Origin of the sequence: Selenomonas sputigena, assembly GCF_026015965.1 — a bacterium.
Lineage (GTDB): Bacteria > Bacillota > Negativicutes > Selenomonadales > Selenomonadaceae > Selenomonas.
Window position 1 is genome coordinate 228,534 of sequence record NZ_CP110383.1, and the last position, 115,033, is coordinate 343,566.

The window sequence follows — 115,033 nt, forward strand, 5'->3', positions numbered from 1 at the left end:
TGGCTGCACGAGAAGACGCATGGCTGGCTCGATTTCCCGTCGGTATTCGCTCTCGGCTTCATCGTGCGCGGCTTGCGCAAGATCCTGCTCTATGAACAGCGGCCGTCGGGTCCTCAGATGCTTTGGTGGGCATTCTCGATCTTGAAAGGATGGAAGATGATATGACGTATGGGACATGCTCGCTCCGCCTATCGGCGGATCTTGCTCAGGATAAGCGCGCCCTCTTGGGTGCACAGCTTCGAAGCATAAAGGGCGTCGTCGCCGCTTCGGTCGGCGACAAGGCGCTGACGGTCTGGTACAAGGAAGAATTGCCCCTCGCACTCGTGCGTCGGCTCGTCAAGCGCATGGAAGAAGAGTGCGCACCGAGCGATCCCGAGCTTGACATGGCGGGCTATCGGCGCGAAGCAATCTTCTCGCTCGCGAGCTTCGCGGGCATGAAGGCGCTTGAAAAGCTCGCGCCTGAAGCTTTTGCGGGAATGAAGGTGTTTCGCAGTCTCCTCGTCTTGGCCATCGCGCGCAACTTCCTCAAGAACGGCGTCGTGGGCATGGTGAAAGAGCGCCGCCCGAACGCCGACACGCTGACGAGTACGGCGGTTATCGCCTCCGTGCTCGCAGGCAAGCCCGAATCGAGCCTCACGCTGCTGACGCTGTCGAACGGCGCTGAGATGCTGACGGCTTACGCAGCGGAGCGCGCGAAGAAGCAGATTTCCGGCCTTCTGAACATGAACCAGCGCTTTGTTTGGCTCATTGACGGCGGCGTCGAGCGCAAGGTCGCGGTCGAGTCCGTGCAGGTCGGCGACCGCATCGCGGCACATTCGGGTGAGATGATCTGCGTCGACGGCCGCGTCGTCAGCGGCAAGGCGTCCGTGAACCAGGCGTCGATCACGGGCGAGTCGAATCCCGCGATGAAGCGCGAGAAGTCGCCTGTCTACGCAGGCTCTGTCATCGAGGTCGGCGAGATCGTCATCGAGGTCGAGAAGACGGGCAAGGACACGTCGCTCGCGCACATCGTCCACCTCGTCGAAGAGGCGCAGTCGAGACGTGCGCCCGTGCAGAACTTCGCCGACAACATGGCGAACATGCTCGTGCCGATCTCGTTCCTCGGCGCGGCGATCGTCTACGGCGCGACGCGCGATTGGCAGAGGGTGCTGAACCTCCTGTTCATCGACTTCTCGTGCGGCTTGAAGCTCTCGACAGCGACGGCGATTTCCGCTTCGATTGCGGCGGCGGCGAAGAAGGGCATTCTCGTCAAGGGCGGCAACTATATGGAAGCGCTCGCTAATACCGATACTGTCGTCCTCGACAAGACAGGCACGATCACGGTCGGCATCCCGCAGATCTCCTCCATCAAGACGGCGGAGGGCGTGACGGAGAAGGAGATGATCCTTCTGGCAGCGTCGGCGGAGATGCACTCCGTGCATCCTCTGGCTGTTGCCATTCAGAAGTACGTCAAGGACAACAACTGGGAAGTGCCGCAGCACCGCTCGTCGAAGACGATCGTCGCACGCGGCATGCAGGCGGTCGTGCCTGATTTCGACGGCTTCAAGGGCGGCGACGTGATCGTCGGCAGCTACAAGTTCATGAAGGAGCGCGGCGTGCAGGGCGCGGGCGAGCTCGTCGTCGAGGACACGACGGAAAACTTCCTCTACATCGCGCGGAACGGCTCGCTCATGGGCATCATCGGCATCACCGATCCCGTGCGCCCGAAGATGAAGAAGACGCTGAACCAGATGCGCCGTTACGGCGTCGACGAGATCGTGATGCTCACGGGCGACTCGGAGAAGGTCGCCGATCATGTGGCGCGTCAGATGGACATCGACTCCTACCATGCCGAGGTCTTGCCCGAAGACAAGGCGAACTACGTCATGAAGCTCAAGGAGCGCGGCGGCAGAGTCATGATGGTCGGCGACGGCATCAACGACGCGCCGGCGCTTGCCTTTGCCGACGTCGGCGTGACGCTCGGCGGCCGCCAGACGGACATTGCCGCCGAGTCTTCGGCAGTGACGATCCGCTCGGAAGATCCTGAAGGCCTCGTCGACGCTCTGCGTCTCGGCAAGCGCACGATGGGATTGATCCATCAGAATTTCCGCGCGACGATCCTCGTCAACTCGGGCGCCATGCTCATGGGCGCCTTGGGCATGATCAGCCCGCTGTGGGCGGCTGTCATCCACAACACGGCGACGCTCGCCGTCGTCTTAAACAGCGCGCGCATCCTCTCGACAGGCAAAAAGCCTGTAAGGCGCGTCGGCTGAAAGTAAAAAGAAAGGGATACCGCAGGGATTTGTGCGGTATCCTTTTTTGATGCTGCGGTGCATGTGCGCGTCGCTCGCTTCTCTTTGCAAGACCAAGACAAAAGTTATACGAATCCCCCTTTATTATGGACTTGACAATCATTCTCATCTCATTTATAATTATGTCATAAAGATGAGTGATATTCATATTCAAGGATAAAAGAAAGGGAGAGTGGTTATGAGCAGTGTGGTGATTCTTGGGGGGAACGAGTGTATGGAGTGCCGTTATCGTGAGGCATGCAAGAGCTGCGGGTTCAAGGCGAAGGTTTTTCCGAAGATGTGTCGAGACCTCAGGAGGAAGATCGGCTCGCCTGATCTCATCATTCTTTTCACGAGCACGGCATCACACCAGCTTGCCATGCACGCGCAGGAAGAGGCGAAGAAGTGCAATGCGAAGATCGCTTTCTGCCACTCGGCAAGCATGGCGGCGTTGCAGAACGTCCTCGCTGAGCACTCAGCATGAGGGCGGAACGCGTCATGGTGATGCGATGTCTTCCGTGATGTTTTAACGAAAGCGCAGGAGCGAAGGGGACGCTCCTGCGCTTTTTGTGTGCAGGAGCGTCGTCGGTCTCAAGGCGGAGCTTTTGGGGAGGCTGCGCATTTGCATCCCTGCAGTATTTTTTACGGGAAGGGTGCAATTTCTTCGGCGGAACGTCCGCCCGCTGTTTGATTAAATGAGAATATTTATAAATTGATAGAAAAAGTTCAAATCGCGCCTTATTTCCTTGACAGCATGAGCTGGATAGAGTATTATTATCTCTGCCGATGAACTGGATTCAGTTTCATTGTCGTTCTCATTTTTTATGAAACCCCAAGCGATTGAGCCGTAGGCGTAGGCCGATTGGCTGGGTTTCACTAAAGGAGACGTGCAATGTCCGCAATATGGACGTTTGTGCGTGCAGTTTGTTGTCTTATTTAATGGAGGTAAGAAAGATGACGTTGAAAGACGGAAAGACAGGAATGTCTCTTCGTGTCGACAAGGTGGGCGATTCGGAGCTCAAGCAGCGCCTGATGACGATGGGGCTGATTCCGGGCACGCGCATCAAGGTGCTGCCGTCGGCGCCGATGGGCGATCCGATGGCGATCGGGCTTCGCTCGTACAATCTCGCGCTTCGCCGCGCTGATGCGGAGAAGATTGAAGTGACGGAAATCAAGGAAGGAGCGGGAGCCTGATGAGCACCATGAGCGTCGCCCTGACGGGCAACCCGAACACGGGAAAATCGACCATATTCAACGAATTGACGGGCATGCGCCAGAAGATCGGCAACTGGCCGGGCGTCACCGTCGACAAGAAGATGGGCGTCGTCAACTACAAGGATCGCGTGATCACAGTCGTCGACCTGCCCGGTACCTACAGTATCAATGCGCGCTCGGCGGAAGAGCAGGTCGTCATCGACTACTTCAAGACGACGATGCCCGACCTCGCCGTCGATGTCATTGACTCCTCGAATATCGAGCGCAATCTCTTCCTCACAGTGCAGCTCCTCGAAGAGGGAATTCCTCTGCTCATCGACCTCAACATGCAGGACGAGGCGGAAAGAAAGGGCATTCGCATCAACATCCAGAAGCTCGAAGAGGCTCTGGGCATGCCTGTCGTGCAGACAGTTGGCCGCAGCAAGAAGAGCATCCAGAAGCTCATCGAAATCTTCACGACGACTGTCATGTCGAACTACCGTCCGAGTGCGATGGTTGAAGAGCACAAGGCGAAGGCGACGGAACTCAAGAAGAGCGGCCTTTCCGCCGAAGAGCTGGACGAAAAGCTCATCGAGATGCGCTATGATCTCATCGACAAGATCATGAAGAAGGCGGTTGTCGTCGGAAACGTCGGGCTGTCGACTTCGGAGAAGATCGACCGCGTGCTCGCGAACGGCGTCTTGGCGCTGCCTATTCTCCTCGGCATTCTCTACTTGGTGTTCTGTATCGCCTTCACGTGGATTGGTCAGCCGCTCGCAGATGCCGTCGGCGACTGGATCGGCGGACCGTTCACCGACTGGATCAATGACGCGATGGAATCTGCGGGCGTCGCCGAGTGGCTGAAATCCTTGATTGCAGACGGTATCGTCGCGGGTGTCGGCAACGTCATCAACTTCGTGCCGCTCATTTTCACACTGTTCTTCATGCTGTCCTTCCTCGACGGTACGGGATATATGGCGCGCGTCGCTTTCATCATGGATCCGATCATGCGCCGCGTCGGCCTCACGGGCAAGGGCATCATGCCGCTGATGGTCGGCTTCGGCTGCGGCGTGCCGGCCATCATGGGTGCGCGTGCGCTCGACTCGGAAAAGGACAGGCTCACGTCGATTCTCATCACGCCTTTTTTGACATGCTCGGCGAAGCTGCCGATCATGGCGCTCTTCGCTGCGATGTTCTTCCCTGAACATGCCGCGAATCTCGTATTCTCGATGTACATCATCGGCATCGTCGTCGCCATCATCATGGCGAAGGTTCTGGGCATCACGGCGTTCAGGAGCCAGGGATCGACGTTCCTCCTCGAACTGCCGCCGTACCGCATGCCGGACATGAAGACGGTGCTCCTGGAGACTTGGGACAAGGGCAAGGGATACCTGATCAAAGCCGGTACGATCATCTTCGCAATGAGCGTAGCCATCTGGTTCTTGTCGAACTACAATGCGGACGGCGCTACGGATGAGATGAGCGAGTCCTTCCTCGCATCGATCGGCGGCGGTATGAGCCATCTCTTCGCGCTGCACGGCTTCGAGACTTGGGAGTCGGGCGCGGCCGTCGTCACGGGCATCATGGCGAAGGAGTCCGTCGTCTCGACGCTCGGTATCCTCTATGGCGTCGGCGATGTCTCGACCGAGGCGGAGGACGCCGCAGAGACGGCGACACAGCTCGCCGGCTCGATGGGCACGGCGTTCACGGCAGCCTCGGCGCTCGCCTTCATGGTATTCTCGCAGCTCTACACGCCGTGCATGACTTCGCTCGGCACGATCAAGAAGGAGACGGGCAAGTGGAGCTGGATGCTCTTCGCCGCCCTCTACACCTTCGGCGTCGCCTGGGTCGTCTCACTTCTTGTCTACTGGGGAGCCTGCGCCTTCGGCATGAACGGCTAGGGAAGCCGTCCGTGCTTCTCTGACTCTTGAAAGGAGATCTTTGCCATGGCAAGCATCATTGTCGGCGCAATTGTCGCCGTCCTGCTCTTCTTCGCGCTGCGCCACGTCTATCACAATGTGAAGGCGGGCAAGGAAGACTGCTGCGGCGGAAGCTGCAGCGGCGGCTGCGGAGGCTGCGGCGGCAGCTGCAGCACGGGGCAGGAAAAGTAAACCGATGGATATAAGAAAAGCGTCGAGAGATTCTCGGCGCTTTTCTTGTTCGAGCGAATTGTTTATCGTATGTGTTTGGAGGAGTCGTAAAAATATACGAAACGTTACCGCAGACTTTTTCAAGACATCCCGCGGCGATTCAGCGGGCTGCGAAATGAAGGCAGGCAATCTTGTCGTTGCAGTTCTTGTTCCACCAAGGAATCACGGAGAGGAGTCCGAACAAGCCCCAGCGGCTGCGGAATCCCTCGTAGAGGGTTCGCTCCTTGAGGAAGGTGATGGCAGGATGGAGTCGTTCTATCTCCTTGCCGCTTTTTACGCCCCATTGAAAGGGCGCTTTCTGCGTATCTACGGAATCGTGGCGCTTTTGCTGACCGATGAGAAAAGGCGGCATGATTTCGATGAGCATGGAAGCATCGGCAAAGGCCTCGGCGAGCATGGCGAAGAGACTGCGCATCTCTTGTTCGCTGAAGTACATGGCCGCGCCTTCCAGAAGAATGAGGACGGGGCGACCTTCATGCTCGACTTTTTCTAGCCAGGCGGAATCGAAGACGGAGGCGGCGAGATTGTGAATGCGCGCGCCTGCTTCTGCGAGTAAGTTTTGGCGCAGTTCCATGACATCGGGCAGGTCGAGGTTGTACCAATCAATCTGTCCGTTGTCGATGCGGTAGAAGCGGGTGTCGAGACCGCAGGCGAGATTGATGCATACCGCATCGGGCTGCTTTTCGATGAATGCCTTTGTTTCATGGTCGAGGATGTAGCTGCGCACGGCGACTCCCGTTTGCGAGTGCTTGGCGCGGGCGAACTTGGCGAAGTCGTAGTCGATCTGCTCGACGAGCCGCACGGCGAAATCGTCTCGGATCAAGGCGTCTGAGCGCTTCGTTTCTTCTGCTCGCGCCCACAGGGGAATGAGCAAGGTTTCCGCTACACCGCTGAGCTTTGTTTTCATGAAAGGCCTCCTTATGAATAATTGATATAGAATCTCAATATCTACAAACATATTATGATGCTTGTTCATCTATGTCAAGGGTGAATACTCATGCTTGTACGGAAGCATAAACTCGGATTGGAGAACCGTGCGGAAGTAGCGATGCAGAAGTATGATATTCATTCCTCATAAAACATTATTGAAAAATATTTTCATATATGTTACACTAAAAGCGTCGGAAAAATTCCGGCGCTTTTCTTTCCACTTGCGGACGGGAGTTTTTACTATGAAAGTCCAAGAAGTCAAGCCCGAAGGGCGCAGACTGATTGGGTAACTTTCATTAAGGGCGGCGCACAATGTCCACAAAGTGGACGTTTGTGCGTGTAGCTTGCAGATGAAGGAGGAGACGTTTATGGAGTACAAGATCGAGCATGATTCTCTCGGAGAGGTTCGCGTACCGAAGGATCGCTATTGGGGGGCACAGACGCAGAGGAGCTTCGAGAATTTCCCCATCGGCACGGAAAAGATGCCGAAGGAGATCATCCGCGCCTTTGCCATCTTGAAGAAGTCGGCGGCGTTTGCCAACGCGACGCTCGGGCGGCTCGACGAGAAGCGCCGTGACGCCATCGCGAAGGCGGCGGACGAAATCCTCGCGGGTGATCTGGACGGGCACTTCCCGCTCGCCGTGTGGCAGACGGGCAGCGGCACGCAGTCGAACATGAACGTCAACGAGGTGCTGGCGAATCGCGGCAATGAGATTGCGGGCGAGAAGCTTCTGCATCCGAACGACCATTGCAATATGTCGCAAAGCTCGAACGACACGTTCCCGACGGCAATGCACATCGCCGCCGTCGTCGCCATCGAGGACAAGCTCCTGCCGTCGATCGACAAGCTCGCCTCGACCTTCGAGCGTTTGATGAAGGAGAATGAAGGAATCGTCAAGACGGGCAGGACGCATTTGCAGGATGCCGTGCCCATTTCCTTCACGCAGGAGATCAGCGGCTGGCGCGCCATGCTCAAGGAGTCGCGTGCACAGATCGAGGCGACGCTGCCGTTCTTGAAGGAGCTGGCCTTGGGCGGCACGGCGGTCGGCACGGGACTCAATGCGCCCGAGGGCTTTGCCGAGGAAGTCGCACGCGTCGTCAGCGACATCACGGGACTCGATTTCCGTACAGCGCCGAACAAGTTCCACGCGCTCTCGGCGAAGGATGAGATGGTCTTCGCGCACGGCGCCTTGAAGGGGCTGGCGACGAACCTCATGAAGATCGCCAACGATGTGCGCTGGCTCGCGAGCGGCCCGCGCTGCGGCCTTGGCGAGATCACGATCCCGTCGAACGAGCCGGGAAGCTCCATCATGCCGGGCAAGGTCAATCCGACGCAGTGCGAGTCGGCGACGATGGTGGCGGTGCAGGTCATGGCGAACGATGCGGCTGTCGCTATCGCGGCTTCGCAGGGCAATTTCGAGCTGAACGTCTACATGCCCGTGACGATCTACAACTTCCTGCAGTCGGTGCGCCTCCTGGCGGATTCCCTGCGTTCCTTCGATGAGCGCTGCGTATCGGGCATCAAGGCGAACAAGGAGAAGATGCACGAGAATCTGCACCGCTCGCTGATGCTCGTGACGGCGCTGAATCCTGTCATCGGCTACGAGAAGGCGGCGAAGACGGCGCACAAGGCGTACGAGGAGAACATCTCGCTCAAGGAGGCGTGCGTCGCGCTCGGCTTCCTCGCGCCTGAGAAGTTCGACGAGGTCTTCCATCCCGAGGAGATGGTCTAAGTGACGGATGTCGGCAAGAGTCCGGCCGTACCGGAAGCGGGCGCGGAGAAATCGCCCGAGGACGGCACGGGCAGAAAGCCGAACTACAAGAACTGGCTGCCGCGCCGCATGATTGCGGCGGCGCTCCTGGCAGCTGTCCTCTTCTGGGCATTTTTCGCGCTCGCGCTCGCTTTTTTGCCGCGTGCGGGCGCGTGGCTTGCCCTCGACGGCTTCCTCGCGCTCGCGGCTCTCGCTTCGACGCTCCTCACATTTTGGTTCTGCGCCCTCTACCGCATGTTTTCTTACGACGGCAAGCGGCAGTTGGCGCGGCAGATCGTTGAGGGAACGGCGGCATTTGTCAAGCTTCCCGTAGGCGGGCGCATCCTCGACGTCGGCTGCGGCAGCGGCGCTCTGACGATCGCCTGCGCGAAGGGGAATCCCGCGTGCCAGGCGATCGGCGTCGACCTCTGGCGCGGCGTCTACGCCTCGTTCAGTCAGCGGATCTGCGAGGAGAATGCGGCGGCTGAGGGCGTGACGAATGTGGAGTTCCGCCCGGGCGACGCCCTCAAGCTCGATTTCCCCGACGAGAGTTTCGATGCGGTGACGAGCAACTATGTCTATCACAATATCCCAAAGATCTCGGGGCAGACGATGCTCGAAGAGACATTTCGCGTCCTGAAGAAGGGCGGCGTCTTCGCGATTCATGACATTATGGAGCGCGGCAAGTACGGCGATATGGAAGCGTTCGCCGCCAAGCTGAAGGATGAGGGCTACGAGGAGGTCGAACTTCTCGACACGGCCAAGGGCATGTTCATGAGTCAAGGAGAGGCGCGCTTCATGTGCTGCAGCGCCTCCAAGCTGCTTGTCGGCAGGAAGTGAAGTCGTCGTAACAGAAAAGTGGAAGGCTGTGCATGAGTCGGTTCGACTCGTGCGCAGCCTTTTTTGCAGGAGGGGCGGCGCACGATGCCCGATAGGCGGGTGCTGCGTGCATATTTTGCACGCAAGCGACATGGGGCAAACGTCCTTTAAATATTGTTAGAAATTACTCATGAAATTCGTCTGCGGAGTTTTGATTGCTCGTATTTCTTTCTTTTACAGCAGAAAGTCGTTTCCTTCTATGCAGATTCATCGCAATTCATGTATATTGGAATCAACTGTCAGGGAGTTTTCTTGTTTTGCCTGAATTATCAGAAAAAACTTTCTTCTCGCAAAGAGAGATTTTTGTTCTATAATAAAAGAAAGGTTGGGAGAGAAAGAGGAGGTATCTTATGAAACTGAAACCGAAGATGCTCTTGGGTATCGGAATCCCGCTCGTTGCGGTCTTCCTCATCGTGGGATTCGCGATCAGCACGATGGCAAGCTCGGCGCTGTCGGAGTCGAAGCAGAGAAGCATGTATGAGATGGGCGAGCATTATGCTAATGCCATCGACAAGATCGTGGAGATGAACCGCGTCGCTGTCGAAACGGCGACGGTGAATTGGGATGAGGCGATGCCCGAGGGCGAGGCGCTGCACGAGGCGCTGCTGCACATGGCGGAACGCCCGGGCGTCGTCTCCGCCTATATCGGCAGGGCGGACGGCAGCGCGGCGACGAGCGCGTCCTTCCGCGCGGGCTACGACCCGAGGGAGCGCCCGTGGTACAAGGAGGCGGCCGCTGCTCCTGACAAGACGATCATATCCAAGCCGTACAAGGCGGCGTCCACGGGCAAGCCCGTCTTGACGATCAGCCGTGCCATCGAGAAGAACGGGGAGATCAAGGGCGTCGCCGCCATTGATATTTCGCTCGAAGCTGTCGGGGACATCGTACGGGACGTCAAGGTCGGTGAGACGGGGTCGCTCGTCATCTTAGGGCCGGAGACGGAGTACATCTACCACACGAAGTATACGGTGGACGACCGACTCAACGAGATCGACGGCGGCGCTTACAAGGATCTGGCGGCGAAGCTTACGACAGGCAAGCCCGAGCAGATCGAAGCCGAATATCAGGGCAGCAAGAAGTTTTATGCAGGCGTTCCCGTCGGGGAGACGGGCTGGACGGTGCTCATCGCCCTGCCGCGCGACGAGGCGAATGCCGCCGTCACGCACATGAGCATGCTCGTCGTCGCGATCTGCCTCGCGGCTCTCGCGCTGCTTCTCGGCATCACCTATGTATTGCTCCATGCGGTGACGACGCCGATCGGCGTCCTGTGCTCGCTGATGGAGAAGATCGCGGGCGGCGACCTCACGACGCATCTTCCCGCGAGCAGCCGCTCCGATGAGATCGGCACCCTGCAGAACAGCTGCCGCGACATGATGACGAGCCTGCAGACGATGGTCAAGACGACGAAGGAAGCCGCCGACCATGTGTCGGAGTCGAGCGAGGAATTGACGGCAAGCTCCTCGCAGTCGGCGGACGCGGCGCAGTCGGCGGCGGAAGCCGTCGTCGTCATCGCCGAGGAAAGTGCGCGTCAGAGTACGATCGTTGAGGATGCAACAGGAAAGGTCATGGGCGTCAACGATGAGATGAAGACGATTCGCTCGGCGGTCGACAAGGCGCAGCAGGCGGTTGCCTCGACAGGCGAGGCTACCGAGGAAGGCGCGGAAAAGCTCAGGGGTGCGATCAAGGGCGTCGAAGGGCTGGCCGATGGCTCGGCAAAGACGAGCGCGGCGGTCGAAAAGCTCTACGAGGGCTCGAAGAACATCGCTGAGATCAACGAGCTGATCACGAGCATCGCAGGACAGACGAAACTCCTCGCGCTCAACGCGGCGATCGAGGCGGCGCGCGCGGGCGAGCAGGGCAAGGGATTCGCCGTCGTCGCCGACGAGGTGCGAAAGCTCGCCGAGCAGAGCGAGCAGGCGGCGCAGGAGATCGGCACAGTCATCGGCAAGAACTCGGAAGAGATCGAGCATGTATTCTCGCTGACGAAGAGCCAGCAGGACGATGTGCGCGAGAATGTGCGAGAGGTCAAAGAAGCAGGCGAGAAGTTCCGCCGCATTATGGGGCTTGTCGAGGAGCTTGAGGGCGAGATCGAATCCGTCGTCAAGATCAGCGAGAAGGTGCAGAAGAGCTGCGCCGAGACGGCGGCCGCCGTGCAGGAGATCAATGAGGTCTCGCATACGGTGCAGCAGAAGGCGACCGACGTCTCCGCCGTATCGGAGGAGCAGGCGGCCTCGACCGAGGAGATCGCCGCCGCCAGCCAGACGCTCGCGCATCTGGCGGAGCAGCTGCAGCAAGGCGTGCAGAAGTTCCGACTGTGAGATGGAGCCTGCGGCATGCGGGCGCAAGACAAAAGGGAATAAGGCAAGGGACGAGAGCGGTGAAGCGCATCTTGCCCCTTGTTCTTTTTTAGAAGGAAAAGGAAGGAGCTGGAAGATGGAAAGAATGAGCACGCTTTGCTATATCGAGCGCGAGGGCAAGTATCTGATGCTGCACCGCACAATCAAGGAGAACGATGTCAATCACGGCAAGTGGATCGGCGTCGGCGGTCACTTCGAGGCGGACGAGTCGCCCGAGGAATGCCTGCTGCGCGAGGTGGAGGAGGAGACGGGATATCGGCTCGTTCGCTGGCAGTTCCGCGCACTCGTCACGTTCGTTTCAGGCGACGGAGTGACGGAGTACATGCATCTTTTCACGGCGGATCGCTTCACGGGAGAGCCGATCTCTTGCGACGAGGGAGAACTCGCCTGGGTGGAAAAGGAGCGCATAGAGAGTTTGGAACTTTGGGAGGGCGACCGCATCTTTCTGCGCCTTCTGGCGCAAGATGTGCCGTTTTTCACATTGAAGCTCGTCTACGATGGTGCGGGCGGGCTGCTTGAGCATTGTCTGCATCGCTATGCGTGATGAAAGCGACGGACGTCTCCGCCGTATCGGAGGAGCAGGCGGCATCGAACGAGGAAATCGCCGCCGCCAGCCAGACGCTCGCCGATCTCGCCGAACGTCTGCAGGCGGGCGTGGAAAAGTTTCGCCTGTGATGAGGATGAAAATCGCTCAAAGCCTTGAAAATAAAGGCTTTGCGGCACTTGACAGGGACGGATTCTGCGCTTATAATAAGCGGAAATGCGAGGATATGGACGCGGTCTGCTCACGGGGCGGATCGCCTCCTGCGAGGAGGCGTTTGCCGCTTCGTTCCTCAAGGAAATCAAAGGATATATGGAGGTAACATCATGGGTGATCTTGGATTTGGCAAGCCGATTTTCTGGGTGGGTCTCGCTGCGGGCATCGTGGCGGGTGCGCTCGGCTATCGCTGCGTGCAGAAGCGCTGCGCGGCGAAGAAGGCGGCTGCTGCCGCACTGCCGCAGGCATCGCTCGAAGAGCTTCTGCAGCAGAAGGCGGAGATCGAGGCTCTGATCGAGGCGCAGCAGGCGTAAGATGGGCATTCTCTCGGCGTTGGGCATACCAACGAACAAGTTCGAGCTCTTCCTGCGTTCCGTCGAGGTTTCGTCCTACATCCCCGGGCGCATACGGCTGCACAGCAAGATGCTCGTCGGCAGCCCCAAGGTGGAGAAGGAACTTCTGGCGTACCTTCGCTCGTATTCGGAGCTGAGCGAGGTGGAGACGAGCACGGCGACAGGCTCGATCCTCATCAAGTACACGCCGCAGCTTCTCCATACGAACGAGGAGCTGACGCGTGCGGAAGCGTACATCAAGGAGCACGCGAAGAATCGCAAATGAGCGGAAAAATCCGCCTGCCCCGCTGTATCGGACAGCGAGACGGGCGGATTTTTTTAGGAAGCGCTGATAAAATGAGGTTGCTCGAATTTGACAGGCGGGCGGCGGCCTTTATTCACGGTTTTTCAATAGAGCTGCGCCTTCCAGTAGGCGAGGTCAGGCTCGTTCAAGGGCAGGTCGACGCTGTAGCCGTTGTCGTAGCGGATCTTGACGCGAACCTCGTCGGCCTTTCTGAGGAGCGGCAGCAGCTGGGGGGAGACGTTGAGGAAGAATTTGTTCGTGTTCTTCAGCGAGGTCTCGGGGCTGTATTCCTTGAGGTCGTAGCTTGGCGGCTCCTGCTTGACGATAGCGTCGATGTCCCAGGCGTCGCCATCGGCGCTTATGGTCACGAGCGGCTTTGGCTTCGCGCTGCTGTAGCGGTAGTCCCACATCGTGAGCGTCGCGCCTTCGACGCGGCCGCTTTCGTCGTAGGAGCCTTGGAAGTCGATCTTGCAGTAGGCGGAGAGGCTCTTTGCCGTGCGGTGGTCGGCGGTGTAGGTGTAGCCGAAGCCGAAGGCGCCGCAGAGGATGAGGAGGAGGCCGAAGTAGAGGAAGATTTTCATAGGGGTTCTCCGTTCCGCCCGCGCCGCTTCTGCACGTCTTTCGGAGAGAGCTGTTCGCGATGCGGGCATGTTTTCTTCCTCTTATTATACTTTATGCGCCGCGCCTTGTCACTACCATTGCGCCCGTGCGCCTCCTGTGCTATAGTGGTAGGAACGATGTTCAATATTTTCGAGGATGGGAGTCCATGGAAGAAAATTTCATTTGCTTGGATATTGGCGGCACTTCGATCAAGTATGCGCTTGCCGCGGGAGGCAGGCTGCGCGAGAAAGGTTCTGTGCCGACGGAAGGGCGGACGGCGGGGGCGCAGGGCGTAGCCGAGAAGGTGCTCGCCATCGTCGATGCTTTTCGGGGAAGAGGCGTCTCGGGCGTCGCGATCTCGACGCTCGGCATCGTCGATCCGGTCGCGGGCAAGGTCATCTATGCAGGTTCTAGCATCAAGGACTACACGGGATTTGCCCTCAAGGCTCTTGTCGAGGAGTCGACGGGGATTCCCTGCACGGTTGAGAACGATGTGAACTGCGCGGGGCTTGGCGAGTATTGGCTCGGTGCAGGCCGCGGCGTGCGTTCGCTTGTCTGTTTGACGGTCGGCACGGACGTCGGGGCTTCCATCCTTTTCAACGGCAGGCTCTGGCGCGGCGCGAACTACAGCGCGGGCGAGGCCGGCAGCATGAGGCTCGCGGGCGGCAGGTTCGGCGATCTCGCTTCCGTACGCCGCATGGTGCAGCGCGCGGCGAAGGCGCACGGCATCGCCGAGGAGCTTGATGGTGAGACGGTGTTCGCGTGGGCGCGCGCGGGTGACGCCGATGCGGTGAATGCTATCGCAGGGCTCATCGCTCCGCTCGCCGAGGGGATTGCGAATATCTGCTACATACTCAATCCCGAGCGCATCGTTCTCGGCGGAGCGGTGATGGCGGAGAGGCAGTATCTGGCGCCGCGCATTCTTGCGGACTTGGAAGAGGCAGTGCCGCGTCCTTTCCGCTCCGCGACGCAGCTCGCTTTCGCTGAGCTGGGCAACGATGCAGGACTCATGGGCGCACTCTATCACTTCCTTCAGCGCCGCCAGGACACGCAGGAGAGGATGCAGAATTCAGGAACGGGAGAGGCGGGAAAGGTCAGATGAAGGCGATCATCAATGGACGGCTCTTGCTGCCGAACATGGAGGGCGATTTCCGTGTCATGGAAGATATGGCGCTTCTCTACGACGAGCGCATCGAGCGGATCATTGACATGGATGAGGTGGAGGCGGAAGCGGGCATCGACGAGGTGCACGACGCGCATGGGCTGTTCGTCTCGCCGGGCTTCATCAACGTGCATGTGCACGGTGCATGCGGCTGGGATGTGATGGACGCGGCGGCGGAAGAGGCGCTGCCGGCCATCAGCCGTTACCTCGCACGCACGGGCGTCGCCTCGTGGCTCGCGACGACGATGACGGCGGGAGAGGACGCGGTGCACGCTGCCTTCGAGCGCGTGCGCAGTGCCATGCGCATGACGCCCGAGGGCGCGCGCATCCTCGGCGTGCACATGGAAGGCCCTTTCATCAGCAAGGCATATAAGGGAGCACAGGCGGAGGAGGCGATTGTACGCGCCGACTACGATTGGATCGACTCCTTCGAGGATGTCGTGCGCATCGTGACCTTGGCGCCCGAGGAGCTGGACGGCAAGTATACGTTCATCGACCGCTGCCGCGATGCGGGCATCCTCGTTTCGATCGGCCATTCGAGCGCGGACTACGGGACGGCGCTCGAAGTCATAGAGAAGCACGGCGTCACGCACATCACGCACTGCTTCAACGCCATGAGCGGACTGCACCAGCGTCATCCGGGCATCGTCGGCGCGGCGCTCGATACCAAGGTCAACTGCGAACTCATCGCTGACAATATCCACGTCGATCCTGCGGCGCAGCGCATCCTCTACCATGCGAAGGAGGGCAGGAACATCATCCTCGTGACAGATTCGATGCGTGCGGCCGGCATGGGCAGCGGCGTCTTCGAGCTGGGCGGGCAGGAGGTCACGGTCAAGGGAACGCGCGCAGAGTTGGCGGACGGCACGCTCGCGGGCAGTGTGCTCGCGATGAATGAGGCGGTTCGGAACTTCGCGCGGACGACGCGCGCGCCCATCGAGCGCGTCGTCGAGATGGTCACGCGCACGCCTGCTGAGGAACTTGGCATCTATGAGGAGACGGGTTCTTTGGAGGAGGAGAAGCGAGCCGATCTCACGCTCTTTGATGATGATCTCAACATCGCCGCGACGATCGTTGGCGGGCGTCTCTCCTACATCGCCGCGCCTGACGCCTTGGACGGCGAGTGGAGGAACAGAGAGTAGAGGGAAGGCTTCAAGAAGGCAAGGGAAGGGGTCTGGCGGATGGCAATACGCATGATTGTGACGGATATGGACGGCACGTTGCTCGATGCGAAGAATGGCATCTCCGATGCGAATCGGACGGCGCTCAAGGAGGCGGCGGCAAAGGGCGTCCATGTGGCGATCGCCACGGGACGCATGCACCTCTCAGCTCTGCCCTACGCGAAGGAGATCAGCGTCACGGCGCCGATCGTTTCGTGCAACGGTGCTCTCGTCAAGACGACGGCGGGCAAGGAGCTTTTCGCTTCGCCCATCGCACCTGACGTGGTGCGAGAAATTCTCGACTGCATGAAAGCGCGCGGTTGGTACGTGCAGCTCTATACGGACGAGGGGCTTTTCTTTTGCGAGCGTGACCGTCGCGCCTGCGCCTACGAGAAGAGCGCGGGCATCGAAGGAAAGGTCGTCGGCTGGGATGGCCTCTATGCACTGGGGACGCGCGTCTTCAAGCTGCTGTCGATCAGTGATCGCGCCGAGGAGACGGCGGCGCGTGCGGCGGAAATCTCGCGCATGTTCGAAGGCAAGGTTCGAGCCGTGCGCTCGAAGGAGAAGTACGTCGACATCATGGCTGTGGGCGTGTCGAAGGCGGCGAGCATCGAGCGCCTTGCTGCAAGTCTCGGCATCTCCCTGCAGGAGGTGCTGGCGCTCGGCGACTCGGACAACGACTGCGAGATGCTCGCTGCCGCGGGCATCGGCGTCGCCATGGCGACGGGCACGCCTGCAGCGCAGGAGGCGGCGGACTTTCTCGCAGAAAACGGAGCGGCGGACGGCGTGGCACGGGCTGTGCACGCCTATGTGCTGGAAGGAAAGTGAAAGAAAGCATGAGGGATAGAGGATGGCAATTCGGCTGATCGTGATGGATCTCGACGGCACGCTCTTGACTTCGGAAAAGATGGTGTCGGACTACAGCAAGGATGTCTTGCGGCGGGCGATGGAAAAGGGCGTCGCTGTGACGCTGGCGACGGGGCGCATGCTGCTCTCGGCGAGCTACTTCGGCAGGATCATTGGGGCGAACGCGCCGATCATCTCGTGCAACGGTGCTCTGGTGCAGGCGCTCGATGCGACAGAGCCGCTCTTTTTGCGCGCTTTTTCGCCCGAGACGGTGGCGGAGCTTCTGACGTTTGCGCGGGAGAACGGCTGGTACGCGCAGTGGTACATCGGCGACGACATCTACGCTGAGGATTTCCGACCTGAGTATTTCACGGCCTACCGCACGGTGCAGGGCTTCGCCGTGCACGAGGTCGGCGAGGATTTCTCGCCGTACGTCGAGGGCGTTGCGCAGGTCGTCGTGCGCGACCTCGCGGGCGGCGTCGGCGCTATCGCCGCGTCGATCCGCGAGCGTTTCGCGGGACGCGTCGATCCGCAGCAGTCGAAGGGCTACACACTCGACCTTGTGCCGACGGGCGTATCGAAAGCGACGGGCATCGAGGCGATCCTGCGTGCGACGGGCATCGGGGCCGATGAGGTCATGGCATGTGGCGACTCGGACAATGACCTTTCCATGCTGCGTCTCGCAGGTACGAGTGTCGTCACGGCGAACGGACAGGAGGAAGCGAAGGCGCTCGCGACATACCTTGCGCCGAGCTGCGACGAGGACGGCGTGGCAAGGGCGATCGAGGAGCTTGTTCTTTAGGGCTGGGTTTTTCAAGGGATTCTTATCAGTTTGCAGGGGTGGACAGCATGACGAAAGAGAAGGAATTCAATTTTATCATCGTGACGGGGCTTTCGGGCAGCGGAAAGACGCAGGCGTGCCGCTTTCTGGAAGACCTCGGCTATTTCGTGGTGGACAATCTGCCGCCGGTGTTCATCCCGAAATTTGCCGAGCTTTGCCGCCATTCGGCCGAGCATGTGAATCGTGTCGTGCTCGTCGTGGATACGCGTGGGCGCGAGTTCTTCGACACCTTCGTACATGTGCTTGAAGAGATGGATCAGGCGGGGACGCCCTACGAGATGCTCTTTATGGATGCCTCCGACGAGGCGATCATCCGTCGCTACAAGGAGACGCGCCGCCGCCATCCGATGGCGGCGAATGCACGCATCTCCGACGGAATTCAGAGGGAACGCCGCCGCTTGGAACCCGTGCGCAACAAGGCGACATACATCATTGACACATCTGTGTTGAGGAAGGTCGATCTCAAGGAAAAGATCTGGCGTCTCTTTGGCAGTGAGGACGGGCACAAGATGAGCATCAATGTCCTGTCCTTCGGCTTCAAGTTTGGCATGCCTTTGGACGCCGACATGGTACTCGATGTGCGCTTCCTGCCGAACCCCTTTTATATCGAGGACCTGCGCAGGAAGAGCGGCGCCGTCCCGGAGGTCGCCGAATACATCGGCAAGTGGCCCGTGACGCAGGAATTCGAGGAGAAGCTCGATGCTATGCTCGATTTTCTCATGCCGCAGTACATCAAGGAAGGCAAGCCGCAGTTCGTCATCGCCATCGGCTGCACGGGCGGCATGCATCGGAGCGTCTACATTGCCTGTCATATCTATCGTTTCTTGACAGCGCGCGGCTTCCAGGTGGAGCTTGAGCATCGCGATCTCATGAAGAACGAGGTCGCCGAACACCCGGAGGAACTGCCCGAATAGATGGGCGTCGTTTCGCACCGTTTTTTTAGGAAAGGGTCGATCGGAAGAATGCACTTATTGAAATGGCTTTATCCGGGCATGCATTTCAAGCGTTGGATGTTCGTGTTCGGTGCGGGCGTCATGATGGTCAGCCTGGGTCTCGCCCTCGTCTTCAACTACAAATATCTCGACATCATCGAGGAAGCCATCTTTCGCGCCGTCTATCTATGGCGCGGAAGTTTCGACTATGTGATCACGACGATCGTCGGCGTCGTCATCGTCGTCCTGGGACTCGCGCTGATGCTCTTTGCAACGCGTTTCGTCATACGTTCCGTCATCAGCGTGCTCCTGCCCGACAAATCGGAAAAGCTCGTCGACATCATCTATGAGAAGCGCCGCCTCGACAAGGGACCGCAGGTCACGGTCATCGGCGGTGGGCATGGACTTTCCGTGCTTCTGCGCGGCATCAAGCAGGCGACGAGCAATGTGACGGCGGTTGTGACGGTCGCCGACGACGGCGGCTCTTCGGGAAGGCTGCGCGAGGAACTCGGTATCATACCGCCGGGCGATCTCAGGAACTGCCTCGTCGCGCTCGCCGATACGGAACCTCTGATGGAAAAGCTCTTCCAGTACCGCTTCCAAAACGGCACGGAACTCAAGGGGCACAGCTTCGGCAACCTCTTCATCGCCGCCATGGCGGAGGTCACGGGCGACATGGAAGAGGCGCTGAAGAAGTCGTCGAAGGTTCTCGCTGTCAAGGGGCGAGTGCTTCCGGCATCGACAGCACACGTGCGGCTCGACGCGGTCATGGAGGACGGCACCCTCGTCGAGGGTGAGTCGCATATCCCCGAGGTGCACAAGCACATCCGGCGCGTGAAGCTTTTCCCCGAGCATGTCGAGCCGGTGGAGTCAGCGCTCGCGGCGATCCGCGAGGCGGACGTCGTGATCTTGGGGCCGGGCAGTCTCTATACGAGCATCATGCCGAATCTCCTCGTCGACGGTGTGGCGGAGGCCTTGAAAAAGAGCCGTGCTCTGAAGATCTACATCTGCAATGTGCTGACGCAGCCGGGCGAGACGGACGGCTACACGGCTTCCATGCACGCGAAGGCGATTCTCGATCATGCGGGCAGGGGCGCGATCGACTACATGCTCGTCAATGCGACGCCGTTGCCACATGGGACGGCGCAGCTTTTGAAGAAGGAGGGCGTCGAACCCGTGGCGATCGATGAGGATGCCGTCAACGCGCTCGGCATCGGTGTCGTCAAGGCCGACCTCGTGAATGACGACGATGTTGCGCATCACGATCCAGAAAAGCTCATGAAGAGCGTGATGAAGATGGCGTACAAACTGCATCCTGGCATCAGCAAGTGAGGAGGGACTCCTATGGCGCAGCCATCGTTTTCAGCTGAGGTGAAGAACGATCTCGCGCGTCCCCTCGGGCGCAAGGCGTGCTGCCGTACGGCTGAACTGGCGGCGCTCCTGCGCATGGGCGCCGTCCTGACGCTCGGGGCGAAGCGTGCCGTCGGACTCGCGTTCACGACGGAGAACGCTGCGGTCGCGCGCAAGGCCTTGATGCTCCTCAAAGGTTCGGCGGGCGTCCATACGGAATTGACGGTCAGCCGCTCGCGCCGTCTGAAGAAGAACAACAGCTACCGCGTGCACGTCCTGCCGTCGCGCGAGGTCGCCGCTCTCATGGAGCGCATGGGTCTCATGCACGGATCGGCGCTCAACATGGGCACGGACAGCGCGCTCCTCAAGAGGGCGTGCTGCCGTCAGGCGTACTTGCGCGGCGCCTTCTTGGGCGGCGGCAGCGTCAGCCGCCCGGAGTCTGGCTATCATCTGGAATTGGTGACGGGGAGCTATTCCTTTGCGGAGCTTCTGCTCTCGCTCCTTCGCACGATGGGGTATCCGGCAGGGCTGACCGACCGCAAGGAAAGCTACGTCGTCTACTTGAAGGAAAGCGACGCCATCATTGATTTTTTCTCTCTGCTCGGTGCGGAGAAGGCGGCTGAGGCATTCGAGGTCACGCGCAACTTGAAGGAAGTCAAGAATCAGGTCAACCGCCTCGTGAACTGCGAGACGGCGAACGTGCAGAAGTCGGTCGATGCCGCCGGCAGACAGATCGCGGCGATTCGCGCACTGGAGGCGGCGGATGCCGTCGCGGGGCTTTCTGCGGGACTCCGAAAGACGGCAGAGGTGCGCATGGAGCATCCGACGGCGACGCTCGCAGAGCTTGCGGGGCTTTTGGGCATAGGAAAATCGGGCGTCAATCATCGGTTGCGAAAGCTCGTCGCCTTGGCGGACGGGCAGGAAGGAGGAATCTGAGATGGCAAGGCGCATGATCTTGTATGCGGCAGGAATCGTTCTGCTCGTCGTCTTTTCGCTCGCCGTTTACGCGCATTTTCATCCGGCGCAGGGCGTGCTCGTTCTGGAGTATCACCATATCGCCGACCACGTGGACGATCCCGAGGGGGCATTGGTGGAGCGCTACTATGTGCCGACGGAGGATTTTGCCGCGCAGCTCGACTATTTGAAGGCCGAGGGCTACGAGACGATCACCATGCTGGATTTTTCCAAGGCGGCGAAGGGGAAGGGAAATCTTCCCGAAAAGCCTGTGATCGTCACCTTCGATGACGGCTACGAGGACAATTACACGCAGGCGCTGCCGCTCCTCGAAGAGCGAGGGATGAAGGGCGAGGTCTACGTGGTCACGAACTTTATCGGCAAGAAGGGCTATCTGACGTGGGACGAACTGCGCGACATGCAGCAGCGCGGCATCGAGATCGGCTGCCACACGGCCGACCATCTGCCGCTCGTCGGCCTGTCCCGCGCCGAACAGGAGGATCAGGTGCGCTTATCGAAGCTGCTCCTGGAGTGGAACGGCATCAAGACGGTGTTCAGCTTCTCCTACCCGAACGGCAGCTGCAATGAAGAGATCGCCACTCTTCTGCGCGACAGCAATTATCTGACGGCAGTCACGGGCGATGCGGGGTTCAACACGTTCCAGACTGATCCGATGTTCCTGCAGCGTGTCAACATCCCGCGACCGCGCTTCGGCCTTGTGGAGTTTCGCCTGCGCATCCTGAAGGCGGAGCTTTTCAGCATCTTCGGCATCAACCAGCATTTGCAGCACTAGGCGTGCGGCGAATGTTTCGTGCTGCTTCGCCAAGCGGAAGTTTTGAGGAATTATCTTATGTGGGTAGAGGAAAAAGGGGTTTTCGACAAGATGAAACGATGGAAGGCAAGGATTGCGGCGTGCTTTTTTGCGACGCTCGCGAGCATGGGCGTGACGAATCCTCCGGCTGGAGCGGAACGTCACGGAATAGACGAGGCTTCCACGACGCGCGTCACGACGGACGAGGCGCGCGCCGTGCATGAGCCGCAGGGAACGCGCCTCCTGGGACGAGGAGGGCAGCAGGAAGCGGAGCCGTACAGCGTGCGGCTGAACTTCGGCACAGGTCTGCCGGGTGCGCTGCGCTTCAACGAGGCGCAGCGTGCCATGCGCGAGTGGAACGTCGAGACCGAAGATACGGGCGGCACCTTGCTTTTTTCCGACAGCCCCGAATACGTGACGGAGGACGGCATCCTCTACGAGGACACCGTCACGGGCGATGCGCGCATCCTCTACTATCATCTGAATAATACGAGCGTGCGCAAGAAGGTCGCCGTCGTGCTGCAGAACGAAGGGGATTCCTCCGTCGTCGTTCGCGTCACGCGCGGCGGTGCGAGCCGCCCGAGCAGCGACTACCTGGAGGTGGGTAAGGGCACGCAGCTCGCCTACTTCCAGACGAAGCGCGATGATATGCTCTATGTGCAGCGCGGCGCGAGGCGGCTTTTGGAGTCAGAGATGAATCATACGGTGCTTGAGCCGGGGCAGCTCGTCTATGGCGTCTACGATTTTCATGCGGACGGTCCTGTCAAAGTTTCCGTCCTCATGTATCCGGCGACCGCCGATCCGTTGAAATTCATTTCCAGCGCACGCGTTCTGCCGAAGGATGAGCAGCGCCTGCGCGGCACGTTCCAGGGCATGAATCGTGTGATCAGCAGCAAGCCGTACAATCCCGACAAGGACGGCGTCGTCTACATCCCGATCGGCGACAATCGGCAGGACGTCTTCCGCACGGGCGTCGATGCGACGGACGGCAGCACGGTGACGAACGTCGGCAACTACGGCGTGCTCTACCGCATTCAGATCCCGACGACGGGACGCGAGGCGACGCAGTACTATCTGACGCCGTTGGGCGGCGTCTATGCGGGCGCGATGAGCGTCGACTTCGGTCACGGCTCAAGCCTCTTGGAAACGCCGGGCGGCAGGCTTTTCTTCGGCGACGCCATACCGCCCGACAGCGATGCTGACCGCGCCGCACGCCTCACAGGCAACGATCGCCTGAAGGTCGCCGCAGAGCTGTCCGACCTCGGCAGCTACCACAGCTCCGTGCAGCCGAGCTTCGAGCTGTCGCCGCCGGGCGCGTCGAATCTGCCCGTGCAGATCATCCTGATGCCGGCGGGGAAGTGAACTGGAATGGGAAAAGCCGTCGGAAACTCTCGGTGAGAGCACTCGACGGCTTTCTCGTTTGACTTGCACGGATTATGCCATATCAAGCTGTTGGCGCGGGCAATAGCCGCGCTTGCGCAGTTCGGAGTTCAGGTATTCGAGTTTTCGCGCGGTGACGACGATGAGGATGAGTCCCATCTTTTTTAGGCTTGCGCCGTTCATGCCCGCGGCATTCGCGCGTGTGATGAAATCCTCGTCATCTGCTCCGATGACGAGGGCTTCGCCCGTCACCTGCACACTCTTGGCGCTGCCCGGCCCGTGATATTCAGCATGGACTTCCAAGGCGACGTTCTTGTTCTTGGCGAGCGCGCGAAACTTCAAGCCGCCTTCGGAGAAAATGTAGAATCCGCCCTCGCGGTAAGTGTACGTCAGCGGCGTGCAGCGGACGAAATCGCCGTCAGCGACGGCAAGCGTGCAGACCTTCTCGCCCTTGAGGAAGGCATCAAGTTCCTTTCGCAGCTCATCCGGCGGCATCTTGACGGCATCCTTGTCCTTTTCAAGCCAAAATTCGGCAGCGGCTTCGTAGTTCATCGAATCTCTCCTTTGCTTGATGATGATGATTTTCACCATTTGTTATTGTAATCGTACTATGACGATGGGGTTTCGTCAAGAAGGCTGCTGAAGGGCGGAGACGATTTGACAGCGGGCGAGAAGGGTGCTATACTGAAGGCAGTCAAGAGACTATCTGCTCTATGCAGACACAAAGACTCGCAGAAGCGCACTGCGGGTCTTTGTTTTTGCTTTGACAGCGAGCGGAGCATGGTGCTATATTAAAAGCAGTTAGGAATGTGTCTGCTATATACAGACACAAGCGCCCACGGATGCACACTGTGGGCGCTTGTTTTCAGGCTAAAGCGTGTTGCCGCGTTCTATCGCTCTAACCATTTCTGGATGCCGTACCATATAGCGCAGGATACGACGCCAGCAAAGACGGATAGCAAGAGACTATCTACTGTCATATACAGACCCCCTCTCTGTCGCCAGTTTGGGAGCGGCAACGAGGAAAGTATAGCATGTTTGGAGTGTTTAAGCCATAGTGGTGCTGCTGAAAAAATATCAAAAAGGGTATTGACAACTTATGCACGAAGCCGTATAATGAATTTCGTCAGTCACGCAGATGTTGTGTCTCGACATGCTGATGTAGCTCAGTTGGTAGAGCAGCTCATTCGTAATGAGCAGGTCGTAGGTTCAAGCCCTATCATCAGCTCCATTTGAACTTGTGCCTCCCTTCGGGGAGGCTTTTTTGTTTGACGCATGTGGGAAATCCACATATAATAACAGAGGGAAACGGAATCTCTTTATTAGAGATTCCTACATTGAATGGAGGAAATGATTATGGCAAAGAGCATCACGGAAGTGTTAGGAATCAAGTACCCGATCATTCAGGGCGCGATGGCCTGGATTGCGGACGCAGAACTTGTCGCGGCGGTATCGAATGCGGGCGGCGCCGGCGTCATTGCGGCGGGCGGACGCTCGACCGAGTGGGTGGAGCAGGAGATCAAGAAAGCGCGTGAGCTGACCGACAAGCCCTTTGGAGTCAATGTCATGCTCATGGCGCCGAACAAGGATGAGATTGTCGAGGTCATCTGCCGCGAGAAGCCGGCTTTTGTGACGCTCGGTGCGGGCAATCCTGTGCCCTTCCTAGAAAAGTTCAAGAGTGCAGGGGTCAAGACCGTCCCCGTCGTGCCGAACGTGAAACTCGCGAAGCGCATCGAAGCGGCGGGCGCCGATGCTATCGTTGTCGAGGGCATGGAGGCGGGCGGCCACATCGGCGTCTTGACGACGATGGCGCTGATGACGCAGGTCATCCCCGAGGTCGGGATTCCCGTCGTCATGGCGGGCGGCATCGCCGACGGGCGCGGCATGGCGGCAGCCCTTCTGATGGGGGCGGCGGGCGTGCAGATGGGCACGCGCTTCCTCGTTGCCGAGGAGTGCAATGTGCATCCGAAGATGAAGGAGAAGCTCCTCGAAGCAGTCGATACGGATACGATCGTCACGGGACTTTCGATCGGTGGTGCGGTGCGCGGCATCAAGAACAAGTTCTCGCAGGATTTCGTCGCGCTGGAGTTCTCGGGCAAGGCGACGAAGGAAGAGCTCATCGAGCGCGCGACGGGCACGAACAAGCTTGCCGCCGTCGACGGCGACGTTGAGAACGGCATGATGCAGGCAGGACAGAGCCTCCTGCCTCTGAAGAAGATCGAGCCGGTCAAGGCGATCATCGAAGGAATCGTCAAGGAGGCGCGCGAAACGCTCGCGAACGCAGGCAAGATCGAGATCTAACGAAAGAGCGGCATTTGGCGCTCGCAATTCGTTCGCATAAGACATGAAGAAGGGGCAGCCCGGCGAAGTCGTTTCGGCTTCGTTGAGCTGCCCTTGTTTTACTGATAGGGAGGGAAGGCTGTTGTTCATGCTTTTACGCCGAGTTTCTGACGGAGTGCGCCCTGGAGAATTTGTGAAAAGTTGAGATGACGTTCTTTGGCGAGGGCGTCCATCCATGCGGGAATGGTGAGCGTTTTTTTCACAGCGCGACTGTCGATGCGGCGCAGATACTCGGCTTCGTCCCATGTGATGAGCGTTGTGAAGTCTCTGTCTTCCGTCTTGATGTCAGATGGATGGCTGGCAGGAGGAAACGGCATCTTGTCTTCTTTCAAGGTGTAGAGATACAGCCCGAGAGCGTCGGTCGCCATGCGAAGAGCTTCGTCAATGTCGTTTCCTTGCGTGTAGCAGCCGGGCAGATCGGGAAACGAGATTGAGTAGCCGCCGGCTTTCGATTCCGGGTGGAAGACTGCGGTGTATGTTTTTTTTGACATAGGGAATCTCCTTCTGATAAATGAAAGTATGGAAATCTACTTCAATCCCGCATCGTGCAGGATGTTGTTCAATATTCCCGGTTTCATATCTGTGTTGTGCAATGGCAGCACAATCAATTTTTTGATATCCTTGTGCTTGAGGATGTGATGAGAACCATGGATGCGCTCAATATACCAACCGTTTTCCTTCAAGAGTTTGAGCAGTTCTTTTGCTGTCGTTTTCATCACCTCCACGGAATTATTATAATACATATTGATACGTAGGGCAACTGGACAATTCTGCTTTGCTGATTTCTCATTGACAAAGGTCAAAAAGACAAATATAATGAAGAAAAATCAAATTGTCAAGGGATCGCTGATGAAATGAGATCGCCCAGATATGCGAAGATGGGTGGCTGAATTTATCAGTGCTTCCTCAAATACCGTCTGTCGCCGTGCATATCCGGCAGTTTCTCTCGGCAGTGCGGGCGGGGCGGCAGTTCTTTCTATCCGTATTGAGGCAGGGTGATACTATGAGCAGCAATATCGCTGATTTGATTGAGGAATATATCCTGCGGCAGTTGGCGGCGCAGCAGGATGGCAAGGTGGAGCTTCGGCGAACGGAGATCGCCGATAAGATCTCGTGTGCGCCGTCGCAGATTTCGTATGTGCTCAACACGCGCTTCACGCAGGAGAAGGGCTTCACGGTCGAGTCGCGGCGCGGCCTAGGCGGCTTCATTCGCATCGTGCAGGTGCCGCTGCAGAATCTTGTCTATCAGGACATGCTCAAAAAATTGACGGAGGAGTCGGAGCCGGAACTCGTGCAGTCGATGGTGCGCTATCTCGTGCAGCACGGTATGATTTCGACGCGCGAGGCGGCGCTCGTCATGCAGTCGGTGACGACGGCGTATGAGAAGCTCGAGCCGAAGGATCGCTTGAAGTTCATCCGATCCTTGCTTCTGACTTTGGAAAAATTCTCGTGAGGGGGGAAACGGATGCTTTGTGATGACTGCAAGAAGAATGAGGCGCGCGTGCATTTCGTCGTGCTGAAGAACGACGGCACGACGGAGATGCACCTCTGCCGCGATTGCGCGGCGCGTTACAGCAAGACGATGGCGGGCATGAGCGGCGAGGACTACTCGATCAACGATTTTATACGGGGCGTGATCCAGCGCATGCCGGATCCGTCGGCGAACGCAGAAGAGCAAGAGAGCGAGCAGGAGGAGAAGCCGACAGAGGAGGAAGCGTCTTTCACATGCCCGAACTGCGGTATGAGCTATCGCGACTTCGCTCAGCAAGGAAAGATCGGCTGCAGCGTCTGCTACGATACGTTCCGCGAGGAACTGACGCCGCTCCTGCTGCGCATCCACGGCGCGGGGAATCATCGCGGCAAGATACCGAAGCGGGCGGGCGGCACGCTTGCGCTCAAACAGCGCATCGATCTCCTTCGCGCACGGCAGGAACGTGCCGTGGCGAAGGAGGAGTACGAGAAGGCGGCCGAGTATCGCGACGAGATCCGCGCACTCGCCGTGCAGCTTGCCGCGCAGGAAAGGGAAAAGGCGCAGGAAGACGCTTCAGCGCCTTCCTCGGCAGAGGACAGGAAAGAAGACGAAGGAGGCGAGGCGTGATGGCGAACCCGGAACTCTTCACAGGCTCTCATCTCGCATGGCTCGCAGCGGACGGTACAGACAGCGACGTCGTCTTGGCGAGCCGCGTCTGCCTCTCGCGAAATCTGCACGAAGTTCCCTTCCCCAACCGCGCGGATCTCGTCCGGCTCGCTGAGACGGAAGGACGCATTGCCGCCGTGCTCGGTGACGTGGAGGAGGCGCTCGAAGAGCCGTTCGACCGCGTCGAACTCGCGAAGAGCACGGCGCTTGAGCAGAACGTGCTTTGGGAGAAGCATCTCGTCAGCCGTCAGCTGCTCAAGAATCCTGCCCATCGCAGCGCCTATATCAGCAACGACCGCTCTATGAGCATCCTAGTCAACGGGGAGAATCATCTGCGCATCCAGGCGATGGCGGCGGGATTCGACCTCAAGTCGCCGTACGACAGGGCGTCGCGCGTTGACGACGTCTTTGAGGCGAAGCTCGACTTCGCCTTCGACGAGAAGCTCGGCTATCTGACGAGCTGTCCGACGGATCTCGGCACGGGGCTTCGCGCGTCGGTCATGCTCCATCTGCCGGGGCTCGTCTACACGGAGAACATCGGCAACATCCTCAACATATCGCCGCAGATCGGGCTTTCCATGAGCGCCATGTACGGTGAGGGAGCGGAGTCTGCAGGCAATTTGTTCGCCGTCGCGAACAAATTGTCATTGGGACTGACGGAGCGCGAGCTTTGCGACAATCTGCGCATCTCGGTCGGCGAAATTGTAGAGCAGGAGCGTCGCGCGAGAAAGGCTCTGCTGCTCTACGAAAAAGATCGCATCGAGGACGAGGTCTGGCGCGCCTACGGCGTGCTGCACTACGCGCGCGCCCTGGGCGACGCCGAGACGCTCGCCATCTTGAGCCGCGTGCGCCTCGGCGTCGACCTCGGCTTCATCGAGGGACTGGCGTCGAGCGTCTTCGGTGATATTTTGATTGCAAGCCGGGCAAATTATCTTTGCTCTCTGGCAGGAAACGAGAATATGTCGAAGAATGAAATAGACAGGAAGAGGGCGGAAGTCGTCCGCCGAATTTTGGAAACTGCGGCATGAGCTGTAGAAAATTTCCGCTGCACTTTGCGGCGGATGCATGGGGGCACGGCGAGGGATTCTTTCTGAATCGCTCTATCGATCGGTGCTTCCTTTGACATAAAGGTGGAATTTTTATGACGAACCGCTTTACGGGTCGTGCGCTCAAGGTGCTGGAATTCGCTCAGTACGAAGCGCAGGAGCTGGAGCAGAACTTCATCGGTACGGAGCACATCCTCCTCGGGCTTCTGCACGAGGGGGAGGGCATTGCAGCGCGCGCGCTGCGCTCTTTGGGACTCGATTTCGGTCATGTGCGCACGCGCGTCGAAGATATGCTCGGCGGACGCGAGATGGAGGAGCGGCGCGCATCGTACTACACGGATCGCGCCAAGCGCGTGATGGAGCTTGCCGTCGAAGAGGCGCGCTCCTTCGGGCACAATTACATCGGCACGGAGCACATTCTCCTCGGGCTTATCCGCGAGAATGAAGGCGTGGCGGCGCACGTCCTGATCTCGCTCGGCGCCGATCTCGACATCGTGCGTGCGACGGTCATCGACATGCTCGGCGGCACGCACGAGAGCGCCGAGCTTCCCGCGCCCGATCGCCGCCGCCGCGCCGCGCCCGCGCAGGGAGAGGCCGCTGCGGGCACGCCGCTCCTCGACAAGTACGGCAGGGACATCAATCGGATGGCGCGGGAGGGCAAGCTCGACCCCGTCATCGGTAGGGAGAAGGAGATCGAGCGCGTCGTGCAGATTTTGTCGCGGCGCACGAAGAATAATCCGATCCTCATCGGCGAGCCGGGCGTCGGCAAGACGGCAGTCGCGGAAGGCCTTGCCGCACGCATCGCCACAGGCGCCGTGCCGCGCCTCCTGCAGCAAAAGCGCATCGTGTCCCTGCCGATGGCAGGACTCGTGGCGGGCGCGAAGTACCGCGGCGAGTTTGAGGAACGCTTGAAGGGCATCATCGACGAGGTCATGAAGAGCGGCAATGTGATCCTCTTCATCGACGAGATGCACACGCTCATCGGGGCGGGCGCAGCGGAAGGATCGCTCGATGCCGCGAATATCTTGAAGCCGCCCCTTTCGCGCGGCGAGGTGCAGATCATCGGCGCGACGACGTTGAAGGAGTACAAGAAGTATTTCGAGAAGGATTCGGCGCTGGAGCGGCGTTTCCAAAGCATCCTCGTCGAGGAGCCGACGACGGAGGAGGCGGAGAAGATCCTCCACGGACTGCGCCCGAAGTACGAGGCGTTTCACCACGCGAAGATTCGGGACGAGGCCTTGAAGGCGGCGGTGCGCTTGTCGCATCGCTACATTCCCGACCGCTGTCTGCCCGACAAGGCGATCGACCTCATGGACGAGGCGGCGTCGAAGTCGCGCATGAAGACCGTCGTCCTGCCGACGTCCATCAAGCGTCTGGAAGAGCGTCTGAAGAAGCTCGGCGTCGAGAAGGACACAGCGATCAAGCTGCAGGATTACGAGCGTGCGGCGGCCCTGCGCGATGAGGAGAGTGCGCTCAAAGAGGAGCTTGCCGCTGCCAAGGAACGCTGGCAGGAGCGCGAGATGAAGGAGGTCACGGTCACGGCGGACGACATCGCCGATGCCGTCGGGCTTTGGACGGGCATCCCTGTGAAGGACATCGCCGCGAAGGAGTCGGAGCGCCTGCTTCATCTTGAGCAGATTCTGACGGCGCACGTCGTGGGACAGGAGGAGGCCGTGACGGCGGTCGCCAAGGCGGTGCGCCGCGCACGCGCGGGACTTAAAGACCCGAAGCGCCCCATCGGCTCTTTCCTCTTCCTCGGCTCGACGGGCGTCGGCAAGACGGAACTCGCGCGCGCCTTGGCGGAATCGCTCTTCGGCACGGAGGAAGCCATCGTGCGCTTCGACATGTCCGAATACATGGAAAAGCATACGGTGTCGAAGCTTGTCGGCGCCCCTCCGGGCTATGTGGGCTATGAGGAGGGCGGCCAGCTGACCGAGGCCGTGCGCCGCCACCCGTATTCGATCATCCTGCTCGACGAGGTGGAGAAGGCGCACCCCGACCTCTTCAACGTGCTGCTGCAGGTCTTGGACGACGGGCGGCTGACGGATGCGCAGGGGCGCACGGTCGACTGCAAGAACACAGTCATCATCATGACTTCGAACGCGGGCGCCGACTATCTCAAGCAGTCGACGTCGCTCGGCTTCACCGCGGGGGTGCAGACGCTCGGCGACGCTTACGAAAAGGGAAAATCGCGCGTCTTTGAGGAGGTCAAGCGCGTCTTTCGTCCCGAGTTTTTGAACCGCGTCGACGAGATGCTCGTCTTCCGTCCGCTCGGCAAGGAAGAACTGACGAAGATCGTCGACATCATGCTGCGCGAAGTCGAGGCTCGTCTGTCGGAAAAAGGCATGGCGCTTGAGGTCAGCCCCGCGGCGAAGTCGAAGCTCGTCGAAAGCGGCACGGATTTCAAGTACGGGGCACGTCCGCTGAAGCGTGCGATCCGGAAGCTCGTCGAGGACGAGATCGCCGAAAGGCTCTTGAAGGGCGATTTTGGACGTGGCGATACGATCTACGTCAAGAAGGTCGGCGACCGGCTTGATTTCGTCCGGAAGCAGCCGAAGGACGCGGCGAAGGTGAAGAAGGAGAAGGCGCTTCGTGCGGGCGCAGCGCAATAAGCTTGCGCCGGGCGGAGCAGCCTCTGTCTGGAACATGCTCGTCAATGCGGCGTGGGCGCCGCTCTGGCTTGTCCGTTCGCTGCTGCGCTTTCTGCGGCGCTCGCTGATGAAGCGCGGAAAGGCGGAATGAATTTGGCGAAGAAGAAAAAGACGGCGTTCGTCTGTCAGGCGTGCGGCTACGATACGTCCAAGTGGGTGGGAAAGTGCCCGGGCTGCGGCGCGTGGAACACGCTCGTCGAGGAGACGGTCGCGCCTGAGTCTGCCGAGGGCGGTCTGCGCCTCGGGCTTTCCGACGGCGCGCGTCCCGTCGCTGTCGGCGATGTCGCAGTCGAGGACATGCCGCGTTTCTTGACGGGATCGGGAGAGCTTGACCGCGTCTTGGGCGGCGGCGTGATTCCCGGCTCGATGGTCTTGATCGTCGGCGATCCGGGCGTCGGCAAGTCGAGCCTCACACTTCGCGTGGCGGCCGAGGTCGCACGCGGAGGAAAGCGCGTGCTCTATGTGACGGGCGAGGAGAGCACGCGCCAGGTGCGCATGCGGGCTGACCGCCTCGGGGCGATTGCCGACGATCTCTTCGTTGTCAGCGAGACGAACCTTGAGCGCATCACGGTACATATCGAAACGGTCAAGCCGGAACTTCTCGTCATCGACTCTATCCAGACGATCTTTCGCCCCGATGTGACGAGTGCGCCGGGCAGCGTCAGCCAAGTGCGCGAGTGCAGCGTCGAGCTTCTGCGCCTTGCGAAGACGTACGGCATCGCCGCCTTTGTCGTCGGTCATGTCACGAAAGACGGCACGCTCGCGGGGCCGCGCGTCCTTGAGCACATCGTCGACACCGTGCTCTACTTCGAAGGCGAGCGCAATGCGCAGTTTCGCATCCTGCGCGCCGTCAAGAACCGCTTCGGCAGCACGAACGAGCTTGGCCTCTTTGAGATGCGCGACACGGGGCTTGCCGACGTGCCCGACGCTTCGAAGCTCTTTTTGTCCGACCGCGAGCCGGACAGCGGCACGGTCGTCGTGCCGACGGTCGAAGGAACGCGGCCCCTTCTCGTCGAGATCCAGTCGCTTGTCGCTGAGACGCCTTACATGCCGCCGAGGCGCACGGCGGACTCGGTCGACGTCAAGCGCATCCAGCTTCTCTTGGCCGTCCTTGAAAAGCGCGTCAAGCTTCCCATCGGCGCATGCGACGTCTACGTCAAGGTCGCGGGCGGCATCAAGATTGACGAGCCTGCCGCAGACCTCGGCCTGTGCGTCGCCATGGCGTCGTCGTTCGCTAACCGCCTCGTGCGTCCGAAGGCGATCGTCTTCGGCGAAGTCGGCCTGTCGGGTGAGATCCGTGCCGTCAGCCAGGCCGACGTGCGCTTGAAGGAAGCCGCCAAGCTCGGCTTTCGCGCCGCCATCCTGCCGCAGAAGAACGCCGAGCGCCTCAAGAACATAAAGGGTATCGACCTCTTCGGCGCGGCGACGCTCGCGGAAGCACTGCGCCTCGCCATGCCGAGGGAGGGAATATGAAAAGCTATTCTTCCAGAGATGTTCTAAAAATGTTGCTGAAGGACGGATGGGTGGAAATTAACTGCGAAGGCGACCATCATCAGTTCAAGCATCCGACAAAACCGGGAAAGGTGACGCTCAGGCATCCGGTAAAAGATTTGGGAGTGCGTGACCTGAAAAGTATCGAAAGACAATCGGGACTCAAGTTCTGAGTTTCGCCCCGCGTTGGGGAAGGAGGTAGCATGTTTCCTGATTTTTATCGTTATACGGCAATCTTCAGCTATGAGAAGGACGGCGTTCACGTCGTGTTTCCGGATTTGCCCGGTTGCATTACGTTTGGGTCAGATGAGGAGGAGGCTGTGCGCATGGCGCGGGAAGCGCTTTCCCTTCATCTCTATGGCATGGAGCAAGACGGAGATGAGATTCCGCAGCCGTCGTCCTTGCGCGTGCTTGGTGAACAGGAGGAGCTTCAGAAAAATGAGATGTTTTTCCTTGTCGAGGCATTCATGCCGTCCTTTCGCGAGAAGCAGAGCAAGAGATTCGTCGAGAAAACTCTCTCTATTCCGTATTGGATGAACGCCGAGGCGGAACGCATCGGCTTGAATTTCTCGCAGACTTTGCAAAATGCGATTGCGCAGAAGTTGTCATTGGCAAAGTGAGCAGCTGCTTTCCGGCGCTGGTAGATGCGGCACGCACAAAATGTTTTGATAAAGGCAGTCGGAAATCCTGCACAAATCCACTATGGATATGCGTTTCTTTCTGTGCTATAATGTTACACGATGCGAGAGGGCTCGGGTCATCCCGAGCTTCTTTATGTTGCTTTCATAGAGTGTTTATTTTTAGGAGGGAGATTCTTTCATGAAGATGAAGAAAATGCTGCTCGGCGCTGTCGGACTTCTGGCTGCGGCTTCTTTCGCCGTTGCGGGCTGCGGCGGCTCGGGGGATTCGGGTTCGGCGTCGAAGACGCTGCGCGTTGGCACGAATGCGGACTTCGCGCCTTTCGAATTCCAAGGTGAGAACGGCAAGGAGTACGAGGGTTTCGACATGGATCTCGCGCGTGCCGTGGCGGAAGAGATGGGCATGACGGCGGAGATCCAGAACATCAATTTTGACGGCTTGATTCCGGCACTCGTGTCGAAGAACATCGACATCGCGATCTCGGGCATGACGATCAACGACGAGCGCAAGAAGAACGTGCTCTTCTCGGAGCCTTACTATCAGTCGGGTCTGACGATCGTCGTCAAGAAGGACAACACAGACATCAACGGCTTCAAGGATCTCGCGGGCAAGACGGTCGCCGTGCAGATCGGCACGACGAGTGCGAAGGAGGTCAAGAAGAATCCGGACATCCAGGTCAAGGAGCTGAACAGCTCGGCAGACACCTTCCTTGAGCTGAAGGCGGGCGGCGTGCAGGCTGTCGTCAACGATCGCCCGGTCAACGACTATTACATCGCCAAGAGCGGCGAGAAGGACGTGCGCGTCGTCAACGAGCTTCTGACCTCCGAGGACTACGGCATCGCCATGGCGAAGGACAATCAGGAACTGCAGAAGAAGGTCGACGAAGCCTTGAAGAAGCTCAAGGAAAATGGCAAGTACGACGAGATTTACAAGAAGTGGTTCGGGCAGAAGGCCGAGTGAGGACAGTCGTGAGGTGCAGGCATGAATTTTGATTTCGATCTGGCGGTGAGCTCTTTCCCCGTCCTGCTCATCGGCGCACTTGTGACGATAAAGATCACGGCGATTTCCGTCGCGCTCGGCGTTGTCATTGGCCTCGTCGTCGGCGTGGCGCGCATCTCGCAGGTCAAGCCGCTGCGCCTTCTGGCAATGGCGTACATTGACTTTCTGCGCGGTACGCCGCTCTTGGTGCAGATCTTCTTGATCTACTTCGCGCTTCCCGTCATCTCGGGGCAGCGCGTCGACCCGTTCTTCGCGGCGATCACGGCGTGCAGCATCAACAGCGGCGCCTATGTCGCCGAGATCTTCCGCTCGGGCATCCAGTCGATCGACAAGGGGCAGATGGAAGCGGGGCGCTCCCTAGGCATGACGTGGCTGCAGACGATGTGGCACATCATCCTGCCGCAGGCGGTCAAGCGCGTCATACCGCAGATCGGCAACGAGTTCATCGCACTTTTGAAGGATTCGTCGCTCGTCTCGGTCATCGGCTTTGAAGAACTGACGCGAAGCGGCCAGCTCATCATTGCCCGCACCTACGGCTCACTGGAAATCTGGCCTTGCGTCGCCATCATCTATCTCGTGATGACGCTTTCCATCTCGCAGCTCGTGGCCTATCTCGAACGGAGGTTCAGAACCGATGATAAGCATTAAAGGGCTTTACAAGGCATTCGGCGACAACCTCGTCCTGAAAGGCATCGACCTCGAAGTCGCGGACAAGGAGGTCGTCGTCATCATAGGGCCGTCCGGCTCGGGCAAGTCGACGCTCCTGCGCTCGATCAACTACCTCGATGTGCCGTCCAAGGGAAAGATCTCCATCGACGGCAAGGAGCTTTCCGCAGCCGACATCAATCGCGTGCGCGCCGAGGTCGGCATGGTGTTCCAGAGATTTAACCTCTTTCCGCACATGACGGTTCTGGACAACATCACGCTTGCGCCGCGCAAGGTCAGAAAGACCGCACGCGAAGAGGCGGAGAAGGACGCGCGTATGCTCCTGGAGAAAGTCGGCCTGGCAGACAAGGCGGAGGCCTATCCCGAGCAGCTTTCGGGCGGTCAGCAACAGCGTGTCGCCATCGCGCGTGCGCTCGCGATGAAGCCGCGCCTCATGCTCTTCGATGAGCCGACGAGCGCTCTCGATCCCGAGATGGTCAAGGAGGTCTTGGACGTCATGCGCTCCCTGGCCGCCGAGGGCATGACGATGGTCATCGTCACGCACGAGATGGGCTTTGCGCGTGAAGTCGGCGACCGCCTGCTCTTCGTTGACGACGGGCGGATCATCGAGCAGGGCGTACCGAAAGAAGTGTTCGAGCATCCGAAAGAAGAGCGGACGAAGAACTTCCTGTCGAAGGTGCTCTGAGGCGTCGTGCGTCGTGAAGAAGTGCGAGAAGCGATGCAGCGACAGTATCCTGCGAAAAAAACTTCTTGCAGAAGTGGTTGAAATTGCCCGCTTTTTGTGATAAAATAGGCGAGCATACGGGCGGTCCTCTGGGGGAGAAAAGGCTCTCTTACGAACGTCTGAGATTAAGGAGGAAAACAAATGAACATCATTCAGGCTTTGGAGCAGGAACAGTTGCGCTCCGACATCCCCGAGTTCGCTCCCGGCGATACGGTGCGCGTGCACGTCAAGGTCGTCGAGGGAACGCGTGAGCGCATCCAGGCGTTCGAGGGCGTCGTCATCGCGCGCTCGGGTACGGGCGTGCGCGAGACGTTCACCGTGCGCCGCATTTCCTACGGCGTCGGTGTCGAGCGTACTTTCCCGGTACATTCGCCGCGTCTTGACAAGATCCAGCTCATGCGCCGCGGCATTGTGCGCCGTGCGAAGCTCTATTACCTGCGCAACCTTACGGGTAAGGCAGCTCGCATTCGCGAGAAGCGCTGAAGCACATCATGGGGACTGCCTTGGGGAATGCCGGCTGGGCATTTTCCTTTCGCAGTCCCTATTTCCTTTTCAGGAGGTATTTTATGAGTTCGTTGGGAGAAGAAGTCAAGGATTGGCTCGTGGCGATCGTCGTCGCCGTCGTGCTCGCCTTCATCATCCGCCAGTTCATCGTGGAGCTTTATGTCGTGGACGGCCCGTCCATGCGGCCGACCCTGCAGTCGCGCGAGCGCCTCGTCGTCAACAAGTTCATTTACCGCATGAGGGAGCCGGAGCGCAATGAAATCATCGTCTTCCGCTATCCGCGCGACCCGAGCCGCGACTTCATCAAGCGTGTGATCGCCGTGCCCGGTGACACGATCGAGATCAAGGATGGCAAGGTGTTTTTGAATCAGCAACTGTTGAACGAGGACTACATCCTCGAAAAGACACTGACGAACTACCCGCTGTCGACGGTGCCCGCTGGGCACATCTTCGTCATGGGAGACAACCGCAACAATTCCGAGGACAGCCGCTTCGCCGACGTCGGCTTCGTCCCCTATGATCTCATCAAGGGCAAGGCTATGGTCGTGTTCTGGCCGGTCGCCGAGGCGAAGTCCCTGCCTTGAGGCTTGGTCTTGCATAAGGAGGCGGACATGGATTTTCAGACGGAAGGGAACAGCATCGTATACAAGAGTGCGGATGGCGTCGTGCTCGCCCGCGCGGATTTTTCGGAAGCAGCGCCGGGAGTCTACGATATTTTCCATACGGAAGTTGATGCCTCGCTGCAGGGGCAGGGCGTCGCGGGCAACCTTGTCGCGAGAGCCGTTGCGGAGATCGAGCGGCGCGGCGGAAAGCTGGTGAAGGATGCTTCGTGCTCGTATGCGGCAGCCTGGCTGAAGCGACATGCGGAGAAAGGTGTATCGCAATAATCGGGCGGATGCTCCTGCACTATGATTGCCGAGGGGAAAATCAATAAGAGTCGTTCTTAATACGACTTCTATTGATTTTACCATGAAGCCCCAAGAGGTCAAGCCGAAGGTGCAGACCGATTGGCTAGGCTTCTGTAAGGGCGGCGCACAATGTCCACGAAGTGGACGTTTGTGCGTGTAGTTTCCTCTTTTTTTATCATACACTTTCCCAAAAGGAACGAACATCTTGCAGGGGGAGGGGTTGAGATGGAACGAAAGAATTTTGCAGAGCGGCGGTTCCTGCCCTTGGTTTCGGCGCTGCTTTTCTTTTGCCTTGCATTCTTGCCGCTGTCGGCCTCAGCGCAGGAAGAGCCGGAGATCGACCTGCTTGCCGCGCTCGTTTCATCCGCCTCCTATTCCGATGACGGCGCTCTCCTTGTGCGCAGCTGGCTCAAGGAGACAGCCTGGGATTTCCAGAGCCGCAGCACGTCGACGCGAGCTGCAGAGGGGCGTGTCCATCTGGCACGAAAGACGCTTGCAGACGGCAGGCGCATCGCCGTGCTTTCCTTCCCCGGCACGGAGAACAAGAAGGACATCGAGGTTGACCTGCGCCTTTCCGCAGTCCCTTTCGGCGGTACGAGCCCCGAGGAATTTGCCGCCGTTGCAGCTGGAAGCGATGCCCGAGATCTGCCGCACGTCCACAAGGGATTCAACGATTTCGTCATGGCGGCGCTCTTTACGGAGGAGATGCCGGAGTTCGGCAATCGGACGGCGGGAGAAGCGCTGGCAGATGAACTCAAGGAGCATCCGGAAGAAGTGCTCTATCTGACGGGGCACAGCCTCGGCGGTGCGGCGTCTCTCGTGACGGCGGCGCGTCTCGCTGATCTTGGCGTGCCGCCCGAGCAGCTCAGGGTCATCACGTTCGGTGCGCCTGCCGTCGGCGACGAGAAGTTTGCACGGCTCTACGAAACGAGGCTTCATTTCACGCGCATCGTCATGCAGGCCGATCCCGTTGCCGCCATCCTGCAGTCTTTGGGAAAGGGCTTCGTGCAATTCGGCGAGAAGATCGTCTGGAAGCCGCGGACGCGCGAGGATCGCTTCCATCATGAGATGGCGCTCTATTTCGACGAGGCGCTGCGCTGCTACTATGATGCGGTGCAGACGGATTCGCCGCACGAGCTGTTTTGCGGCACGCCGCAGGAGCTTGCGGGCGGCCTTTACGTCGCGGCGCCGTCCTTTGACCTGCCCGAGGCGCTCGCACAGGATGCGCCGTACATCGAGCGTGCCGTGCACGATGCGCTCGACGTCCGCTATGCGCCGACGGTATTTTCCTCGCAAGGCGGGACACAGGAATCGCTTTTCGCCGCCGCACGCGCCGCCGGCTGCAAGTACGTCCTCGTCGAGCATTTTTCGGGCAATCTGTTGCGAGAAAGGCATGGCAGTTTCCGCCTGACACTTGAAGAGGAGCTTTACACGAGCGACGGACGGCTGCTGTCTCTGGAATCGCGCAGCACGAACACGGGCGATCTGCCCGCGATCGAGGCATTCCTCTATCTCATGTACAAGGGGAGCGAGACGCGCGATGCGGCTCTGGGGTTGTAAGGAATCACGGATAAATTCAGCCGCCCATCTGCGCTTTCCTCTCGTCGTCGACAAATTCTCGATGCAGCACTGCATGTCCCTCGCCTTCGGGCGGGGGCTTTTTCTTGCGCAAGGGGCTTTCTTATTGTATGATGGTACCGAATGAGAAAGGAGCGATGCTTTTTGCAGTGGGCGGAAGTGGGCGTGGATACGTCGCACGAGGCGACGGATCTTGTGTCGGAAATCTTGCAGGAATTGGGCGCTGCGGGCGTGGTCATCGAAGATCCGGCGCTCTTGAACGAATATATTCGTTCGGGACTCTGGGACTATACGGATCTCAAGGAGAGTGAGGAGACGGAGATCGTGCGCGTCAAAGCGTACTGGGCGCTCGACGAGGAGCTTGAGGGAAAGCTGCAGTGTCTTGCCGCGCGGCTGGACGGCCTGAAGGCTCATGGAATCGACAAGGGCGCGGGCGTGGTGTCGTGGAAGGCGGTCGCCGACGAGGATTGGGCCGAGACGTGGAAGGCGTTCTTTCACACGGAAAAGATCGGTGCGCGCACCGTCATCAAGCCGACGTGGGAAGAATACGAAGCCAAGGCGGGAGAAATCGTCGTGGAGCTTGACCCGGGCGCGGCATTCGGCACGGGGCAGCACGCGACGACATCCCTGTGCATCCGTGCGCTCGAAGACCTCGTTCGGCCGGGCATGACGGTGTTCGACGTCGGCACGGGTTCGGGCGTGCTCGCCATCGTCGCGGCGAAGCTCGGAGCAAAGAGGGTCGAAGCCGTGGACTTCGACCCTGTCGCCGTGCGCATCGCCCGTGAGAACGTGCGCCAGAACGGCGCAGAGGACTTCGTGCACACGGAGCGAAGCGATCTTCTAAAGAGCGTTGCGGGCGAGGCGGATCTCATCATTGCGAACATCATCGCCGACATCATCGTGCGCCTTTTCGGCGAGGTGAAGGGATCTCTGGCGGCGGGCGGCACGATGCTCTTGTCGGGCATCATCGAGGATCGTCTGGCGGATGTCGTGGAAGCCGCAGGCCGGCATGGTTTTTCCGTTGAGAAGATCGAGCAGGAAAAAGGTTGGGCGGCCATCGTCGTCAAAGGGGGCGGAGCGCGATGAGGCGCGTCTTTCTCGAAGGCGAGATCGCGGACACGATGGAAGTGCGGGGCGCGGACGCGCATCATCTGCAGCGCGTCATGCGAGCCAAGCTCGGCGAGAAGCTCCTCGTCGCCGATGGTGCGGGCGGCTCGGCTGAGGCCGAGGTCGCGGGATTCGCAGATGGCAGAGTGCAGCTTCGACTCGTTCGGCGACTGTCGGAAGCGGCGGAATCGCAGGCGGAAATCGAGCTTTTCCAGTGCCTGCCCAAGGGCGACCGCATGGACTTCATCGTGCAGAAGGCGACGGAACTGGGCGTCGCGTGCATCCGTCCCGTGCTCAGTCAGAACGTCGTCGTGCGCTACGACGAAAAGAAGGCGCGTGCACGCGTGGAGCGCTGGCAGAAGATCGCAGCGGAGGCGGCGAAGCAGTGCGGGCGCACGCGCATCCCCGAGGTGATGCCGATCGTGCCCCTTCGCGCGGCGATGGAAGGGCAGGGGGCAGCGGAATATGCCCTGCGCCTTTTTTTCTACGAGATGGAAGAGCGGCGGGAACTGCGCACGGTTCTTTCGGATTCAGAAGCGCAGCGCATCTTCATGCTTGTTGGGCCGGAGGGCGGCTTCGATGAGGCGGAGGCGCAGCTTGCAGTCGCGCACGGCTTTTCTGCCGTGACGCTTGGTCGGCGCATCCTGCGCGTCGATACGGCGGCGATCGTCGCGCTCGCGCTCGTGCAGTATGAAAAAGGAGATTTAGGTTTTGCCAAAAGCAGCATTGACGACCTTGGGCTGCAAGGTCAATCAGTTTGAAACGGAGACGATGGAGGGGCTTTTCCGGCAGCGCGGCTACGCCATCGTCCCCTTCGACGAGGCGGCGGACGTCTACGTCATCAACACGTGCTCGGTCACGAGTCTCGGCGAGAAGAAGTCGCGCCAGCTCATCCGCCGTGCGCGCCGCCTGAACGAGCGAGCCGTCATCGCCGTGACGGGCTGCTACGCGCAGGTCGCACCCGAGGAGATCCGCGCGATCGAGGGCGTGCGTGTCGTGCTCGGCACGAAGGAGCGAGCGGGGATTGTCGATCACGTGGAGCGAGCGGCGCGTGAGGCGGGCGTCTTCGACGGCACGGGCGACATCATGCACGCCTCCGAGTTCGAGGACATCCCGCTTTTCGGTGCGCCCGCGAGAACGCGTGCTTTTCTGAAAATTGAGGAGGGCTGCGAAAATTTCTGCTCGTTTTGCATCATTCCCTACGCGCGCGGCCCCGTGCGCTCGCGCCTCTTGAAGAGCGTGCGGCGCGAGGCGGCGAAGCTCCTCGCCATGGGCTTCAAGGAGATCGTCCTGACGGGCATCCACCTCGGCTGCTACGGGCGCGACCTCGGCGATGTGACGCTTGCCGACGCCGTGCGCGCTGTTCTTTCCCTGCCGGGACTCAAGCGTCTGCGCCTCGGCTCTTTGGAGTCGATCGAGCTGTCGGACGATCTGCTCGCACTCCTCGCGCAGGAGGAGCGCTTCGCCGGGCATCTTCATCTGCCGCTGCAGGCGGGATCGGATGAAGTGCTTCGCGCGATGAACCGTCACTACGATACGGCGAAGTTCGCCGCGCTCATCGAACGCGTCGAACGTGCCGTGCCCGGCATCGCCATCTCGACGGACATCATCGTGGGCTTTCCGGGCGAAACGCAGGAGCTATTCGAGGAAAGCCTTGCTTTCGTCGAGCGCATGAACTTCGCACGCATGCATGTATTCCCCTACTCGCCGCGCCGAGGCACGCCGGCGGCTGCGTTTGCCGCGCAGGTTCCCGAGGCGGAGAAGAAGGAGCGTGTGCATCGCATGCAGGCGCTCGCCGCAAAGAAGAGCGAGGCGTTTCACGCCGCCTTTCTCGGCACAGAGATGCCCGTTCTCTTCGAGACGGAGCGCGAGGGCGTCACGGACGGACTTACGGCGAACTACATCCGCGTCTATACGGATGCGCCCGTTCGGACGGGAGACATCCATGCGATGCGCCTCGTGCGCCTTTATCGCGACGGCGTTTGGGGCGAGATCTGAAAGTTTACCATGAAGCCCCAAGAGGTCAAGCCGAAGGTGCAGACCGATTGGCTAGGCTTCTGTAAGGGCGGCGCACAATGTCCACAAGGTGGACGTTTGTGCGTGTAGCTTACTTGCCTTCCTCTGATTTTTGCTCTGCGAACTGCTCGGCGAGATCGTCGAGATACGCGGCAAGGCGCTCGCGGCTCTCCTCATGCGCGAGCTGCGCGATCATCGTCATGTGGTGTCTGAGATCGTGGCGCATGCGGCGCGAGCTGCGCCAGAGGTCGAGCATCGTCTGATAGTGCGCCTCTTCGGACATGCGAATCATCTGCTCATGAAGCTGCTGCTGATGCAGTGCATTTCCCTCCTCTGCATAGCGCGTGAGGAGGGTGGACACGCGCAGATATTGGACGAGAGCGAGCGGGAGCAAGAGCCGCGCAGCGAGGATCGTCGGCTGCACCGACGTATTCGCCGGATCGGCGGCGACGGCGAGCGCGACGAGAATCACCTCGTAGCCGCTGAGATAGAGCCAGAGCCGCCGATCATCAACGGACAGCATCGGCATGAGCAAGTGGCGGATCGTATGCAGCGCGGCGGGCAGGACGAGGAGAAACATCATGGGGATGAGCAGGCATTTCCATAGCCCCGGCGGCAGTCCCGCGCCAAAGAAATGCTCCGTCATCGTTCCGAGCGTTCCCGCAAGCATCAGCAGCGGATAGACGAGCAGGGCGATGGATATTACCCGCAGCGGCTGGTCGCGGATCGAGAGAAGCATATAGAAGAGAGCGAGCGGGCGGCAGAGAAGTGCGACGAGAGACATATCGAGCGGCAAAGACATCTGTGCGGCCTGTGTCAGCGCGAGCACGAGCATATAGCCGCAGACGACATAGATCCGCGCAAAGCGCAGCTGATCGTGAAAGACATAGAAAACGAGCAGGTCAAAGGGCGGCGCACACACGAGCGTGTAGAGCAGCCGAATCTCTGCGTCAGTCATGATGTTTCGCCTCCCCGCAGCCGTCCGTACGCATCGGCATGATATTTGCCGCTCTGTCCTGTGTCGCCCGCAGCACGATGGACACCGCGAAGAGATCGTCCTCCGGTGAAATCTCCATCGTACCGTCATAGCGTGCAAGACTCGTGCGGATGCTCTCCATGCCGATGCCGCGCTCTGCGTTGCCGCGCTTCGACGAGAGCAGGTTGCCCGCCGCATCGTAGCGCAGCTCTCCGTCATAGCTGTTGTCCGCGGTCAGAAAGAGCGTGTCCCCTTGATGGACGAGTGCGAGCCGCAGGAGGCGCGGGGCATCGGGCGCGAGGCGTTCCAACGCCTCGGCGGCGTTGGCGAGCAGATTGCCGAGGATCGCCGTCAGATCGAGCGGGTCAAGGGGATTTTCCGCGCCGATGTCGATGCGGTACTCCGGCTGCACGCCGAGCCGTGCAAAGATTGGCTGCCAATAGCCGATGAGAATATTTACCGTCTCATTCGCACAGACGGGTGCATAGCGCGTTTGAATTGCAGACGCAGCCGCGCCCATCAGCCGCTCGATGCCCGCAGCGTCCCCCCGTGCGAGCAGTTCCTGCGCCGCAGCGATCATCTCGGTGAACTGCGTGCGAAACGCGCGTGTCGTGCGAGCGTTTTCCTCCATCTGCGCCGTATTCTGCCGCGTGATCGCCGCCATCTCCGCCTCGCGTGCCACCTGTTCGCAGAGCGCACGCTGACGCAGCCGCGCATTCATGGCATAGAGTGCCAGGCCGATGCAGCAGAAGCCGCCGACCGCCCCGCTCAGACGAACGAAGAGCGCCGTATGTGTGCGCAGGTCATTGAACGGCGAGAGCAGAATCGTGAGCACGAGAATCAGCGTACCGAGCCACGCGAGCGGCGTCCATACCGCATCAAAGGAATCGTCCGCCAGGAGCGGCGCGGCAATCGTGCGTCCATAGTAGAGAAAAAGCGGCACAGCGATGGGGAGGCAGACAATCGTGCAAAGCCCCGAGAGCAGGAACGGCACATCAAAGAGCGGGTAGGCATCCTCTACGGCATAGATCACCGTCTGCATGGCGAACCAAATGAGCCCCGGAGGGATGAGGATGCAGATCTGCTTGCCGATCGGCACACGCGTCATCGCGAGCAGATAGAAGAAGATAAAAAAGAGAAAAGGAAAGGCGATGCGCCGCGAAAACACCGTGACCGCCTCGATCTGGATGACCGCCTCGATCCCCGTGAGCAGGAGCAGCCCCGCAATGATCGGCAGCGGAGCAAAACGCAGATATCGGCGAAAGATATAAAGACGGGTCAGATTGACGGGCAGGATGTGAACCGCCGTATAGAGCAGCGTTACCAGCGGTACGGCAAACGGATACTGCATGAGTTCGATCATCGGTGATGGGTGCATGAATCTTCTCCTATGACAGAAATCCCGTACGCATCTCCTTCAGCATATAGGCGCGGTAGATGCGCTCGACCTCGCTTTTGCGGCGCGTGGCAATCGGCAGCAGCGTGCCATCCGTCAGATGAAACGAGCAGCGACGCCCGTCGGCATCGACATAGCGAATCATAGGGCGCGGCGTATGCTCGGCGCATACGCTTTCGAGAAGCCTGCAGAGCCGGTTCAGATCTTCCGGCATATCGTCCAGTACAGCAATATTCATCGTACGACCTCCTCATCATATTCTAGGGAAATCCATGCGGATTTGCAAGCATGGATTTCCCTCTTTTGCGTTCATACCATACTTTCGGCGCTTGTGCCAACTTTTATTGCTATTTCGTATAAATGTGAGAAAATAATAGAGAAAAGGTCTTTGATCTTAACGAAGAATACTATATGGGACAAAGGAGCGTCGCACCTCTCTTGATCTCTGTCTGTGCCGCCGGCGACGGCGGCAAAAAACGCACCTTCCGAGGTGTGCGAAGCCGATGAGTATAGAAGCAAAAATCCGTAAACACCTTGTGCAAATCGAAACATTGTTAAACGCAAGAAAGATTTCTTGAGAGAAAGGATGAGTCAAATGAAATATCATCATGCAAAGCAGCTGTATCGCGCCGTCGCCTGTGCCCTTTTCGCAGGCATCGTTGCCGCGCCCTTTGCCGCGCAGACGGCGTATGCTCTCCCCATCGAGGGCACGAACGCAGCGACGAACAAGACCGAGGCAGATATCTCCACGAGCGGCGCGGTCATGGACATCGTGGGCAAGACCGATCACAATATCCTCAAATGGGAGGACTTCTCCATCGAGCAGAACGAGAAGGTGCGCTTCGACGGCGGCAATCAGGAGCGCGACTATCTGAACCTCGTCACGGGCGAGGGCGCGTCGAACATCTACGGCACGATCGAGGGCGGCAGGAACATCTACCTCGTGAACCCGCACGGCATCCTCTTCGCAAAAGGCTCTGAGGTCAATACGGGCGCACTCTACCTCTCGACGGCGAAGCCCGATGATATTGCCACAGCGACGAACACATTCAAGACAAACGGCACGAGTCCACTCTCCGCGACCGTGCAGACGGGCGATGTGCTGAACCTCGGCACGGTAAAGGCGGCGAAACTCTACATCGAGGGCAAGAATGTCAAAGTCCTCAACACGGATGCTGTGACGGACGCAAACGGCACGGCACTCACGGGGGCGAACGTCACGATTCGCAGCGCACAGACGCCGCATATCGGCTACGATGTCGGGCATAAAACGACGGAGAATATCGACGTGAACGGCGCAGCGACGCCGTATCAGGTTTTCGACTACGCGAGCACGAATGCCGACCATCACAAGGCATCTGCAAAATCACGCGGATGGGATGTAGCGAACCTCGGCGGCACGCCGCATACGGACTATGACCTTATGCGCGTGCACGACGTCTACGACCTGCAGAATATCAATGCGAAACGGGACGGCAGATACATCCTCGCCGGCAACATCGACGCAGGTGTCACAAATACATGGAATCGTACTGTGTATGGCATAGAGGGCTTCCTTCCGATTGGAGAAAATTATGCCACGCAATTTACGGGACGATTCGACGGCGCGGGCTACACGCTGCGGGGGCTGTATATCAATCGTCCGAATGAGAATACTCAAGGGCTGTTTGGCTACACCGTCGGGGCACGCATTGAGAATCTCTCCCTTGTGGACGGCAATGTGGAGGGGCACGACTCGGTCGGCGGCATTGTGGGATATGCACAGGACACTGTGATTCGGAACGTTTCATACGCCGGCAGGGTCAATGGAAATCAGATCGTCGGCGGCATTGTGGGATGTGCGTGGGGCGGCAGCATTCAGAATGCATGGAATGCGGGCGCAGTCAGCGGGACAGGTCATAGCGCCGGCGGTATTGTGGGATATGCACGTGAGGCTGCTAAGATTCAGAATGTCTGCAATACGGGCGCGATCACAGGGAATGAGAGAGTCGGCGGCATTGTGGGGGCGATAGCGGACAGTACCCTTCAGAATGCATGGAGTACGGGGCCGGTCACAGGGAATCAGCAGGTCGGCGGCATTGTGGGGGCGATGGAGAACATCACCCTTCGGTATGTATGGAATACGGGGACGGTCGCAGGGAGTCAGAAGGTCGGCGGCATTGTGGGAGAGGCGGACGGCGGTACCGTTCGCCATGCCGTATCGAAGACGGGCAGTGCAGGGCAGGCAGTCGGCTCATCCATCAGTGGGGCTGACGTGACGACGGATGTCAAGGTCGCTGCCGAGGCGGATATGAAGCTGGCGGCGACATACACGGACTGGCAGGACGAGCACGGCAACGCCGTCGTTGCCACCGAGGGCGGCAAGGGCACGCCGTGGCGCATCTACAACGGACATACGATGCCCCTCCTCACGGCACTGATGAAGGGCACGAAGCGCCTTGAGAAAGTCTACGACGGCAATGTCTTTACGACAACGGACCCGCACATCACCCTCGTCCATACGGGGAAGGATGTCGGCACATACGATGCCTACAGTGACCAGTTTGGCTATAACCTCATCGGCGGCGCGATCATTAAGCCGCGCGCATTGACGATTAGCGCAGTTGCGGCACAGAGTAAGACCTACGACGGCACGCGCGACGCAGACGCCGCGCAGTTCCACGCGACGCTCGGCAATATCGTCGCAGGCGAGGAAGGCAGCGTAACGGCGACCGCCACGGGCGCGGCGTACAACGACAAGAACGTCGCTGGGGCAAATAAAGTGAGCTACACGGGAGTCGCGCTCGGAGGTACAGGCGCGGGGAACTACAGTCTCGCCGCGACGACAGCGCAGGGGGCGGGCAGTATCACGGCGAAGCAGCTGAATCTCGCACTGACGGGCGGCGCACGCTTTGACAAGACGTATGACGGGAATGCAAACGTCACGCAGACGCTCACGAAGGGCGGGAACTATACGCTCTCGAATTTCGTCAACGGCGAGGGCGCAGGGCTTGCACTTGCATCCGTGACGGGCACGTATGCGGACAAGAACGCGGGTACGGGCAAAACCGTGACCTTTAGCGGGCTGACGCTCACGGGTGCGGGCGCGGGGAACTATTCCCTCTCTACGACCACCCTCACGGCAACGGGCAACATCGCAAGGAAGACGCTGACGCTCGAAGGGACGGCGGGCACGCAGTTCACCAAGACATACGACGGCAACGTGAACGTCACGCAGAACCTCGCGCGCGGTACGAACTATCGGCTTGCGGGCGTGGTCGAGGGCGAGGGCACGGACATTGTCGCGCTGAACGAATCCGCCGCACAGGGCGCATACGCGACGAAGGATGCACAGGCGGCGGGCACGCAGCAGAACGTCACCTTTACAAATTTCGCGCTTACGGGTTCGGGCGCGGCGAACTATACGCTTGCGGCGAGCAAGACCTTTGAGAATGCGGGCAGGATTACGCCGAGGGAGCTGAATCTCGCGCTCACGGGTGGCGCACGCTTTGACAAGACGTACGATGGGAATGCGAACGTCACGCAGTCGCTCACAAAGGGGACGAACTATAGTCTCACAGGCTTTGTGACGGGCGAGGGCGCGGACATCGAACTCTCTGCCGTCACAGGAAAATACGCCGACAAGAACGCCGCCAGAGATAAAGCCGTGACCTTTGACGGGCTGACGCTCACGGGCACGGGCGCGGGGAACTATGTGCTGAATAGCCCCACGCTCACGGGCATAGGCACGATCATGCGGCGTGCGCTGACGCTCGGCGCAGTCGCGGCGCAGAGCAAGACCTACGACGGCACGACCGCCGCAGACGCTTCGAAGTTCGGCGCGGTGCTGAACAATGCCGTCGCGGGTGACAATGTAACGGCAGCCGCCACGGGTGCGGCATACAACGACAAGAATGTCGCTGCGGCAGCCACCATTGACTACACGGGTGTCGGTCTCGCGGGGGCGGATGCGGGGAATTACACGCTCGCCGCGACCGCCGCGCAGGGAGCGGGCAGTATCACGCCGCGCGATCTCACGCTCACCGCCGACGCGCAGAGCATTGTGCAGGGCGAGGCGCTGCCCTCCTTTACGGGACATGCGGAGGGCTTCGCGGACGGCGAGGACGAGCGCGTATTCGGTACGGACGGCATCACATTTGGCACGACGCTGACGAATACCGACACGCCGGGCAGCTATGGCGTTACGGGACGCATCGGCAGCACGAGCGACGGCGTGCTCGGCAACTATCGGATTCGACAGGCGGCGGGCAACGCGAACGCCTTCACCATCTACGTCGCAGACCTGCCGGGCGGTATACTCGCCTCGCTCGTACAGGATGCCGCGCCGCGCTTTGATATGGGCTTCGGGCAGGAGGTCTATGTATTCGGCTTGCCGCGTCCCATCCCCACGGCAACGCTCGGCATCTATCGCTTCGATGCGGAACGTGCCTTCGAAATTCAGGGCTTGCGTCTTTGATGGCGCATATCAGTGCTTCCTTACATCTTTGTGAAAAGGAGTCCTTCCGTTGAAGATAAAAGAAAAACACGCGCGCTTTGGACTTGCCGTACCTCTTGCGTCGGTGTTTCTGCTGCCGAGCACAGCCTTTGCAGCGACGAATTTGCCGCAGTCCGATGCGCATCAGCCGAAAAGGTACAAGAATCACCCGCAGCGGTGATCGGCAAAGTGTGGTAGAGCACTTTTCTCATACCGTGCCTTACACAAAAACGAGGAATCCCTGCACATGCAAGGACTCCTCGTTTTTCATAAAACATTTTATGGAAATAAGAAAAGGATTGTTGACTGTTTTCGCGTTCATGACATACTTTCGGCGTTTATGACATACTTTGTTGATATTTCTCTCAAATGTGAGAAAATATTGATAGGATCTATAGTCCTTTCGTAACAGTAAAGCGGAGGAAAATGATGGCCTATGAAATTGCGTTTGGCGTCGACACGGGCTATGTAAAATACGCGGGCATCGTCATGACCTCCATTGCCGCAGAGAATGCGGGGGAGGAGATAGCTATCCCCCGCATTTCTACTGGACACCACAGGTCGAGCTGAACTATGGACGCATCGGCGCGGCAGACTACACGATGCGTGCAGGTTCTTTGCCGGGGGCTCACATCGCAAACGATGCCGTCACCACACTCGTCGGGCGCATTGGCACACAGATTGGCTGCGAGGACGAGCACGGCACGGTCTATCTGAAACTCGGCTATCTGCGCGAGTTCAAGGGCGATCTCCACATGCGGGCGCAGTATGGATCGACCTCCATTGACCGCAGCTACACGGCACGGGACAGCTATTTTGAGTATGGACTGGGCTTTACACGGCGCGTCGGCAGAGCGGACATCTACGGTGAGCTCAGCCGTACGGCGGGCGCGGATGCCATCAGCGAGAAGTGGAAGGCGAATCTCGGCGTGCGCGTCGAGTTCTAATCGTATACTATTTGAAACAAGAAAGGTCGAAGCAAAATGAAATCAATATCGAAGAAGCAGCTGCGCTGCAAACTCCTCTGTGCCCTCGTTGCGGGCGCACTCGCCGCCCCCTTTGCCGCACCGCACGCGTATGCGCTGCCCATCGAGGGCGCGAACGCCGCGGCGAACGCGGACGCGGCGACGATTAGAACGAACGGCACAGCCATGAACATCGTGGGCAAGACCGACCACAATGTGCTCCGCTGGGAGGACTTCTCCGTCGATAAGGACGAGATAGTACGCTTCGACGGCGGCGCACAGACACGCGACTATCTGAACCTCGTCACGGGCGAGGGCGCGTCGAACATCTACGGCACGATCGAGGGCGGCAGGAACGTCTACCTCGTCAATCCGCACGGCATTCTCTTCGCCGAGGGCTCGCAGGTCAATACGGGCGCACTCTACCTCTCGACGGCGAACCACGCTGACATTGCCGCAGCGACGAATACATTCAAGGCAGACGGCACGAGTCCGCTCTCCGCGACCGCACAGACGGGCGATGTGCTGAACCTTGGCGCGGTAAAGGCGGCGAAACTTTACATCGAGGGCAATAACGTCACCGTCCTGAATACCGATGCTGTGACGGATGTGCACGGCACGGCGCTCACGGGCAACGCGGTCACCATCCGCAGCGCGGAAGCGCCGCATATCGGCTACGATGTCGGGAATAAGATAACGAAGAACATCAAGGTGGGCAGCACCCCGACGCCGTATCAGGTCTCCGACTATGCGAGCACGGCTGCCGACCATCGCAAGGCATCTGCAGAATCGCGCGGATGGGTTGTTCAGTACCTCAACGGCGAGCCTCATGCAGACTATGACTATATGCGCGTGCACGATGTCTACGAACTGCAGCATATCGAGGCGAATCTGCGCGGCAGATATATGCTCGCGAACGACATCAACGCGAGCGAAACAAGTGGATGGAATCACATAGGATACCACGACCCGGAGGGATTCATGCCGATTGGCGGCAATGGCAGCAGCGGTCCTCAGTTTAAAGGACGATTCGACGGCGTCGGACACAGGATAGAGCATCTTCACATCAATCGACAGGAGGCTGACGAAGACAGCTATATCGGGCTGTTTGGCAATATCAACGGGGCGATGATCGAGAATCTCTTCATCAAGGACGGCTATGTGAGGGGGTATACTCATGTCGGCGGCATTGTGGGTGCTGCAGAGGGGACTCTCATTCGGAATGTCTCCTTTAGCGGCACGCTCAGTGGATCGGATTATTTCGGCGGCATTGTGGGGACGGCGAAGTACGGCATGATCTGCAATGCCTACAATGCAGGGAAAGTCGATGCGGGCACGTATGTCGGCGGTATTGTGGGCGCGGGGGAGCGCGTTACCCTTCAGAATGTCTGGAATGCAGGCGAGATCCGAGGCCGTGGAGATGGGCGCGATGCGTTCATCGGCGGCATTGCGGGAGCCATGAAGAACAGCACCGTGCAGAACGCCCTGCATACGGGAACTGTGGCGCGAGATGGTCAGCCGAGTCAGGATGAAGCCCAGACCGTTGCCGGCATTGTGGGACAGGCGGACGGCACCTCGGTCAGCCATGCCGTATGGAAGGCGGGCAGTGTAACGCAGGGTTGTTCGCCGACTTTTATCGCCCACGCGGTCGGCGAATCGAAAAATGGCACAGAAGAGGTTGACGTCGCAAAGCACAGTCTGGAGGATATGAAGAAGGCGGCGACATACACGGACTGGAAGGACGAGAACGGCAATGCTCTCGTTGCGACCGAGGGCGGCAAGGGCACGCCGTGGCGCATCTACGACGGCAAGACCACGCCCATGCTCACGGCTCTGATGAAGGGCACGAAGCGACTTGAGAAGACCTACGACGGCAAAACATTCGGGGACGGGGACGCGCACATCCTTTCGGATACTGCCCTTGAGAAGAATGTCGGTACACGCGATGCGAGCGGCATCTACAGTGATGCGTTCGGCTATGACCTCATCGGCAGCACATACAGGATTGCGCCGCGCGTGCTGACCATGAGCGGCGTCGCGTCGCAGACGAAGACCTACGACGGCAATACGAACGCTGACGCCACGCAGTTCAGCGCGACGCTGAATAACGTCGTCACGGGCGAGGAGAGCCTTGTCACGGCGACCGCCACAGGCGCGGCATACAACAGCAAGGATGTTGCGACGGCAAATAAAGTCAACTACGCGCTTGCACTCAGTGGTACGGGCGCGGGGAACTACACGCTCGCCGCGACCACCGTGCAGGGGGCGGGCACAATCTCTCGCCGTGCGCTGACCCTCGGCACAGTCGCGGCGCAGACGAAGACCTACGACGGCACGACAGCTGCAGACGCAGGGAAGTTCCGCGCGGCACTCACCAATGCCATCGCGGGCGACAGCGTGGCGGCGACCGCCACGGGCGCGGCGTACAACAGCAAGGATGTCGCGGGGGCAAATACGGTCAATTACACGGGCGTCGCGCTCGGAGGAGCGGATGCGGGGAACTACAGTCTCGACGCAGTAGCACAGGGCACGGGTACGATTACGCGCCGTGCGCTGACATTTGACGCAGTCGCGGCACAGACGAAGACCTACGACGGCAATATGAACGCAGACGCCGCACAGTTCAGCGCGACGCTCGGCAATATCGTCGCGGGCGAGGAGAACAGCGTGTCGGCGACCGCTGCGGGCGCGACGTACAACGACAAGAACGTCGCCGGGGCAAATAAGGTGAGCTACACGGGAGTCGCGCTCGGAGGTACAGGCGCGGGGAACTACAGTATCGCCGACACCGCGCAGGGCAAAGGCACAATCACGAAGCGTGCATTGACCCTTGGTACAGTCACAGCACAGACAAAGATCTACGACGGCACGACTGCGGCAGACGCAGGGAAGTTCAGCGCGGCACTCACCAATGCCATCGCGGGCGACAGCGTGGCGGCGACCGCCACGGGTGCGGCGTACAACAGCAAGAATGTCGCGGCGGCAAGCACCATTGGCTACACAGGTGTCGCCCTCTCAGGTGCGGATGCGGGGAATTACAGTCTTGCTGCGACGACGGCGCAGGGAGCGGGCACGATCACGGCGCGTGAGCTGACCCTTGGCACAGTCGCGTCGCAGAGTAAGACCTACGACGGTACGAGAGCCGCAGACGCATCGAAGTTCAGTGCGGCACTCGGCAATGCCATCGCGGGAGACAGTGTAACGGCGACCGCCACGGGCGCGGCGTACAATGACCATAACGTCGCTGCGGCAAGAACCATTGACTACACGGGTGTCTCACTCGGAGGTTCGGATGCAGGGAATTACAGTCTCGCCGCCACAGCAGCGCAGGGTGAGGGCAGGATAACGCCGAAGGAGCTGAATCTCGCGCTCACGGGCGGCGCACGCTTTGACAAGACGTATGACGGCACGGCAAACGTCGCGCAGACGCTCGCAAAGGGGACGAACTATAGTCTCACAGGCTTTGTCACGGGCGAGGGCGCGGACATCGAACTCTCTGCCGTCACAGGAAAATACGCCGACAAGAACGCCGCCAGAGATAAAGCCGTGACCTTTGACGGGCTGACGCTCACGGGCACGGGCGCGGGGAACTATGTGCTGAATAGCCCCACGCTCACGGGCATAGGCACGATCATGCGGCGTGCGCTGACGCTCGGCGCAGTCGCGGCGCAGAGCAAGACCTACGACGGCATGACCNCACAGGAAAATACGCCGACAAGAACGCCGCCAGAGATAAAGCCGTGACCTTTGACGGGCTGACGCTCACGGGCACGGGCGCGGGGAACTATGTGCTGAATAGCCCCACGCTCACGGGCATAGGCACGATCATGCGGCGTGCGCTGACGCTCGGCGCAGTCGCGGCGCAGAGCAAGACCTACGACGGCATGACCTTGGCAGACGCATCGAAGTTCCACGCGGCACTGAACAATGCCGTCGCGGGCGACAGCGTAACAGCCGCCGCCACAGGTGCAGCCTACAACGATAAGAACGTCGCCGGAGCAAGCAGGATCAACTATACGGGTGTCGACCTCGCGGGTGCGGATGCGGGGAATTACACGCTCGCCGCGACCGCTGCGCAGGGGACGGGCACAATCACGCACCGTGAGCTGACCCTCACCGCCGCACCGCACAGCATCGTGCAGGGAGAGCCGCTGCCATCCTTCACGGGACGTGCGGAAGGCTTCGTCGACGGTGAAGACGCATCCGTATTCGGTGCAGACGGCTTGACGTTTGAGAGCACAGTGACGAATACCGAAACGCCCGGCAGCTACGGCGTCACAGGGCGCATCGGTGGCGTCACAGACGGCGTTCTCGGCAACTACCGCATCCGACAGGCGGCGGGCAACGCGACTGCCTTCACCATCCATGCCGCAGCACTGCCGGGCGGACTCCTCGCCGCGCTCGTGCAGGACGCTGCGCCGCGCTTTGACTTCGGTTTCGGCGACACCGTCTACCTCTATGGCACCGCGCGTCCCATCCGCGCCGCAACGCTCGGACTCTACCGCTTCGATGCGGAAGATGACCTCGAAATTCAGGGCTTGCGTCTTTGATGGCGCATACCCGTGCTTCTTAAGGAAACACTGATAAAATGAAGTCGCCCAGATTTGCATAGATGCGCTGTATCTATAGCGGTCAACGTCAACCAATCATGCGGCGTGCTTCGCACTTGCATTCTTGGGACGTTTTCGCATACGAGCCGTTGCCCAATCGCCTGCGTCCTTCGGACTTGACTCTTGGACGGCTCAGCAAGGAGACAAACCACAGGCGTAGCGGTGCTACGTCGAGGATTTGTCGACGACGAGAGGACAGCACAGATATGTGAAGATGGGTGGCTGAATTTATCAGTGCTTCCTTGAATCTTTGTGAAAAGGAGTCTTTCCGTTGAAGATGAAAGCAAAACACTCGCACCTCAAACTTGCGCTGCCCCTTGCGGCGGCGCTTCTCCTGCCGGGCACAGCCTTCGCCGCGACGAACCTGCAGCCATCCGATGCGCGCCTGCCTGAAAAGGCGCAGGAAAACGCGCTCGAAAGCCGCCTGCCGAACCATGCAGGCGGCGGCAAGGCGATGATGCCTTTTCGCCTCTCGCGCATCGACGTCGAGCAGGACGGCACGCAGCTCTCCACCAAGGCTCTCGACGAAAGAATCGCGTCCTACCTTCGCCGCCCGATTTCTGAAGCCGATGTCAACGACCTGCTCGCCGAACTCACGCAATATGCACGCAGCCACGGCTACCCTGCGGCATCCGCCTACCTGCCGGCACAGTCGAATGCGGACGGCACGCTCACCATCCGCATCCTCGCCGGACGCTATGGCAAAATCACCGTTGAAAACAGCGCCGCCATCAGCGACGCGAAAATCGAGCGGCTCGCCCATGCACTCAAAGAAGGCGCACCCATCGAAGGCAAGTCCTTGGAAACCGCCCTATACAACATCTCCGCCCTCGGCGGCATCGAAGCGGCAGGGCTTCTCTCGGCGGGCACAACCTTCGGCACGGGCGACCTCACGATCCGCGTCAAGGACGGCAAACGCCAGAGCTATGTCCTCTACAGCGAGAACTACGGCAGCGAACCCTCGGGCCGCTACCGCTTCGGTCTGCAGGGGAGCTTGGAAAACCTCACGAAGAGCGGCGACCGCCTGAACCTGGGGCTGACCCTCTCCAACAAAGACCTGCACAACTACAGTATCAGCTACAGCCACCCCGTCGGCGCCGACGGCACCACGCTCGGCATTGGCGTCAGCCGCATGGACTACGAGCTGTCGGGAGCTTTCCGCCGTCTCGGTGCAGAAGGCACGGCGGACACCTTGAGCCTCTTCGGCACGACGCCCCTTTGGCGCACGGCGCAAAGCTCGCTCGCCGTCACCTACGGCTGGGACTGGCGCAGGCTCAAGGACGAGTACAAGAAGATCGGCATGGAGCTTGAAAAGCACAGCAGCACCTTCCATCTCGGCATCAAAGGGGCAGAGCGTCAATATCGCACCTCGTGGAGCTACGACCTCACGGGCTACTGCGGACATCTCGGCGCGGACTCTGACTGGGCGCGTCGGCAGATGAAGCGTGCGGGTACGGAAGGCAGCTTCACGAAAGCCGTGCTGAACCTCAACCTGCGCCACGAGATCAGCGACCGCTGGAACATCAGCCTCAAGGCGCAGGCGCAGAAAGCCGGAACGAACCTCGACAGCTCGGAAGAAATCTACCTCGGCGGAGCGAACGGCGTACGCGCCTATCCGCAGGGCGAAGCCTCGGGCGACAACGGCTATTTGGGCAGCATTGAGCTTTCGTACCGTACGGACGTGCCGAATCTCGCCCTCAGCACCTACTTCGACATGGGTCGCGTGCAGTACGCCAACGATGGAAAAGACGGCAGCGAAACCCTCAAAGGCTGGGGCATCGGCGTCACCTACAGCCGCCCCGGCGACTACTTCCTGCGCCTCGACTGGGCACGCCGCATCGGTCTCGCCAATAACGCGAGCGACGATGCCAAGGCAAAGAACCGCCTGTGGTTCATGGTCGGCAAGGTCTGGTAAGAGAAAAGAGGGGCTGTTGCATAAGTCGAATTTGACTCATGCAACAGCCCCTTTTCAGTCTTGACAATATTCACTGCAATGCATACTATGATAGTAGAAGCGTATGGGGAGGGGAGCGAACCTGTGAGAATAATCAAGAAAGATATTCCTGCAGAATATTGTGCATTGATACAGAAATTCCGCTTGATCGATGATGCGTTTTTCAACGTATGTTTTGACAACTATATCGAAGGAATGCAGCTCTTATTGCATATCTTTTTCGGTCGGGATGATCTCATCGTCAAGCATGTTGTCACGCAGCAGAGTGCGGACAATCTCTATGGTCGCGGCGTGCGCTTTGATGTGTTGGCAGAAGACAGTGAGGGGAAACTCTACGACTGTGAAATTCAGCGTGCCAATGAAGGTGCGATTCCGCGCAGGGCACGCTACAACAGCAGCATGATGGATTCGCGGGAACTGGCAAAAGGAGAGGATTTCTCGTCACTTCCGGAAACATGGGTGATCTTCATCACGGAGAACGACATCTATGGAGCAGGTTTCCCGCTGTATCATGTGGAGCGGATCATAGAGGAGCTTCAGCGCCCGTTTGATGATGGGGCGCATATCCTCTACGTCAACGGCGCAAACCGTGACGACACGCCGCTTGGGAAGCTCATGCAGGATTTCTTTTGTGAGAATCCGAAGAAGATGAATTACAAAGAACTTGCTGAACGTGTCGATTATTTTAAGGCAGAAGCAGAAGGAGTGAATACTATGTGTGAACTGATGGAAAAATTTGGTGAGAGGAAACTGGAAGAGGGACGTATGGAAGGACGCCTTGAGGGACGTGCTGAGGGACGTGCTGAGGGACAGCGCAGGATGCTTGATATGGTGCGTTCTTTGTTCGCGCTGAATGTTCCCCTTGAGGTGATCGAGAAGGCGAGCGGCTTGACGCGTGCGGAGATTCTGGCGCTGCAAGATGCGCCTGCCGAATAGTATGGCTGTGCGAAGAGAGTCTTCTTCGCGATAAGATTTTTTGACACTAAGACCGCCGCATCGTTCGATATGCGGCGGTCTTATTTTATCAGCGTTTCCTTTATCACTTTTCAGCAAGTATCGGTCACTTTCTGCAATTTGCTTGCTTATCATGCAGCGACGTATTAAAAGGACGGCAAGCGCCAGAGCTTCGCCCTCTACAGCGAGAACTACGGCAGCGAAACCCTCAAGGGCTGGGGCGTCGGCGTCACCTACAGCCGCCCCGGCGACTACTTCCTGCGCCTCGACTGGGCGCGGCGCATCGGCCTCGCCAATAACGCGAGCGACGACGCCAAGGCAAAGAACCGCCTGTGGTTCATGGTCGGCAAGGTCTGGTAAGAGAAAAGCAAAAGAGCGCGATACACAAAAAGCAGCTGAGAGCACGCAATTCGGCTGCAAAAGATGGCTGCATGAATCTTCTCCTATGACAGAAATCCCGCACGCATCTTCTTCAGCATATAGGCGCGGTAGATGCGCTCGACCTCGCTTTTGCGGCGCGTTGCAATCGGCAGCAGCGTGCCGTCGGAGAGCAAAATGCCCTCAGGCGTCAGTTGATGGATCTCGTCCATATTGACCAGCAGACTGCGGTGACAGGAAAGGAACATCGGCATGGCATCGAGCAGCTCCCGTGCGCGGGCGAGCGTCATATAGGGGGAGAGCGTCGTGCCGTCCGTCAGATGAAACGAGCAGCGACGCCCGTCGGCATCGACATAGCGGATGTGCTCGATCGGTATGCGCTGCTCCGTGTATTCGATCGTGAGCGGGATCGTCGGGCGCTCCTTCTTGAAAAAAGGCGTACGCGCCAATGCCTCGCGCACCCCCTCCTCCGTCACGGGCTTGATGAGGTAGTGCGCCGCCGTCACGCCGAACGCTTCCACTGCATGATCGCGGCTCGTCGTCACGAAGATGATCGCGCAGTTCATATTGAACGAGCGCAGAATCTGTGCCGTTTGGATGCCCGTGCGCTCCCCCAGATAGATATCGAGAAAGACAATGTCGGCGCGTGCGGCGGACATGTGCGCGAGGAACTTCTTGTCGTCCGTGAACGCGCGAATCACGGGGCGCGGCGTATGCTCGGCGCATACGCTTTCGAGAAGATCGCAAAGCCGGTTCAGATCTTCCGGCATATCGTCCAGTACAGCAATATTCATCGTATGACCTCCTCATCATATTCTAGGGAAATCCATGCGGATTTGCAAGCATGGATTTCCCGCTTTTGCGTTCATGCCATACTTTCGGCGTTTGTGCCAACTTTTCTTGACCTTTCGTATAAATGTGAGAAAATAGAAAAAATAAGGTCTTTGGTCTTAATGAAAGAGATTATATAAGACAAAGGAGTGTCGCGCCTTTGTTTCATTTCTGTCTGTGCCGCCGGCGACAGCGGCAGAATGGGAGGATTATGAACGTACTGGAAGAAGCGCTTCATTGGAAGCATACGCAAAAGATCATCACTTTTGTCATCATCCTCAATGCCGCCGTATTGGGCATATTGACGAATCGAACACTGTCCGCCGAAGAAGTCTTGTTTCTCGAAGCAGTCGACAAAGCCTGTCTGGTGATTTTCACCGTCGAGTTGATTGCAAAACTGCTCGTTTATCGGCGAAGTTTTTGGTCAGAGGGCTGGAACATCTTTGATTTCGTCATCGTCCTCAGTTCCATCGTCTTCATCTCCTCCAGTATTTCGGTCATACGAGCCTTCCGTATCTTCCGACTGCTCAAGGCGCTCGCCGAGTTCCCTGAGCTGCAGATTCTCGTATCGTCCATGCTCAAGGCGATTCCCAGCATGACGTGGGCGCTTCTGCTGCTCTTCATCGTCTTCTATATCTTTGCCGTTTTCGGCAGTACGATGTACGGCGATGCGTTTCCCGAGCTGTTCGGCGACATCGGCGGCTCCATGTTCACGCTGTTCCAGGTCATGACCTTTGAGTCATGGGCGACCGCCGTGGCGCGGCCAATCATGGCAACGTATTCTTATGCATGGGTATACTTTTTGGTGTTCATTCTTCTTACCGCCATCACGCTCTTGAACGTCATGGTCGGCATCGTGGTCGAGGCGGTCGGCACCATCTCCGCAGCGGTCAAGGAAAAGCAGGCGGAAGAAGCGGCGGAGAACGCACCGCCCGAGGTGCGAAGAGCCGATGAAATCGAAGCCGAAATCCGTCAGCACCTTGCACAAATCGAAGCATTGTTACAGAAAAGAAAGGATGAAGCAATATGAAAACAGCATCGAACAAACAGCTGCGCCGCACCATCCTCTGTGCGCTCTTTGCAGGCATCGTCGCCGCCCCCTTTGCCGCGCAGACGGCGTATGCGCTGCCCATCGAGGGCACGAACGCAGCGACGAACAAGACCGAGGCAGACATCTCCACGAGCGGCACGGTCATGGACATCACGGGCAAGACCGCGCACAATATCCTCAAATGGGAGAACTTCTCCATCGACTCGGGCGAGAAGGTGCGCTTTGATGGCGGACATCAGACGCGCGACTATCTGAACCTCGTCACGGGCGAGGGCGCGTCGAACATCTACGGAACGATCGAGGGCGGCAGGAACGTCTACCTCGTCAACCCGCACGGCATCCTCTTTGCCGCAGGGTCACAGGTGAATACGGGCGCACTCTACCTCTCGACGGCGAATCCCACAGACATTGCCACAGCGACGAACGCATTCAAGACAAACGGCACAAGCCCCCTCACAGCGAGCGCACAGATGGGCGACGTGCTGAACCTCGGCACGGTAAAGACGAGCAAACTCTACATCGAGGGCAAGAACGTCAAAGTCCTCAACACGGATGATGTGAAGAACACGGCGGGCACTGCGGCGCTTACGGGGACGGACGTCACCATCCGCAGCGAAGAAACGCCGCATATCGGCTACGATGTCGGCAATAAAATCACGAGGAACTTCACCATAAACGGCGGAACTTCCTCGAAGACGGTCTCCGACTATGCGAGTACGACTGCCGCGCATCATGCCGCATCTGCAAAATCGCGCGGCTGGGATGTCAAAAAGTTGAACGGCACCGAGGCGCATACGGACTATGATTATATGCGCGTGCATGACGTCTACGAGCTGCAGAATATGGACGCGATTCAGGAGAATCACGGGGGTGCAGGTCAGGATAAGACGATCGGCAGATATATGCTCGCGAATGACATCGCGGCAAGCGAGACAAAGGACTGGACAGGGGGTTTCCAGTCGATTGGCACCAGTAACAAGGTCTTTTGGGGACGATTTGACGGCGCAGGGCACACGATCACGGGGCTTAACGTTCAGCCGGGGAATGCAGGGGCTACGGAGGATGAAGATCGCGGGATGTTCGGATACACCAAGCAGGCGGTCATCGAGAATGTCTCCCTGAAGGATGCCTCCGTGTCGGGAACGAAGCAAGTCGGCGGCATTGTGGGAACTGCAGACGACCACTCTGTCATACGGAACGTCTCCTTCAGCGGTAAGGTCCAGGGACCCGGTACTGGAAATACCGCTGGTACCTCGATCGGCGGCATTGTGGGAAAGCTAAATTTCGGAAGCAGCATTGAGAACGCCTACAACGAGGGCACGGTCGAAGGGAACTCTCTTGTCGGCGGCATTGTGGGCTTTGCGTATCAACAGAACACCATTCAGAACGTCCGGAATGCGGGCAAGGTCGTAGGAAATAAGAACCTCGGCGGCATTGCGGGAGAGGCAGGGTATGACACCAACATTTGGAACGCCCTGCAGACGGGAACCGTGGAGCAAAGATCGGGACAGAGTGATCCAAACGTCGGCGGCGTTGTGGGATTTTTGGATGACAACAGCACGGTCGCCCATGCCGTATGGAAGAAGGGCAGTGTAACGAATGGGAGCGGCACTCTGATCCGGAACGGCATCGGCGCTACACTGCAAAATAGTACAGCGACCGATGTTGAGGAGCGCGACGAGGCGCAGATGAAGCTGGCAGAGACGTATAAGGACTGGAAGGACGGGAGCGGCAAGGCTCTCGTTGCCACCGAGGGCGGCAAGAGGGCGCCGTGGCGCATCTACGACGGCAAGACCATGCCGCTCCTCACGGCATTCCTCCGGACAAAGCATCTTGCAAACCGCGAGAAGGTCTACGACGGCACGGCTCCGACGATTGCGGGCGGCGACCATATTTCCCTCGATGCAGAGAAAAACGTCGGCACATATCATGCCTACAGCGAGCAGTATGACATCATCGGCGGCGCGTACACCGTCAAGCCGAAGGAGCTGACGCTCGGCTTTACGAGCGGCACGCGCTTTGACAAGACCTATGACGGGGGGCTAGATACCGTCACGCGGACGCTCACGAAGGGGCAGCACTATAATCTCGGTGGCTTTGTCGGCAGCGATGGCGCGGATGTCGAACTGGCGGGTGCTGTCACGGGCAAGTATGCGGACAAGAACGCAGGCAGGGATAAGGAAGTGACGTTCCAAAATCTCGCGCTCACAGGCACAGGCGCGAAGAACTATACCATCAAAAAGGCGCAGGGCGTGGGGACAATCACGCCGAAGGCTCTGACGCTCGACCTCGTGGGCGGCACGCGCTTTGATAAGACCTACGACGGCAATGCAAACGTCACGCAGGCACTCGCGAAGGGGACGAACTACACCCTCACCGGCTTTATCGGCACGGAGGGCGACCACCTCGCACTCGCCGCCGCCACGGGCACGTATACGGACAAGAATGCCGCCACAGACAAAACCGTCACCTTTGGCGGGCTGACGCTCACGGGTACGGGCGCGGGCAACTACACGCTGAACAAGACCACGCTCACGGGCATCGGCACGATCGCGCGGCGTGCGCTGACGCTCGGCGCAGTCGCGGGGCAGACAAAGACCTACGACGGTACGACCGACGCAGACACGTCGAAGTTCGGCGCGGTACTGAACAATGCCATCGCGGGTGACAAGGTGACGGCGACCGCCACGGGTGCGGCGTACAACGACAAGAACGTCGTCGGGGCAAGCAGGATCGACTACACGGGTGTCGGTCTCGCGGGTTCGGATGCCGGGAACTACACGCTTGCCGCCACCACGGCGCAGGGCGCGGGCACGATCGCAAAGCGTGCGCTGACCGTTGGCGAAGTAACGGCGCAGAGCAAGACCTACGACGGCACGACCTCCGCAGACACGTCGAAGTTCCGTGCGGCACTCGGTAATCTCGTCGCGGGCGAGGAAGGCAGCGTAGCGGCAACCGCCACGGGCGCGACCTACAACGACAAAAACGTCGCTGCGGCAAACAAGGTGAGCTATACGGGCGTTGCGCTCCAAGGCACAGGCGCGGGGAACTACAGTCTCGCCGCGATGACGGCACAGGGGGCGGGCAGCATCACGCCGAAGGAGCTGAATCTCGCGCTCGTGGGCGGCGCACGCTTTGACAAGACGTATGACGGCAATGCAAACGTGACGCAGACGCTCGCGAAGGGTGGGAACTATACCCTCACGGGCTTTGTCGGCACGGAGGGCGACCACCTCGCACTCGCCGCCACCACGGGTACGTATACGGCGGGCAAAGACGCGAGGACAGACAAGGAAGTGACGTTTAAGAATCTCACGCTCACGGGGATGGGCGCGGGCAACTACACGCTCGATAAGACTGCGCTCACAGGCATCGGCACGATTGCGCGGCGTGCGCTGACGCTCGGTGCAGTCGCGGCGCAGACAAAGACCTACGACGGCACGAGAGCCGCTGACGCATCGAAGTTCCGCGCGGCGCTCACGGGTACCATCGCGGGGGATAATGTCACCGCCGCCGCCGCAGGTGCAGCCTACAACAACAAGAACGTCGCGGCGGCAAATCGCATTGACTACACGGGTGTCGGTCTCGCGGGTGCGGATGCGGGCAACTATAGCCTCGCTGCGACGACTGCGCAGGGGGCGGGTACGATCACGCACCGTACGCTGACCCTCACCGCCGCACCGCACAGCATCGTGCAGGGAGAGCCGCTGCCATCCTTCACGGGACGTGCGGAAGGCTTCGCCGACGGTGAAGATGCAGCCGTACTTGGTGCGGGCGACTTGATGTTTGAGAGTGCGGTGACGAATACCGAAACGCCCGGCAGCTACGGCGTCACAGGGCGCATCGGCGGCATCACGGACGGCATCCTCGGCAACTACCGCATCCGACAGGCGGCGGGCAACGCGACTGCCTTCACCATCCATGCCGCAGCACTGCCGGGCGGACTTCTCGCCTCGCTCGTGCAGGACGCTGCCCCGCGCTTCGACTTCGGTTTCGGCGACACCGTCCACATCTATGGCACTGCGCGTCCCATTCGCGCCGCAACGCTCGGACTCTACCGCTTCGCTGCGGAAGAGGGCCTCGAAATTCAGGGGTTGAGCCTTTGATGGCGCATACCAGTGTTTCCTTAAATCTTTGTGAAAAGGAGTCTTTCCGTTGAAGATGAAAGCAAAACGCCCGCACCTCGTACTTGCACTGCCCCTTGCGGCGGCGCTCTTTGTGCCGGGCACAACCTTCGCTGCGACGAACCTGCAGCCATCCGATGCGCACCTGCCGGAAAAACCACAAGAAAACGCGCTCGAAAGCCGCCTGCCGAACCATGCAGGCGGCAGCAAGGCGATGATGCCTTTTCGCCTCTCGCGCATCGACGTCGAGCAGGACGGCACGCAGCTCCCCCCCAAGGCTCTCGACGAAAGAATCGCGCCGTACCTTCGCCGCCCGATTTCTGAAGCCGATGTCAACGACCTGCTCGCCGAACTCACGCAATATGCGCGCAGCCACGGCTACCCTGCGGCAGCCTCCTACCTGCCGGCGCAGTCGAATGCGGACGGCACGCTCACCATCCGCATCCTCGCCGGACGCTACGGCAAGATCAAGATCGAAAACAGCGCTGCCATCAGCGACGCAAAAATCGAGCGGCTTGCCCATGCCCTCAAAGAAGGCGCACCCATCGAAGGCAAGCCCTTGGAAACCGCCCTATACAATATCGCCGCCCTCGGCGGCATCGAAGCGGCAGGGCTTCTCTCGCCGGGCACAACCTTCGGCACGGGCGACCTCACGATCCGCGTCAAGGACGGCAAGCGTCAGAGCTATGTCCTCTACAGCGAGAACTACGGCAGCGAACCTTCGGGCCGCTACCGCTTCGGTCTGCAGGGGAGCTTTGAAAACCTCACGAAGAGCGGCGACCGTCTGAACCTGGGGCTGACCCTCTCCAACAAAGACCTGCACAATTACGGTATCAGCTACAGCCACCCCGTCGGCGCTGACGGCACCACGCTCGGCATTGGCGTCAGCCGCATGGACTACGAGCTATCGGGAGCTTTCCGCACGCTCGGCGCAGAAGGCACGGCGGACACCTTGAGCCTCTTCGGCACGACGCCCTTGTGGCGCACGGCGCAAAGCTCGCTCGCCGTCACCTACGGATGGGACTGGCGCAGGCTCAAGGACGAGTACAAGAAGATCGGCATGGAGCTTGAAAAGCACAGCAGCACCTTCCATCTCGGCATCAAAGGGGCAGAGCGTCAATATCGCACCTCGTGGAGCTACGACCTCACGGGCTACTGCGGACATCTCGGTGCGGACTCTGACTGGGCGCGTCGGCAGATGAAGCGTGCGGGTACGGAAGGCAGCTTCACGAAAGCCGTGCTGAACCTCAACCTGCGCCACGAGATCAGCGACCGCTGGAACATCAGCCTCAAGGCGCAGGCGCAGAAAGCCGGAACGAACCTCGACAGCTCGGAAGAAATCTACCTCGGCGGAGCGAACGGCGTACGCGCCTACCCGCAGGGCGAAGCCTCGGGCGACAACGGCTATTTGGGCAGCATTGAGCTTTCGTACCGTACGGACGTGCCGAACCTCGTCCTCAGCACCTACTTCGACATGGGTCGCGTGCAGTACGCCAACGACGGAAAAGACGGCAGCGAAACCCTCAAAGGCTGGGGCATCGGCGTCACCTACAGCCGCCCCGGCGACTACTTCCTGCGCCTCGACTGGGCGCGCCGCATCGGCCTCGCCAATAACGCGAGCGACGACGCCAAGGCAAAGAACCGCCTGTGGTTCATGGTCGGCAAGGTCTGGTAAGAGAAAAGCAAAAGAGCGTGATACACAAAAAGCAACAGACCGCACGCAATCTGGCTGTAAAAACAAGCGAAATGGCAGCCGGCAGACAACAGCCCCCTTCTTTTTGAAAGAGAAGGGGGCTGTTTCCTTAAGGTTTTCTGCGAGGAAACGATAAATATAATGAGGAAGATCAACGTGCAGGGAGGCGAATGAAGATGAAAATTCATGCGAACGATAATCGTGCGATCGTGGGGAAGAATATAGCGGCACAAAATACACAGGCTATGAGTCGGGCAGGGGACAGGAAATCCGTGGCGGCATCCTTACAGGGGGAAGGTTCGATAAAAAGAGAATCGTCGTCCTTCCAGTCGCTCGCGCATGAGGTTTCCATCAGCGACGAGGGGAGAAAGCTTGCAGCGGCAAATCAAGCGCCTGCTCAACGGGTGGAAACGTGGGAGATGGCTTCGGTTGAGCCGCTTGAAGATAGTATGTATCATGATTTTTATTCGGATTATGAGCGCGCTTCTTTATCCAGAACGATGCGCGATTTAGAAAATGGCATCCGAGGTATTTTGCAGCTTGGCAGTAAAAATCCTGGTTTGGCAGTCGGCAGCATTCGTGTGGAGGTGATCCGACAGCTCAATGCCTATGGGCATCATCAAAAGGCTTTGGGGCATACCTTGCTGGGCGATCCGTATTTGAACAGTATTCTTGATCGCTTGGGAGCGCTTGATCCCAAATGCGAAAATCCACTGGTGAACAAGCTTCGATCCCTTGTGGGAAATACAATGATTGGCAAGGATAATGATTTTCTTACACACGAAGAAAGCGCTGGGCTTATAAAAGAATACCGTGACTATCTCGGCATGAAACCAGACACGCTGAGTAACATGCCAAAAAAGGCGGGCAGATATTTCAATGAAAAGACAGCGGCATACGGATTCTTCCAAGAGATGAGCCGCAAGGCGAAAAATATGGAAGAGCTTCTCTCTGCCATGCTTGGAGAAGATCATACGGGAGGCAAAAAGGATAAGAAAGCGGAGAATCCTACAGACCTTTCACAGCTCATTGCCGAGAAGAAGACTGACCTTGATGATGGCATGAAAGCATATAAGAAGAGCTTACGAACCCTTCACCGTATCGCAGACGACAAGGGCGAGGGAGAAGACGGCAGACTCTCAGAACGGGAGCAAGCGGAAGAGAAAAAACGACTGATCCCGAGCGTCACAGCCTTCGATTGGGACCGCATCTCGGAGCAATATCTAAAGGAAAATCCCGAGCTTGCCGCCATTTTTTCCGACAATGGTATGCGGTAGGGCTCCGTTTGGCAATCGTCCGGTGCATCTGTCTGCCAACGAATCTTGCGACCGTCTTTGGTGATCTGAGATGTGACGGACGCCGTCTTTGCCAAGTGGAGGGTGCATCGTTAGATTGTATCAAAGTTAGGGGTAAGACGGATGTCTAATGCGTGAAAATGATACAAAGGCTATCGCCGTCATACGCTGTGAAACCACAGTCTGCAAGGGCTTTCAGAGATCTCCTTGTCTGGAAGCCCGTTGATTTTTGACGATGGTCAGCGATTTTTCGCTCGATGGAAGCTCGACCAACAGGCAGGGGTGTCAAAGCGTTTGACACCCCTATGGCGCACCCGAAAGGAAAAATATCAGAGTTCATGAAGCTGCACTTGTCAACAAAAACTGGACACAAAAATTCCAAAATAGTCATAAAAAAGCTAAATGCTAGACAACCCTATCGAAGAGTTAGACAACCGTTGAAAACGGAGCGTTTCTTCCCAATCTTTTCTCTGGCGGCAGGTTTTTCGCCATAAAAGTCGAATAATGGTGATAAGGATGAAGGATTACAGTGATTTTTGAAGGGAGGTGGAAAAGATGGCAGACTGCATTTTTTGCCGTATCGCGGCGAAGGAGATTCCCGCGACAGCGGTCTACGAAGATGATTCCGTCATCGCCTTCAAGGATCTTGAGCCGCAGGCGCCCGTGCATGTACTCATCATTCCGAAGAAGCATATCAAGAGTTTGCTCGGCTTGACGCAGGAGGACAGAGCACTCGTCGCGCACATCCATGTCGATGTCGTGCCGCAGCTTGCAAAGGAACTGGGACTTGCGGAAAAAGGCTTCCGCGTCGTTGTCAATACGGGCGAGGAAGGCGGGCAGACCGTCGGGCATCTGCACTTTCATCTCTTGGGCGGACGTTCCATGCAATGGCCGCCTGGTTGATGGTTGACATCAAAAAGGGAAATCATGTATAATGTTAGCGTGCACGATGCAGTGTTGGCAATTTTCATGCCTGCCTTCCCGTGCGCCCCAAATCTAGTGGAGGGGGGGAAGAACAATGGCAAATGAGGTCAAAGTAGGAAAGAACGAAACGATCGACAGTGCTCTCCGCAGATTCAAGCGTACCTGCCAGAAGGCTGGTACTTTGGCAGAAGTTAGGAAACGTGAACATTACGAGAAACCGAGCGTCAAGCGCAAGAAGAAGTCCGAGGCGGCTCGTAAGCGCAAGTTCCGCGCATGATGATTCGTGATGGAAGCGTGTGAGAGAAGCTGAAACAAAAATCCGCAAAGCGTATGCTCTGCGGATTTTTTTCTTGCGCCATCTGGCGGAATCCTGATGGAAACGGCAGAGAAAACATCTGCTCCGAGAAGAAATAAGAAAAAATAATATAAATATACAAGGACTCTTTCCAAACTTACGATAATCTGCTATAATAGGCGCAGGGCAATTTAATAAGTGAAATTTAGGCGGAGTCTGTTCAATCAAGGGCTCCGTCTATTTTTCGGTCGGCTGTCCGTCGTTCTTCTGCCTCTCCAGCTTGACGGGGGAGGGCGGACAGAAAGGTGCAGGAGACTGTCTGGCAGGCAGTCAAATTCAAGGAGGTTTTTATGGAACAGGAAACAATAGCTGGTATCATCTTCGTTGCGATGTATGCGGTGATCGTCTCTGAGAAGATCCATCGCACGATCATTGCGATGATCGGCGCACTGCTCATGATCGTCATGGGCATCATGACGCAGGAGACCGCCATCCACCACATCGACTTCGACACCCTCGGGCTTTTGATCGGCATGATGATCATTGTCGCCATCACGAGCAAGACGGGGTTGTTCAACTTCATCGCCGTCTGGGCAGCGAAAAAGGCGAAGGCCGACCCCGTGAATCTCTTGGTCTACTTGTCACTGATCACGGCTGTTTGCTCGGCGTTTCTCGACAACGTGACGACGGTTCTCTTGATGGTGCCGGTCACGTTCAGCATCACGACGAAGCTCCATGTCGATGTTATGCCGTATCTTTTGGCGCAGGTCATCGCATCGAACGTTGGCGGCACGGCGACGCTCATCGGCGATCCGCCGAACATCATGATCAGCAGCGCGGTCAAGGAACTGACGTTTGCAGCGTTCATTGAGAACCTTGCGATCATCTCGATCATCAACCTCATCCTCATCACGGCGATCTTCGTTCTGCTCTATCGCAAGCATTTGACGACGAAGCCCGAACTCAAGGCTCTCGTGATGCAGGAGAACGAGTGGGACGAGCTCAAAGACATCCCGCTTCTCAGGAAGTGCCTGTTCGTGCTCGGCCTTGTCATCTTGATGTTCTTCCTGCATTCGCTGACGGGCCTTGAGTCCTCGCTCATCGCGATTGCGGGCGCGTTCCTGCTGCTCCTCTTGGTCGGCAAGGAAGAGTTTGTGGAGCACGCGATGCACGGCGTCGAGTGGCCGACGATCTTCTTTTTCATCGGTCTTTTCATCGCTGTCGGCGGTCTCGTGGAGACGGGCGTCATCCGCAATCTCGCGGTACAGGGCGTCAACCTTACGGGCGGCGACGTGACGAAGACGTCGATGCTCGTTCTCTGGATGAGCGCGATCGTTTCGGCTTTCCTCGACAACATCCCGTTCGTCGCGACGATGATTCCGCTGATCCGGGATATGGGCGCGATGGGCGTCTCGAATCTTGAGCCGGTTTGGTGGAGCCTCGCGCTTGGCGCCTGCCTCGGGGGCAACGGCACGATCATCGGTGCATCTGCGAACGTCATCGTCGCGGGCATGGCGGCGGAGAGGGGCATCCCCATGACGTTCGTCCGCTTCATGATGGTCGGCTTCCCACTGATGATCCTGACGATCCTCACGTCGACGGTCTACGTCTACCTGCGCTATCTCATGTAATCTGTCTTTTTGCCTCCCTCGCTTGCGGGGGAGGCTTTCTTTTTTCTATGCGGCACGTGAAAGAAATGACCTTAGTCGAGCAGGATTTATGTCGCGCGGCTAGAAAAGAGGCAGAAGCAATTAAAATCATTGTGCAGCGCCGTTTGACTGTCGATGCATTCGCTGAAGGATCGCTGATAAATGAAGTCGCCTGAATGTGCAAAAATGGGCGATTGAGGGGATCAGCGATTTCCTGAATCGTCGAGGCAAGCGGTGTTTCCTTTGGAGGGATTTTCTGTGAAATTTTCTTCGGGGCGCGGCTTTGGCATGTGTGCCGTATTTGTTTTTACCGGCGCGGTGCTCGGTGGACTCTTGGGTGAGGCTCTGCGCGGCGTGGAGGCGCTTTCTTCGATTGCACCGCTTCTTTCCGAGACGCATCCGGCGTTCGTCTTGGCGCCCGTGGCGATCGATCTCTTCGTCGTCAGCGTCAGTTTCGGCCTTTCTTTCACGCCGAACATCATGAGTCTCGTCGGCGTCATCGTCGCGCTCGTTCTTTTCCGACGTTATTGAGGAGGTTGGATCCATGTTCATCCTGGCATCGGCTTCGCCGCGCCGCCGCGATCTTCTCGCGCAGATCGGCGCTTCGTTCCGCGTGGAAGTGAGCGAGGCTGAAGAGGTGCGCGAGGCGAAGACAGCGGAGAAGCTTGTCCGCATCAATGCACTCGCCAAGGCACGCGCCGTGGCGGCGCATGCGACGCTTCCCGTGCTCGGTGCTGATACTGTCGTCGCGCTCGCCGGGCACATCTTCGGCAAGCCTGCAGATGAGAGGGAGGCGCACGAGATGCTCGCCGCGCTCTCGGGGCGTGCGCACGACGTTCTGACGGGCGTCGCATGGTGCAGGGGCGGCCAAGAGTTCTCGACGGTCGAGAAGACGCGCGTCTTCTTTGCCGCGCTTTCAAAAGAGATGATCGCGCGTTACGTCGCTACGGGCGAGCCTTTGGGCAAGGCGGGCGCCTATGCCGTGCAGGGGCGTGCCGCCGTCTTCGTCGAACGCATCGAAGGCTCGTTCTCGAACGTCGTCGGACTGCCGCTTCATGCGGCGGCTCATCTTGCAGAAAAAGCGGGGGTCGATCTCTATGACGCTTCTCGTGCGTGATCTGCCCGCCGACGAGCGGCCGCGCGAAAGGCTTCTGGCCGAGGGCGCGGCGAGCCTTTCCAACACGGAACTTCTCGCCGTTCTCCTGCGCACGGGCGTCAAGGACGACTCGGTGCTCCGCGTCGCCGAGAAGGTGCTCGCGCTCTACAAGGAGCGCGGACTCGCCGCCATCACGCAGATGAGCGCGAAGGAGCTTTCGTCCATCAAGGGCGTGGGCATGGCGAAGGCGGCGACGATCCTCGCCGCCGTCGAACTCGGACGCCGCCTCGCGCTCAAGGCGGCAGAGGAGCGGACAATCGTGCACGGCCCAGCGGATGCCGCTTCCTATGTCATGCCGCGCTTTCGCTTCGAGCGCAGGGAGCACTTCGCCGTGCTGCTTTTGAATGCGAAAAACCACATCCTTGCCTTGAAGACGATTTCCGTGGGAACGCTCACATCTTCCGTCGTTCATCCGCGCGAGGTGTTCCAGGCGGCGATCGAGCAGTCGGCGGCGGCCGTCATCCTTGTCCACAATCATCCGTCGGGCGATCCTGCGCCGAGCGGCGAGGATCTCGCCGTGACGCGCCGCATGGTGGAGGCGGGGGAGATCATGGACATCCCCGTGCTCGATCACGTCATCGTAGGTTATGATAAATTTATTTCCCTAAAAGAAGAAGGTATGATACAATAGAACTCGTATCTTCATCAGCCATTATATCTATGATTGACGAGGCTTTTTGACAGATTTTTGCAGACGTGTTTTATGGGATGCGTGTGAAGAGAAGGGAGTTTTATTTCAACATGTGGAGTCTTTTTGGTGGCTTGTCCCGCGATATGGGCATCGACCTTGGAACCGCGAATACATTGGTGCATGTGAAAGGCAGGGGCATCGTTCTGCGCGAGCCGTCTGTCGTAGCGATAAAGAGTGAGAACGGCGAGGTGCTCGCTGTCGGTGAGGACGCGAAGCGCATGATTGGCAGGACGCCGGGCAACATTATCGCCATCCGTCCAATGAAGGACGGCGTCATCGCCGACTTCGACGTGACGCAGGCGATGCTCAAGTACTTCATCCGAAAGTCGATGAATACGAAGTCCTTCGTGCGCCCGCGCGTCGTCGTCGGCGTTCCTTCGGGCGTGACCGAGGTCGAAAAACGTGCTGTCATCGATGCGGCGCAGCAGGCGGGAGCGCGTGAAGCCTACCTCATCGAAGAGCCGATGGCGGCGGCGATCGGCGCAGGGCTTCCTGTCGAGGAAGCGACGGGAAGCATGGTCGTCGACATCGGCGGCGGTACGACGGAGATTGCCGTCATCTCGCTCGGCGGCATCGTCACGAGCCGCTCGATCCGCATCGGCGGCGACGAGATGGATTCGTCCATCGTGCAGTACATCAAGCGCCAGTACAACCTCATGATCGGCGAGCGCACGGCGGAGGAAATCAAGATCACGATCGGCTCCGCCATCGTGACGCCCGACGTTGACCGTGAAATGGACATCCGCGGACGCGACCTCGTCAGCGGTCTGCCGAAGACGCTCTCGATCCGCGCGAGCGAGGTCAGGGATGCTCTGAATGAGCCGATCTACAAGATCGTCGACGCCGTCAAAGGCACGCTTGAAAAGACGCCGCCGGAGCTGGCGGCCGATGTCATGGATCACGGCATCATGATGACGGGCGGCGGCGCGCTCCTGACGAACCTAGATAAACTGCTGAGCCACGAGACGGGCATGCCCGTCCTCATCGCGGAAGACCCCTTGTCCTGTGTCGGCGAAGGCACGGGCAAGTCGCTTGAAAACATCGAGCTTCTAAAGCGCGTCGTGATGATCTCTAAGAAGTTGAGACAATGAGCCGCATACGCAGAGACGACCAGGACTCGAACCGCAAGGTCTGGCTGCTCCTCGTTGCGCTCGTCTGCGTCCTCTGCCTCGTGTTCTTTGCGGGAAAGGGCAGGTTTCAGTCCCCCTTCCTGAGCCGCGCCGCCGAGACGGTGCTGCGTCCCCTCCAGTCCGCGACGGCCTGGGTGGGAGACAAGATCCACAGCCTCGGTACGGAGTTTTGGGAAGTCTATTACGTCTACGACCAGAATCGTATGCTGAAGAACGAGGTGGAAGGGCTGCGCGTGCAGAATCTCGAAGCGAACGAAGCGCTTGCTGAAAATGCACGCCTCAAGGCGCTTCTCGGCTACAAGCAGACGAAGACGCAGTTCGACCTCGTGGCAGCCCGCGTCATCGGACGCGACTATGCGACGTGGTCGGGCGTCATCGTCATCGACCGCGGTACATCGAGCGGCGTGCATGAGAACATGCCCGTCGTGACGGAGAAGGGACTCGTCGGCGTCGTCGTTGAGGCCGCGCCGTACTCCTCGAAGGTGCGGCTGATCCTCGACCCGCGCGCCGCCGTCGGCACGATCGTGCAGCGGCAGGAGTCGCGCGTCGCGGGCATCGTCGAGGGCGATCCAGCCAATCCCCTGATGCCGCGCATGAAAAACATTCCGAAGTCCGCCGATGTCGTCGAGGACGACGTCGTCGTGACGTCGGGCTACGGCGGCGTCTATCCGAAGGGGCTTCTCGTCGGCACGGTCAAAGCGTTGAAGAACGACGAGGGCGGCCTGTTGAAGTACGCCGTCTTAGAGCCTGCCGTCGACTTCCAGCGTTTGGAGGATGTCGCCGTCATCGTGGCGTCGCGCGAGGCGCCGCCCGCACCGATCACGCCGCCCGCGCAGACGCCGGGCACGGAGACGGACCCGGCGGCAGAGAAGGCGGCAGCAGAAGCGGCGAAGCGTGCGGCATCGCAGCCTGCGCCTGCTCCCGCTCAGCCGGCCGCACCGGCGCAGCCGAAGCAGCCGGCGAAACAGCAGAACGCCCAGCCTGCCGTGCAGCCGCAGGGCGCACAGAAGCGCGAGGCAGGTGCGCGGCCATGATCAGCTACCGCAGGATCTTCTTTTGGCTTGCGTTCGTGATCGCACTCTTCGTCCTGCAGACCTCATTTTTCCCCGTATTTTCCTGGAACGGCGTTTCGGTGAACCTCATGCTGGTTCTTACCGTTTCGTGGAGCCTCCTTTACGGGGCGCGCCGCGGTGCTTTTCTGGGCTTCATGACGGGACTCCTGCAGGATCTCACCACGGGCATGTTCTTCGGCATGGACGTCTTCGCCTTGACGATCATCGGCTATGCCACGGGCGCATTTTCGCGCAACGTGTTCAAGGATCCCGTGTTCCTGCCTGCGATGGCGACGATGTGGGCGACGGCCGCGCACTATTTCTTTGTGCTCGTTCTCATGCTGCTTCTCGGCTACGGCTTCAGTCTGCTCTATGTTGTCAAGACACTTCTTCCGGCGCTTTGCTGGAACGTTCTTTTCGCCTACCCCGTCTATCGCGCGGCGAGCCGCATGCAGTCGTGGCTGGGGCGGCGAAAGTAACGGCCGGGGCGCAGCGCCTCTCAGGGAAAAGATCAAGGCGCCTTGCGGGGCGTCTTCTTGTCTGAATGGGGAGATATACCTTTGGAAGAAAATGAAAACGAGTATGCAGGGCGCATGCATGTGCTCGGCGGCGTCATCGTCGCCGTCATCGTTGTGCTTCTGCTGCGGCTCGTCTATCTCCAAATCTACGACGGCGACTATTATGCGAGCCTTGCGGACGGCAACCGCATTCGCATCATCCCGAGCGTCGCGCCGCGCGGCAATTTCTTCGACCGCAATGGCACGCCTCTCGTCATGAACCGCCCGAGCTTCACCGTGTCGCTCTTGCCACTGTCGGGTACGATTCCCGAGGACGTCATCGAGCGATTGTCCGTGCTCCTTCATGTGCCGACGGAAGAGATCCACAAGAAGATCGACGCACATGTCGGCTTCGATCCCATACGCATCAAGCAGGACATCGGCCCTGAAGTCTATACGATCATCGAGGAACAGCGCGACAAGTATCCGGGCGTCATGATCGAGGCGCAGCCGATCCGCGATTACGTCTACAAGACGTGGGGCGCACACGTCTTCGGTTACGTCAGCGAGATCAGCAACGAGGAACTGGAAAAGCGCAAGGCGGAAGGCTACAAGTCGGGCGACATCGTCGGCAAGTTTGGCTTGGAGCGCGTCTACGACAAGACGGTGCGCGGCACGGACGGCGGCAGGCAGGTCGAGGTCGACGTTGCGGGCAAGCCCGTGAACAACCTCGGTACGAAGGAGCCGATCGCGGGCAACGACCTCGTCCTCACGATCGATGCGACGATCCAGGTCGCCGCCGAACGAGCCATCGATCAGCAGCTTTCCGCCATCGGCGCTAACGCGGCGGCAGCTGTCGTCATGAATCCGCAGACGGGCGAGGTGCTCGCCCTCGTGAGCCGTCCGTCCTTTGATCCGAACCTCTTCGTCAATGGCATATCGACGAAGGATTGGAAGGTTATCAACGAGAATCCGTATCATCCGATGGACAACAAGGCGATCACAGGCGAATATCCGCCAGGATCGACCTTCAAGATTGTCACGGGCACCGCTGCGCTGCAGGAAAACGTCGTCTCGCCGAATGAGATCATCTACGACTCGGGACGTCATTGGATCATCCCAAAGGGCAATGCGGGCGGCGAAGCGCTCGGCCCTATCAATTTCATCCAGGCGCTCGCCCACTCGGACAACGTCTACTTCTATGAGATGGGCAATCGACTTGGCGTCGACCGCCTCGGCGAGTACGCGCGCATGTTCGGCGTCGGCTCGAAGACGGGCATTGACCTGCCCTACGAGGCCGAAGGTCTCGTGCCGAGCCGCGAGTACAAGAAGAAGGTCTACGAGGACGACTGGTATCTGTCGGAGACCTTCGATGCGGCGATTGGGCAGGGATTCGACCTTGTGACGCCGCTGCAGGCGGCCGCCATCATGGGGACGATTGCAGCGAACGGTGACCGCTATCAGCCGCATCTTGTGCAGCGCATCGTAGGACCTGACGGCAATACGGTTGAGACGATAAAGCCCAAGCGCATCGGCAGGCTCGATGTGCGCCCCGAGGTCATCGCGCTCGTGCAGCAGGGACTCAGGGACGTCACGAAGTACGGCACGGCGGCGGCGGCCTTTGGCGCGAAGTATCCCGTCGACATCGCGGGCAAGACGGGGACGGCGGAGAACTCGCACGGGCGCGACCACGGCTGGTTCGTTGCCTATGGGCCATTCAACAACCCGACGATCGTCGTCGCGGTCATCGTCGAGCAGGGCGGCTTCGGCTCTCTGTCCGCCGTGCCGATCGGCAAGAAGATCCTCGACGCGGCTTTTGGCCTCGATACGCCCGAAGTCAAAGCTGTTCGTCAAGAAGTGGCGGCGCGGCAGAAATCTTGATATAATAGAATCGTATTACAGCAAGGAGAAACGACAGGGCAAATGCACCGAAGCCGTTTCTTGACCCTTTGTGCGGCGCATCGTCGCACACGCACGCAAAAGCGAGGAAATCATGGAGAAAGAAAGCGTATTGTTCAAGGGGCTGAAGACGGGGCTTCTGCTCGTGCTGGTGGGAAAGCCCGAGTTTTCTGTTGTTGAGCGCGAGATTCGTGAAAAGCTGGAATCGAGCGCCCTGTTCTTTCGGCGCGGCACGGTCATCGAGTGGCGCACGGGGACGTTCACGGCGAAGGAAAGCCTCGCTCTGAAGAAGCTCTTCCTGCAGCACGGTTTGTACTTCCGTGAGATGAAGGAAGAAGCTGATGCAAAGAAGCCTGTCGTCAGCGCGGTGAGCGGGGCGGCGGCAGCGGCGCGGGCGGGAGCCGTCCTCGGCAGGAAGAAGGCGGAGTCTTCCGAGATGAAGACAGAGCCGGACGCGGACAAGAAGGACGTGCAGATGCTCGTCGTGAACCGCACGCTTCGCGGCGGGCAAGAGGTGCAGAGCCAAGGCTCGGTGCTCGTTCTCGGCAACGTGAACCCCGGGGCGCAGGTCATCGCAGGCGGCAGCATCGACATTCGCGGCACTTGCCGCGGCATCGTCCATGCGGGCGCCTATGGCGACAGGGATGCCATCATCATCGCGGATCACCTGATGCCCGTGCAGATCCGCATCGCCGATGTCATAGCGCAGTCGCCCGAGCAGTATGAGAAGCCGGAGCTTGCCGAAAGGGCGAGCGTGCAGGATGGACGAATCGTGATTGAACCGATAGAAAGGTAGGAAGCAGCCGATGGCAGAAGTTATCGTTATCACCTCAGGCAAGGGAGGAGTCGGCAAGACGACGACCACGGCGAATATTGGCGTGGGACTCGCGAAGCGCGGCAAGAAGGTCGTGCTCATCGACACCGATACGGGGCTCAGGAATCTCGATTTGCTCCTAGGACTCGAACGCCGCATCGTCTATACACTCGTCGACGTCATCCAGAAGCGCACGACGTACAAGAGGGCGCTCGTGCGCCACAAGAAGTATGAGACGCTCTTCTTGATGCCGACGTCACAGGTCGCGGACAAGTCGGCGATCGAACCCGAGCAGATGAAGGAACTCATCACTGAGATGAAGGGAGAGTTCGACTACATCCTCGTCGACTGCCCGGCGGGCATCGAGCAGGGCTTCCAGACGGCGGTCATCGCAGCGGATTGGGCGATCGTCGTCACGATGCCCGAGATCGCCGCCGTGCGCGATGCCGACAAGATCATCGGCAGACTGCAGAACGACGGCAAGGAGATCAAGCTCGTCGTCAACCGCATTCGCTCGCAGATGGTCAAGGACGGCACGATGCTCGACATGGATGCGATCAACGACATCCTGTCCCTGCCGTGCATCGGACAGATTCCCGACGATGAGAAGGTCATCGATTCGGCGAACCGCGGCGAGCCGGTCATTGACAATGCGAACTCGCTCGCAGGCAAGGCGTATGCCAACGTCGTTTCGCGCATCATGGGCGAGGATGTGCCCTTTCTTGAAGCACCGAACGAGAGCTTCCTGCAGCGGCTCAAGAACATGATCCTCGGAAGGGGGAAGCGTGATGATTGAAGCTTTGCTCAAGATTTTCGGCAAGCAGGGCAAGTCGTCGCGCGAGATCGCCCATGATCGTCTGAAGGTCGTCCTGATCCACGACCGCTTGAGCGTTTCGCCCGAGGTCATGGACAAGATCAAGACCGACATCATCCACGTCATTTCTAACTATGTGGAGATCAATCAGAAGGACATGGAGATCTCGCTCGCCAACGATCAGGATTCCGTCGCGCTCATCGCGAACATTCCCGTGAGCCGAATGAAGCCCAAGGAAAGCAGCAGACGCTAGGAGGCACAGGGGAAAATGAACAAGCGTTGGCTCAGGCGCATGGACTTCACATTGATCGGTGCGACGGCGGCGATCATCGTCATGAGCCTCATCGTCATCGGCAGCGCCACGCACATCAATACGGCGGGCGGCGATCACTACTGGTTCGTGCAGAAGCAGGGCGCATTCGTCGTCTTGAACGTGCTCTTCGCCATATTCCTCATGAACTTCGACTACAAGGCACTGCAGAACTATGGCAAGAATCTCTACATCTTCAATGCCGTCATGCTTCTCCTCGTCATGATCATCGGCCAGACGGCGCTCGGCGCACAGCGCTGGATTCAGCTAGGCCCCATCACCCTGCAGCCGTCGGAGTTTTCGAAGATCATCATGATCATCGCGCTTGCTGCGATGCTGGAAGATCGCGTGGGAAAACTCAATACCGTAAGCGACATCCTGCCCGTCGTCGGCTATGTGGCGTTGCCGTTCTTCCTCGTCCTCAAGCAGCCCGATCTCGGCACGTCGCTCGTTTTCATCGCCATTCTCTTGGGCATGATGTTCGTCGCGGGCGTGAACCTTCGCATACTTGCGGCAGGCTTTGCGGCGGGCATAGCGGCGTCGCCTCTTCTCTGGCTCTTTTTGAAGGATTACCAGAAGATGCGCCTCAAGGTTTTTCTCGATCCGAGCGTCGACCCGCTTGGCTCGGGTTATCACATCATTCAGTCGAAAATTGCCATCGGCTCGGGGCTGATCTTCGGCAAGGGGCTTTTCGGCGGTACGCAGAGTCAACTGAACTTCCTGCCCGAGAACCACACGGATTTCATCTTCGCCGTCGTCGGCGAGGAACTGGGCTTCGTCGGTGCGGCGGCGCTGCTTCTTTTGTACCTCGTCGTGCTCTGGCGCGGCGTGAAGATCGCGCGTGACGCGAGCGACACTTTCGGCCGGCTGCTCGCCGTCGGCATCACCTCGATGCTCGCTTTCCATGTGCTCGTCAACGTCGGCATGACGACGGGCATCATGCCCGTCACGGGCATACCGCTGCCGCTCATGAGCTACGGCGTCAGTTCGCTGACGACGAATTTGATCGCGATTACGATCTTGCTCAACATCCACATGCGCAAGGCAAAGTTTGTATTCTGAGAGAGGAATTATTCTGGGGAGGATTTATGGTCAAGTTGGAACAGGAGATGCTTCAGGCTGTCGAGAAACCCGCACGCTATACGGGCGGTGAATGGAACGCGCAGCCGAAGGACTCCGCCGCCGTCCTTTGCCGCATCGCGCTCGCGATGGCGGACGTCTATGAGGTCGGCATGTCAAACCTCGGGCTGAAGATTCTCTATGAGATTTTGAACCGCCGCGATGACATCGCGGCGGAACGTGTTTATGCGCCCTGGCTCGATATGGAAGAGGAAATGCGCCGCCGCGGCATCCCGCTCTTTTCGCTCGAAACCTTCAGGGAGATTTCTTCCTTCGACATCCTCGGCTTCTCGCTGCAGTACGAACTTCTCATCACGAACACGCTCAACATGCTTGACCTCGCAGGGCTGCCGCTCCATGCGGCGGAGCGCACGAACGAGCAGCCCTTCGTCATCGGCGGTGGTCCTTGCGTATACAACACGGAGCCAATCGCCGACTTCTTCGACTTCTTCGTGCTCGGCGACGGCGAGGAAATCGTCGTCGAGGTGTGCGACGCCTTGATCGCCTGGAAGAAGGAGGGTCGCCCGGACGGCAGGCGCGGCTTCCTGCGCCGCGCTGCGCGGATTCCGGGCGTCTATGTGCCGTCCTTTTATGCGCCCGAGTACGATGCGCAGGGCATGTTCACAGGGCTTCGCATCCTCGATGAGGCAGCTTCGCCGCAAATCTATCGGCGCGTCGTCAAGGATCTCGATGCCGCGCCCTTTTTGGAAAAGCCCGTCGTGCCGTACCTCGGCATCGTGCACGACCGCCTCATGCTGGAGCTTTTCCGCGGCTGCACGCGCGGCTGCCGCTTCTGTCAGGCGGGCATGGCGTACCGCCCCGTGCGCGAGCGCCGTCCCGAGACGCTCGAATCTATGGCGCGCACGCTCTTCGATTCGACGGGCTACAACGAGATGTCCTTGACGTCGCTCTCGTCCGCCGACTACTCGTGTCTCTCGCCGCTCGTCGACGGGCTTCTTGCCGGCACTCAGGGCGAGCGCGTGAGCTTTTCCCTGCCGTCTTTGCGCATCGATAGTTTCTCCGTCGACATCGCCGAGCGACTGCAGCAGGTGCGAAAGAGCGGCCTGACGTTTGCGCCCGAGGCGGGCACGCAGCGCCTGCGCGACGTCATCAACAAGAACGTGACGGAAGACGACTTGCTGCACTCGGTGCGCACGGCGTTCGAGCAGGGCTGGAAGGCGGTCAAGCTCTACTTCATGATGGGGCTGCCGACCGAGACGGACGAGGATATCGTCGGCATCGCAGAACTCGCGCAGAAAGTCGTCGACTGCTACAAGGAAGTCAAGGGGAAGCGCGGCGTCAAGGTCACGGTGTCCGTCTCGTGCTTCGTGCCCAAGGCGTACACGCCGTTCCAGTGGTTCGCGCAGGTGCCGCAGGAAGAATTCGAGCGAAGACAGCGGCTCTTGAAGGAGAGCATACGCGACCGCGCGATCTCGTTTCACTACCATGACGCGCGCGCGAGCGTCCTCGAAGGAGCGCTGTCACGCGGCGATCGCAGGCTCTCCGCCGTCATCGAGACGGCGTGGCGAAACGGCGCGAAGTTCGACGGCTGGACGGATCAGTTCAAGGATGAGGTTTGGAAGGACGCCTTTTGCCGCTGCGGCGTTGCGCCCGAGTTCTATAGCCGGCGCACGCGCGATCCAGAAGAAGTCCTGCCGTGGGCGCACACGAGCCCTGGCGTGTCTGAGGACTTTTTGCGCCGCGAGTGGCAGCGTGCACAGGAAGCGGCGCTCACGCATGACTGCCGGCGCGAAACGTGTACGGGCTGCGGCGTCTGTCCCGAGCTTGGCTGCGACGTCGTCGATTGGAGGGGAGAAGTATGAAGCTGCGCGCACTCTTGACGAAGGGCGAGGAGATCCGCTTCATCTCCCATCTCGATTACGCTGCGCTCATCGAGCGGGCGATCCGCCGCGCCAAATTGCCCGTCGCCTATTCGGAGGGGTTCAACCCGCACATGAAGTTCTCGTTCGCTTCGGCGCTCGCCGTGGGTGTGACGAGCGAGGCGGAGGTCATGGACGTGGAACTGTCGCGCCCCGTCGCGCAGCCCGAGGCGTGGGACAGGCTCGCCGCCGCCCTGCCGCCGGGCGTCCGCCTCGGTCGCCTCGTCCCGTACGAGGGCAAGGCGAAGTCGCTGATGGCGGCGGTCGACCGCGCCGAGTACCGCGTGCGCGTGCCCTATGCGGGCGCGGAGGAGGCGGCGCGGCGCGCTGTCGCCGCCTTCTTCGCTGCGCCCGAGGCCATCTATCGGCGCGTCCTGCCGAAGAAGACGCGTGAGGTCGATGCGAAAGCGTACCTGAAGGAAATCCGCGTCGAAAAAGAGGGTGGCTGCCTGCTGCTCTTTCTCGCCATCGCCGTCACGCCTGCGGGAAGTCTGAAGCCTGGCGAGGCGATCGGGCTTCTAGCGCACGACTTCGGTCTCGCCGTCGAGCCGAGGGAGGCCCAGATCTGCCGCACGGCGCTCCTCTCGGGCGGCAAAGACCTTTTCACCCTGATCGAATCGTAAGACCGATACCCATCGATGGAGTTGATGTGATGAAAACCATTCTTGTAAACTGCGCTCCCGAAGAGACGCGCATGGCGATCGTGGAAAGCGAAGAGCTTCTGGCGGTCGAGGTTGAGCGCGAGTCGCAGTCGCACCTCGTCGGCAACATCTACAAGGGACAGGTGCAGAACGTCCTGCCGGGCATGCAGGCGGCTTTCGTCGACATCGGTTGGGAGAAGAATGCTTTCCTCTACATCGGCGACGGCGTGCCGCACGAGGGCGCACAGAAAACGACGCCCGCCGCACGCATCCACATCGGCCAGCGGCTTCCCGTACAGATCACGAAGGACGCCATCGGCACGAAGGGGCCGCGTGCGACAATGCACCTGTCGATTCCGGGCAGGAACGTCGTGCTCATGCCGACGGCCGCCTACATCGGCATTTCGCGGCGCATCGAGGGCGAGGCCGAGCGTGCGCGGCTTCGGGAGATCGCCGCGCGCATCTGCCCGGCGGGCATGGGACTCATCATCCGCACGGCGGCGCACGGGCAGACGGAGGAGAGTTTCCAGGAGGACGTCGACCGCCTCGTGCGCCTCTGGCAAACCCTGCAGGCGAAAAACAAGATGGCGAAGGCGCCGGCGCTCCTCTACCGCGACGCCGATCTCATCGTGCGTCTCGTGCGCGACTCCTTCACAGAAGAGATTGATGCGCTCTACATCGATGACGCCGACGCCTGCCGTCGCGTGAGGGAACTCGTCGAATCCATCTCGCCCGAGCTTGCACAAAGAGTCCATCTCTACGAAGAGCGCGAGCCGCTCTTTCGTCGCTACGGCGTGGAGGAAGAAATCGAGCGCCTCGGCGAGCGCGAGGTCGTGCTTCCCTCGGGCGGCTCCATCGTCATCGACAAGACGGAGGCGCTGACCGCCATCGACGTGAATACGGGGCGCTACGTCGGCAAGGCGAATCTCGGCGACACGGTCTACCGCACGAACCTCGAAGCGGCGGCTGAGATCTTGAAGCAGATCCGCCTCAGGGACATCGGCGGCATCATCCTCGTCGACTTCATCGACATGGACACGGACGAGCAGAAGGAAAAGCTCCTCGCCTTCCTGCGCGACCGCGTGCGCTTCGACCGCACGAAGACGAACATCGTCGACATCACGGCGCTCGGCCTCATCGAGATCACGCGCAAGAAGTCGCGGCAGAACTTGGAGAGCATCATCTACAGCCCGTGCCCTTACTGCCACGGTCGGGGCAGGGTCGAATCGCCCGAGACGATCGCCATCCGAATCTGCCGTGACATCCGCCGCTTGGAGAGCAAGGCGCACGCGGGCGCTTATGAAATCGAAGTAGCGAGCCGCATCGCACGCGCCGTGGAAACCGCCGAGCCGCTCGCACACCTCGCCGCCGAACTCGCGCTTCGCCTGACCGTCGTCGCCAAGGACGTCATGGCGCTCGAAAGCTACACGATCTTGCCCAAGGAAGATTGAGGCAGACATGCATGTGATGTTGTTTCGGAAATTTGACGAAAGTTTCGTCATGTCGTATAATAAGCATAGAAAAGGTGCTGCCGGCAAGCGGTCAGCCCCAAAGTTTTAGTAAAGGAATATCCCGCCTAAAGTTTGGGTGCTAGAGGCGGGGTATTCTTATTTTGCTTTTAACGCAACGATGCAAATCGTCACGCAGAAAACCAACGATAAAAAATCGTACAGCTCCATAAGCAACGCCCCTGCTGAGCCGTCCAAGAAGCAAGCCCGTGGGCGTAGCTGATTGGCAAACGGCTCGTATGCGAAAACGTCCCAAGAGCGTGAGCCGAAGGCGAAGCGCGATTGGCTGACGTTGACCGCCTTTCAGGGGCAAGAATCGACCGCCTACCGTTTGGGCAGCACCATTCATATTATAGCATAGGTTTGCGCTTTTGTGTGCTTTTCCCACTTGCTTTTCCACCCCATTTATGCTAAAATGCTTCACGGTGTCTATAACGCACGCGCACTGACGTCTGCCCTGTGCTCCTTTGGGAGTGGTGCAGAGGATGAGGGGCGCGGAGGAAAAAACAGGAGGTGCACCAATTATGGCAGTAGTTTCTATGAAACAACTTTTGGAGGCCGGTGTCCATTTCGGACATCAGACCCGCCGTTGGAATCCGAAGATGGCGAAGTACATCTTCACGGAGAGGAACGGCATCTACATCATTGATTTGCAGAAGACCGTGCGCAAGGTTGACGAGGCGTACAACTTCCTTCGCAGCTTGGCGGAAGAGGGCAAGAGCGTTCTCTTCGTCGGCACGAAGAAGCAGGCGCAGGACGCCGTGAAGGAAGAGGCGACGAAGGCTGAGATGTTCTATGTCAACGAGCGTTGGCTCGGCGGCATGTTGACGAACTATCAGACAATCCAGAAGCGCATCCGCCGCTTGAAGGATCTTGAGCGCATGGAAGAGGACGGCACGTTTGACGTTCTGACGAAGAAGGAAGTCCTGCAGCTGCGTCACGAGATGACGAAGCTGGAGAAGTTCCTCGGCGGCATCAAGGAGATGAACCGTCTGCCGGGAGCGCTCTTCGTCGTCGATCCGCGCAAGGAGCGCATCGCCGTCGCTGAGGCGAGAAAGCTCAACATCCCCATCGTCGCAATCGTTGATACGAACTGCGATCCCGATGAGATCGACTATGTGATTCCGGGCAACGACGATGCGATCCGTGCCGTCCGCCTTTTGACGAGCGCGATGGCGAGCGCCATCGTCGAGGGTCGTCAGGGTCAGGCAGGTGCAGGCGAGGAGGCGCAAGATGGCAAAGATTGACGCAAAGATGGTCAAGGAGCTGCGCGAGCGTACGGGCGCAGGCATGATGGACTGCAAGAAGGCGCTGACGGAGACCGACGGCGACATGGACAAGGCGATCGACTACCTGCGCGAGAAGGGCATTGCGAAGGCTGAGAAGAAGGCCGGCCGCATCGCTTCCGAGGGTGTCGTTGCAGCCTATGTTGCGGACGATGCGAAGGTCGCGGCGCTCGTTGAGATCAACTGCGAGACGGACTTTGTCGCCGTTACGGAGAAGTTCCATGAGCTTTGCGACAAGATCGCCAAGCACATCGCAGAGACGAATCCTGCCGACCTGGACGCCTTGAATGCGAGCACGCTTGAAGGCAAGACGGTGGCGGAAATCGTCACGGAAGCTGTCGCGAGCATCGGCGAGAAGATTTCGCTGCGCCGCTTCGAGCGCTATGAGAACGCTTCGGGTCGCATTGCAAGCTACATCCACATGGGCGGCAAGATCGGCGTGCTCGTCGACCTTTCGGGCGGCACGGCGGAGATCGGCAAGGATGTCGCCATGCACATCGCAGCGTCTGCGCCGACGGCAATCGACCGCTCGGGCGTGAAGACGGAAGACCTTGAGCACGAGAAGGAAGTTCTGCGCGCGCAGGCTCTCGAAGAGGGCAAGCCCGAGAAGATCGTGGAGCGCATGGTCGAGGGTCGCATCAACAAGTTCTATCAGGAAGTGTGCCTGCTGGAGCAGCCCTTCGTCAAGGATCCGGACAAGAAAGTTCAGGAGGTCCTCGGCGATGTCAAGGTCGAGCGTTTCGTGCGCTTCGAGCTTGGCGAAGGTCTTGAGAAGAAGTCGGAAGACTTCGCGGCTGAGGTCGCTGCTCAGATCAAGGGCTAAGAGATTTGGAATAAGAGAGCTGCTGCATGGCGATGGATGAAAAATGTTTCTGTGCGGCAGCTTTTTTCCTGCCATTTTCAGGAAGTTGTCGCGAAAATGCACAACACCTTAGGAAGTTCTAACGGCAGGGCGGTTTTCTGAAAAGTGAAGAGGATTATTTCCAGCTTCGTCGAATAGGGAAGAAAAGCAACGAGATGGGAAGATACTTCTGCAAGGAGGACGTTCATTTTGGATATTGCCAGCTACAAGCGTGTCGTTTTGAAACTCAGCGGTGAATCTCTCGCAGGAGATCAGGGCTTCGGTATCGACCTGCCGACCGTCGACGCCATTGCGGCCGAGGTCAAGAAGGTGCGCGAGCACGGCATTGACGTTGCCGTTGTCGTCGGCGGCGGCAATATCTGGCGCGGTCTTGCGGGAAGCGACAAGGGCATGGATCGGGCGCAGGCAGATTACATGGGAATGCTCGCGACCGTCATGAACTCGCTCGCCTTGCAAAGCTCTTTGGAGAATATCGATGTCGATACGCGCGTGCAGAGCGCCATCGAGATGCGTCAGATTGCCGAGCCGTACATTCGCCGCAAGGCTGTGCGCCATCTCGAAAAGGGACGCGTCGTGATCCTGGCGGCAGGCACGGGAAATCCATACTTCTCGACCGACACGACCGCGGCTCTTCGTGCTGCTGAGATCGAAGCGGACGTCATCCTCATGGCGAAGAAGGGGGTTGACGGCGTCTACGATTCTGACCCGCGCAAGAATCCTGCGGCAAAGAAGTTCAGCCGCCTCGCATACATGGAGGTTCTGAATCGTGGTCTCGCTGTCATGGACTCGACGGCGACGAGTCTCTGCATGGACAATAAGATTCCCATCGTCGTATTCAATATTGATAAGCATGAGAATATCCTCAAGGCTGCGGTCGGCGAGGATATTGGCACGATTGTAGGGGGAGAGGAAGCATGATCAAGGATATTTTCAGTGCACAGGAAGAGCGCATGAAGAAGACGCTCGAAGCGCTGCGCCGCGATTTTGGCTCGCTGCGCGCTGGACGCGCAACCCCTGCGCTCCTCGATCGCGTGATGGTCGACTACTATGGTCAGCCCACGCCTGTGAGCCAGGTCGCGGCAATCGCTGTGCCCGAGCCGCGCATGCTCATGATCACGCCTTGGGAGAAGACGATTCTGCACGACATCGAGAAGGCGATCATGAAGTCCGATCTTGGACTCACGCCAAACTCCGACGGCACAGCGGTACGGCTTTCCATTCCGCAGCTCACGCAGGAGCGTCGCACGGAACTCGTGAAGTCGCTGAACAAGAAGACGGAGGATGCGAAGGTCGCGATCCGCAACATTCGCCGCGATGCGAACGAGCAGATGAAGAAGCTCGAAAAGGCGAAGGAAATCACCGAGGACGACGCGAAGAAGGGCCAGGACGACATGCAGAAGCTTGTCGACAAGTACATCAAGGCCGTGGAAGATGCGCGCGTCGTCAAGGAAAAGGAAATCATGGAAGTCTGATGGAAGAAGTCGATGTTTTGGGCATTCCCTGGCAGGAGGCGAAAGAGCGTCTTGAGGCGCTCGGATTCCTCTATGAGGTGGAGTGGACACGTCCCACACGAGATTTTTTTCCGATAGATGAGCAGTCTCCCTATGTCGTGCGGCAGAGGCGAGAAGGCGATAAGATAAAGCTCGTGCTTGCAGCGCGGCTGCGAAAGGAGGTGTCCTGTCATGGCTTACAAGATTAGCGAAGAGTGCATTTCGTGCGGTTCGTGCGCCGGTACCTGTCCCGTCGAGGCGATCTCGGAGGGTGAGTCCCAGTACGTGATTGACCCGGAGAAGTGCATTGAGTGCGGTGCGTGTGCGGAAGGCTGTCCCGTCTCCGCGATTTCCGCGCCCTGACGCGCAGAAGCGCATGAAAAAACCGCTGCCGGGCAGCGGTTTTTTTGTGCGCCTTCGAGGGAGCGCTTCCTCAGCCTTCGCTTTCGGAGAGTTTCTTCTCGAAGCGGTCTTTGTTCGTATTCTGCGGGATACTCGTCGGATAATCGCCGCTGAAGCAGGCGTCGCAGCATGGGATGTTGCCGGCGAGTGCGGGCAGCGATTCGATCGGCAGGTAGCCTAGGGTGTCGGCGCCGACGATCTTCGTGATTTCCTCAAGCGTGTGGTGCGCGGCGACGAGGTGATCGGCAGAGTCGATGTCCGTGCCGTAGTAGCAAGGATGGAGGAACGGCGGCGCAGAGATGCGCAGGTGGATTTCCTTCGCGCCCGCCTTGCGGATGAGGTCGGTGATGCGCTTGCTCGTCGTGCCGCGCACGATGGAGTCGTCGATGAGCACGACCCTTTTGCCGTAGACGGTTTCGGCGATGGGATTGAGCTTGATGCGCACCTTGTCGACGCGGTTTTCCTGCCCGGGTGCGATGAAGGTGCGGCCGATGTACTTGTTCTTGATAAGCCCGATGCCGTAGGGGATGCCCGAGGCGCGGCTGTAGCCGAGCGCCGCGTCGAGTCCCGAGTCGGGCACGCCGATGACGACGTCGGCGTCGACGGGATGCTTGGCGGCGAGGATCTCGCCAGCACGCGTCCTTGCCGCGTGGATGGAAACGCCGTCGATGATGGAGTCGGGACGTGCGAAGTAGATGTACTCGAAGACACACGATTTTCTAGGCTTCGTATGACAGTGTTCCAAGCGGCTCGTCATGCCGTCCTTCGTGAAGACGAGGATCTCGCCGGGCAGGAGGTCGCGCTCGAACTCGGCGCCGACGGCGCTCAACGCACAGCTCTCGGAGGCGACGATCCAGGTGCCGTCCGGCATCTTGCCGTAGCAAAGCGGACGGAAGCCCTGCGGGTCGCGCACGGCGACGAGCTTGGCGCTCGACATCAGACACAGTGAATAAGCGCCCTCCAGGCGGTTCATCGTTTGACTGACCGCATCTTCGATGGAGGGAGTCTTGAGCCGTGCCTGCGTGATGAGGTAGGCGATGATCTCTGTGTCGATCGTCGTGTGGAAGATTGCACCCGCGAGTTCGAGCTTATCGCGCAGGATATCGGCGTTGCTGAGGTTGCCGTTGTGTGCGAGCGCCAGCTTGCCCTTCTGGTGGTTGATGGCGAGCGGCTGACAGTTGCGGCGGCTCGTCGCTCCCGTCGTGCCGTAGCGCACATGACCGACGGCCATCGTGCCCTCGGGGAAGCGCGAGAGGACTTCGTGCGAAAAGACGTCGTTGACGAGTCCGAGATCCTTGTGCGAGGAAAAGACGCCGTCGTCGTTCACGGTGATGCCGCAGCTCTCCTGGCCGCGGTGCTGCAGCGCGTAGAGTCCGTAATACGTCATCGCGGCGACGTTTGCCGGCTCGGGGGAAAATGCGCCGAATACGCCGCATTCTTCATGTATGCTCATTCCTGTGCCTCCTGCTTGGGGGATACTTCTTTTTCCCCTACATCGTACACCATGAGAAAAATCATGTCAATGGAACGACTGTATACAAAATACGCAGAAGGATGTGTACGGCTGGCAGCGGATTAAAATTTCTCGTGAAGCACAATAAATGATCCTAAGGGAAGGATTTCAAAAGGTGCATGTCGAAAAAGAAAAAAGCTAGGCTATGTCTGATGGATTGGCTTTTCCTGCAAACGGGTGGGCATACGTCCGGCAGGTTCCTATTTTAGGAGAAAGACTGCACGAAGCAGCATATCCATGAATTTAGAGCAAGGGAGATCATTGGCATGAAAAACAAGCTGCACCATACTTTGACGAGGGCGGTGCTCTTGGGGCTTCTCGCGAGCACGGCGGCGGCGCCGGCATATGCCGCGTCTTCGCTGTCAAAGCCCGGGCAGGACATCGAAGGGACGCTGCCTGGGGCAGAGGCGGGCGTCGAGAACAACATGAAGAAGAACACGGCGACGAACGAAGTAAAGTTCCTCGTGAAGAACATCCAGCTCGATGTCGAGGACGAGATCAAGTTCAACAATGCCGAGATTCGTGACATTCTCTTAGCGCGCATCGGCAAGGAGACGACGCTTGCGGGGCTCAACGACCTGCAGGATCAGATCACGGCGTACTGCCGCAGCCATGGCTATCCGGCTGCTGCCGCCTACCTTCCCGCGCAGGAGTCCGAGGACGGGAATGTCATCATCAAGGTCATTCCTGGCCGTTACGGTGATGTGAAGCTCGACAACAAGAGCCGGTTCAAGGATGCGGCGGCGCAGGGTTTCCTTGCAGGGCTAAAGAAGGGCGAGATCATCCGCACGAAGGATCTTGAGACGGCGCTCTACACGATCAGCGACTTCAGCGGAGCGCGTGCCGTCGGCACGCTCAGCGCGGGAAAATCGTTCGGAACGAGCGATGTGACCGTGCATATCGAGGACGGCAAGCCGTCTTCGAGCATCGTCTACGCCGAGAACTATGGCAGCGAGGCTACGGGACGCTACCGCTACGGCGCACAGCATTCGATCTACAACGTCGACGGCATGGGATCGAAGGTCAATGTCGGTGCCTTGATTTCCAATAAGTCGCTGCACAACTACTATGTGAACTACGAAGCGCTCGTTGGACACGGCGGCACGTCGCTCGGCATCGGCTACAGCCGCATGGACTATGAGGTCGGCGGACCTCTGAAGCGTCTGGGAGCGCATGGCACGGCGGATACGATCAGCGTCTATGGCAGCCGCCCTATCTACCATACGACGGACGAAAAGCTCGCCCTTACCTACGGCTATGATTACCGTAGGCTTAAGGATGATATGGACGCTTTCGGCGGCATGGCGGACAGCAAGAAGCACTCGCACGATCTCCATGCCGGCGTAGAAGGCTTTTGGCGTGACCGCAAGAGCGGCCTTTCGCTGAACTACAATTTCGTGCTGACAGCAGGCAACGTTACGGCGGATTCGTGGTATGCAAAGAAACTGGCGAAAAGTGCGGGAACAGACGGTGGCTTCACGAAGGCGGAGGCAAAGGTCACAGCCGTTCAGTCGCTTGGCAAGCAGGCGGATGTCATGGTAAAACTGTCAGGTCAGGCGGCATCGAAGAATCTCGATAGTTCCGAACAGATGTATTTGGGCGGTGCTAATGCCGTACGCGCCTATCCGCAGGGCACAGGCACGGGGGATAAAGGGATACTCGGTACGGTTGAGTTCCGCTACTACACCGATGTGCCAGGGCTTGTCGCGAGTACCTACCTCGACGCAGGCCGCAGTTCGTTTGACGGCAGCACGACGACGCTGAAAGGGTGGGGTGTCGGTCTCGCCTACAATGCGCCCGACTGGTTCGCGCGCATCGATTATGCACGTCGCATCGGCTTGGGTCGATCATCCAACGAAACCATATCGGCGGATCGCGGACGCTTCTGGTTTCTTGCGGGCAAGATCTGGTAATGGCGAAAAATACATAAGGCAGGCTGCCGCACGAAGCAAGGATGGGCTTCGTGCGGCAGCCTTTTTGTATGGGAGGCTCTCGTGGGACATGAGCAAGGTTATTCTGATCGAGGCACGATTCTTCTGATTTGTGCAAAGAGAAGATAAAATAATAAAAGGGCTTCAACTTCCGCCGCCTTTCCGATATAATAGGGGGAAGCAGCAAACGGAGGAAAATACTTTATGGAGAATGTGATTCGCATACAGGGCGCGCGCGCCCATAATCTGAAGAATATCGACGTGGAGATACCGCGAGACAAACTCGTCGTCGTCACAGGGCTTTCGGGATCGGGCAAGTCCTCGCTCGCTTTTGATACAATTTATGCTGAGGGGCAGAGGCGCTATGTGGAGTCGCTGTCATCCTACGCAAGGCAGTTCCTCGGTCAGATGGACAAGCCCGATGTTGACAATATCGAGGGACTTTCGCCGGCGATTTCCATCGACCAGAAGACGACGAGCCGGAACCCGCGCTCGACCGTTGGCACGGTGACGGAGATTTACGATTACATGCGATTGATGTTCGCGCGCGCCGGCCGCCCGCATTGTCCGAAGTGCGGCAAGCCCATCGCGCAGCAGACGGTCGATCAGATGATGGACAAGCTTGAGGCTTTGCCCGAGCGCACGAAGCTCCTGATCATGGCGCAGATCGTTCGCGGCAAGAAGGGCGAGCACAAGAAGATTCTCGACCACATCCGCCGCGAAGGATATGTGCGCGTGCGCATCGACGGCGAGGTCGTCGACCTCGGTGAAGAGATTCACCTCGACAAGGCGAAGAAGCATACGATCGAAGTCGTCGTCGACCGTCTTGTCGTCCGCGAGGGCATGGAGCAGCGGCTTGCCGATTCCTTGGAGACGGCTTTGAAGATGGGCGAGGGAGTCGTCTACGTGCAAATCGTCGACGGCGAACTTTTGATGTTCAGCGAAAACTTCGCGTGCGTCGACTGCGGCATCAGCCTGCCCGAAATCACGCCGCGCATGTTCTCGTTCAACAGCCCTTACGGCGCATGTCCGACGTGCAGCGGCCTCGGTAGCAACATGGAGTTCGATCTGGAGCTTGTCGTACCCGACGATTCGCTGTCGCTTGCCGAGGGAGTATTCGCGCCGCTTTCCAAGAATCTCAACACCTATGCGAACTGCCAGATGGAGGCTGTTCTCAAGCATTACGGCTATACGGTTGACACGCCGTTTCGCGACTTGGACAAGAAGGTGCAGGAGTTTCTTCTCTATGGCACGGGCGAAGAGAAGTTCGAGTTTGGCTACGAGAACATGTTCGGCGAGTACAAGCTGCATCATTCGGCCTTCGAGGGTGTCATGCCGATGCTTACGCGGCGTTACCGCGAAACGGATACAGACGCGATGCGCGAGGACTACGAGAACTACATGACGATCACGCCTTGCCCTGCGTGCCATGGAGCGCGTCTTCGTCCCGAGGTGCTTTCCGTCAAGGTCGGCGGCAAGAACATCGCTGAGGTTACGGCGCTGACGATTCGAGAATGCGATGAATTCTTCTCCGAGCTTTCGCTCTCGGAGCGCGAGGCGAAGATCGCCGCGCAGATCTTGAAAGAGATCCATGCGCGCCTCGGCTTTCTCTTGAACGTCGGGCTTGATTATCTGACGCTATCGCGTGCGGCGGGGACGCTCTCGGGCGGCGAGGCGCAGCGCATACGGCTTGCGACTCAGATCGGTTCGGGACTCATGGGCGTGCTCTACATCCTCGATGAGCCGAGCATCGGACTTCATCAGCGCGACAACAACCGCCTCTTGGCGGCGCTGCAGCATCTCCGCGATCTCGGCAACACGCTCATCGTCGTTGAGCATGACGAGGATACGATGTATGCCGCCGACCATATCATCGACATCGGCCCCGGCGCAGGAGCGCATGGCGGGCGTGTCGTCGCCGAGGGTACGGCAGAAGAGATCAAGAAGGTCGCCGAGTCCGTCACGGGACAGTATCTCGCGCGGAAGAAGTTCATCCCCGTGCCGAGCCGCCGCCGGACGGGCACGGGCAATTTCATCGAGATCGTCGGTGCGGCGGCGAACAATCTCAAGAACTTGCGCGTGAAGTTTCCGCTCGGGGAACTGATCCTCGTCACGGGCGTTTCCGGCTCGGGCAAGTCGACGCTCGTCAACGAGATCCTCTACAAGGGCGTCGCCTCAAGGCTCTACCATGCGAAGGGAAAGCCCGGCAAGCACAAGAAGATTCTGGGACTTGAGCACGTCGACAAGATCATCGACATCGACCAGCAGCCGATCGGGCGCACGCCGCGCTCGAATCCTGCGACGTATACGGGCGTATTCGATGCCATCCGGCAGCTCTTCAGTCAGACGACGGAGGCGAAGATGCGCGGCTACAAGCCCGGGCGCTTCAGCTTCAACGTCAAGGGCGGCCGCTGCGAGGCGTGCCGCGGCGACGGCATCATCAAGATCGAGATGCACTTCTTGCCCGACGTCTATGTGCCCTGCGAGGTTTGCAAGGGAGCGCGATACAATCGTGAGACGCTTGAGGTGCGCTACAAGGGAAAGACGATCGCCGACGTGCTCGCCATGACGGTTGACGAAGCTGTGGAGTTCTTCAAGAATATCCCGCGCATCGAGACGAAGCTCAAGGTCATTGCCGACGTTGGGCTCGGTTACATCAAGCTTGGGCAGAGTGCGACGACGCTCTCGGGCGGTGAGGCGCAGCGCGTGAAACTCGCGACGGAACTGGCGCGTCGCTCGACGGGGCGCACGCTCTACATCCTCGACGAGCCGACGACGGGACTTCACACCGCCGACATCGCGAAGCTCCTCGGCATCCTGCACCGCCTCGTCGACGGCGGTGACACGGTCGTCGTCATCGAGCACAACCTCGACGTCATCAAGACGGCCGACCACATCATCGACCTCGGACCTGAGGGCGGTTCGGGCGGCGGCACGATCGTTGCCGAAGGCCGTCCCGAGGACATCGTGAAGGTCAAGGCCTCGTACACGGGCAAGTTCCTGAAGCCGCTGTTGGAAGAGAATTTTGAGAGGAATGCGAAATGAATCGATTGAAGAAGAAGGATCTTTTGACTTTGGGCTTCATGATGTTCTCCGTCTTTTTCGGGGCGGGAAACCTCATCTTCCCGCCTGCACTGGGGCAGGCGGCGGGGACGAACACGCTGTCCGCCATGCTCGGCTTCATGACGACGGGCGTCGGTCTGCCGCTCCTTGGCATCATGGCGATCGCTCTCGCGGGCGGCGAATATGTGCAGCTTCTGAAGAGGCGCACGTTTCCCTGGTTTGCGACGGCGCTTCTCGTCATCCTCTACCTTATCATAGGGCCGTTGTTCGCCATGCCGAGGACGGGCGCCGTCTCGTTTGAGATCGGCATTCGTCCCTTCGTCGGTGCGGGCGATGTCACGCTCCCACAAGTCATCTACACGGCGCTTTTCTTTGGCGCATCGTACTATTTGTCGCTCAATCCGAACAAGCTCATCGACCGCGTGGGCAAGATGCTTACGCCCGCGCTGCTCGTCGTTCTTGTGATCCTCTTTTTGCGTACCTTCTGGTCGCCGATGGGGGAGGTGCTCGCTCCGACGGGCGTTTACCTGGAATCGCCCTATGCGCAGGGATTCCAGGATGGCTATCAGACGATGGATCTCCTCGCGACCATCGCCATCGGCGCGCTCGTCGTCAATGCCGTGCGCTATCGCGGCGTGACCGACACGCGCACCATCGGCAAGGCATGCCTCGCAGCCGGTTTCATCACCGTATTCCTCATGGCCTGCGTTTACGGCTCTTTGGCCTATCTCGGAGCGACGAGCGTGACGGTTCTCGGACACTCGGAGAACGGCGGACAGCTCCTCGCCGAAGCCGTGCGCATCTTCTTCGGCGCGGCGGGCAACGTGCTTCTCGCGCTCATCATCATCCTCGCGTGCATCACGACGTGCTGCGGCATCACGTCGAGCGCAGCGATGTTCTTCCACAAGCTCTTCAAGAAGAAGATTTCCTACGAGCGCTTGCTGCTCTTCTCCACGCTCTTCAGCTTCGGCGCGTCGAACATCGGCCTCACGCAGATCATTGCGCTCGCCGTGCCGTTCCTCGTGGCGATCTACCCGCTCGTCATCGTCTTCGTCATCCTCTCGCTCTTCGATCGCTTCATTGGCTGGCGAAAGAGCATCTACCAGGGCGCCGTCCTCGTCACGCTCGCCTTCTCGCTGACGGACGCGATGCATGCCGCAGGCTTCGGCTCTGCCGCCTTCTATGAAATGCTTGCCGCGCATGTTCCGTTCTACGGCGTCATGATGGGCTGGGTCTGCCCGGCGCTCGCCGGAGCGGTCTTAGGATTCATCATCTCGCTCGGGCAGAAAGCGCCGGCGCCGAAGGAAGCGTAGTGAGCACATGCGGGATGCCTCTGCACATGAAAAGAACCCGACGGATGGCCGTCGGGTTCTTTTCATGTGCAGGTCTCACGCGTAATACATGCTCGCGTTGATGGAAGCGGCAAGATCGAGCTTGTCCTTGAGCTTGAGCTTTTTCGGCTCGTTCTCGTAGTGGGTGATGCGGCGCTTGATGAATTGCGTGTCGATGTTGCCCGTGCGGAAGTAGCTGTCCTCAAGAATTTTCTGGTGCAGGGCAATCGTTGTCTTGACGCCTTCGATGCGGAATTCGCTTAGGGCACGTTCCATGATCTTGATGGCATCGCCGCGCGTTCTGCCGTGCACGATGACCTTGGCGATGAGGGAATCGTACCACGGCTCGATTGTCAGTCCCGTCGTCACGCCGCTGTCGAAGCGTACGCGCGGACCGCTCGGCTCGTGCATGAAGGTGATGAGACCGGGAGACGGCAGGAAGTTGTTGTCGGGATCTTCGGCGTTGATGCGGCACTCGATGGCGTGACCGCGGATCTTGATATTCTTCTGCATGAGCCCCAGAGGCTCACCGTCGGCGATCTGGATCTGGCGGCGCACGATGTCGACGCCCGTGACGGCTTCCGTGATGGCGTGCTCGACCTGGACGCGCGGGTTGATCTCCATGAAGTAGAACTTGTTGTCGGCGAGATCGAGGAGGAATTCCACCGTGCCGGCATTCGAGTAGTGGACGCTCTTCGCCGCCTTGATGGCAAGGCGGCCGATCTCGCGGCGCATCTCTTCCGTCAGGGCGACGGAAGGCGACTCTTCGAGGAGCTTCTGATTGCGGCGCTGCAGCGAGCATTCGCGCTCGCCGAGGAAGAGCACCGTGCCGTAGTTGTCGGCAAGAATCTGCGCCTCGATGTGGCGTGAATGCTCGATATAGTGTTCGAAGTAGTGGACGACTTTCTTGAGATCGACGAGATGCAGGATGTTCTTGAGATCCTCTTCGGAATGTGCGACGAACATGCCCTTGCCGCCGCCGCCTGATACAGGCTTCAAGATGACAGGGTAGCCAACTTCCGCGGCAGCCTTCAAGGCCATCTCGTTGCTTTCGAGAGGGGCGCTGCCCTTTGACATCGGAATGCCGGACGGCGCCATGGCAGCGCGCGCTGCATCCTTATCGCCGACGAGGCGCAGGGTCTCGGGCATGGGGCCGATCCAGACGATGCCCGCCTTCGTGACCATCTCGGCGAAGTCGGCATCTTCGGACAGGAAGCCGTAGCCCGGATGGATGGCTTCGGACTTCGTTTGAATGGCTGCCTCAAGGACGGCCTTCTTGTTGAGGTAGCTTTCCGCCGCATCGGCGGGGCCGACGCGATAGGTGAGGTCGGCGAGCTGGACGTGCAGGGCGTTCTTGTCGGCGTCGGAGTAGATGGCAACCGCCTCGACGCCGAGCTCTTGACAGGCGCGGATGACGCGGACGGCGATTTCGCCGCGATTGGCGATGAGAATTCTTTTGAACATAAGTGATGTAGCCTCCTGATTCGTATTATCCTTTGAGTCCCGATCCTGTCAGTGGCACGACGACGCGATAGTTGTCGGGTTTTGCCGTACCGAAGATTTGCATGGCGCCGGCGAGAGCTGCGGCGCTTGTCGTTTCCACATAGATGCCTCGGCGTCCGAGCATTTCTTTGCACTTCACGATTTCTTCATCCTCAACGATGAGGACGTCACCGCCGCTGTTCGTGACGGCAGCGAGCATATCGTGCAAACGTTTGGGTGTTTCGATGCGGATCGATTCGGCAATTGTCTCCGTCTTCGGGCTTGCCGGTATCTTGTTGAACGCCTCGTAGAGCGGTGCACAGTTCTTGCTCTGCACGGGCACGAGGCGTGGCAGGCGGCCGATCTCGATGAAGCCGTAGTAAAGCCCTAAGAGCATCGTGCCGTTACCGACGGGCAGGAAGATGTACTCGGGCACACTCTCGCCGAGCTGTTCATAAATCTCGTATGCCATCGCCTTCATGCCCTCGAAGAAGAGCGGATTGTAGACATGCGAAGCATAGTAGGCGTCGCCGAGGTTTTCCTTGACCGCCTGACACGCGCCCATGCGGCCGCCTTCGGTCTTGACGATCTTCGCGCCGTAGGCGGCAATCTGACGCAGTTTGTCGGGCGACGTCTCCTTTGGCACGTAGACCGTGCAGTCGATGCCCGCCGCCGCTGCGTGCGCTGCGATGGAGGCGCCGGCGTTGCCTGCTGAATCGAGCGCGATCTTCTCAATGCCGACATGGTGGATCTCATTGATCAGCGTGTAGGCTCCGCGATCCTTGAAGGAGCCAGTCGGCAGAAGGTTCTCTGTCTTCAGCAGATACTCGATGCCGTCAATCTTGATGCTCAGAAGATCGGTGTGCATGTGTCCGATCGTGACGTCATGCACCGTTTCTTCGTTTGCCGCCTTGTTCAGATGGAACATGCCGCCGCATTCGCAGCGGTAGTTCATCGAGCTGATGGGATATTTTTTTTTGCATTTCTCGCAGTAAAAATACACGGAGCATCCCGCCTTTCGTCATGGCATATGATTTCCCTTTGTTTAGTATTTTGCCGTCATGAATATATTCGCGTTTTCCTGCGCATTTCCTTTTCTTATGTAAATTTTCCTGCATCTCAATTGAAAGTTTTAAGAGAAAAATAAGGACAGCTTTGTGTTTCTCCAGAGAAAATGTGGTTGGCAAAGGAGAAGAAATGATGTATGATAGCATGTGAGAGGTTTTTATGACCTTTGTTTTTACTGCAGGGACGGCTTTTTTGATAGATATAAGAAGAACGAGGAGGGGCGGCCCTCTTTTTCTTTTCCGCCGGCCGTGCAAACGGCCTTCTTAGGAGAGGATTATGACAAATAAGATTTATGCGCTGGTCGGGCCGCACGCTTCGGGCAAGACGGTGCTGATCGGCAAACTTATGCAGATGGGGATTCATTACATTCCTTTATATACGACGCGGAAACCAGGAAAAATCGATTCCGATACGAGATTTTACCGCTTTGTCGGCAAGGCGGAGTTCTTCAAGCAGGAATTCATTGTGCACGTCACATATAAGGGTGACTATTATGGCGTCTTAAAAAAAGACGTTCTTTCGGCGTTGCAGGAGCATAAGATCAGCCTTGTGATGTTGGAGGCGAATGGCGTCAAGCAGCTCGCGCGCCTTTTGAAAGAGAATTTCGAGACGATCTTCCTCATGGTCGACTATGTGACGCTCGTCGAGCGCATGATTCGTCTCGGACATAAAAATAGTGAGATAAAGTATCATTTGGAATATGCAGAAAACAACAGTGAGTTTGACAACTGGAAGGACGCTACGCATGTCGTGAAGATCCGGAATGTGGCGAATCCGGGGACGGCGTTTGATCAGATCCTGGCAATCATGGGATTGATGCGCCTCCTGCCACCGGAGAAGCTCAAGGAATGCGTGCAATAAAGGGGCAGCCTGCAAGGGCTGCTTCTTTATTTTGCAGAGAAATTTAGTCGACGGAAAATATTTCAAGATTTTTCAAAATATTATTGACAACTTATAGGAGATGTTTTATAATAAAAGTGCAGATGGAAGGAGGCATCCCTTGCGAAGATGTTTGCAGAAAGAGGAGAAACTTTAGTATGCAGACTAGCAAAAATAGCAGAAAAGCTTAAGGTAAGCCGAAGGTTCAGGCATGAGGCGCATCGTGGAGGAGGAAGAGCGTATTCCGAGACCATGATGAACAAGCTCACGGAGAGAATCCAAAGGGCGGCAAGCCGTTGCAGTATGGCGGCAGGAAGCGGAACGAATATTCATGAAGGGTTGAGGGGCGCTTGCGGAACTGATGTAAGGCAAGACGCAAGTGCCGAAGAATCCACGGATACGAATCCGTGCGTCAAGGCGGAAGCTCATGCAGCTGCGAAGAACAATGCATGAGTTTGACGCAGAAGAAGAGCAGTTCCGATCAATTCCGAGTCCGAGTAGAAGAATCGTGCGCAGGAACAGCAGGGCGCATAGTGCCGATACCGCTTGACTGCCGAAAAAGAGCGCCAGAGAGTGCATCTCCATGCGGCAGGGCAAAGGCTTCATGGCTTCGGTGAAACTCGAGAGATCTGCGGGGGTCGACTTTCAAACAAAAAGGGAACTGGTGCATAAGTTAAGTTCAGCTTATGCACCAGTTCCCTTTTTGTCGTCAATCGTGCTGCGACCGTTGCTCTTGAGCCTTCATTACGGGGCTACAGCATAGATGTCGAAATTGATCTGTGCAGGTTTAATGGCCGCTTTTCTTGAATCTCCCGCCTACGATGTCGTGGACGGCGTTGATCGTTACGAAGGCGCTTTCATCGATGTCGAGGACGGTTTCCTTGAGTTTGTTGACTTCGAGGCGCGTGACGACGGAGTAGAGAACCTTTTTCTCTTCGCCCGTGTAGCCGCCTGCGCCGTAGAGGAGGGTGACGCCGCGTCCCAATCGCTCGGCGAGAGCGACATTGATCTTGTCCGGTTCGTTCGTGACGATCATGACGGCGTAGGATTCGTCGAGTCCCTGGACGACGACATCGATCATCTTGGCGATGACGAAGTAGGCGACGAGCGAGTACATCGCCTTGTCCCAGCCGAAGAGCAGGCCGGCGCTCGACAGGATGAAGAGGTTGATGAACATGACGACCTCACCGACGGAGAATACGGATTTCTTGTCGAGGATGATGGCGACGATCTCCGTGCCGTCGAGCGAGCCGCCCGAACGAATGATGAGTCCGACGCCGAGGCCGACGATGATGCCGCCGAAGATGGCGGCGAGGAAGAGATCCTGCGTGACGGTCGGGAACGGCGCGAAGTAGGCCGACCAAAAGGAGAGTAGGAAGATGGCGGTCATGGTGGCGACAGCGAAGGCTTTGCCGATCTGCTTGTAGCCGATGTAGAGGAACGGGAGGTTGAAGAGGATGAGAAAGACGCCCAGAGGCTGCTCTGTGATGGCATGCGCCATGATGGAGAGGCCGACGACGCCGCCGTCGATGATGTTGTTCGGGATGAGGAAGATTTCGAGTCCGACGGCCGTGATGACGGCGCCGATGAAGATCGTCACATATTTCTGCATGAGGGCGAGCAGGTGCTTCTTGCGGCTTTTCTTTTCTTTTTCCATAAAGCAGGTCCTTTCGTGCAGCTGGACGCTTCCTCAAGGAAGCGGATTCATTCAATGACTCTTTCATTATACGGAAAAAACAGGATGTGCGCAAATTTTATTTGACAACGGGTGTTTCCTGTGATAGAATCACTTATGTTGATTGCGAGAGCGGTCGGCTTGTGACTCAGTAGCTCAGTTGGATCAGAGTATTTGACTACGAATCAAAGGGTCGGGGGTTCGAGTCCCTCCTGGGTCACCATTTTGAAGTTTTGCGCTGGCAGTAGCCGGCGCTTTTTTTGTGTGCAAGAGCGCTCGTCGTTCAAAATGCTTTATTAAGCGACTTCATTTTAGCAGCGTTTCCTTAAAATTATGAAGATGCTTCATTTTCTGCTTTAAAAATGAAGGGGATTCATGTATAATAGGCAATGAAGGGGATTCATGTATAATAGGCAAGGAGAGTTGGAGTGTGCAGGAGACTCCTTGAGCGAGGAGGATTTGTATGGAAGAAGATAAGATCAGCCGCCGCGAGATGAAGAAGATTCAGTCGCGCAAGGCGATTCTCGATTCGGCGGCAAGCCTGTTTCAGAGTCGCGGGCTGGAAGATGTTGCGATTGCGGATATCATGAGTGGGGCGGATCTTGGCATCGGTACGTTTTACAATTACTTTGACTCCAAGGACGATGTCTTGATGGAACTTCTGGGGCGCATCATGAAGGAACTGGGAGAAAGGGTGCGCGTCCTGTCCGAGGAGCGTAGGCCCGTGACGGAAATCCTGCGCGAGCTGCTTCTGGCCGCCGCCAGACTTCTTGGGCAGAATCGTTATGTGTTGCCGCTTTTCCTGCGTGCTGCACAGCAGGCGACCTTGCTGAAGCGCTCGGAGGCGAGCGTTTCGGCGCCGCCTTTCACGGTGCTTTTCACACGCTTGGTTGAGGAAGGCCAAGCGAATGGCGAGTTCCGCCATGACATCCCGACGGCGATCATCTCAGAACTTTTCCACTCGCTGTTTCAAGCAGCGGCGTTCAGTAAACTGGAAATTCCCTTCGAGGAGAACGTGCGCCTGAAGCTTGGATTGATTCTCGACGGCATGCGCGTGATTGAAAAGCAGGAAGAGCAAAAGGAATGAACGGGAGGATTTTTATTTCATGATCAGTGTAACGAAGCTTCTTTTTGCGCGCGAGTATTTCGGCGACTCGCTGCGCTATACGAAGAATGCGCATCGAATGAAAAACGGTGCGGCCGAGGGAATGGGCCCCGTCGTCGTCTGGAATTCGACGAAGACGTGCAACCTCAAGTGTCGCCATTGCTACATGAACTCGGACGCCAAGAAGTATCAGGATGAGCTGACGACAGAGGAGGCGCGGCGCTTCATCGACGACCTCACTGACTTTCGCGTGCCCGTTTTGCTCTTTTCGGGCGGCGAACCGCTCCTTCGTCCCGACTTCTTCGAGCTTGCCGAGCACGCGGCGGCAAAGGGCGTGCGCCCGACGCTCTCGACGAACGGCACGCTCATTGACCGCGCGACGGCGCAGCGCATTAAGGACATCGGCGTGGGCTACGTCGGCATCTCGCTTGACGGTCTCAAGGATGTGAACGACAAGTTCCGCGGCAAGGAGGGCGCCTACGAGGCTGCCATGCGCGGCATAGAGAACTGCACGGCGGTCGGGCAGCGCGTGGGGCTTCGTTTCACGATCAACCATCATAACATCATGGAACTCGACAAGATCTTCGATTTCATCGAGGAGGAGGGCATCAACCGCGTGTGCTTCTATCACCTCGTCTACTCGGGGCGCGGCAACGCGATGATGGAAGAGGATGTGACGGCACAGGAATCGCGACGCGCCATGGATACAATCATCCGCCGCACGCAGGACTTCGAGGAGCGCGGTCTGGAAAAGGAGATCCTGACGGTTGACAATCACTGTGACGGCGTTTACATCTACTTGAAAACGCTCAGGGAGAAGGGCGAGGCAGCGGCCGAGCATGTGTGGAAGCACATTTCGATGAACGGCGGCAACCGCTCGGGCATCGCTTTCGGCGAGGTCGATCCCTTAGGCTACGTCCATCCCGATCAGTTCACGCAGCACCATACCTTCGGCAATGTGCGCGAGAGGAAGTTCGGCGATATCTGGCAGGACACGTCGAACGCCATCCTAGCGGGACTCAAGGATCGAAAGCCGCTTCTTAAGGGTCGATGTTCCTCGTGCCGCTACCTCTCGTGCTGCAACGGCAACTTCCGCACGCGTGCTGAGGCGCGTACGGGCGATTTCTGGGCAAGCGATCCTTCGTGCTATCTGACGGACGAGGAGATCGGACTTGCGCGTGAGGAGGCGGCGATATGATCATCTCGTGGAACACGACGAACGCTTGCAACATGTACTGCAAGCACTGCTACCGCGATGCGGGCTGCAAGGCGGAGGAGGAGCTTTCGACGGTGGAGGCGAAGAAGCTCCTCGATGAGATCGCGCGTGCGGGCTTCAAGATCATGATCTTTTCGGGTGGCGAGCCTCTGACGCGCCCCGACATTCTGGAACTTGTAGAGCATGCGACGAAGCTTGGTTTGCGCTCGGTCTTCGGCACAAACGGCACGCTGATCACGCCCGAGATGGCACGCGCCTTAAAGGCGGCGGGCGCGATGGGTATGGGAATTTCGCTCGACTCGATGTCGCCTGCGAAGCACGATACGTTCCGCAGCTATCCGGGCGGCTGGGCGGGCGCTGTCGAAGGCATGAAGAATTGCCGCGCGGCGGGGCTGCCGTTTCAGATTCATACGACGGTCATGGACTGGAACGAGAAGGAATTGGAGGCGATCACGGACTTCGCCGTGGAACTCGGCGCTGTGGCGCACCACTTCTTCTTCCTCGTGCCGACGGGACGTGCCGAGACGATCGAGGAGGAGTCGCTTCGTGCCGAGGCGTACGAGAGCGTTCTGACGCGCATCATGAAAAAGTCGGAGGAAGTGGATATCGAGCTGAAGCCGACGTGCGCACCGCAGTTTTTGCGCATCGCGGGGCAGATGGGCATCAAGACGCGCTTTCGGCGAGGCTGTCTCGCGGGACTCAGCTACTGCATCATCAGCCCGCGCGGCAAGGTGCAGCCGTGCGCCTATCTCAACATGGAGCTTGGCGACGTGCGAAAGACGCCGTTCGACGAGATCTGGAGGAACAGCGAGGTGCTGAACAAGCTGCGCACGCTCGAATATTCGGGCGGCTGCGGCACTTGTGACTACAAGCGTGCCTGCGGCGGCTGCCGTGCGCGTGCTGCCTACTACAACGATGGCGATTATATGGCGGAAGAGCCTTGGTGTCTTTACCACGGGCGCAAGGGATAGTATAATTAGTTAGGCAGGGGCGACGGTGCGCCAGAAAGCGTGCCGCCGCCCTTTTGCGTGAGGCGGCGCGGGATGCTCAAACGGCGGATGTTCGTGCGTGCAGCCTGCAGCAATGGGGGTTGAAGAAAGGCGGCTTTTATGATCAAGCTGGTATTTTGTGATATGGACGGCACGCTTCTCGATGGGCAGGGAAATCTGCCTGAAGGACTCGGTGCGATTCTCGCCGAACTCAAGGAGCACGGCGTGATCTTTGCGCCTGCGAGCGGCAGGCAGTATGCGGCGCTTCTGCGCCATTTCCGACCATGGGCGGAGGATCTCATCTTCTGCGCGGAAAACGGCGCCTACGTCGTGCGGCGCGGCGAGGAACTTTTCTCCGCAACGATCGCGCCCGCCTTGTGCGAGGAAATCGTGCACCGAGCCACTGCTGTCCAAGGCGGTTATACCGTCTGGTGCGGCAAGGAGTACGCCTATGTGACGGAGCGCAACGAGGCGTTCTTTAGAGAGATGCAGCAGTATTTCACGGAATACAAGCTGGTCGGGAGCTTCGATGCCGTGCATGATGCGGCGATCAAGTTTTCTATATGCGATCCTGTGGAGGCGGATGCTGAGCGCACGATCTATCCTTCGCTGCAGGACTTGTCCGAGGAGCTGAAGGTCGTCGTCTCCTCGAACTATTGGGTGGACATCATGCAAAAAGATGTGAACAAGGGCGCCGCCGTGCGCCGCGTGCAGCAGCTTCTGGGCATTCGCCCCGAAGAGTGCCTTGCCTTCGGCGACTATCTGAACGACGTCGAGATGCTCGGCGCGGTAGGCGAGAGCTACGCGATGGAGAATGCGCACCCGAAGGCGAAGGCGGCGGCGAAGCATATCGCGCCGCCCAACACGCAGCACGGCGTGCTGCGCATCCTGCGCCGGCTGCTCGATGAAGGAAAGATGCAAGGAGGAAGATCATGAAGCTCGACTATCATATGCATTTGGAATACGGCTCTTACGATGAAGCGTGGGTGGAAGGTTTTTTCCGTGCGGCGGCGGCGCGCGGCGTGGCGGAGATCGGCTTTTCCGAGCACAGTCACACGTTTCCGGAGTTTGAATCGCTCTATTACGATGATCTCATCTTGGACGACTCCTTCGTCGGCAGTTTTCAGCAGAAGTGGCTGAAGAAGAACAAGTTCAAGTATACGCTCGAAGAATACTTCGCCTTCATGGCAAAGCTCAAGGAAAAGCACGCGGTCAAGACGGGCATCGAGGTCTGCAACTTCCAAGATCAGACGGCTGTTGCAAAAATCCTCGGCAGCTGCGATTTTGACTATGTGATCGGATCGGTGCACTTCATTCGCGGCTGGGCGTACGACTGGTCCGAGATCAAGGCGGAGTGGGATCGCATCGCGCTCTTTGACATCTACGAATGGTACACGCAGGAGATCGAGAAGCTCTGCGCCTCGAAGCTCTACGATGTGCTCGGGCATCCGTTCAACATCCGCCTCTTCCGCTACTTCCCCGATTTTGACGTCACGCCGTTCTTGGAGCGCGCCGTGTGCGCGATGGAAAAGGCTCAGATGGCGGTCGACATCAACACGGGTACGCTCTACCGCTATCCGATTGCGGAGATCTCGCCCTACGAGGATTTCATGCGCCTCGCGGCGGCGCACAAACTGCCTGTCATCACGACCTCGGATGCGCACAAGCCCGAGGATGCGGGCGCGTACAATGACGAGGCCGTCGCCTACGCACGGCGCTTCGGCTACGAGACGACACTGCGCTTCACGAAGAGGGAGCGCGAGGTCGTGCCGCTCGGCTGATCGTTGCAGCCGCTCCTTTCACCTCTTGCCAGACATGCGGATTTTTCGTACAATAGAAAGAGCGAGATGCAGTGCGGCAAGACTGTTGAATGAGAGGAGGGTTTCCTGATGGTTTTGACCTTGGATGAAATCCGCGAAAAAGTTCGCCCAATCTGTGAGGCGTACAAGGTGAAGCGACTCTTCCTGTTCGGCTCTTATGCACGTGGAGAAGCTACGAAAGAAAGCGATGTGGACTTTCATATTATGTTGGACGAAGAAACGACTTTGTTGGAATTGGGTGGACTCTATGTAGATCTGGAGGACGCTTTGCAAAAGGAAGTCGATATCGCTACACAAGTTCCAAAGGAGCAGGAGATTTTCGGGAAGTATATGGAAAAGGAAGAGATTTTGCTTTATGAAGATCAGCGAGAAAGATGCGCAGGTTCTGCGGAATATAGTCAAGCATTGTGACGCAATATGTTGTGAGGGGGAGTCGCCTTGAAAAACGCATGGGAGAAGTTCTGTTGCGCGGTTGTTGCCGTGCTTCTTTTTGCCGTCGTGCCGTGCCGCGCTCTTGCTGCGCCCGATGCGTCGGAAGAATGGTATTGGTTGGCATCGGATGCGAAGTACAGCAAGTATTTTGCGCCGAACGAAGTCACGGTCGTCAAGAGTCTCAATGTCGCAGGGTTGGAGCGTGCGATGCCAACGGTCATTCACGGCTGGATTAAAACGAGCTTCAGCTATGAAGGCGCAAAGGAGACGATTGCGAACTACGGCATCAAGGATATCCTGCCCGATCCGGCTGCGCTTGCCTACAGCCTCGCACTCGTCGAGGTCAGTCCGCAGAATCGCACTTTCCGCTATCTGGAAGAGGACTTTTACGATGCGCAGGGAAACATCCTTTGGTCGAAGCGCACGCCTGGCTCGGAAAAGGAAATGAACTCGCAGCAGTATGATGAAACCTTTTATGCGGCAATCGTCGACAGCGTTTTCGGCATGGGCGAACTGGAGCGTCTGACGAGTTCGGATCGCTGGTATGAGCTTTGGAAAGAAAAGCGGTCGGACGGAGGCGAGGAGAGCGCCATGGCGGACACCTCGACGATGCGGCTCAAAGGGGAACTGCTCTTTTATTGGGAGTGGGTCACGAAAAAGGACGCTAAGGGAAATACGTTGGAGGTGCAGTTCCTCAAGCGCGCCTTGAACGTGCCGATGGGCACGGTAAGCACGAAGGATGGCAAGACTTGGACGCCGCAAGCGGGGTGGCAGGATTTGGAGGAGACGGATCTGACGTTTCACGGCATCCAGCAGGGCAGCAGGGAATATACGGGACTCCTGCGCCTGCGTACCTACACGGCGAAAAACCTCGCGTGGCTCTATCGCGCGAGCTTGGAGCCGAACGCCGAGCGGCGTCTCCAACGCGATGAGGAGTGAGGTGCGGGCATCACGCTGGGCATCTTTGTCATGAGGAGTGGCTCGCCCCGTAGGAAAGTCAACGAGCCGATGGACAAGGAAAGGAATTTTTGATGCAGAACAAATACATCCGCAATTTCTCGATTATCGCGCACATCGACCATGGTAAGTCGACGCTTGCCGACCGCCTCATTGAAAGCACGGGCACTTTGACTGAGCGCGAGATGGAGGCGCAGGTGCTCGACAATATGGAGCTTGAGCGTGAGCGCGGCATTACGATCAAGGCGCAGACCGTGCGCCTGCACTATCGCGGCAAGGACGGCGAGGTCTATGAACTCAATCTCATCGACACGCCGGGTCACGTCGATTTCACATACGAGGTGTCGAGAAGCCTTGCGGCCTGCGAGGGAGCGCTTCTCGTCGTCGATGCGGCGCAGGGCGTCGAAGCGCAGACGCTCGCAAACGTCTACATGGCGCTGGAGCACGATCTCGAAATCATCCCTGTCATCAATAAGATCGATTTGCCGAGCGCCGATCCCGAGCGCGTCAAAGAGGAGATCGAGGAGGCGATCGGCCTCGATGCGTCCGAGGCGATCCTGACTTCGGCGAAGACGGGCGTAGGCATCGAGGAGATCCTCGACGCCATCATCGAGCGCATCCCGCCGCCGAAGGGCGAGGACAATGCGCCGCTTCGCGCTTTGATCTTCGACTCGTACTTTGACTCGTACAAGGGCGCGATCGCGCATGTGCGCCTGATGGAAGGTCATATCAAGAAGGGCATGGAACTGAAGATGATGGCGACGGGCAAGACATTCGAGGTGACCGATGTCGGCTGCTTCCGTCCCGCACCTGCCGAGCTCGGCGAACTTACGGCGGGAGAAGTCGGCTTCGTCGCGGGAAGTTTGAAGAACGTGCGCGACGTGCTCGTCGGCGATACCGTGACGAGCGCGAAGAACCCTGCACCAGAGCCGCTGCCCGGCTATCGCGGCGTGACGCCGATGGTCTACTGCGGACTCTATCCCGTGGACAGCGCCGACTACGACAATTTGAAGGACGCGCTCGAAAAGCTGCAGCTCAATGATGCGGCGCTGATCTTCGAGCCGGAGACATCGATCGCACTTGGCTTCGGCTATCGCTGCGGTTTCTTGGGTCTTCTGCACATGGACGTCATCCAGGAGCGGTTGGAGCGCGAGTACGGCATGAAGCTCATCACGACGGCGCCCTCCGTCATCTACCACGTCCACAAGACGAACGGGACGATGCTCAAGGTCGACAATCCGTCGAAGCTTCCGCCGCCGACGGAGATCGACTTCATCGAGGAGCCGTTTGTCAAGGCGACGGTCATCGTGCCGAAGGACTATGTCGGCTCCGTCATGGAAGTCTCGCAGGAAAAGCGCGGCACGTTCGAGAGCATGGACTACCTCGACACGAATCGCGTCATGATCATCTACCACATTCCTTTGAGCGAGATCATCTACGACTACTTTGATCGCTTGAAATCGACGACGCGCGGCTATGCCTCGCTCGACTACGAGCTTGCCGACTATCGCCAGTCGCGCCTCGTGAAGCTTGACATTCTCTTGAACGGCGATCCCGTCGATGCATTGTCGACCATCGTCCACGCCGACCGCGCCGCGACGCGCGGCCGCCAGCTCGCGCAGAAGCTCAAGGAGATCATTCCGCAGCAGATGTTCGAGATTCCGATCCAGGCGGCTGTCGGCAACAAGATCATCGCGCGAGAGAACGTGCGTGCCATGCGAAAAGACGTGCTTGCCAAGTGCTACGGCGGCGACATATCGAGAAAGCGCAAGCTGCTTGAAAAGCAGAAAGAAGGCAAGAAGCGTATGAAGGCGGTCGGCAGCGTCGAAGTGCCGCAGGAAGCCTTCATGGCGATATTGAAGATCGACTGATTCCCGCGCGGTTCTGCGCTTCCTTTTATTGTGGGAATTGCCGAGCGAAGGGGAAAGCGAGAATTTGAAAGGAAAAGAGGCGGCAGAATGGGTGATTTCGGCGTGTATGTCCATATTCCCTTCTGCCGCCGCAAGTGCTTTTACTGCGACTTCCCTTCTTATGCAGGAGAAGAGCGATGGATGAGCCGCTACCGAGAAGCCCTGTGCCGCGAGATTGCGGCGCAGGGCTGTCGCTGTCTGCAGGAAGGGGCAGTGCGCACCGTCTACATCGGCGGCGGCACGCCGACAACGCTTGCGGCAGACGACCTTCTCGCCGTCGTCTGCACCGTGCGCGAGAGTTTTCGACTGACAGGCGAGGAAGAGTTCACGGTCGAGGCGAATCCCGGTACGGTCGATGCAAAGCTTCTCGAACGATTGCGCGAGGCGGGCGTCAACCGTCTGAGCTTCGGCGTGCAGTCGTTTTTCGATGCGCTGCTCACTGCTATCGGGCGCATTCATACGGCACGGGAGGCGGAGGATGCCGTGCGCATGGCGCAGAAGGCAGACTTTCGCGTGAGCCTTGACCTCATGTACGGTCTGCCTGGGCAGACGCTTTCTGATCTCAAGGACAGTGTGGCGCGAGCCGCTGCGCTCGGCATTGGTCACATCTCCGTCTACGGGCTTGCCGTCGAGGACGGCACGCCGTTCGCCCGCATGGAAGAGGCGGGGCGGCTTCATCTGCCGACGGATGACGAATGCGGCGATATGTACGACTATATCACGGCAGAACTGCCACGCTTGGGTTACCGCCGCTACGAAATCTCGAACTATGCGAGGGCGGGCGAAGAGAGCCGCCACAACCTCGCCTATTGGCAGGACGTGTCCTACATCGGTCTCGGCGCAGCGGCGCATTCGTATTGGCACGGACAGCGCACGGAGAATGAGCAGGATCTTTGCCGCTACATCGCGTGCATCGAAGGAGGCCTGTCGCCTGCAAGGGAAGAAGAGCCTTGCTCGCGCGAAAGCCATATCGAAGAATTCGCCTTCCTCGCGCTCCGCACGGCGTATGGTATTGATAAGAAGCGCTTTCGCGGCACTTTCGCCTCGGATGTGCACGAGGTCTATGGCGAAGTGATCGCGCGCTTGCAGGCGGCGGGGCTTGTTGAAGAAACGGCGGTGAGCATACGTCTGACAGAGCAGGGCATGAAGTTTGGCAACCGCGTCTTTGAAGCATTCTTGTTGGAAAGAGATGAAACGTAGCTGCCGCAAGCGGCTTTGCCGGCAAACTTTAAGCTTTCCTCTTATATGTACGATAAATAAGAGGAGAAAGGAGCGATTTCGATGGATATGAGCATAGCGGCGATGTCGGTCGATCTAAGCCAGGCACGCTTCTCGCAGCAGTTCGGCATCTCCGTCATGAAGATGGCGATGGATACGACGGAAGAAGCTGTGGGTGAGATGTTGGAAAGCCTCGACCCTGCGGTCGGCAACAATATTGATATTGCGGTATGAAAAAGAGGGCTGTCGCACAAAATGTGCGGCAGCCCCTTTTTGCTTGACTCGATCGGTTGACAGCGCAAGCCTGTGCAAGAGAAAGAAGCGTAAATTACACGCACAAACGTCCACTTTGTGGATATTGTGCGACGCCCTTACCAAAAACCGACCAATCAGTCAGCGCCCTTTGGGCTTGACTTCTTGGACTTTCATAGTAAAACTTTTTTGCGAAAGACAAAAAAGATGTTGACTTTTTGACTTTTATCGTGTATATTCTAGTCATGGGTTAGCACTCAAGGAGATTGAGTGCTAACAGCATGAACTACACGCACAAACGTCCACTTTGTGGACATTGTGCGCCGCCCTTAATGAAAGTTACCCAATCGGCCTGCGCCCTTCGGGCTTGGCTTCTTGGACTTTCATAGTAAACTACACGCACAAACGTCCACTTTGTGGACAAAAGTGCGCCGCCCTTAATGAAAGTTAGCCAATCGGCCTGCGCCTTTCGGGCTTGGTTTCTTGGACTTTCATAGTAGACCTTATCAGAGGGGGTGTGAAGATGCTTGATGAAAGGAAGCAGCGCATCCTGCAGGCGGTAGTCGATGACTACATCTCGTCGGCGGAGCCTGTCGGCTCGCGCACTGTGGCGCGGCGTCATGATTTCGGCGTTAGTCCGGCAACGATCCGCAACGAGATGGCGGATCTCGAGGATATGGGCTACTTGGAGCATTTGCACACGTCCTCTGGGCGCATCCCTTCGTCGAAAGGGTATCGACTCTATGTGGACAATCTGCTCTCGCCCGCGCCGATTGACGAGCGCGAGAGGGCGTTGATTGACCACTGGTATCGAAAGCGCGTCAAGCGCGTCGAGAGCGTCTTTCAGGAGACGGCGAAGATCATTTCGCGACTGACGAAGAATCTCGCGCTCGTCCTTGCGCCGCAGCTGGATGAAGCGGCTTTTCGCACGCTGCAGTTCGTGCCGCTGGGCGAAGATCGTGTCATCGCCGTCTTGATGACGGACGCGGGCTTCGTGGAGAACCGCGTCGTCAAGATGCCGAAAGGCGCGAGTTTCGAGGATTTCCAACGCATGGCGGAGGTCATCAACCGATGTCTGTCGGGCGAGAAGCTTTCCTCCATCGGCACGGCCGCTTTGAAGCGCATACGCGCCGAGGTCATGGACGAGTCGCTTTATCAGGCGGCAATGGAACTGATTTACGAAGCGCTCGACGAGGAGCGCAAGGAGCAGCGGCTCTATCTCGGCGGCACGACAGAGATGCTTGCGCAGCCGGAGTTTCGCGATGTGACGCGCGTGCGTGCGCTCCTCTCACTGCTCGAAGAGGAGAACTTCGTCAAAGACGTTCTGCAGAAGAAATCGCAGGAGGGACTCGTCGTCACGATCGGCCGTGAGAATGAGTACAGCGGCATTGAGGATTGCAGCATCATTCGCGCGACGTACCACTTGGATGGCGAGTGCTTGGGCACGATCGCCGTCTTAGGGCCGACGCGCATGGAGTACGGCAAGGCGATGGCGCTCTTGGGATATCTGAACCACCATATCGCTGCGCTTGTGCAGCCTTTCCGCTGGTAGCGGCATAGCATGAAATACGAGGTGAAGGGAATGCCATCATTCATGAAGGATGAGTTGAAGAAGAAGGACGAGGAAAAGCTCGAGGAGATGAAGCGCGAGATCGACGAGGCGGAGGCCGCAGACACTGCGGACGTCGCAGAAGAAGCGACGGGAGATGTCCGCGAGGAGACTGCCGAAGGAAGCCGTGAAGGTACCGAGGAGGCAGAAAATGGCGCGGACGATCCTGTGAAGCGTGCAGAAAAGCTTGAAGCCGATCTGGCAGAAAAGGACGCACAGATGCTGCGACTGCGCGCGGACTTCGACAACTTCCGCCGTCGTTCTGCGAAGGAGCGCGAAGAGCTTGCCGCCGTCGTCACCCAGGGCATCCTCACGGATATGCTGCCGCTCCTCGACAACTTCGAGCGTGCACTTTCCGCCGAAGGTTCTGACCTCGACAGCTTCCGCGCAGGCGTTTCCATGATCTACAAGCAGATGCAGGAAGCGCTCGCGAAGAACGGCTTGGAAGTCATTGATACGAAGGATAAGAAGTTCGACACGAACTTCCATCAGGCGGTCATGCGCGTGCAGGATCCCGAGAAGGAGGACGATACGATCGAGCAGGAACTGCAGAAAGGCTACATGGTAAAGGGGCGCGTCATACGCCCAAGCATGGTGCAGGTCGTTTCAAATTAAGTCAAATAGAGGAAACTCTTTTTATAGATATAAACATTTAGGAGGAATTCATCATGGCAAAAGCAATTGGCATCGATTTAGGTACCACGAACTCCGTCGTCTCCGTCATGGAGGGCGGCAAGCCCGTCGTCATCACGAACCCGGAGGGCAGCCGCCTGACGCCGTCCGTCGTCGGCTTCACGAAGACGGGCGAGCGTCTCATCGGCCAGCTCGCCAAGCGTCAGGCGGTATCGAACCCTGACCGCACGATCGCGTCGATCAAGCGTCACATGGGTGAGAAGGATTACAAGGTTTCCATCGACGGCAAGGACTACACGCCGCCTGAGATTTCGGCGATGATCCTGCAGAAGCTCAAAGCGGACGCGGAAGCCTACCTCGGCGAGACGGTGACGCAGGCGGTCATCACGGTGCCGGCGTACTTCAACGACAGCCAGCGCCAGGCGACGAAGGATGCGGGCAAGATCGCGGGTCTCGACGTCCTGCGCATCGTCAACGAGCCGACGGCGGCATCGCTGGCATACGGCGTCGACAAGGGCGGCGAGCACACGGTTCTCGTCTTTGACTTGGGCGGCGGCACGTTCGACGTTTCGATCCTCGAACTCAGCGAGGGCATGGTTGAAGTCAAGGCGACGAGCGGCGACACGCACTTGGGCGGCGACGACTTTGACCACGCCGTCATGAACTGGATGGTCGAGGAGTTCAAGAAGGAGAACGGCATCGACCTCTCCGCCGACAAGATGAGTGCACAGCGTCTGTTGGAAGCGGCGGAAAAGGCGAAGATCGAGCTTTCGAGCATGATGGAGACGCCGATCAATCTGCCGTTCATCACGGCGGACGCCACGGGTCCGAAGCATCTTGACTTGAAGCTCACGCGTGCCAAGTTTGATGAGCTTACGCACGATCTTGTCGAGCGCACGATGGGTCCGACGCGTCAGGCGATGTCGGATGCAGGTCTTTCGCCTTCGGACATCGACAAGGTGCTTCTCGTCGGCGGTTCGTCGCGCATCCCTGCCGTGCAGGAGGCCATCAAGGGCTACTTTGGCAAGGAGCCGGATCGCAGCGTGAACCCGGACGAGTGTGTTTCCATCGGTGCGGCAATTCAGGCCGGCATCATCGTCGGCGAAGTCAAGGACATGCTGCTCCTCGACGTCACGCCGCTTTCTCTGGGTATTGAGACCTTGGGCGGCGTTTCGACGAAGCTCATCGAGCGCAATACGACGATTCCTGTCAGGAAGAGCCAGATCTTCTCGACGGCAGCGGACAACCAGCCGTCGGTTGACATCCACGTCCTGCAGGGCGAGCGCGAGATGGCTGCGGGCAACAAGACGCTCGGACGCTTCGAGCTTTCCGATATCCCGCCGGCGCCGCGCGGCGTTCCTCGCATCGAGGTCGCCTTCGACATCGACGCAAACGGCATCGTGCACGTCTCCGCGAAGGATCTCGGCACGGGCAAGGAGCAGAAGATCACGATCCAGTCCGACAGCGGCATGAGCAAGGACGACATTGACCGCATGGTCAAGGAAGCTCAGGCACATGAGGCCGAGGACAAGAAGCAGAAGGAGACCGTGGAGGTCAGAAACCGTGCCGATTCGGCTGTCTATCAGGCGGAGAAGGCGATCAAGGATCTCGGCGACAAGGTCGACAAGGCGAAGGCGGACGAAGTGCAGGCGGCGGCCGACAAGGTCAAAGAAGCGCTGAAGGGCACGGACACGGACGCCATCAAGAAGGCGACGGAAGAGCTGGAAAAGCCGCTCTATGAGATGAGCGCGGCAGCGTACCAGCAGGCGGGCGGCCCTGAGGCTGCAGCAGGCGCGGGCGCAGCTCCCGGTGCAGGTGCAACGGACGCGGGTGCGAAGAGCGAGGACGACAACGTCGTCGATGCCGAGTACACGGAAGTCAAGGACGACAAGAAATAAGCGCAAGAAGTGACGGAGAGTGTGGAGCGTGGAGTTCATGCTCCGCACTCTTTTGACGATAAAGGACAGGCGCACTGGGCGCTGTGAGGTGTTTATTGTGAGCGAGAAACGCGATTACTATGAGGTGCTCGGCCTCTCTAAAGGCGCTTCGGATGCGGACATCAAGAAGGCGTTCAAGAAGATGGCGCGCAAGTACCATCCCGATTTGAACCGCGACAATCCGAAGGAAGCTGCCGAGAAGTTCAAGGAGGTCAACGAGGCTTATCAAGTCCTCTCCGATCCGCAGAAGAAATCGACGTACGATCAGTTTGGCCACGCGGCGTTTGACGGTGCGGGTGGCGGTGCAGGAGGCGCAGGGGGCTTCGGCGGTTTCGGCGGCGGCTTCGGCGGCTTTGGCGGCGGCATGGGCGGCTTCGGCATGGACGACATCATGGACGCCTTCTTCGGCGGCGGCGGTCGTCGTCGTGGGCCGAAAGGCCCTGAGCCGGGCAACGACCTGCGCTATGACTTGGAGATCACCTTTGAAGAAGCGGCATTCGGCAAGGAGGTCGAACTGACGGTTCCGCGCACGGAGAATTGTGATGCGTGTCACGGCACGGGCGCGGCCGAGGGCACGAAGCCCGAGACGTGTCCCGACTGCCACGGCACGGGTCAGGTGCAGAAGGCGCAGCGCACGCCGCTCGGCAACTTCATGACCTCGCGTCCGTGCAGCCGCTGCGGCGGCACGGGGCAGGTCGTCAAGAATCCGTGCAAGAAGTGCGGCGGCACGGGTCACACGCGCGTCAACCGCAAGATCGAGGTCAAGATCCCTGCGGGCATCGACGAGGGGCAGCGCGTGCGCATCTCGGGCGGCGGCGAAGCGGGGCAGCGCGGCGGTCCGAATGGCGATCTCTACGTCTATATCTATGTGAAGCATCACAAGCTGTTCAAGAGGAGCGGCGCGGACGTCATCAGCGAGGTGCCGATCTCCTTTGTGCAGGCGGCGCTCGGCGACACGATCGAGGTGCCGACCATCGACGGCAAGGCGGAACTCAAGATTCCCGCGGGCATCCAATCGGGCACGGTGCTCCGCATGCGCGGCAAGGGCATCCCGCATCTAAGAGGCACGGGGCGCGGCGATCAGCATGTGCGCGTCAAGGTCTTGACGCCGCAGAAGCTTACGAGCA

The 115,033-nt window shown here is 58.8% G+C and carries 107 protein-coding genes, 2 tRNA genes and 2 pseudogenes (2 of these 111 only partly in view); 97 read left to right on the top strand and 14 right to left on the bottom strand.

Annotated features, from left to right (window positions below; all coding sequences use genetic code 11):
• From OL236_RS01070 to OL236_RS01095, 6 genes are all read left to right on the top strand, one after another.
• A protein-coding gene (locus tag OL236_RS01070) for an HMA2 domain-containing protein (RefSeq protein WP_009645437.1) crosses the window boundary here: on the top strand, positions 1-165 show its end. It extends 672 nt beyond the left edge of the window; 165 of the gene's 837 nt are visible here — the last part of the coding sequence; the start codon falls outside the window, past its left edge; it ends in the stop codon at positions 163-165.
• A complete protein-coding gene (locus OL236_RS01075; RefSeq protein ID WP_009645420.1) occupies positions 162-2,252 on the top strand; it encodes a heavy metal translocating P-type ATPase in 2,091 nt (696 codons plus the stop codon). Before OL236_RS01070 ends, OL236_RS01075 begins: the two co-directional genes overlap by 4 nt.
• A 217-nt stretch (positions 2,253-2,469) precedes the next feature.
• A complete protein-coding gene (locus OL236_RS01080) occupies positions 2,470-2,754 on the top strand; it encodes a DUF2325 domain-containing protein (protein WP_037369648.1) in 285 nt (94 codons plus the stop codon).
• A 470-nt stretch (positions 2,755-3,224) separates the two neighbouring features.
• The gene (locus OL236_RS01085) at positions 3,225-3,464 is read left to right on the top strand and encodes a FeoA family protein (protein WP_009645483.1); all 240 of its coding nucleotides are present in this window, start codon (positions 3,225-3,227) and stop codon (positions 3,462-3,464) included.
• Positions 3,464-5,365: a ferrous iron transport protein B gene (feoB, locus tag OL236_RS01090; RefSeq protein WP_037369651.1), complete on the top strand. Its 1,902-nt coding sequence runs from the start codon at positions 3,464-3,466 to the stop codon at positions 5,363-5,365. Before OL236_RS01085 ends, feoB begins: the two co-directional genes overlap by 1 nt.
• Before the next feature lie 45 nt (positions 5,366-5,410).
• Positions 5,411-5,575 carry a FeoB-associated Cys-rich membrane protein gene (locus tag OL236_RS01095; RefSeq protein WP_265071023.1) on the top strand — a complete coding sequence of 55 codons (165 nt, stop codon included), beginning with the start codon at positions 5,411-5,413 and terminating at the stop codon, positions 5,573-5,575.
• Between the two features lie 139 nt (positions 5,576-5,714).
• Here the strand turns inward: OL236_RS01095 and OL236_RS01100 are convergent, their stop codons facing one another.
• On the bottom strand, positions 5,715-6,521 hold the full coding sequence (locus OL236_RS01100; protein WP_265071024.1) for a class I SAM-dependent methyltransferase: 807 nt from the start codon (positions 6,519-6,521) through the stop codon (positions 5,715-5,717).
• 391 nt (positions 6,522-6,912) lie between these two features.
• On the opposite strand from OL236_RS01100, the gene fumC reads away from it, so the two are divergent.
• The 7 genes from fumC to OL236_RS01135 all read left to right on the top strand — a co-directional run bounded on the left by fumC (position 6,913) and on the right by OL236_RS01135 (position 12,906).
• Entirely contained in the window at positions 6,913-8,277 is a 1,365-nt protein-coding gene (fumC, locus tag OL236_RS01105) for a class II fumarate hydratase (RefSeq protein WP_265071025.1), read from the top strand.
• Positions 8,278-9,135, top strand: a complete 858-nt coding sequence (locus tag OL236_RS01110) for a class I SAM-dependent methyltransferase (protein ID WP_265071026.1) — start codon at positions 8,278-8,280, stop codon at positions 9,133-9,135. It abuts the gene before it with no gap.
• 389 nt (positions 9,136-9,524) lie between these two features.
• Positions 9,525-11,492, top strand: a complete 1,968-nt coding sequence (locus OL236_RS01115) for a methyl-accepting chemotaxis protein (protein ID WP_265071027.1) — start codon at positions 9,525-9,527, stop codon at positions 11,490-11,492.
• A gap of 115 nt (positions 11,493-11,607) precedes the next feature.
• Positions 11,608-12,075: an NUDIX hydrolase gene (locus OL236_RS01120; RefSeq protein WP_265071028.1), complete on the top strand. Its 468-nt coding sequence runs from the start codon at positions 11,608-11,610 to the stop codon at positions 12,073-12,075.
• On the top strand, positions 12,075-12,206 hold the full coding sequence (locus tag OL236_RS01125) for a hypothetical protein (RefSeq protein ID WP_265071029.1): 132 nt from the start codon (positions 12,075-12,077) through the stop codon (positions 12,204-12,206). Before OL236_RS01120 ends, OL236_RS01125 begins: the two co-directional genes overlap by 1 nt.
• 192 nt (positions 12,207-12,398) lie before the next feature.
• Positions 12,399-12,602: a hypothetical protein gene (locus tag OL236_RS01130; protein ID WP_006193572.1), complete on the top strand. Its 204-nt coding sequence runs from the start codon at positions 12,399-12,401 to the stop codon at positions 12,600-12,602.
• A 1-nt stretch (position 12,603) separates the two neighbouring features.
• Positions 12,604-12,906 carry an HMA2 domain-containing protein gene (locus OL236_RS01135; protein WP_009645460.1) on the top strand — a complete coding sequence of 101 codons (303 nt, stop codon included), beginning with the start codon at positions 12,604-12,606 and terminating at the stop codon, positions 12,904-12,906.
• 122 nt (positions 12,907-13,028) lie between these two features.
• Here OL236_RS01135 and OL236_RS01140 read toward each other — a convergent pair whose 3' ends face one another.
• Complete coding sequence (locus tag OL236_RS01140) at positions 13,029-13,505, bottom strand: hypothetical protein (RefSeq protein WP_006193569.1); 477 nt, start codon at positions 13,503-13,505, stop codon at positions 13,029-13,031.
• Positions 13,506-13,690: 185 nt separating this feature from the next.
• Between OL236_RS01140 and OL236_RS01145 the strand changes: the two genes are divergently transcribed.
• From OL236_RS01145 to OL236_RS01185, 9 genes are read left to right on the top strand one after another with little or no spacing between them, the layout of a single operon-like run.
• On the top strand, positions 13,691-14,626 hold the full coding sequence (locus tag OL236_RS01145) for an ROK family protein (RefSeq protein WP_265071030.1): 936 nt from the start codon (positions 13,691-13,693) through the stop codon (positions 14,624-14,626).
• Positions 14,623-15,828, top strand: a complete 1,206-nt coding sequence (gene nagA, locus OL236_RS01150) for an N-acetylglucosamine-6-phosphate deacetylase (protein ID WP_265071031.1) — start codon at positions 14,623-14,625, stop codon at positions 15,826-15,828. The genes OL236_RS01145 and nagA overlap by 4 nt, the downstream gene beginning before the upstream one ends.
• Positions 15,829-15,867: 39 nt before the next feature.
• On the top strand, positions 15,868-16,674 hold the full coding sequence (locus OL236_RS01155) for a Cof-type HAD-IIB family hydrolase (protein WP_265071032.1): 807 nt from the start codon (positions 15,868-15,870) through the stop codon (positions 16,672-16,674).
• 22 nt (positions 16,675-16,696) lie between these two features.
• Complete coding sequence (locus tag OL236_RS01160; RefSeq protein WP_009645549.1) at positions 16,697-17,494, top strand: Cof-type HAD-IIB family hydrolase; 798 nt, start codon at positions 16,697-16,699, stop codon at positions 17,492-17,494.
• A 47-nt stretch (positions 17,495-17,541) separates the two neighbouring features.
• On the top strand, positions 17,542-18,447 hold the full coding sequence (rapZ, locus tag OL236_RS01165; RefSeq protein ID WP_009645542.1) for an RNase adapter RapZ: 906 nt from the start codon (positions 17,542-17,544) through the stop codon (positions 18,445-18,447).
• A gap of 48 nt (positions 18,448-18,495) precedes the next feature.
• The gene (locus OL236_RS01170) at positions 18,496-19,797 is read left to right on the top strand and encodes a gluconeogenesis factor YvcK family protein (protein WP_265071033.1); all 1,302 of its coding nucleotides are present in this window, start codon (positions 18,496-18,498) and stop codon (positions 19,795-19,797) included.
• A gap of 12 nt (positions 19,798-19,809) precedes the next feature.
• On the top strand, positions 19,810-20,751 hold the full coding sequence (gene whiA / locus OL236_RS01175; RefSeq protein ID WP_265071034.1) for a DNA-binding protein WhiA: 942 nt from the start codon (positions 19,810-19,812) through the stop codon (positions 20,749-20,751).
• 1 nt (position 20,752) lies between these two features.
• The gene (locus OL236_RS01180) at positions 20,753-21,562 is read left to right on the top strand and encodes a polysaccharide deacetylase family protein (protein ID WP_265071035.1); all 810 of its coding nucleotides are present in this window, start codon (positions 20,753-20,755) and stop codon (positions 21,560-21,562) included.
• Between the two features lie 57 nt (positions 21,563-21,619).
• The gene (locus OL236_RS01185) at positions 21,620-22,942 is read left to right on the top strand and encodes a copper amine oxidase (RefSeq protein WP_265071036.1); all 1,323 of its coding nucleotides are present in this window, start codon (positions 21,620-21,622) and stop codon (positions 22,940-22,942) included.
• Positions 22,943-23,014: 72 nt separating this feature from the next.
• On the opposite strand, the gene OL236_RS01190 is transcribed toward OL236_RS01185, so the two are convergent.
• Entirely contained in the window at positions 23,015-23,551 is a 537-nt protein-coding gene (locus tag OL236_RS01190) for a pyridoxamine 5'-phosphate oxidase family protein (RefSeq protein WP_265071037.1), read from the bottom strand.
• Between the two features lie 564 nt (positions 23,552-24,115).
• Here OL236_RS01190 and OL236_RS01195 point away from each other — a divergent pair.
• Positions 24,116-24,191 (top strand) — tRNA-Thr (locus tag OL236_RS01195).
• A 125-nt stretch (positions 24,192-24,316) separates the two neighbouring features.
• Positions 24,317-25,261 (top strand): nitronate monooxygenase, encoded by a 945-nt coding sequence (locus OL236_RS01200; RefSeq protein ID WP_265071038.1) that lies wholly within the window; start codon positions 24,317-24,319, stop codon positions 25,259-25,261.
• A 125-nt stretch (positions 25,262-25,386) separates the two neighbouring features.
• On the opposite strand, the gene OL236_RS01205 is transcribed toward OL236_RS01200, so the two are convergent.
• Both OL236_RS01205 and OL236_RS01210 read right to left on the bottom strand, forming a co-directional pair.
• Positions 25,387-25,791, bottom strand: a complete 405-nt coding sequence (locus OL236_RS01205) for a type II toxin-antitoxin system HicB family antitoxin (protein WP_265071039.1) — start codon at positions 25,789-25,791, stop codon at positions 25,387-25,389.
• 36 nt (positions 25,792-25,827) lie between these two features.
• Positions 25,828-26,016: a type II toxin-antitoxin system HicA family toxin gene (locus OL236_RS01210; protein ID WP_265071040.1), complete on the bottom strand. Its 189-nt coding sequence runs from the start codon at positions 26,014-26,016 to the stop codon at positions 25,828-25,830.
• A 287-nt stretch (positions 26,017-26,303) separates the two neighbouring features.
• Here OL236_RS01210 and OL236_RS01215 point away from each other — a divergent pair, with 287 nt between their 5' ends.
• From OL236_RS01215 to mtaB, 18 genes are all read left to right on the top strand, one after another.
• Positions 26,304-26,753 (top strand): CtsR family transcriptional regulator, encoded by a 450-nt coding sequence (locus OL236_RS01215; RefSeq protein WP_009645558.1) that lies wholly within the window; start codon positions 26,304-26,306, stop codon positions 26,751-26,753.
• A 12-nt stretch (positions 26,754-26,765) separates the two neighbouring features.
• Positions 26,766-27,398 (top strand): UvrB/UvrC motif-containing protein, encoded by a 633-nt coding sequence (locus OL236_RS01220; RefSeq protein ID WP_265071041.1) that lies wholly within the window; start codon positions 26,766-26,768, stop codon positions 27,396-27,398.
• Positions 27,398-28,465, top strand: a complete 1,068-nt coding sequence (locus tag OL236_RS01225) for an ATP--guanido phosphotransferase (RefSeq protein WP_265071042.1) — start codon at positions 27,398-27,400, stop codon at positions 28,463-28,465. The genes OL236_RS01220 and OL236_RS01225 overlap by 1 nt, the downstream gene beginning before the upstream one ends.
• Positions 28,466-28,578: 113 nt before the next feature.
• Complete coding sequence (locus OL236_RS01230) at positions 28,579-31,095, top strand: ATP-dependent Clp protease ATP-binding subunit (RefSeq protein ID WP_265071043.1); 2,517 nt, start codon at positions 28,579-28,581, stop codon at positions 31,093-31,095.
• Positions 31,076-31,225 carry a hypothetical protein gene (locus OL236_RS01235; RefSeq protein ID WP_009645555.1) on the top strand — a complete coding sequence of 50 codons (150 nt, stop codon included), beginning with the start codon at positions 31,076-31,078 and terminating at the stop codon, positions 31,223-31,225. The genes OL236_RS01230 and OL236_RS01235 overlap by 20 nt, the downstream gene beginning before the upstream one ends.
• Before the next feature lie 2 nt (positions 31,226-31,227).
• Positions 31,228-32,607: a DNA repair protein RadA gene (radA, locus tag OL236_RS01240; protein WP_265071044.1), complete on the top strand. Its 1,380-nt coding sequence runs from the start codon at positions 31,228-31,230 to the stop codon at positions 32,605-32,607.
• On the top strand, positions 32,604-32,798 hold the full coding sequence (locus tag OL236_RS01245; protein WP_265071045.1) for a type II toxin-antitoxin system HicA family toxin: 195 nt from the start codon (positions 32,604-32,606) through the stop codon (positions 32,796-32,798). Before radA ends, OL236_RS01245 begins: the two co-directional genes overlap by 4 nt.
• A gap of 30 nt (positions 32,799-32,828) precedes the next feature.
• Positions 32,829-33,245, top strand: a complete 417-nt coding sequence (locus OL236_RS01250; RefSeq protein ID WP_265071046.1) for a type II toxin-antitoxin system HicB family antitoxin — start codon at positions 32,829-32,831, stop codon at positions 33,243-33,245.
• A 199-nt stretch (positions 33,246-33,444) separates the two neighbouring features.
• The gene (locus OL236_RS01255) at positions 33,445-34,224 is read left to right on the top strand and encodes a basic amino acid ABC transporter substrate-binding protein (RefSeq protein WP_265071047.1); all 780 of its coding nucleotides are present in this window, start codon (positions 33,445-33,447) and stop codon (positions 34,222-34,224) included.
• Between the two features lie 21 nt (positions 34,225-34,245).
• Complete coding sequence (locus tag OL236_RS01260; protein WP_009645567.1) at positions 34,246-34,911, top strand: amino acid ABC transporter permease; 666 nt, start codon at positions 34,246-34,248, stop codon at positions 34,909-34,911.
• The gene (locus tag OL236_RS01265) at positions 34,898-35,614 is read left to right on the top strand and encodes an amino acid ABC transporter ATP-binding protein (RefSeq protein ID WP_006193416.1); all 717 of its coding nucleotides are present in this window, start codon (positions 34,898-34,900) and stop codon (positions 35,612-35,614) included. Before OL236_RS01260 ends, OL236_RS01265 begins: the two co-directional genes overlap by 14 nt.
• A gap of 180 nt (positions 35,615-35,794) precedes the next feature.
• On the top strand, positions 35,795-36,136 hold the full coding sequence (gene rplS, locus OL236_RS01270; RefSeq protein WP_009645557.1) for a 50S ribosomal protein L19: 342 nt from the start codon (positions 35,795-35,797) through the stop codon (positions 36,134-36,136).
• An 83-nt stretch (positions 36,137-36,219) separates the two neighbouring features.
• Entirely contained in the window at positions 36,220-36,741 is a 522-nt protein-coding gene (gene lepB / locus OL236_RS01275) for a signal peptidase I (protein WP_009645545.1), read from the top strand.
• Between the two features lie 27 nt (positions 36,742-36,768).
• Positions 36,769-37,044, top strand: a complete 276-nt coding sequence (locus OL236_RS01280; protein WP_265071048.1) for a GNAT family N-acetyltransferase — start codon at positions 36,769-36,771, stop codon at positions 37,042-37,044.
• A 246-nt stretch (positions 37,045-37,290) separates the two neighbouring features.
• A complete protein-coding gene (locus OL236_RS01285) occupies positions 37,291-38,625 on the top strand; it encodes a lipase family protein (protein WP_265071049.1) in 1,335 nt (444 codons plus the stop codon).
• Between the two features lie 141 nt (positions 38,626-38,766).
• Entirely contained in the window at positions 38,767-39,729 is a 963-nt protein-coding gene (gene prmA / locus OL236_RS01290; RefSeq protein ID WP_265071050.1) for a 50S ribosomal protein L11 methyltransferase, read from the top strand.
• Positions 39,726-40,511, top strand: coding sequence for a 16S rRNA (uracil(1498)-N(3))-methyltransferase (locus OL236_RS01295; RefSeq protein ID WP_265071051.1), 786 nt, complete (start codon positions 39,726-39,728; stop codon positions 40,509-40,511). The genes prmA and OL236_RS01295 overlap by 4 nt, the downstream gene beginning before the upstream one ends.
• On the top strand, positions 40,462-41,748 hold the full coding sequence (gene mtaB, locus OL236_RS01300; RefSeq protein WP_265071052.1) for a tRNA (N(6)-L-threonylcarbamoyladenosine(37)-C(2))-methylthiotransferase MtaB: 1,287 nt from the start codon (positions 40,462-40,464) through the stop codon (positions 41,746-41,748). The genes OL236_RS01295 and mtaB overlap by 50 nt, the downstream gene beginning before the upstream one ends.
• Positions 41,749-41,857: 109 nt before the next feature.
• On the opposite strand, the gene OL236_RS01305 is transcribed toward mtaB, so the two are convergent.
• The 3 genes from OL236_RS01305 to OL236_RS01315 are packed head-to-tail and all read right to left on the bottom strand — an operon-like array spanning position 41,858 to position 44,376.
• The gene (locus OL236_RS01305) at positions 41,858-42,724 is read right to left on the bottom strand and encodes a beta-carotene 15,15'-monooxygenase (protein ID WP_265071053.1); all 867 of its coding nucleotides are present in this window, start codon (positions 42,722-42,724) and stop codon (positions 41,858-41,860) included.
• A complete protein-coding gene (locus tag OL236_RS01310) occupies positions 42,717-44,120 on the bottom strand; it encodes an ATP-binding protein (RefSeq protein ID WP_265071054.1) in 1,404 nt (467 codons plus the stop codon). Before OL236_RS01310 ends, OL236_RS01305 begins: the two co-directional genes overlap by 8 nt.
• A 10-nt stretch (positions 44,121-44,130) precedes the next feature.
• On the bottom strand, positions 44,131-44,376 hold the full coding sequence (locus OL236_RS01315) for a hypothetical protein (protein ID WP_265071055.1): 246 nt from the start codon (positions 44,374-44,376) through the stop codon (positions 44,131-44,133).
• 357 nt (positions 44,377-44,733) lie between these two features.
• On the opposite strand from OL236_RS01315, the gene OL236_RS01320 reads away from it, so the two are divergent.
• From OL236_RS01320 to OL236_RS12500, 9 genes and pseudogenes are all read left to right on the top strand, one after another.
• A complete protein-coding gene (locus OL236_RS01320) occupies positions 44,734-48,594 on the top strand; it encodes a YDG domain-containing protein (RefSeq protein ID WP_265071056.1) in 3,861 nt (1,286 codons plus the stop codon).
• A gap of 49 nt (positions 48,595-48,643) precedes the next feature.
• Positions 48,644-48,793: a hypothetical protein gene (locus OL236_RS01325; RefSeq protein ID WP_265071057.1), complete on the top strand. Its 150-nt coding sequence runs from the start codon at positions 48,644-48,646 to the stop codon at positions 48,791-48,793.
• Positions 48,794-49,038: 245 nt separating this feature from the next.
• On the top strand, positions 49,039-49,182 hold the full coding sequence (locus OL236_RS01330; RefSeq protein WP_265071058.1) for a hypothetical protein: 144 nt from the start codon (positions 49,039-49,041) through the stop codon (positions 49,180-49,182).
• Between the two features lie 11 nt (positions 49,183-49,193).
• Positions 49,194-49,559 (top strand): autotransporter outer membrane beta-barrel domain-containing protein, encoded by a 366-nt coding sequence (locus OL236_RS01335; protein ID WP_265071759.1) that lies wholly within the window; start codon positions 49,194-49,196, stop codon positions 49,557-49,559.
• A 36-nt stretch (positions 49,560-49,595) separates the two neighbouring features.
• Positions 49,596-53,273 (top strand): YDG domain-containing protein (locus OL236_RS01340; protein ID WP_265071059.1); only part of this gene is annotated, 3,678 nt, incomplete at its 3' end.
• Between the two features lie 44 nt (positions 53,274-53,317).
• Positions 53,318-54,127 (top strand): YDG domain-containing protein, encoded by an 810-nt coding sequence (locus tag OL236_RS01345; protein WP_265071760.1) that lies wholly within the window; start codon positions 53,318-53,320, stop codon positions 54,125-54,127.
• A 337-nt stretch (positions 54,128-54,464) separates the two neighbouring features.
• Complete coding sequence (locus OL236_RS01350; RefSeq protein WP_265071761.1) at positions 54,465-56,102, top strand: ShlB/FhaC/HecB family hemolysin secretion/activation protein; 1,638 nt, start codon at positions 54,465-54,467, stop codon at positions 56,100-56,102.
• Positions 56,103-56,225: 123 nt separating this feature from the next.
• Positions 56,226-57,077, top strand: coding sequence for an Rpn family recombination-promoting nuclease/putative transposase (locus OL236_RS01355; RefSeq protein ID WP_009644889.1), 852 nt, complete (start codon positions 56,226-56,228; stop codon positions 57,075-57,077).
• Positions 57,078-57,290: 213 nt separating this feature from the next.
• Positions 57,291-57,455: pseudogene (locus tag OL236_RS12500) on the top strand (ShlB/FhaC/HecB family hemolysin secretion/activation protein); the annotation flags it as partial.
• A gap of 83 nt (positions 57,456-57,538) precedes the next feature.
• Here OL236_RS12500 and OL236_RS01360 read toward each other — a convergent pair.
• Positions 57,539-58,267, bottom strand: a complete 729-nt coding sequence (locus OL236_RS01360; RefSeq protein WP_265071060.1) for a LytR/AlgR family response regulator transcription factor — start codon at positions 58,265-58,267, stop codon at positions 57,539-57,541.
• Between the two features lie 248 nt (positions 58,268-58,515).
• On the opposite strand from OL236_RS01360, the gene OL236_RS01365 reads away from it, so the two are divergent.
• The 27 genes and pseudogenes from OL236_RS01365 to OL236_RS01495 all read left to right on the top strand — a co-directional run bounded on the left by OL236_RS01365 (position 58,516) and on the right by OL236_RS01495 (position 86,847).
• Positions 58,516-59,334, top strand: coding sequence for an ion transporter (locus tag OL236_RS01365; protein ID WP_265071061.1), 819 nt, complete (start codon positions 58,516-58,518; stop codon positions 59,332-59,334).
• Positions 59,331-63,461 carry a YDG domain-containing protein gene (locus OL236_RS01370; RefSeq protein ID WP_265071062.1) on the top strand — a complete coding sequence of 1,377 codons (4,131 nt, stop codon included), beginning with the start codon at positions 59,331-59,333 and terminating at the stop codon, positions 63,459-63,461. The genes OL236_RS01365 and OL236_RS01370 overlap by 4 nt, the downstream gene beginning before the upstream one ends.
• A 55-nt stretch (positions 63,462-63,516) precedes the next feature.
• The gene (locus OL236_RS01375; protein ID WP_265071762.1) at positions 63,517-65,154 is read left to right on the top strand and encodes a ShlB/FhaC/HecB family hemolysin secretion/activation protein; all 1,638 of its coding nucleotides are present in this window, start codon (positions 63,517-63,519) and stop codon (positions 65,152-65,154) included.
• Between the two features lie 188 nt (positions 65,155-65,342).
• Positions 65,343-66,449 (top strand): hypothetical protein, encoded by a 1,107-nt coding sequence (locus OL236_RS01380; RefSeq protein WP_265071063.1) that lies wholly within the window; start codon positions 65,343-65,345, stop codon positions 66,447-66,449.
• Positions 66,450-67,022: 573 nt separating this feature from the next.
• Positions 67,023-67,370 (top strand): histidine triad nucleotide-binding protein, encoded by a 348-nt coding sequence (locus tag OL236_RS01385; RefSeq protein ID WP_006193397.1) that lies wholly within the window; start codon positions 67,023-67,025, stop codon positions 67,368-67,370.
• 115 nt (positions 67,371-67,485) lie between these two features.
• A complete protein-coding gene (rpsU, locus tag OL236_RS01390) occupies positions 67,486-67,668 on the top strand; it encodes a 30S ribosomal protein S21 (protein WP_006193396.1) in 183 nt (60 codons plus the stop codon).
• 368 nt (positions 67,669-68,036) lie between these two features.
• A complete protein-coding gene (locus OL236_RS01395; protein ID WP_265071064.1) occupies positions 68,037-69,317 on the top strand; it encodes an ArsB/NhaD family transporter in 1,281 nt (426 codons plus the stop codon).
• A gap of 47 nt (positions 69,318-69,364) precedes the next feature.
• Positions 69,365-69,511, top strand: coding sequence for a hypothetical protein (locus OL236_RS01400; protein ID WP_265071065.1), 147 nt, complete (start codon positions 69,365-69,367; stop codon positions 69,509-69,511).
• Positions 69,512-69,593: 82 nt separating this feature from the next.
• On the top strand, positions 69,594-69,866 hold the full coding sequence (locus OL236_RS01405) for a DUF4321 domain-containing protein (RefSeq protein WP_013740575.1): 273 nt from the start codon (positions 69,594-69,596) through the stop codon (positions 69,864-69,866).
• A 13-nt stretch (positions 69,867-69,879) separates the two neighbouring features.
• Positions 69,880-70,452 carry a Maf family protein gene (locus OL236_RS01410; RefSeq protein ID WP_265071066.1) on the top strand — a complete coding sequence of 191 codons (573 nt, stop codon included), beginning with the start codon at positions 69,880-69,882 and terminating at the stop codon, positions 70,450-70,452.
• Positions 70,433-71,122: a RadC family protein gene (radC, locus tag OL236_RS01415; RefSeq protein ID WP_265071763.1), complete on the top strand. Its 690-nt coding sequence runs from the start codon at positions 70,433-70,435 to the stop codon at positions 71,120-71,122. The genes OL236_RS01410 and radC overlap by 20 nt, the downstream gene beginning before the upstream one ends.
• Positions 71,123-71,232: 110 nt before the next feature.
• The gene (locus tag OL236_RS01420) at positions 71,233-72,273 is read left to right on the top strand and encodes a rod shape-determining protein (protein WP_037370520.1); all 1,041 of its coding nucleotides are present in this window, start codon (positions 71,233-71,235) and stop codon (positions 72,271-72,273) included.
• A complete protein-coding gene (mreC, locus tag OL236_RS01425; protein WP_009646781.1) occupies positions 72,270-73,346 on the top strand; it encodes a rod shape-determining protein MreC in 1,077 nt (358 codons plus the stop codon). Before OL236_RS01420 ends, mreC begins: the two co-directional genes overlap by 4 nt.
• Positions 73,343-73,843: a rod shape-determining protein MreD gene (mreD, locus tag OL236_RS01430; RefSeq protein ID WP_009646784.1), complete on the top strand. Its 501-nt coding sequence runs from the start codon at positions 73,343-73,345 to the stop codon at positions 73,841-73,843. Before mreC ends, mreD begins: the two co-directional genes overlap by 4 nt.
• 114 nt (positions 73,844-73,957) lie before the next feature.
• Positions 73,958-75,742: a penicillin-binding protein 2 gene (mrdA, locus tag OL236_RS01435; RefSeq protein ID WP_399553475.1), complete on the top strand. Its 1,785-nt coding sequence runs from the start codon at positions 73,958-73,960 to the stop codon at positions 75,740-75,742.
• A gap of 112 nt (positions 75,743-75,854) precedes the next feature.
• Positions 75,855-76,556: a septum site-determining protein MinC gene (minC, locus tag OL236_RS01440; RefSeq protein ID WP_037370517.1), complete on the top strand. Its 702-nt coding sequence runs from the start codon at positions 75,855-75,857 to the stop codon at positions 76,554-76,556.
• A gap of 10 nt (positions 76,557-76,566) precedes the next feature.
• Positions 76,567-77,370 carry a septum site-determining protein MinD gene (minD, locus tag OL236_RS01445; protein ID WP_265071068.1) on the top strand — a complete coding sequence of 268 codons (804 nt, stop codon included), beginning with the start codon at positions 76,567-76,569 and terminating at the stop codon, positions 77,368-77,370.
• Positions 77,363-77,641, top strand: a complete 279-nt coding sequence (gene minE / locus OL236_RS01450; protein ID WP_006193614.1) for a cell division topological specificity factor MinE — start codon at positions 77,363-77,365, stop codon at positions 77,639-77,641. Before minD ends, minE begins: the two co-directional genes overlap by 8 nt.
• Positions 77,642-77,656: 15 nt before the next feature.
• Positions 77,657-78,760 (top strand): rod shape-determining protein RodA, encoded by a 1,104-nt coding sequence (rodA, locus tag OL236_RS01455; RefSeq protein ID WP_009646787.1) that lies wholly within the window; start codon positions 77,657-77,659, stop codon positions 78,758-78,760.
• Positions 78,761-78,786: 26 nt separating this feature from the next.
• A pseudogene (locus OL236_RS01460) lies at positions 78,787-81,320 on the top strand (TIGR03960 family B12-binding radical SAM protein).
• A gap of 29 nt (positions 81,321-81,349) precedes the next feature.
• Positions 81,350-82,789 carry an Rne/Rng family ribonuclease gene (locus OL236_RS01465; RefSeq protein ID WP_265071069.1) on the top strand — a complete coding sequence of 480 codons (1,440 nt, stop codon included), beginning with the start codon at positions 81,350-81,352 and terminating at the stop codon, positions 82,787-82,789.
• Between the two features lie 581 nt (positions 82,790-83,370).
• Positions 83,371-84,093, top strand: a complete 723-nt coding sequence (rpsB, locus tag OL236_RS01470) for a 30S ribosomal protein S2 (RefSeq protein ID WP_264918533.1) — start codon at positions 83,371-83,373, stop codon at positions 84,091-84,093.
• On the top strand, positions 84,080-84,955 hold the full coding sequence (gene tsf, locus OL236_RS01475) for a translation elongation factor Ts (protein ID WP_265071070.1): 876 nt from the start codon (positions 84,080-84,082) through the stop codon (positions 84,953-84,955). The genes rpsB and tsf overlap by 14 nt, the downstream gene beginning before the upstream one ends.
• Before the next feature lie 228 nt (positions 84,956-85,183).
• Positions 85,184-85,912: a UMP kinase gene (pyrH, locus tag OL236_RS01480; RefSeq protein WP_009646779.1), complete on the top strand. Its 729-nt coding sequence runs from the start codon at positions 85,184-85,186 to the stop codon at positions 85,910-85,912.
• Positions 85,909-86,466: a ribosome recycling factor gene (gene frr, locus OL236_RS01485; RefSeq protein WP_009646793.1), complete on the top strand. Its 558-nt coding sequence runs from the start codon at positions 85,909-85,911 to the stop codon at positions 86,464-86,466. Before pyrH ends, frr begins: the two co-directional genes overlap by 4 nt.
• Entirely contained in the window at positions 86,466-86,693 is a 228-nt protein-coding gene (locus tag OL236_RS01490; RefSeq protein ID WP_006193491.1) for a PASTA domain-containing protein, read from the top strand. Before frr ends, OL236_RS01490 begins: the two co-directional genes overlap by 1 nt.
• Complete coding sequence (locus tag OL236_RS01495) at positions 86,677-86,847, top strand: DUF362 domain-containing protein (protein ID WP_009646785.1); 171 nt, start codon at positions 86,677-86,679, stop codon at positions 86,845-86,847. Before OL236_RS01490 ends, OL236_RS01495 begins: the two co-directional genes overlap by 17 nt.
• A gap of 70 nt (positions 86,848-86,917) precedes the next feature.
• Here OL236_RS01495 and purF read toward each other — a convergent pair whose 3' ends face one another.
• Complete coding sequence (purF, locus tag OL236_RS01500) at positions 86,918-88,339, bottom strand: amidophosphoribosyltransferase (protein ID WP_265071071.1); 1,422 nt, start codon at positions 88,337-88,339, stop codon at positions 86,918-86,920.
• A gap of 326 nt (positions 88,340-88,665) precedes the next feature.
• On the opposite strand from purF, the gene OL236_RS01505 reads away from it, so the two are divergent.
• The 3 genes from OL236_RS01505 to brnQ all read left to right on the top strand — a co-directional run bounded on the left by OL236_RS01505 (position 88,666) and on the right by brnQ (position 94,706).
• Entirely contained in the window at positions 88,666-90,312 is a 1,647-nt protein-coding gene (locus OL236_RS01505; protein WP_265071072.1) for a ShlB/FhaC/HecB family hemolysin secretion/activation protein, read from the top strand.
• 222 nt (positions 90,313-90,534) lie between these two features.
• Positions 90,535-93,375, top strand: coding sequence for an excinuclease ABC subunit UvrA (gene uvrA, locus OL236_RS01510; RefSeq protein ID WP_265071073.1), 2,841 nt, complete (start codon positions 90,535-90,537; stop codon positions 93,373-93,375).
• Positions 93,372-94,706: a branched-chain amino acid transport system II carrier protein gene (brnQ, locus tag OL236_RS01515; RefSeq protein WP_265071074.1), complete on the top strand. Its 1,335-nt coding sequence runs from the start codon at positions 93,372-93,374 to the stop codon at positions 94,704-94,706. The genes uvrA and brnQ overlap by 4 nt, the downstream gene beginning before the upstream one ends.
• A gap of 75 nt (positions 94,707-94,781) precedes the next feature.
• Here the strand turns inward: brnQ and OL236_RS01520 are convergent, their stop codons facing one another.
• From OL236_RS01520 to OL236_RS01530, 3 genes are read right to left on the bottom strand one after another with little or no spacing between them, the layout of a single operon-like run.
• On the bottom strand, positions 94,782-96,188 hold the full coding sequence (locus OL236_RS01520) for an acetyl/propionyl/methylcrotonyl-CoA carboxylase subunit alpha (RefSeq protein ID WP_265071075.1): 1,407 nt from the start codon (positions 96,186-96,188) through the stop codon (positions 94,782-94,784).
• A gap of 25 nt (positions 96,189-96,213) precedes the next feature.
• On the bottom strand, positions 96,214-97,209 hold the full coding sequence (locus tag OL236_RS01525) for a pyridoxal-phosphate dependent enzyme (protein WP_009645233.1): 996 nt from the start codon (positions 97,207-97,209) through the stop codon (positions 96,214-96,216).
• A complete protein-coding gene (locus OL236_RS01530) occupies positions 97,091-97,420 on the bottom strand; it encodes a hypothetical protein (protein WP_198003304.1) in 330 nt (109 codons plus the stop codon). The genes OL236_RS01525 and OL236_RS01530 overlap by 119 nt, the downstream gene beginning before the upstream one ends.
• Positions 97,421-97,550: 130 nt before the next feature.
• Here OL236_RS01530 and OL236_RS01535 point away from each other — a divergent pair, with 130 nt between their 5' ends.
• On the top strand, positions 97,551-98,135 hold the full coding sequence (locus OL236_RS01535) for a hypothetical protein (RefSeq protein ID WP_009645239.1): 585 nt from the start codon (positions 97,551-97,553) through the stop codon (positions 98,133-98,135).
• A gap of 805 nt (positions 98,136-98,940) precedes the next feature.
• Here the strand turns inward: OL236_RS01535 and OL236_RS01540 are convergent.
• Entirely contained in the window at positions 98,941-99,810 is an 870-nt protein-coding gene (locus OL236_RS01540; RefSeq protein WP_265071076.1) for a YitT family protein, read from the bottom strand.
• Positions 99,811-99,973: 163 nt separating this feature from the next.
• On the opposite strand from OL236_RS01540, the gene OL236_RS01545 reads away from it, so the two are divergent.
• From OL236_RS01545 to dnaJ, 15 genes are all read left to right on the top strand, one after another.
• Positions 99,974-100,051, top strand: a tRNA-Arg gene (locus tag OL236_RS01545).
• Positions 100,052-100,291: 240 nt separating this feature from the next.
• Positions 100,292-100,915 (top strand): TetR/AcrR family transcriptional regulator, encoded by a 624-nt coding sequence (locus OL236_RS01550; RefSeq protein ID WP_009645231.1) that lies wholly within the window; start codon positions 100,292-100,294, stop codon positions 100,913-100,915.
• A gap of 19 nt (positions 100,916-100,934) precedes the next feature.
• On the top strand, positions 100,935-102,131 hold the full coding sequence (gene nirJ1 / locus OL236_RS01555; RefSeq protein ID WP_265071077.1) for a putative heme d1 biosynthesis radical SAM protein NirJ1: 1,197 nt from the start codon (positions 100,935-100,937) through the stop codon (positions 102,129-102,131).
• Positions 102,128-103,120: a putative heme d1 biosynthesis radical SAM protein NirJ2 gene (gene nirJ2 / locus OL236_RS01560; protein ID WP_265071078.1), complete on the top strand. Its 993-nt coding sequence runs from the start codon at positions 102,128-102,130 to the stop codon at positions 103,118-103,120. Before nirJ1 ends, nirJ2 begins: the two co-directional genes overlap by 4 nt.
• Before the next feature lie 138 nt (positions 103,121-103,258).
• Positions 103,259-104,074 carry an HAD family hydrolase gene (locus OL236_RS01565; protein ID WP_265071079.1) on the top strand — a complete coding sequence of 272 codons (816 nt, stop codon included), beginning with the start codon at positions 103,259-103,261 and terminating at the stop codon, positions 104,072-104,074.
• Positions 104,071-104,919: a histidinol-phosphatase gene (locus OL236_RS01570; protein WP_264919638.1), complete on the top strand. Its 849-nt coding sequence runs from the start codon at positions 104,071-104,073 to the stop codon at positions 104,917-104,919. Before OL236_RS01565 ends, OL236_RS01570 begins: the two co-directional genes overlap by 4 nt.
• 108 nt (positions 104,920-105,027) lie before the next feature.
• Positions 105,028-105,369, top strand: a complete 342-nt coding sequence (locus tag OL236_RS01575) for a nucleotidyltransferase family protein (protein ID WP_265071080.1) — start codon at positions 105,028-105,030, stop codon at positions 105,367-105,369.
• 27 nt (positions 105,370-105,396) lie between these two features.
• Positions 105,397-106,329, top strand: coding sequence for a hypothetical protein (locus tag OL236_RS01580; RefSeq protein WP_265071081.1), 933 nt, complete (start codon positions 105,397-105,399; stop codon positions 106,327-106,329).
• A 92-nt stretch (positions 106,330-106,421) separates the two neighbouring features.
• Entirely contained in the window at positions 106,422-108,218 is a 1,797-nt protein-coding gene (gene lepA, locus OL236_RS01585) for a translation elongation factor 4 (protein ID WP_265071764.1), read from the top strand.
• Positions 108,219-108,305: 87 nt separating this feature from the next.
• Positions 108,306-109,457 (top strand): radical SAM family heme chaperone HemW, encoded by a 1,152-nt coding sequence (gene hemW, locus OL236_RS01590; RefSeq protein WP_265071082.1) that lies wholly within the window; start codon positions 108,306-108,308, stop codon positions 109,455-109,457.
• Between the two features lie 81 nt (positions 109,458-109,538).
• Entirely contained in the window at positions 109,539-109,709 is a 171-nt protein-coding gene (locus OL236_RS01595) for a YjfB family protein (protein WP_265071083.1), read from the top strand.
• Positions 109,710-110,250: 541 nt separating this feature from the next.
• Positions 110,251-111,279, top strand: coding sequence for a heat-inducible transcriptional repressor HrcA (hrcA, locus tag OL236_RS01600; RefSeq protein ID WP_265071084.1), 1,029 nt, complete (start codon positions 110,251-110,253; stop codon positions 111,277-111,279).
• A gap of 30 nt (positions 111,280-111,309) precedes the next feature.
• Positions 111,310-111,951, top strand: coding sequence for a nucleotide exchange factor GrpE (grpE, locus tag OL236_RS01605; RefSeq protein WP_265071085.1), 642 nt, complete (start codon positions 111,310-111,312; stop codon positions 111,949-111,951).
• Positions 111,952-112,004: 53 nt separating this feature from the next.
• Positions 112,005-113,867 carry a molecular chaperone DnaK gene (dnaK, locus tag OL236_RS01610; RefSeq protein ID WP_265071086.1) on the top strand — a complete coding sequence of 621 codons (1,863 nt, stop codon included), beginning with the start codon at positions 112,005-112,007 and terminating at the stop codon, positions 113,865-113,867.
• A gap of 97 nt (positions 113,868-113,964) precedes the next feature.
• A protein-coding gene (gene dnaJ / locus OL236_RS01615; protein ID WP_265071087.1) for a molecular chaperone DnaJ crosses the window boundary here: on the top strand, positions 113,965-115,033 show its 5' portion. 101 nt of this gene lie beyond the right edge of the window; the window shows 1,069 of its 1,170 coding nt (coding positions 1-1,069); the start codon lies at positions 113,965-113,967; the stop codon falls past the right edge of the window.

Excerpts from the sequence above, each read along its gene's own strand:
- OL236_RS01075 (WP_009645420.1), top strand. The coding sequence starts at position 162 with ATGACGTATGGGACATGCTCGCTCCGCCTATCGGCGGATCTTGCTCAG.
- OL236_RS01080 (WP_037369648.1), top strand. The coding sequence starts at position 2,470 with ATGAGCAGTGTGGTGATTCTTGGGGGGAACGAGTGTATGGAGTGCCGT.
- OL236_RS01085 (WP_009645483.1), top strand. The coding sequence starts at position 3,225 with ATGACGTTGAAAGACGGAAAGACAGGAATGTCTCTTCGTGTCGACAAG.
- feoB (WP_037369651.1), top strand. The coding sequence starts at position 3,464 with ATGAGCACCATGAGCGTCGCCCTGACGGGCAACCCGAACACGGGAAAA.
- OL236_RS01095 (WP_265071023.1), top strand. The coding sequence starts at position 5,411 with ATGGCAAGCATCATTGTCGGCGCAATTGTCGCCGTCCTGCTCTTCTTC.
- OL236_RS01100 (WP_265071024.1), bottom strand. The coding sequence starts at position 6,521 with ATGAAAACAAAGCTCAGCGGTGTAGCGGAAACCTTGCTCATTCCCCTG.
- fumC (WP_265071025.1), top strand. The coding sequence starts at position 6,913 with ATGGAGTACAAGATCGAGCATGATTCTCTCGGAGAGGTTCGCGTACCG.
- OL236_RS01115 (WP_265071027.1), top strand. The coding sequence starts at position 9,525 with ATGAAACTGAAACCGAAGATGCTCTTGGGTATCGGAATCCCGCTCGTT.
- OL236_RS01120 (WP_265071028.1), top strand. The coding sequence starts at position 11,608 with ATGGAAAGAATGAGCACGCTTTGCTATATCGAGCGCGAGGGCAAGTAT.
- OL236_RS01125 (WP_265071029.1), top strand. The coding sequence starts at position 12,075 with ATGAAAGCGACGGACGTCTCCGCCGTATCGGAGGAGCAGGCGGCATCG.
- OL236_RS01130 (WP_006193572.1), top strand. The coding sequence starts at position 12,399 with ATGGGTGATCTTGGATTTGGCAAGCCGATTTTCTGGGTGGGTCTCGCT.
- OL236_RS01135 (WP_009645460.1), top strand. The coding sequence starts at position 12,604 with ATGGGCATTCTCTCGGCGTTGGGCATACCAACGAACAAGTTCGAGCTC.
- OL236_RS01140 (WP_006193569.1), bottom strand. The coding sequence starts at position 13,505 with ATGAAAATCTTCCTCTACTTCGGCCTCCTCCTCATCCTCTGCGGCGCC.
- OL236_RS01145 (WP_265071030.1), top strand. The coding sequence starts at position 13,691 with ATGGAAGAAAATTTCATTTGCTTGGATATTGGCGGCACTTCGATCAAG.
- nagA (WP_265071031.1), top strand. The coding sequence starts at position 14,623 with ATGAAGGCGATCATCAATGGACGGCTCTTGCTGCCGAACATGGAGGGC.
- OL236_RS01155 (WP_265071032.1), top strand. The coding sequence starts at position 15,868 with ATGGCAATACGCATGATTGTGACGGATATGGACGGCACGTTGCTCGAT.
- OL236_RS01160 (WP_009645549.1), top strand. The coding sequence starts at position 16,697 with ATGGCAATTCGGCTGATCGTGATGGATCTCGACGGCACGCTCTTGACT.
- rapZ (WP_009645542.1), top strand. The coding sequence starts at position 17,542 with ATGACGAAAGAGAAGGAATTCAATTTTATCATCGTGACGGGGCTTTCG.
- OL236_RS01170 (WP_265071033.1), top strand. The coding sequence starts at position 18,496 with ATGCACTTATTGAAATGGCTTTATCCGGGCATGCATTTCAAGCGTTGG.
- whiA (WP_265071034.1), top strand. The coding sequence starts at position 19,810 with ATGGCGCAGCCATCGTTTTCAGCTGAGGTGAAGAACGATCTCGCGCGT.
- OL236_RS01180 (WP_265071035.1), top strand. The coding sequence starts at position 20,753 with ATGGCAAGGCGCATGATCTTGTATGCGGCAGGAATCGTTCTGCTCGTC.
- OL236_RS01185 (WP_265071036.1), top strand. The coding sequence starts at position 21,620 with ATGTGGGTAGAGGAAAAAGGGGTTTTCGACAAGATGAAACGATGGAAG.
- OL236_RS01190 (WP_265071037.1), bottom strand. The coding sequence starts at position 23,551 with ATGGTGAAAATCATCATCATCAAGCAAAGGAGAGATTCGATGAACTAC.
- OL236_RS01200 (WP_265071038.1), top strand. The coding sequence starts at position 24,317 with ATGGCAAAGAGCATCACGGAAGTGTTAGGAATCAAGTACCCGATCATT.
- OL236_RS01205 (WP_265071039.1), bottom strand. The coding sequence starts at position 25,791 with ATGTCAAAAAAAACATACACCGCAGTCTTCCACCCGGAATCGAAAGCC.
- OL236_RS01210 (WP_265071040.1), bottom strand. The coding sequence starts at position 26,016 with ATGAAAACGACAGCAAAAGAACTGCTCAAACTCTTGAAGGAAAACGGT.
- OL236_RS01215 (WP_009645558.1), top strand. The coding sequence starts at position 26,304 with ATGAGCAGCAATATCGCTGATTTGATTGAGGAATATATCCTGCGGCAG.
- OL236_RS01220 (WP_265071041.1), top strand. The coding sequence starts at position 26,766 with ATGCTTTGTGATGACTGCAAGAAGAATGAGGCGCGCGTGCATTTCGTC.
- OL236_RS01225 (WP_265071042.1), top strand. The coding sequence starts at position 27,398 with ATGGCGAACCCGGAACTCTTCACAGGCTCTCATCTCGCATGGCTCGCA.
- OL236_RS01230 (WP_265071043.1), top strand. The coding sequence starts at position 28,579 with ATGACGAACCGCTTTACGGGTCGTGCGCTCAAGGTGCTGGAATTCGCT.
- OL236_RS01245 (WP_265071045.1), top strand. The coding sequence starts at position 32,604 with ATGAAAAGCTATTCTTCCAGAGATGTTCTAAAAATGTTGCTGAAGGAC.
- OL236_RS01250 (WP_265071046.1), top strand. The coding sequence starts at position 32,829 with ATGTTTCCTGATTTTTATCGTTATACGGCAATCTTCAGCTATGAGAAG.
- OL236_RS01255 (WP_265071047.1), top strand. The coding sequence starts at position 33,445 with ATGAAGATGAAGAAAATGCTGCTCGGCGCTGTCGGACTTCTGGCTGCG.
- OL236_RS01260 (WP_009645567.1), top strand. The coding sequence starts at position 34,246 with ATGAATTTTGATTTCGATCTGGCGGTGAGCTCTTTCCCCGTCCTGCTC.
- OL236_RS01265 (WP_006193416.1), top strand. The coding sequence starts at position 34,898 with ATGATAAGCATTAAAGGGCTTTACAAGGCATTCGGCGACAACCTCGTC.
- rplS (WP_009645557.1), top strand. The coding sequence starts at position 35,795 with ATGAACATCATTCAGGCTTTGGAGCAGGAACAGTTGCGCTCCGACATC.
- lepB (WP_009645545.1), top strand. The coding sequence starts at position 36,220 with ATGAGTTCGTTGGGAGAAGAAGTCAAGGATTGGCTCGTGGCGATCGTC.
- OL236_RS01280 (WP_265071048.1), top strand. The coding sequence starts at position 36,769 with ATGGATTTTCAGACGGAAGGGAACAGCATCGTATACAAGAGTGCGGAT.
- OL236_RS01285 (WP_265071049.1), top strand. The coding sequence starts at position 37,291 with ATGGAACGAAAGAATTTTGCAGAGCGGCGGTTCCTGCCCTTGGTTTCG.
- prmA (WP_265071050.1), top strand. The coding sequence starts at position 38,767 with ATGAGAAAGGAGCGATGCTTTTTGCAGTGGGCGGAAGTGGGCGTGGAT.
- OL236_RS01295 (WP_265071051.1), top strand. The coding sequence starts at position 39,726 with ATGAGGCGCGTCTTTCTCGAAGGCGAGATCGCGGACACGATGGAAGTG.
- OL236_RS01305 (WP_265071053.1), bottom strand. The coding sequence starts at position 42,724 with ATGACTGACGCAGAGATTCGGCTGCTCTACACGCTCGTGTGTGCGCCG.
- OL236_RS01310 (WP_265071054.1), bottom strand. The coding sequence starts at position 44,120 with ATGCACCCATCACCGATGATCGAACTCATGCAGTATCCGTTTGCCGTA.
- OL236_RS01315 (WP_265071055.1), bottom strand. The coding sequence starts at position 44,376 with ATGAATATTGCTGTACTGGACGATATGCCGGAAGATCTGAACCGGCTC.
- OL236_RS01320 (WP_265071056.1), top strand. The coding sequence starts at position 44,734 with ATGAAATATCATCATGCAAAGCAGCTGTATCGCGCCGTCGCCTGTGCC.
- OL236_RS01330 (WP_265071058.1), top strand. The coding sequence starts at position 49,039 with ATGATGGCCTATGAAATTGCGTTTGGCGTCGACACGGGCTATGTAAAA.
- OL236_RS01350 (WP_265071761.1), top strand. The coding sequence starts at position 54,465 with ATGAAAGCAAAACACTCGCACCTCAAACTTGCGCTGCCCCTTGCGGCG.
- OL236_RS01360 (WP_265071060.1), bottom strand. The coding sequence starts at position 58,267 with ATGAATATTGCTGTACTGGACGATATGCCGGAAGATCTGAACCGGCTT.
- OL236_RS01365 (WP_265071061.1), top strand. The coding sequence starts at position 58,516 with ATGAACGTACTGGAAGAAGCGCTTCATTGGAAGCATACGCAAAAGATC.
- OL236_RS01370 (WP_265071062.1), top strand. The coding sequence starts at position 59,331 with ATGAAAACAGCATCGAACAAACAGCTGCGCCGCACCATCCTCTGTGCG.
- OL236_RS01375 (WP_265071762.1), top strand. The coding sequence starts at position 63,517 with ATGAAAGCAAAACGCCCGCACCTCGTACTTGCACTGCCCCTTGCGGCG.
- OL236_RS01380 (WP_265071063.1), top strand. The coding sequence starts at position 65,343 with ATGAAGATGAAAATTCATGCGAACGATAATCGTGCGATCGTGGGGAAG.
- OL236_RS01385 (WP_006193397.1), top strand. The coding sequence starts at position 67,023 with ATGGCAGACTGCATTTTTTGCCGTATCGCGGCGAAGGAGATTCCCGCG.
- rpsU (WP_006193396.1), top strand. The coding sequence starts at position 67,486 with ATGGCAAATGAGGTCAAAGTAGGAAAGAACGAAACGATCGACAGTGCT.
- OL236_RS01395 (WP_265071064.1), top strand. The coding sequence starts at position 68,037 with ATGGAACAGGAAACAATAGCTGGTATCATCTTCGTTGCGATGTATGCG.
- OL236_RS01400 (WP_265071065.1), top strand. The coding sequence starts at position 69,365 with ATGCGGCACGTGAAAGAAATGACCTTAGTCGAGCAGGATTTATGTCGC.
- OL236_RS01410 (WP_265071066.1), top strand. The coding sequence starts at position 69,880 with ATGTTCATCCTGGCATCGGCTTCGCCGCGCCGCCGCGATCTTCTCGCG.
- radC (WP_265071763.1), top strand. The coding sequence starts at position 70,433 with ATGACGCTTCTCGTGCGTGATCTGCCCGCCGACGAGCGGCCGCGCGAA.
- OL236_RS01420 (WP_037370520.1), top strand. The coding sequence starts at position 71,233 with ATGTGGAGTCTTTTTGGTGGCTTGTCCCGCGATATGGGCATCGACCTT.
- mreC (WP_009646781.1), top strand. The coding sequence starts at position 72,270 with ATGAGCCGCATACGCAGAGACGACCAGGACTCGAACCGCAAGGTCTGG.
- mreD (WP_009646784.1), top strand. The coding sequence starts at position 73,343 with ATGATCAGCTACCGCAGGATCTTCTTTTGGCTTGCGTTCGTGATCGCA.
- mrdA (WP_399553475.1), top strand. The coding sequence starts at position 73,958 with ATGCATGTGCTCGGCGGCGTCATCGTCGCCGTCATCGTTGTGCTTCTG.
- minC (WP_037370517.1), top strand. The coding sequence starts at position 75,855 with ATGGAGAAAGAAAGCGTATTGTTCAAGGGGCTGAAGACGGGGCTTCTG.
- minD (WP_265071068.1), top strand. The coding sequence starts at position 76,567 with ATGGCAGAAGTTATCGTTATCACCTCAGGCAAGGGAGGAGTCGGCAAG.
- minE (WP_006193614.1), top strand. The coding sequence starts at position 77,363 with ATGATTGAAGCTTTGCTCAAGATTTTCGGCAAGCAGGGCAAGTCGTCG.
- rodA (WP_009646787.1), top strand. The coding sequence starts at position 77,657 with ATGAACAAGCGTTGGCTCAGGCGCATGGACTTCACATTGATCGGTGCG.
- OL236_RS01465 (WP_265071069.1), top strand. The coding sequence starts at position 81,350 with ATGAAAACCATTCTTGTAAACTGCGCTCCCGAAGAGACGCGCATGGCG.
- rpsB (WP_264918533.1), top strand. The coding sequence starts at position 83,371 with ATGGCAGTAGTTTCTATGAAACAACTTTTGGAGGCCGGTGTCCATTTC.
- tsf (WP_265071070.1), top strand. The coding sequence starts at position 84,080 with ATGGCAAAGATTGACGCAAAGATGGTCAAGGAGCTGCGCGAGCGTACG.
- frr (WP_009646793.1), top strand. The coding sequence starts at position 85,909 with ATGATCAAGGATATTTTCAGTGCACAGGAAGAGCGCATGAAGAAGACG.
- OL236_RS01490 (WP_006193491.1), top strand. The coding sequence starts at position 86,466 with ATGGAAGAAGTCGATGTTTTGGGCATTCCCTGGCAGGAGGCGAAAGAG.
- OL236_RS01495 (WP_009646785.1), top strand. The coding sequence starts at position 86,677 with ATGGCTTACAAGATTAGCGAAGAGTGCATTTCGTGCGGTTCGTGCGCC.
- purF (WP_265071071.1), bottom strand. The coding sequence starts at position 88,339 with ATGAGCATACATGAAGAATGCGGCGTATTCGGCGCATTTTCCCCCGAG.
- OL236_RS01505 (WP_265071072.1), top strand. The coding sequence starts at position 88,666 with ATGAAAAACAAGCTGCACCATACTTTGACGAGGGCGGTGCTCTTGGGG.
- uvrA (WP_265071073.1), top strand. The coding sequence starts at position 90,535 with ATGGAGAATGTGATTCGCATACAGGGCGCGCGCGCCCATAATCTGAAG.
- brnQ (WP_265071074.1), top strand. The coding sequence starts at position 93,372 with ATGAATCGATTGAAGAAGAAGGATCTTTTGACTTTGGGCTTCATGATG.
- OL236_RS01520 (WP_265071075.1), bottom strand. The coding sequence starts at position 96,188 with ATGTTCAAAAGAATTCTCATCGCCAATCGCGGCGAAATCGCCGTCCGC.
- OL236_RS01530 (WP_198003304.1), bottom strand. The coding sequence starts at position 97,420 with ATGCTATCATACATCATTTCTTCTCCTTTGCCAACCACATTTTCTCTG.
- OL236_RS01535 (WP_009645239.1), top strand. The coding sequence starts at position 97,551 with ATGACAAATAAGATTTATGCGCTGGTCGGGCCGCACGCTTCGGGCAAG.
- OL236_RS01540 (WP_265071076.1), bottom strand. The coding sequence starts at position 99,810 with ATGGAAAAAGAAAAGAAAAGCCGCAAGAAGCACCTGCTCGCCCTCATG.
- OL236_RS01550 (WP_009645231.1), top strand. The coding sequence starts at position 100,292 with ATGGAAGAAGATAAGATCAGCCGCCGCGAGATGAAGAAGATTCAGTCG.
- nirJ1 (WP_265071077.1), top strand. The coding sequence starts at position 100,935 with ATGATCAGTGTAACGAAGCTTCTTTTTGCGCGCGAGTATTTCGGCGAC.
- nirJ2 (WP_265071078.1), top strand. The coding sequence starts at position 102,128 with ATGATCATCTCGTGGAACACGACGAACGCTTGCAACATGTACTGCAAG.
- OL236_RS01565 (WP_265071079.1), top strand. The coding sequence starts at position 103,259 with ATGATCAAGCTGGTATTTTGTGATATGGACGGCACGCTTCTCGATGGG.
- OL236_RS01570 (WP_264919638.1), top strand. The coding sequence starts at position 104,071 with ATGAAGCTCGACTATCATATGCATTTGGAATACGGCTCTTACGATGAA.
- OL236_RS01575 (WP_265071080.1), top strand. The coding sequence starts at position 105,028 with ATGGTTTTGACCTTGGATGAAATCCGCGAAAAAGTTCGCCCAATCTGT.
- lepA (WP_265071764.1), top strand. The coding sequence starts at position 106,422 with ATGCAGAACAAATACATCCGCAATTTCTCGATTATCGCGCACATCGAC.
- hemW (WP_265071082.1), top strand. The coding sequence starts at position 108,306 with ATGGGTGATTTCGGCGTGTATGTCCATATTCCCTTCTGCCGCCGCAAG.
- OL236_RS01595 (WP_265071083.1), top strand. The coding sequence starts at position 109,539 with ATGGATATGAGCATAGCGGCGATGTCGGTCGATCTAAGCCAGGCACGC.
- hrcA (WP_265071084.1), top strand. The coding sequence starts at position 110,251 with ATGCTTGATGAAAGGAAGCAGCGCATCCTGCAGGCGGTAGTCGATGAC.
- grpE (WP_265071085.1), top strand. The coding sequence starts at position 111,310 with ATGCCATCATTCATGAAGGATGAGTTGAAGAAGAAGGACGAGGAAAAG.
- dnaK (WP_265071086.1), top strand. The coding sequence starts at position 112,005 with ATGGCAAAAGCAATTGGCATCGATTTAGGTACCACGAACTCCGTCGTC.